We start from the raw sequence: 82,528 nt of genomic DNA on the forward strand, positions 1-82,528 counted from the left end.
GCTTCAATGTAAAAGCGATTATTTATAAACCTTGATCTTTTTTAACCCATTCGGGTGCTTTAGGGACTAATAGCTATAAATCAACATTTTTTATAACTATTTGTGCCGTTCTGTTGTCTGTTGGCTCAAACACAAAATCGAAATGTGTATTATCTTTATTAATAATTGTTAATTTTCTATTAGAATATCTTTGAAAATTTTTGCCTAAGGGCGCGGGATTGACTGGATAATCGACATTAGATAATTCTTGTAGCTTGACGCTCATTTTATTATCAAATTTATATCTGGATTTAAACCAGAAACCACCCAGTCCTAGTAAACCAAGGCATAAAATAAGGGTACTAAATAAAATCTGTTTTTTAGTGACTCTGAAATTAGCTTTGCCAAATCGGGAAATGCCTCCAATTATTTCCTTCGCAGAAGTATTTTTCATTGGACAAATTGCTTTTTTATGATAATGCTGATTCACAGCATACCTTTCTGTGAAACTGATTCCTCATTTCTATTGGCAAAGGTCACATTAATAAACAATTGTCTGGAATTAGAGAGTTTAATACCCATTTCCTGCGGATGCAGAACGTTAGCTACGTCTCTCTTAGAAAATTGCTCCTCTTGGGGAAACCATAGAGGAGCAATTTTTCATTACACTTAGCTTAAGTTTCGGTTAGAATATCCAACCCTTTACGATTGAGCATTAACCAAGGAACGACTTTATCAAACTGATTTGGTAAAGTCATTAGTTAACGATTAAAGTGCTTGTAGTTTCTTTAACAACTTCATCTTTTTTAGGAGTAACTAAAAGATGCACAACATGCACTGAACAAGGAGCATGGTGAAGAACGTAGTTACTCACACTACCGAGAAATAGTTCTGTTAACCCAGAACGACCCCGACGACCCATAACAATTAGGTCAGCGCCATAACTATGAGCTAAATCACAAATGATGCGGCCAGGATTACCAATGTTTTGTGTAAATTCCGTAGTTACACCTGCTGTGTTAGCTTGGGCACAGAAAGATTGCAACATTTTAATTCCTTCATTTTTAAAGGCATCCCACTGCTTTTGATATAACTCGAAGCTTTGACTGCTCAATCCCGGATAGTAGTCAAAATTAGACAGCATAGGTAGATAAGGACTACCCTCTTCTTCGGGAGATAGGACATGCACTAGCATTAAGCTAGATTGTGTTAAATTTGCTAAATCCAACGCTTCCTCAAAAACTTGTTGCCCTATTTCCGAGCGATCTAATGCAGCTAGAATCTTTTTAAACATCATAATAGACCTCCGATTTCATTGGTAATTGGTCTTTACGGTTTCGGGTTTCCAGATGCTGGATTGTCAAAGATGACTAATCCCTCTACTATGTTTAGCGACTTGTGAATTTTAAATTTCTTAAAGGTTTTCGCCCCATATTTATGTTTATAGCAAAACAATTTGAGGAACTTGTGAAGAAAGCAAGCGTTTATCTTTGTTTATCAGGGAGCATCCCGTTTTGGGAGAAACATCTTTGGGCCCTCAGCCTAATTCCCTTTTTCAAAGTTGGGAGAGGGACTTTGACGCTGGCTTACCCTGCTGGAAAACTTGCCAGAAAGAGCTAGGGAATGAGGACGAATACGTGCTCTTAATCAATTCGCTATAATACTTTGCGATCGCACCTCTAATTCCTCAAGTGCGATCGCAACACAATTACAGATACAATTATCAGTCTGTTGGAACGCTTAGGGTTAAAATTTTTATCACTTTGTCTGGTTCAGTGTCTTGCACTGCCAAGAACTCATTTAATTCTTCTATAGTGAGTGAAGGATGGTAAATATTAGGTTCGATTTTATAGACTTCCAAAAAATAGGCGATCGCTCCTTTAAGTTGGTTGATTGCTGCTTCTTGATTTATCCCTTGTCCTACCAATCCATTTTCTAAACATAAAGTAACCCAGTAACCCGCACTCTTTCGCAAAACTGTTGTGTAGAAGTCCATAAATGTTTTCAACTTGCCACATTTTCTTATTTTAGTGATTGATAATATTTTAGGGCTTTATCTTTTGATAGTAGTTTTTCTTCCTCTACTTCCTCTATGAGTTTTGCTAAACCGTAATTCTCAAGAATTTCTTCAATTTTTTCAAATTCAGCTATAGGAATTTGTACGGCAATAGCTTGTTGATTTTCGTCGAGAACATAATTTTTGTGAACTTCAAGCATTTTATAACTCCTATGTGTAAAAAGCTTGGTGTCAGGTAATTAAACTTTAACAGTTTACAGCGATCGCACGGATTGACCTCTCCCCCAACCCCTCTCCGTTGGCGTAAGCCTGCCATTAGGCATAGCGGAGAGATGAGCCGGATTTCTCCCCCTTCCCTCTCTTCGAGACGCTGCGCGAACGTAGGGAAGGGGGTTGGGGGGTTAGGTCTGTGTGCGAAGTGCAAGGGTGCGATCGCATACAATTTCTTTTATCGAGGCCATACTTTAATCGCAATCTTAGCTAAAGATTCAGCGCGACTTTTGATTTCCTCTTCATTCCAAACATTTACCTTGTGAAAATATTGGTTCAAAGTCACATTACTAGTCCTTAAAATCTTCAATTTCTCCTCAAAGGATTTGTTAGATAATTCAGAGTTATATTGTGTTAACGTGAGATTACCCAAAGTGTGAAGCCACTCCTTATGAGCCTTGTTATAATTTTCGCCTAGCATTTCTTGCCATTCTTTACGTAAAGGTGACTTTTGGGGCATAATATGCTCAAGACTCATAGGCTGAGTATCAACACGCTCCTTGCTCAGAGATTGTTCTATACTTTCTAATAAAAACTTCACGCGTTCATTTGCTGTCGAGCTTTTAGGATTATATAGAGCTTCATTGATGATATGCTGACAGAATAAGTTGTCATCAGGAAATACTTGAGTTTTATCGAAACTAATTAGAACTTGACGTAACCCATTTACTAAATCTTCAGGATTTGTTTCCTTTACTTGCTTATACAAATTGTTAAATGTTATACCTAAAGCTCTAGTAGGAATCCCAACAATCCAACGGCGTACAAAGTAAGATTCTAAATATTGCAGGATTTTCTCAAAATCTTGAATAGATAAGTGTTGTGCCTCATATTCATAATAAATATTCAGGAGAAATATATGACAAGTAGTGAAATCCAATTTTTTTAATCGCTGAAACCAATGTCTTAGTTTTAGTTCTTGTTCTTCATCATCAAAATTAAGACGTAAATAGTAATTGGTAAATTTTATAAGGTTATGCAACTCAGCCTTGATACCTAATTCTGGTTTTTCAAAGCGTTTAGCCGATTCATCAAAGCGTTGTTTAATTGATTTATAAACGACTTTTTCATTAATTGCCTCTCCATCTTTACGCAAATAAAACCAAAATGCCTTAGTTAGTTCGTCTGCATATTCTTTTTGCTTCATGTTTAATTTAAAACTTTCTTGAAGAGGCAACCACTCGCTGTTATAAACTTCATCTCTCTCTTCAGAAGGTAACTTCATAAATATATAGTTACGAACTAAATCTGCTTGGGTTAATTCTTCTCCTTTGTTGTTTAAACTCTCAAAAATAAGATATGGATTATCGTTGTTATCAGAAGTAATATTTACTAATACCAGACGTTCTAGAATAATATTTTTAAATTTTGCAAAATCTAACAAAATATCCTCATCTGCAAAAGGCTTTTTTAGCTTCCCATCAAAAAATTTATAAGCTTCATATATTGCTCCTGATTGTGATTCTTTATTTCTAGTCTTAGGTGTCTTATTGTCGATAATGCTTTTATATGCGTCGCAGTCATCCTGAGTTGGCAGCACTTTATAAAAATCATCATTTTTTTGATACTTATTTATCAAAAAAAATTCATGTATCTGTTCTGCTATTTGTTTGTCAGATTTCTTGAGATAGTTTCTTAATGCCGCCAAAAGAATGCTAAGAGTTGTAAAACGTTGTTGTCCGTCTATAACAATATATCGACTTATACCATCAGCAGTTCCAAGTTCAGCTTGGGTTACTATAGGCCCAAGAAAATAAAAGCCTTTTTCATCATCATTATAAAGACTCATCAAATCTTCCCACAGAGTCTCCCAGTTCTCTTTTTTCCAAGAGTATGGTCGCTGAAAAAGAGGTATTTGAAACTGTTTACCACCTTCTAGTAAGTTACGGAGAGTTGTTTCTGATGCTTTCATGCTTGTTATTTGCTTTATGTATCATATACGATAATAACTAATTTTTGTATTATCAAAGACTTCAGTGTGAGGGATTTACATTAAAAAGCCCGCGTTAGCGGGTTTTTTAATGTAGCCACAGATTAAAACCTGGGGCATTTTATGTCAATTATTACCTACCTTGCCGCCGTAGGCATACCCAAAATATCCTCGAGCCTTGGCATATCTTCCAACGCAATCACGCGCCCTTCATCTTCAAAACCGGCGATTTGATCAAAGTTCAAATAGCGATATAAATCATCGGCAAAAGGATGAATTCGACTCGCCACAATATCCAAATATTCCTGCACTGTTGGAAGTCGTCCCAGCAGCGCACAAACTGCGGCTAATTCTGCTGAACCAAGATACACTCGCGCATCTTTACCCATGCGATTATTGAAGTTGCGGGTAGAGGTTGAAAATACTGTTGTGCCATCAGCAACTCGCGCTTGATTACCCATACACAAACTGCATCCTGGCATTTCTGTTCTAGCACCCGCAGCCCCAAAAACGCTGTATACACCTTCTTCTTTTAATTGGTGTTCATCCATGCGCGTTGGTGGTGCTATCCACAGGCGAGTTTTCACTTCACCTGCACCTTCCAAAACTTTCGCTGTTGCCCGATAATGACCAATATTCGTCATACATGAACCGACAAATACTTCTTGCACTGGATCATTAGCAACTTCCGATAATAATTTAACATTATCGGGGTCATTGGGAGCAGCAACAATTGGCTCTTTGATTTCGTTCAAATCAATTTCAATTATTTCCGCATACTCGGCATCAGCATCGCCTTCTAATAACACGGGATTTGCTAACCATTCTTCCATTTTTGCCACACGGCGCAGCATGGTACGCGGATCGTGATAGCCTCGTGCTATCATATTTTTCAGCAGCGCTATGTTAGAACGCAGATATTCAGAAATTGTCTCTACACTCAGCTTAATTGTGCATCCGGCACAAGAACGTTCGGCACTAGCATCGGTGAGTTCAAAGGCTTGTTCAACTTTTAAATCTGGCAATCCTTCTATTTCCAGAATTCGCCCGGAGAAAACGTTTTTCTTGTTCTGCTTTTCTACTGTCAGCAAACCTTTTTGAATTGCCACGTAGGGTATGGCATTCACGACATCCCGCAAGGTGATACCTGGTTGCAATTCACCTTTAAATCTTACCAAAACTGACTCTGGCATATCTAAAGGCATGACACCCAAGGCAGCTGCAAAGGCTACCAAGCCAGAACCGGCAGGGAAGGAAATACCCAAGGGGAAGCGGGTGTGAGAGTCGCCGCCAGTTCCCACGGTGTCGGGTAGCAGCATCCGGTTTAACCAAGAGTGGATAATACCATCACCGGGACGGAGGGCGACACCACCACGAGAAGCAAAGAAATCGGGGAGTTCGTGATGGGTTTGGATGTCTACTGGTTTGGGATAAGCTGCTGTGTGGCAGAAACTTTGGATTACTAAGTCTGCACTGAAACCAAGACAAGCGAGTTCTTTTAATTCGTCGCGGGTCATGGGGCCTGTGGTATCTTGAGAACCAACGGTAGTGATGATGGGTTCGCAGGATGTGCCGGGACGCACACCAGGTAATCCACAAGCTTTACCTACCATTTTCTGCGCTAGGCTGTAGCCTTTGCCTGTATCAAAGGCTTGCTGGGGACGGGTGAAAACTGTGCTGTGTTCTAAACCAAGTGCAAGACGAGTTTTATCGGTGAGGGTACGTCCGATAAGTAAGGGGATGCGTCCACCTGCGCGGACTTCATCGAGGATGGTGTCAGGTTTGAGGGCAAAGGTGGAAATGACTTCGCCTGTTTCGTTGGTAATTTCGCCTTTGTAGGGATGGATGGTAATTACCATGCCGGTTTCGAGTTTGGTGACATCGCACTGAATAGGCAAAGCACCAGCATCTTCTGCTGTGTTAAAGAAAATTGGCGCGATCGCACCACCTAAAACATAACCCCCAGCGCGTTTGTTTGGCACAAAAGGTATATCATTTCCCATGTGCCACAATACTGAGTTTATAGCAGATTTACGCGAGGAACCTGTACCAACTACATCTCCCACGTAAGCTACAGGATGCCCTTTTTTCTTCAATTCGGCAATGGTTTTTAAGCTTCCCGGTTGCCGTGACTCTAACATCACTAAGGCGTGTAAGGGAATATCCGGGCGAGTTGTAGCGCTTTGGGCGGGGGATAAATCGTCGGTATTGGTTTCGCCAGGAACTTTAAAAACGGTGACAGTAATCGCTTCTGGGACTGTGGGACGAATCGTGAACCATTCAGCTTCCGCCCAAGAGTCAATCACCCGCTTGGCGAAAGGATTGGTTTTAGACAACTCTAAAACATCGTGGTAAGCGTCATACACCAAGAGGATTTTGCTTAAGGCGTTGGCGGCATAAGCGGCGATGGGTTCCTTTCCTTGTCCACCCATTACCAGAGGTGTTTCAGATGAGTCTGAGACGGATACGGTGGGAAATTGCAGCAAATCGATTAAAGATTGCACATTGTAACCACCTACCATTGTCCCTAACAATTGTACCGCTTCTATGCGCGAAACCAAGGGACTGGTGATTTCCTTTTTGGCGATCGCGGTGAGAAATCCAGCTTTGACATAAGCTGCTGGATCAACACCAGGAGAAACGCGATCGCGCAATAAATGTAATAATATCTCCTCTTGACCCTTTGGCGGATTTTTCAGTAATTCACATAATTCTGAGGTTTGCTTCGCATCCAATGGTAAAGGAGGAATACCGAGTGCTGCTCTTTCGGCAACGTGTTTACGATATTGTTCTAGCATTTTTATATTCTCCATTGGAATGTTCTATCTTTAATTATGAAATTTTTGGGCAATACTTGGCTATAAAAGTTTAGCTTACTTTTATGATGAAAGCCTTACTGGTAATCGGTTATTAGCAGTTTTTTTTATACTGAAACAAAGTAGGAGGCGAATGGAATTCGCTACTACACAAAACTTAGTCCACCTCCGTGGACTAAGAAGATGTTTGGAAAGTCATGATTGATGTATCAAATATTGTTTTACCCCACCCTAACCCTCCCTTTATAAAGGTGAGGGAACCGGATTTTCTTGTTTCCCCCCTTTATAAGGGGGGATTAAGGGGGGTAATAATTCGATTTCTCAGGTGTAGTAATAATGAATTAGATTGATTGTTGGTTTAACCAATTTTCTAAATCAGCAATACTAGAAAAATCTAGCAATGCCTCTCCTAAATTCTCTAATTGTTCAATTGATAAGCCTTGAATTCGCCCGATTAATTATGTATTAATCTCACCAATACGGCGATTGAGTAAACGTAGAACTAGACGTTGTTCTCCTGACTGTACAGCTTGTTCTCTGTCTCTTTGATAAAGTGGTTCTAATCGCATAATTAACTCCCTATTATCTGCTTCTAATTCTTGGTTTACTCTCAAGTTTTCGCGCAAGTTGTAAACTAATTCAAGAGTTGCTTTTTGGTATGGATGATCTAATGGTAACGCTTGCAACTCGATAATCGCTTGTGACTGCACGTTTCCCCTACCTAAAAGCCTTAACCATAATGTCTCTGGTGTTTGGGGTAATTGGTGTATTGCTACAATTGCTGTTCGCAAGGCATCTGGGAGAAAATGTACTCCCGATAACCAATCTGCTTTTTGCATAGTTACAAAGCTAGACAATCTAGTTTCAGATATGGTAGGTGTAAGAACCCACAATTTGGGAATTTCGGAGTCCTGAAGTTTGGTTTTGTTGGCTTTAGCTTCTCGTCGCAAGAAAGCCTTGATTTCTAATAATTTTAAAATACAGTCGCAGATTTCATCGGTAGAAGCTGGATTGCGGTATGGTTCTATAATTGCAGGCTGTTCGGCAAATCTCCCTAAGAGGTTGTTTGAAAAGTGGTTGGCTGTGATGTTAGGCACTAACTGATCCCCCCTAGCCCCCCTTAAAAAGGGGGGAACCGGAATCAAAGTCCCCCTTTTTAAGGGGGATTTAGGGGGATCTAGAACGTTTTGTTAACGAGAAGAAAACTTTTCAAACATCCTCTTAAATCATATTGTCGCGGCAACGGGTGCGATCGCATTCTGCATTGATCAATGATAATGCGATCGGGCATTTGGGAAAATTTCAACATGGAAGTTCAGCCAAAATAAATCAGGAATTATTTAAGATTTGATGGCATAGATATTTTTTCTGAGTGGTTTGACTCTCTGCGGGATAGAAAAGCAAAGGCTAAAATCAGAGCAAGGCTTGACCGAGTAGAGGAGGGTAATTTAGGGGAAGTGTAAATCAGTTGGTGATGGTGTTTTTGAACTTAGAATAGACTATGGTTCTGGCTACCGCATATACTTTGGACAGCAAGGCTCAACAGTTATTATTCTTTTGTGTGGTGGTGATAAAAGCACTCAAGATAAAGATATTGCTAAAGCCAAGGAATATTGGGAAGATTACAGGAGTAGAGATGATGCCTAGAAGTACAAGTTATCATGAAAAACTGATTAAAGATTTAAAAAATCCACTAGAAGCAGCAGCTTATATCGAAGTTGTTTTAGAAGAAGGCGACCCGAAAATGTTGAGTAAGGCGCTGAAAAATGTCATAGAAGCGCATGGTGGAATTGATCAGCTTTCTGCACCAGTCAAGGAACTCTACAATAAACTTGACCAGATGCTATCCGAGAAAGGAGAGATTGAGTTTTATAATCTAAATTCTTTATTAAATGCTTTAGGGTTACATTTGGCAGTAAAAGTAAAATCATAATTCGCAATGGGCTACGACCCGCTACGCTAACGCAATTTAATACGGTTCAGTTAAAGCTAATACCATTTCACAAAAATTTGATGCAAATGTAAACCCTGAAAACCTTGCTGTATCTAAGTTTTTTAATTGCGAATTGCAAATTGCGAATTGGTATAAGATACAAGGTTGGGTTGAGGAACGTAGACCCAAAGGGGCAATGCGTGTCACCAATTCCACATACAGCGACCAAGCCGCCTTCTTTTGTGTGGTGTCAACTTTCCAAGCCATCGAACCAATGCCAAAAGGCAGACTTACAGATACAGTCTCTAAAGAAACGCGATGCCTATGGCGGGCTACGCCTACGCGCATATTTATAGTAAGCAAATTTAACTAATTTATTTGTGTATTGTATAGTAAATAATGTTACTAATCTATAAACTGTTCGGAATTAGTTGCTATAATTCTCACTATTTAACCTAAATTTTTATAGTAACATCTGGATATTTTTAACTAATTCAGATAAACTAATACATTTGTCCGTTGCATCACGCTTCTTTTGTATATGCCCAAAACTTACACCGTAGAAATTGATCACCAAGGCAAAATTCATACCTTGCAAGTTCCTGAAAATGAAACAATCTTATCAGTTGCCGATGCTGCTGGTTTGGAACTGCCGAGTTCTTGTAATGCAGGTGTTTGCACAACTTGCGCCGGTCAAATAAGCGAGGGAACTGTGGATCAAACTGATGGTATGGGCGTTAGTCCAGATTTACAAAAGCAAGGTTACGTATTGCTTTGTATTGCCAAACCCCTTTCTGATTTGAAAATTCAGACGGAAAAGGAAGATGTACTTTATCAGTTACAATTTGGCAAAGGCAAATAATCAGCGAACAGTTATCAGTATATCGGATGATTCTTCATAACTGAATAACTGTTCACGGGGATTACCAAATCTGATAAATTACGCAAGTATTTCATCGCAGATGAAATCAGCTATTCTAGAAACTACAAATCAACAGGATTTACCAAAATGACGACTCATTTTATTACCGCAGAAATTGATTTACAAGAAACTCCCGCAGAGTTACTAGAAGTAATTGAAACAGAGTTAAAGAAACAAGGCGAACCTCTGCGTTGGGCAGTTACTTCTGTGGACGTTGACGAACAAAAAGCTACAGTTGAAGCCTTTGTCACGACAGTTAAGAGTTAGGAAAAGAGACGCGATTAAGAGAGACGCGATTAATCGCGTCTATACAAGAGTTAGTATTTGATGGCTTTTGATTCATAACTCATAACTCCTAACTCCTAACTCAATATGCGTCCATATACCGCTATTTTAATCGTACCAACAGGCGTTGGGGCTGCCATTGGGGGTTATGCAGGAGATGCTTTGCCTGTTGCCAAAGTTATAGCACAGGTTTGCGATCGCCTAATTACTCACCCCAATGTCCTTAATGGCGCAAGTTTGTACTGGAATCTCCCTAATGCTTTCTACGTTGAAGGTTATGGACTTGACAAATTTGCTTCTGGATGCTGGGGTTTGCGTCCAGTCCGCAGCAACAAAGTAGGTTTGCTTTTAGACCAAGCTATTGAACCAGAGTTGCGGCTACGACATATACAAGCCGCCGATGCAGTCAGAGCAACTCTGGGATTGACTTTAACAGATTATGTAATTACAGATGCACCATTAAATGTAGAATTGCGGACTACAGCATCGGGAGCTAGCTGGGGAACAATTGGCAACCCAGATAGTTTATTACGGGCAGCTGAAATATTAATTAAAAAAGCAGGGGCAGAAGCGATCGCAGTTGTAGCCCGTTTCCCCGATGATATGGATGAGGAAGCAGTACAAAAATATCGCCAGGGTGAAGGCGTTGATCCTTTAGCGGGTGCAGAAGCAGTAATTAGCCATTTGCTAGTGCGAACCTTTCAAATTCCTTGCGCCCATTCTCCCGCCCTTTTGAGCGAACCTCCACAACCAGATTTATCACCCCGTTCCGCCGCCGAAGAATTAGGCTATACCTTTTTGCCGTGCGTACTTGTAGGATTAAGTCGTGCCCCACAATTTATCGTAGACAGAGGAGCAATAGCATCTCAGCAAGAAGATATTTGGGCAGATGAAGTGGATGCTGCGATCGCACCTGCAAATGCTTGCGGTAGCAGTGCCTTACTGAGTTTAAGCCAAAGACGATGCCAAATAATTACAGTAGAAGAAAATAAAACTCTGATAAAAGTTCCTCCCCAACCGTTGGGAATCAAATCTATACAGGTAAACTCATATTTAGAAGCAGTGGGTGTATTGGTAGCACACAAAGCAGGCATCGATCCCTTTGCTCTCCGTCCCAAATTATTAGCTTTGCAGTCAATTAGTTAGGAGGCAGGAGTATGAAGTTAGAATTCATACTATAGCGGTTCCCATTCAGATGCGGTACTACTACATCACGAGGTGTAGGGGCATGGCAGTGCCGTGCCCCTACGGGTGTACTCACGTAAACGAGAACCGCTATAATTCCCTGAATTACAGCTAAAATTTATTCTCCGCTGCTCCCCCTGCTTCCCTTGCTTCCCTTGCTCCCCCTACCTCTGCTGCCCCCTGCCCTTCTCCCCTTAAAAACCCGTGGTTGAACAACAAAAGCAAGAGCCAGAAATTCCATACCTGACGCGCATCCAAGTACTTGGAGCGATGGGAGCGACTGCAATCATTTTGTTGATAGTCGCCAAACTGTCGTTATACTTTGGCAACTTTTCCCTATATTCTTGGGACTTGAACCAAAGAGAGTTGCTGTTGGGTGTAGGGTTGGGATTTGCCATCACCGCGTTAAGTGGCTTAACTTATCGCCTTTGGACTGCCTATCGTAAAAGTGCAGATTATTACCTAGAAGTGGTACTGAAACCTTTAGCTTTACCAGACTTAATTTGGCTGGGGTTATTACCGGGATTGAGTGAAGAATTATTATTTAGAGGTGTGATGTTGCCAGCTTTAGGCTCTGATATTACAGCTGTAATTGTATCTAGTCTTTGCTTTGGCATCTTGCACCTTAGCGGTTCCCAACAATGGCCTTATGTGATTTGGGCAACAATTGTCGGGATGATATTGGCATATAGTGCCTTGCTCACTGGCAACTTATTAGTGCCGATTGTCGCTCACATTATTACCAATTGGATTTCTAGCTATTTCTGGAAAATATGGCAATTGCGGCAATTAAAAAAGAAATTTTGAGCTTAGTATGAATTACTGCGTAGGCGTAGCCCGCACTTCTCTACGAAACGCTTTGGCTCAGTGGCCTCCGCAGGCATCGCACACTATCAACCATAGAATAAATTACGAGTTTTGAGCGCTCTGGCTAAATGCTTTTTGTGCAGCACTTTTTAAGCGAGTTGATCTGCTTTTACGGATACGTTCACTTTTGCGAACTCCACCAGCCATCTCATATTCGCGGCTATCTTTGCCGTATTTAAAGCCAATTCCCATGAGCATTTTCTCAGAAAAATTACCCAAAATTTGTTCTAACTCTTCAATTTCTACTTTGAAAGAGTCAATCGTGCTGAGAGCGGTGTTATGAGCTTCTATCTTGGTGCGTAATTGCTCAATTAGTTGTGTCAAACTTTTTAAGTTGTAAGCATCCCCAAGATCCAGATTGGCATCAATTGCTTTGAGTCCAGCGGATCTTAATTCAGCACTTTCTAAAACGCGGGATGTACGTTTTCTCAAAGACATAGATTTAATTCCTTGTAACATTTATATAGTTACTATGCCTTACTGATAATACATTCTGGCTCCGCAAAATCCACAAATAATTGTACTTTTTATTAGAAAATTACTGGTAAATTCTCTTACTTTATCTGAAGCATTTATAGTGTTTCTCGTACCCTGCGGCTACTCCGTTGGAGAACTCTGAGAGAGCCGCTACGCGTCTATGTCTACAGTCCACTCTGACCGAAACTGACTCATGATATTGGTGTAAATAATTGGTCTTTGAAAACGCGATAAATTGCGTCTCTACATGAGGGTTTTGGGCTGACTTGAACTGTATTGATTTATACCTTTTGGTAGACAAATAATATCTTATAGCAAAACTCTTGACAGATATCTGATTATTTGAAATATGTAACAATTAAAATTGCTGACAATTTTATTTAATTAGAAAAAGTTCCTTATAAAATATGATGTTATGAATAGCTTTCATCGCTTTCGGAAAGCCATTGCCATCCTGGTAATTGTTTTAACCATGATGATAGGATGGCTGTTAACTACTGAAATGTCGGTGCAAGCTCAATCAAGAACAACTGCTCATATTACAGTAGATGGTCGCCAGTTATTTGAACTTTCAGAAGCAGGACAATTTAGCGCAGAAAATCGTGCTGCTGATGCCAACTTAATTTTAAGAGAAGCAGTCCGTTCTCCAGGTGGTGTAAAGGTAGAAATTGTACAAACTAATCAATTACCTGTAATTTTGGTAAATAATCGCCACCTATTAACGGTGACACAAGAAGATACTTTCACTGGGAGAACAAAACAGGAACAAGCAGAAATTTGGGCGCAACGAATTCGGGAAGCAGTTGCACAAGGTCAAGAGGAACGCAGATTAGATTATTTTTGGCGGGCAATATTACTAATAGCTTTATCTGTATTAGGCGCGATCGCACTCCATTTACTTTTAGGTTGGGTTGGGCGCTATTGGTTACAGCGACTGGTTCCTAGAGAAGCGAATCACCCAGAAACGGGAGCGCAACCTAAAGGAATCGAGCTATTTTTACAATTGACCCTGGTTATAGTGCGATCGCTACTGTGGATAGGAATTACTATCTACATTACCGACTTATTCCCCTTAACGCGAGAATGGAGCAGAAACATTGCCAATATTCTCTGGATGAGCTTAACTTCACCAGTAATTACTATTGGTGAAAGTTCTTATTCAGTTATCAATATAATTATCTTCATCAGCTTATTTTTTGGAGTATTAGCAATTGCTGGAACTTTAACTAATCTGCTGCGATCGCGCGTATTACGCATGACAAATGTTAGCCGTGGTGTGCAAGAATCAATTGCCATTGCTATCCATTACAGTCTAATTTTTATCGGAACGGTTTTATTACTACAAATTTGGGGTTTAGACATCAGTTCTTTAGCAATACTAGCCAGTGTCTTTGGTGTAGCGATCGGCTTTGGCTTACAGGGAGTTGCGAAAGAATTGGTAAGCGGTTTTGTAATTACTTTTGAACGTGCTATTGAAATTGGCGACTTTGTACAAATTGGCGAGTTTATGGGAACAGTAGAGCGTTTAAATGCTCGCAGCACCTACCTCCGTACCTTAGATGATATAGTAGTGATTGTGCCAAATTCCCGTTTGTTAGATACAGAAGTAGTCAATTGGAACCATCGGGCTTCAGCATCTCGTCTAGTCTTACCAGTAAGGGTTGCTTATGGTGTGAGTATTAATACTATCCGTTCTGCATTATTAGAAGTAGCGGTGACAAATCCTGATATATTAAAAAAACCAAATCCTACTGTTTGGTTTCAAGGATATGGTGAGGATTTTTTAAATTTTCAATTATTAGTTTGGATTTCTAAACCCCGCAAGCAGTTTCAAATTAAGAGCGACTTATATTTTAAAATTGATGAGATTCTCAGACAAAAAAATATTAATATTCCCTTGCCTCAACGTTCCCTACATTTGCGTACTGGTAGCTTACCCATAGAACTTTCACCACAATTAGAAAATTCATTATCACAACTTTCTCAGGGTTTAATTACTTTCTTAAAAAGCCAGTTACCGAAAGATAGTGCAAATGGTGCTAATAATTCATCGGCAAAAACTCAAAGTGAAAAATCAGATTCAGAGTAAACTGATCAATTTTTCACCCAAAAATTAGCCCGCGAACTCAACCCAGAAGCGCTGTATCTAAATTACAATTACAGCTTAAGCCTTGATAACTCCAGAAGAAGCTATGTTAACCACAGCTTTAGCATTTATAAACACAAAAGAAGTTGTGTTAACCGCAGCTTGAGCATTTATAAGTACAGAAGAAGCTGTAGTAACTACAGCTTGAGCATTGATAACTACAGAAGAAGCTGTGTTAACTACAGCTTTAGTATATATAACTAATCCTTAATATGTATTAAATAAAACTTCAATTTTACTTATAATAATATGAACATTTGTAACCACAGCTTCAACATGAATAACTAATGCTTAAGTTGTATTAAATAAAGCTTCAATTTCACTTATATTTTATGACTTTATATAAGTAATACTTAAGCTGCAATAACTACAGATTTATTCTTTCTTATAAGTGTTCATAACGATTGTTTCCACTTTTTTATAGCGGTTCCCATTCAGATGCGGTAGGTGTAGGGGCACGGCAATGCCCATTGGTTTCTAGAAGCAGCTTTTAGATATTGTCTCGTTCCCAGTCTCCGACTGGGAATGCCATCCTAGGGGCTGCCGCCTCCCTTGCTGGCGGCAGAGCTGCTTTTGAGTTGCATTATCCAGCAAGAGGCTGGAAACGAGATTTGAAAAGGTTTTTAGCTTAAGTTGACACCTATGGGCAGTGCCGTGCCCCTATGGTGTGTATTTTTGTAAAGCGTGTTTGTGCAATCGCAGATACAAAGATTTTTAGTCAATTAGACTACAATACATAGACCGAAAGTTATTGTCATTAGTACCAATGACAATAACTAATGGCTAATGACTAAATCAACGGGCGGCTATCCCGGACACCCCTTGAAGGGATAATATTCCCGCTGATTTTCGTGAGAAAAAGAATTGTTTGACTGTCTGATCAGAAAACCATAACACCTGATGAGAAAATGAGACATTCAAACAAAGCAATATCTACGATGGGCTACGCCTACGCAATTTGATTGTTAACAAGCCCGTTAATCAAACCTGACTTTTTTTGAGGTCAAAGGCAACAAAAGCGTTATGGGGCATCACCTAAAAGACTTAGTGCCTCAAAATACTCCTGAAAGCCAATCCTTGTTTAATAAGTTTTGTGTAGAATTTGTTGGTGAGTTTATTTACTTGATTCTCAATTGCAGCAAACCAGGTTTCATTTATGAATCAGTCTTTTTCTCAAAACCAAGCAAGGCGAAATCGTCAACAAAGGCTGTGGCAACAAAAATGGAATTTAAAGACTAAAGCAATTGTTTGGGCACTAAGTATTAGTGTCCTTCCTGTAGTTGCAATTGGAACAGCTACTTACTACTACGGCATTAATTTAATTACCAAACAAATTCCGCAAGTCAAACAAGAGAGTGCAAAAAGTTCAACAGAAACTGAACTTGTTTTACAGAGACAACTCTCACTGTTGTTAACTGGTATGGGAGGAACAGCAATTTTAGCAGGTGCGATCGCTGTTTTTGTGACTAATCGAGCTATTAGTCGAGTCAGCAAAGCTGCTGCAACTTCTAATACTATCAAAAACCAGCTACGTCCAGACAGTGAGTTTACTCAAACGTTCATTGCTAGTGAAGATGAATTAGTGATGTTAGAGAGAAACATCAATTTATTCACAGAGCTGCTTTCAGGTTCGATAAAGGAGAAAGAAACCGAAGCTGATTACTCCCAATTATTAATTAAAATTACCCGATGGGTTCGAGAAACATTCAATGAAGAAGATGTTCTCAAAACTACCTCAGAAGAAATTCGTAAAGCTTTAAGCATCGATCGTGTAACCATCTTTTGCTTCAACTCCGATTGTAATGGAACCTTTATCGCCGAATCAGTAGCACCTGGTTTACCGAAAATATTAGGGTTTACAGTCTCTGACCCTGGATTCGAGGCAGGTTATATAGAAAAATACCAGAATGGTTCTATCCATGCTATTGATAATATCCATCAAGCCGATCTCAGTGATAGTGATATTGAGTTGCTGGAGAAATTTGCTGTTAAATCTAATTTAGTAGCACCTATTCTCAAAGGCAAACAGCTATTCGGTTTATTGATTGCACATCAGTGTTCTAGAATTCGTTTTTGGCAGCAGTCTGAGATTGATTTGTTCGCTCAGATAGCCATGCAAGTAGGATTCGCCCTTGACTACGCCAAACTTCTAGAACAGGTTGATACAAAGGCAGATAAAGCTCAGGTATTTATCGAAATTACCCGTAGCATTCGCCAATCGCTCAACGAAGAGGATGTCATCAAAACGACCGTAGAAGAGGTTCGCAAAACACTGAGTACTGACCGAGTGCTGGTTTATAGCTTTAGCACTAATTGGTCTGGAACTGTGATTGCCGAATCAGTGGTTCCAGGTTATCCAAAAGTTTTGCGGTCTGAAATTCAAGACCCATGTTTTGCTCAGGGCTATGTAGAAAAGTATCTGTCTGGTCGCGTTCAAGCCACAAACAACATTTATGAAGCTGGTTTGCGTGATTGTCACATTGACTTACTCGAATCCTTTGCTGTGAAAGCAAATTTGGTCGCACCCATTCTCAAAGATGAACAGTTATTTGGCTTATTGATTGCACATCAGTGCTCCAGACCCCGTGATTGGCAACAGCCTGAAATTGATTTCTTTGCCCAGATAGCGATGCAAGTGGGATTTGCTCTCGACCATGCAAGGCTCCTGCAACGAATCGAGGCTGAGGGTGTGCAAAGTCAGTTGCTGGCGGATACAATCGGCAGCATTCGCCAATCGCTCAACGAAGAGGATGTCCTGAAAACCACTGTAGAAGAAGTTCGTAAAGTACTGGGTACTGACCGAGTGATGGTTTATAGCTTTAATGCTAATTGGTCTGGAACTGTGATTGCCGAATCAGTTGTTCTCACCTACCCAAAAGTTTTGCGAGCTGAAATTGAAGACCCATGTTTCGGTCAAGGTTATGTAGCAGAGTATCAGTCTGGTCGCGTTCTAGCAATAAACAACATTTATGAAGCTGGTTTGGCTGATTGTCACATTGACTTACTTGAATCCTTTGGTGTGAAAGCAAATTTGGTAGCCCCCATTCTCAAAGATGAACAGTTATTTGGTTTATTAATTGCACATCAGTGCTCCAGACCCCGTGATTGGAAACAGTCTGAGATTGATTTATTTGGCCAAATAGCGATGCAAGTGGGGTTTGCTCTCGACCATGCAAGACTCCTGCAACGAATCGAAGCTGAAAGTATGCGAAGTCAGTTATTGGTAGATATTACCCACAGTATTCGCCAATCGCTTAACGAAGAGGATGTCATCAAAACCACTGTCCAAGAGGTTCGCAAAGCACTCAGTATTGACCGAGTTCTGGTTTATAGCTTTTACGCTAATTGGTTTGGAATTATAATTGCTGAATCAGTGGTTCCAGGTTATCCCAAAGTTTTGCGCTCTAAAATCTATGACCCCTGTTTCACTGAAGGCTATATAGAAAAGTACCAGTCTGGTCGCGTTGTTGCAACAAACAACATTTACGAGGCCGGTTTGGCTGATTGTCACGTTAACCTGCTCGAATCCTTTGGTGTGAAAGCAAATTTAGTAGCACCCATTATCAAAGATCAGCAGCTATTTGGCTTGTTAATTGCACATCAGTGTTCTGAACCCCGTAATTGGCAACAGCCTGAGATTGATTTATTTGCCCAGATAGCCATGCAAGTAGGATTTACTCTCGATCATGCTAGGCTTCTACAGGCTTATCAAGCTACTGAAACATAGCTTGTGAGAGAGGAGTGGAAATTGCCTTGCGTTAGCGAAGTTCCTCTGCAAGAGGCTCACGCCTGCATCACTGAAGATCCACAATACTACCAACTACGTAATTATGCCTTAGACTTCCTCTTTAATCGCTTGGCCCATGATGACGTAGGTTAAGCTAATCGTCATTCTCCTAATTTCTCACTCTCAAAAATGGTTCCTTCCAAACGAGTTTATTTATTGCTGTTTTTGGGTATAGTCATCGCGCCGATGCTATACCTTTTTCTCAGCATTAAAGCAACGATCGCCATCACTGTGCTATTTGATGCGATCGTTCTCGGATTAATGGTTGTAGATGGTTTGCAGGTGCGGCGTTCTCGCGTGCAAATTACCCGCGAATTACCGTCACGATTATCCATTGGGCGAGATAATCCAGTAGTGTTAAAAGTAACATCGTCAAATGCCAACGCCCTAATTGAAATCTGCGATTACTATCCAACAGGGTTTGGCATCTCTGCGCCCACACTTCATGCTATTGTTCCCAGTAACAGCACCCAAGAATTGACGTATACCGTCAACCCAAGACAGCGCGGCGAGTTTCCTTGGGGAAATCTTCAAGTTCGACAATTGGGAACTTGGGGATTAACTTGGGATGATTGGCAAATTCCCCAAAGTCTGCCAGTGAAAGTTTATCCTGATTTAGTGGGGTTGCGATCGCTCACAATTCGTTTGACATTGCAATCATCAGGATCAATCCGCCAATCCCGCAAAACTGGTATTGGTACAGAGTTTGCCGAACTGCGGAACTATCGCACTGGTGACGATTTACGATTTATTGATTGGAAAGCTACCGCCCGTCGGGTTGGGGCTTATGGTAATGCAACGCCACTGGTGAGAGTTCTAGAACCCGAACAAGAACAAACTTTACTGATCTTGCTTGATCGCGGACGGTTGATGACAGCAAAGGTGCAGAATTTGCAGCGATTTGACTGGGGTTTGAATGCAACTTTATCCTTAGCCTTGGCGGGATTACATCGAGGCGATCGCGTGGGTGTTGGTGTATTTGACCGCCAAATGCATACGTGGATTCCCCCAGAACGCGGTCAACATCATTTGAATCAGCTAATTGATCGCCTGACTCCAATTCAACCAGTGTTATTTGAATCTGATTATTTGGGGGCGGTGACAAATGTTGTACAACGACAAACTCGGAGGGCGCTAGTAGTGGTGATTACCGACTTAATTGATGTCACCGCTTCCACGGAACTCCTGGCTGCACTTTCTAAGCTAGCACCCCGCTATCTACCATTTTGCGTAACTCTGCGAGATCCGCAAGTTGATCATCTAGCACACACCTTTACAGATGATGTTACAAATGCTTATGCCCGTGCAGTGGCACTCGATTTATTAATGCAACGACAAGTAGCATTTGCTCAGTTGAAACAAAAAGGTGTATTAGTACTAGATGCACCAGCAAATCAAATTGCCGATCAGGTGGTTGAGCGATATCTGCAACTCAAAGCGCGGAATCAACTTTAACAAATTGCATTGATTCATCAAATGCGAGGTGCGGAAAATTTCACCTCGCAATACCTCCCTACAGAAATGAAACGCTATAGCGGTTCTCGTTTACGTGAGGTATACCCGTAGGGGCACGGCACTGCCGTGCCCCTACACTTGGCAATATAATGTTTTACCGTATCTGTGTGGGAATCCCTATAATCACGATTAAACAACCACAAAATTGTTGTTAGTTAGAGACAATCCAGTAGATAATTGGGCAAATTTTACCTGAGTAAACCCACCCGCATTGCCATCTGCGTCAAAGTACAGACCACCTGTAGAATTGTCATAGATAAATCGTTGAGCGATCGTGCTTGCAGATGTTCCGATGGTAAACTGACTTGTCTGAAGTGAACCTACTGATAACCCGCTACCAAAACCAGCAAAAAAACCAAAAGCCGATATCTGAATCAGTTCATTAGTGGTGTCGAAGTCATAAAGACTATCAACGCCTTCATAGAAACTATTGATAGCAAAGGTATCAGTACTACCTCCTCCATAGAGGTTATCATTGCCATCACTGCCGGAGAGCGTATCGTTGCCATTGCTCCCCACGATTAAGTCATCGTAGCGTGTACCTGAAATATTTAATCGTTCGATATTCTTGTAACTAACCTGATTCGTGCCCGCTGTAATTGAGCCAATGTTAGTAGTAGCATTGAATGTCGAAGTGATTCCTACAGTAGAACTTCTGTAATTAACAAACAACAAATCCTCACCCCTACCTCCATCTATCGTATCCTTACCACCATCGCCTGTAGAGAGCGTATCGTTGCCATTGCTCCCTACTATCAAGTCATCGTAGGCTGTACCTCTGATATCTAATCGTTCGATATTCTTGTAACTAACTAGATTTGTGCCCGCTGTAATTGAGCCAATGTTAGTGGTAGCATTGAATGTCGTTGTGATTCCTCCGGTAGCAAAGGTGTAATTGGCGGACAACAAATCCTCACCCTTACCCCCATCTACCGTATCATTGCCACCACTCCCATCTACCGCACTATTGCCACCATAGCCTCCAGAGAGCGTATCGTTGCCATTACTCCCCACAATCAAGTCATCGTAGGCTGTACCTCTGATATTTAATCGTTCGATATTCTTGTAACTAACCCGATACGTGCCCGCTGTAATTGAGCCAATGTTGGTAGTAGCATTGAATGTCGTTGTGATTCCTCCGGTAGCATTACTGTAATTAACAGACAATAAATCGTCACCTTTACCTCCCTGCACCGTTTGAGTCGCTAAATAAGAGGGCGCAGTATCTGGGGATGTGGTGCTTAGATAGAAGGAATCATTGCCATCGCCCCCAGAGAGTAGGTTATTGCCTGTTGAATACTCAGCACGTAAAGTATCGTCACCAGCGCCACCATTGAGAGTGTTATTGCCTGTGGAGGGATAATAAATGTCAAAAGTGGAGTACAGGATTAAATAGCCAGAGGTGGAGAGAGAATCATTGCCATCGCCCCCAGAGAGTAGGTTGTTGCCTGTTGAATACTCAGCACGTAAAGTATCGTCACCAACGCCACCTCTGAGGGTATTATTGCCTGAGGAGATAAAATCAAAGTAGCCTCTATACTTATAATAGCCAGAGGTGGAGAGAGAATCATTGCCATCACCCCCAAAGAGTAGGTTATTGCCTTCTGGAGCCTCAGCACGTAATGTATCGTCACCAGCGCCACCTCTGAGGGTATTATTGCCTGAGGAGGCAATATAGCCGTATATGTTATTAAAGTAAGAGGTGGAGAGAGAATCATTACCATCGCCCCCAAAGAGTAAGTTATTGCCTGTTGAAGCCTCAGCACTCAAGGTATCGTTACCAGCCCCACCACTGAGGGTGCTATCGCCTGTTGAAAATTCAATATCCAAAGTATCGATATAGTATACGTTATTAAAGTAAGAGGTGAAGAGAGAATCATTGCCATCGCCCCCAAAGAGTAAGTTATTGCCTGCATCACCAATGAGGGTGTCATTCCCGGCACCACCAATGAGAGTATCATTCCCCATACCACCACGTAGCAGGTCATTGCCACTCTTGCCGTCGATTTTGTCATTACCGCCCTGACCATTGATGACATCATCTGAGTTGTCAAAGCCCTTAACATTATTATTCAGGTCGTTAAGGAAGGTGACTGTGTTCTTTTTGAAGATACTGCTTTGGGTGGAGTTGGCATTAAAGACATCAAAGCTATCACTAATGCTAGTTTCTCCATCAAACAAAAGATTGCCCAAATCTACAGTGGCTCCAGTAGATTTGCTGAGGTTTTCCAGATTTTCCAGGGTAAAGTTTTGCAGGATGACTTTGGTATAAGCATCAGACACATCTTCAAAGGTGATTTCCAAATTGCTGCCGTTCTGGGTAAGCAGCAAATTTTCGGCAGTCAAGCCTAGACCTAGAAATTTGATGGTATCCACTTCGGCAGTAACTGCTGCTGTCGGGTTTGTTCCTTTACCGATGCCACCGAAATCAGTGATAGTACTCATGCCGCCGGAGTAGTAGTCGTAAATAAATAGATCCTTGCCGCCCCCACCAGTCAGGGTGTCGTCGCCATTGGAATCTCTGATGGTATCGTTACCTGCTTTACCATTAATCGTGTCCGCACTGTCGCTGCCTACTAGAGTATCATTACCGTTGGTTCCAATGATATCTGCCATAATTTTTACCTACCTGAATCGTTTTTTTCGTAACTTCAGTTCTCAACTTTGAGTTTAGTGCTGTTTTCGGGCACAAAAATTCGCCTCAATTTGACGTTTTCGGCATACTTTAGATGCCACCCTTGAGGGACAATAATATTTCTTGAAGATTCAGCTTTTTACTAGCTTTTATGTAGCACTGAATCTAACTATCTCAAACTATCTAAGCCTTAAGCACCGTACAAATTAATGAAACTGTGTATTCAGGATAATCAGTCATTTCAGGCTTTTTTAATCATCTTTGTTCAGTAGAAATCAGTGAAAAAAGATGATTAAAAATTCAAGTTTCAATGCTTAAAGTCCATCCTTGATATTTGGTTTTTGCCAGTGCCTAAGTCCTAATAGCTTGAAAATAGACAACAGTTGACTCTTGATCGGGAAAAATATTTTTATACCCTCCTTTTTGGACTATTCACCGTGGGTGTCTAGGTTGAAAAGAGAGAACATCTCAATAACCTCAAAATAACTGCATAGTCAATATCTTACTTAGATATCTAGGCTGAAGTAGGCATCTTTGCATACTCTTCACATTACTTGCCAATAAATGTATATAAATACTGTACTTTGTATATTCTTTATATTCTTCTAGTTTCTAGGCAATAATTTGCACAAATCAGTAGGCATAAGTTTGAAGGACTGATAAAAAATACATCTTTTTCTTTTTGAACGCTGCGATGCCTGCGGTTCTTGCTAGCCTACGCCTGAATTGAACGTAGCTGCAACTATGATCAAAATCGCCTCTTAAAATATCTGCGTAAAAAGCGCTATAGGTTGCCAAAATCACAAACGCAGATAAGAACCCACTGAGTTAAGAACACTGGCAAACCATCTGCACCCATGCCGAAAGTTGAGCAACAAAATCCAATACATACTCTCTTAACACCGATAAATCGAATGGGAGGTGCTTAAAATACCGCCTCCCATTCCGTGCCTCTTAGTGATAGCAGAGCGCTAATCTAAGATTAAACAACCACAAAATTGTTGTTAGTTAGAGACAATCCAGTAGATAATTGGGCAAATTTTACCTGAGAAAACCCACCCGCATTGCCATCTGCGTCAAAGTACAGACCACCTGTAGAATTGTCATAGATAAATCGTTGAGCGATCGCACTTGCAGATGTTCCGATGGTAAACTGACTTGTCTGAAGTGAACCTAGTGATAATCCGTCACCAAAACCAGCAGCCGATACCTGAATCAGTTCATTAGTGGCGTTGAAGTCATAAATAGTATTAATGCCTTCATTAAAGCTGTTGAAAGCAAAGGTATCAGTACCAGCTCCTCCATAGAGGCTATCATTACCACCATAGCCCCCAGAGAGCGTATCGTTGCCATTGCTCCCTACAATCAAGTCATCGTATTGTGTACCTGAGATATTTAATCGTTCGATATTCTTGTAACTAACTCGATTCGTGCCCACTGTAATTGAGCCAATGTTAGTATCAGCATTGAATGTCGAAGTCATTCCCTCAATAGGTTCATAACGATAATAGGGGCCAGCATAACAGGACAATAAATCGTCACCTGTCCCCCCATCAACCGTTTGAGTTACTGAATCAGTCTCGGAAAAATAGGGAACACTATCTGGGGATATGGTGCTTATATAGAAGGAATCATTGCCATCGCCTCCAGAGAGGAAGTTATTGGCTATTGAAATGGTAGCACTCAAGTAATCGTCACCAGCGCCACCGTTGAGGGTGTTATTGCCTGAGGAGGGGACAGCACCGTATGTGCTGGTGCCAGAGGCATCAAGAGAATCATTGCCATCACCACCAGAGAGGAAGTTATCACCTTTTGAAATACCAGCACTCAAGCTATCGTCACCAGCGCCACCGATGAGGGTGTTATTGCCTGTGGAGACAAAAAATCTGAATCTGCCACCATCGCCAGAGGCATCAAGGAAATCATTGCCATCGCCACCAGAGAGGAAGTTATCGCCCAATGAAGCCTTAGTACTCAAGTAATCGTCACCAGCACCACCATTGAGGGTATTATTGCCTGAGGAGTTGATAAATCCGGCTGATCCGCCAGAGTTATCATAACGGGCAGAGGCATCAAGAGAATCATTGCCATCGCCCCCAGAGAGGAAGTTATTGCCTTCTGAAGCCCCAGCACTCAAGTAATCGTTACCAGTGCTACCTTTGAGAGTGTTATTGCCTGTTGAATAATCAACATTCAAGTAATCGTTACCAATACCACCAACGAGAGAGTCATTCCCCGTATAATCCTTCAGGATGTCATCACCACTATAAACCTTCCCGGTTTCATTCCCCGTACCACCTAAGAGGGAGTCATCCCCCGCACTACCAATGAGTGTATCATTCCCTATACCACCGCGTAGCAGGTCATTGCCACTCTTGCCGTCGATTTTGTCATTACCGCCCTGACCATTGATCACATCATCTGAGTTGTCAAAGCCCTTAACATTATTATTCAGGTCGTTAAGGAAGGTGACTGTGTTCTTTTTGAAGATATTGCTTTGGGTGGAGTTGGCATTAAAGACATCAAAGCTATCACTAATGCTAGTTTCTCCATCAAACAAAAGATTGGCCAAGTCTACAGTGGCTCCAGTAGATTTGCTGAGGTTTTCCAGGTTTTCCAGGGTAAAGTTTTGCAGGATGACTTTGGTATAAGCATCAGACACATCTTCAAAGGTGATTTCCAAATTGCTGCCGTTCTGGGTAAGCAGCAAATTTTCGGCAGTCAAGCCTAGACCTAGAAATTTGATGGTATCCACTTCGGCAGTAACTGCTGCTGTCGGGTTTGTTCCTTTACCGATGCCACCGAAATCAGTGATAGTATTAATGCCGCGGTAGTCGTAAATAAATAGATCCTTACCACCACCACCAGTCAACGTGTCGTTGCCCTGGTTACCTCTGATGGTATCGTTGCCTGCTTTACCATTAATCGTGTCCGCACTGTCGCTGCCCACTAGAGTATCGTTACCATTGGTTCCAATGATATTTGCCATAACTTTGACCTACCTAAATTGATTTTTTCAGTGACTTCAGTTCTCAAACTGCTGTTTGTGCTGTTTTCGGGCACAAAAAACCGCCGAAATTTGACGTTTTCGGCATACTTTATACGTCCCCCTTGGGGATCAGTAATATTTCTCGAAGACTCACCTATTCCAAGGCTTGTACCTAGAAATTATCTAAATTATCTCAAACTATCTAAGTCTTAAGCTCTGTACAAATTCATGAGCGTCTGCATTCAGAGTAATGGGACATTCCAGGCTTTTTGAATGATGCTTATTAAGTAAAAATTACTGAACAAGCATCGAAAAATTTTCCAATTGAATGCCTAAAAACCACCCTTTATATTTGGTTTTTTTGCCAGCGCTTAAGTCTTACTAGAACAGAAGATAGTCAAGTGTTGACTCTTGATCGCAAAGAAATTTTTATACCTTCCTTGTAGGCTATTCTCCGTGGGTGTGTAGCTTGAGAATAGAGAACATTTTTATAACCTCCACACTACATACCTAATACTTTACTTAGATATCTATGCTTAAACAAGTAACTTTGCATACTCTTCACATTATTTAATCAAAATGTGTCTGAAAATACTGAACTTTGTATATTCTTTATATTCTTCTAGTTTCTAGGCAATAATTTGCACAAATCAGTAGGCATAAGTTTGAAGGACTGATAAAAAATACATCTTTTTCTTTTTCTTTTTGAATGTTGCGATTCCTGCGGTTCTTGCTAGCCTACGCCTGAATTGAACGTAGCTGTAACTATGATCAAAATCGCCTCTTAAATATCTGCGTAAAAAGTGCTATAAATAGCCAAAATTACATACGCAGATAAGAATCCACTGGGTTAATAACACTGGCAAACCATCTGCACCCATACCGAAAGTTGGGCAACAAAACCAAACACATACTCTCTTAACACTAATTACATTGAGCAATCGAATGGGAGGTGCTTAAAATACCGCCTCCCATTCCGTGCCTCTTAGTAATAGCAGAGCGATAATCTAAGATTAAACAACCACAAAATTGTTGTTAGTTAGAGACAATCCAGTAGATAATTGGGCAAATTTTACCTGAGTAAACCCACCCGCATTGCCATCTGCGTCAAAGTACAGACCACCTGTAGAATTGTCATAGATAAATCGTTGAGCGATCGCACTTGCAGATGTTCCGATGGTAAACTGGCTTGTCTGAAGTGAACCTAGTGATAATCCGCCACCAAAACCAGCAGCCGATACCTGAATCAGTTCATTAGTGGCGTTGAAATCATAAAGACGATCAACACCTTCATTAAAACTATTGAAAGCAAAGGTATCAGTACCATTCCCTCCATAGAGTTTGTCATTACCAAAACCACCTGTGAGGATATCATTGCCCAAACCACCATAGATTGTGTCATTCCCATTGCCACCATAAAGGGTGTTATTACCAGAGGCGTTAGAGGCGGAGATATAATCATTGCCAGTGCCACCATCCAGTCGGTTATTGCCTGTTGAATAATCAACATTCAAGTAATCGGCACCAGCACCACCATTGAGGGTGTTATTGCCCGATGCCCTGCGATAGACTGCTTCGCCGTAGTCGCCGTACTCGTCGTACTCATAGCCAGAGGCAGAGAGATAATCATTGCCATTGTCTCCATTCAGCAGATTATCGCCTGATGAATAGTCAACATTTAAGTTATCGTCACCAGCGCCACCGTTAAAGGTGTTATTGCCAGTGGTGTTATAAAACCTCCCTCCGTAGCCGCGGCTGTAGCTAGAGCCGGAGAGAGAATCATTGCCATCGCCTCCATTAAGCAGATTAGCGCCTCGTGAATAGTCAACATTCAAGTAATCGTCACCAGCGCCACCCTTGAGGGTGTTATTGCCTGAAGTGTTATCAAACCTATAGCCCTCGAAGTCAGAGGCAGAGAGGGAATCATTGCCATCGCCACCAGATAGCAGATTATTGCCTGTTGAAATGTTAGCACTCAAGTAATCGTCACCAGCGCCACCTTTGAGGGTGTTATTACCATTGGCAAGATTGACGTTAAGATAATCATTGTCATTGCCACCATCCAGTAAGTTATCGCCTGTTGAAAAGAAAGCACTCAAGCTATCGTTACCAGCACCACCCTTGAGGGTGTTATTACCAGACACCTCAGGGTCGTAGTAGCCACCAGAGACAGAGAGAGAATCATTGCCATTGCCACCATCCAGTAGATTATCGCCTGCTGAACTGTCAGCGCTCAAGCTATCGTTACCAGCGCCACCCTTAAGCGTGTTATTACCAGACACCACATCGTAGTTACCTAAAGCCGAGAGAGTATCATTGCCATCGCCACCATTCAACAGATTATTGCCTGGTGTAGAGTCAACATTCAAGTAATCATCACCAGCGCCACCAATGAGAGTATCATTCCCAGCCTCGCCCCGCAGCAGGTCATTACCAGTACCACCGTCGAGGGAGTCATTGCCCGTACCACCAATGAGAGTGTCATCCCCCGCACCACCAATGAGAGTATCTTTTCCCGTACCACCCCGCAGCAAGTCGTTGCCACTTTTGCCATCGATTTTGTCATTACCGCCTTGACCATTAACGACATCATTTGAGTTGTCTAAACCCTTAATGTTGTTGTCGAGGTCATTGAGAAAGGTCACTGTGTTCTTGATGCCCAGACTAGTATCAGTGGAGTTGGCATCCAAGACATTGAAGCTGTCAGTAATGCTAGTTTGCCCATCAAACAGGATATTACCAATAGCTGCTCTTGTTCCAGAAGCTCTCAAATTATCCAAGTTTTCTAGTTTGAAGTCTTTTAGGATAACGATGGTATCAGTTTCCCCTTCAAAGTTGATTTCCAGATTCTTGCCATTTTGGGTGAGTAGTAAATTTCGAGCCGTCAAACCAGCACCCTGAAATTTGATGGTATCCACTTCAGCAATGACTGCTGCTGTCGGGTTAGTTCCTTTACCTACGCCACCGAAACCAGTGATTGTATCAGTACCGTCACCCAATTTGTAAACAAATTTATCCTTGCCGCCACCACCAGTTACGGTGTCGTTACCCTTCTTCGCTGTGATGGTATCGTTGCCCGCTTTGCCGTTAATCGTGTCAGCGTCGTTACTGCCCACTAGAGTATCATTACCGTTGGTTCCAAGGATATTTGTCATAACTTTAACCTACCTAAATTGATTTTTTTTTCAGTAATTTGAAGTTCTTAGCGCTGAGTTAATACTGTTTTAGAACACAATAAATCGCCGAGAGTTAATACTTTCGGTATACTTTTATGTCACCCTTGAGGGACAGTAATGTTTCTCAAAAATCCACTCTATTGATCAGCTTACAACTAGCATCTATCTAATTAACAAGGTCTCACGCACTGTACAAATTCATGGCCAGATGGATGAAATGAAATAAGTCGTTTCAGGCTTTTTATAACTATTCCTGATTAAATAGCAATCACTGAAAAATGTTGCTAAATCAAGCTTAAATGCCTAAAAATAACACTTCATACTTTAATTTTTTGCCAATGCGTCAGTCCTAGTGACTTGAAAATAGGGAACAGTTGACTCTTGATAGAGAAAGGGATTTTCATACCCTTGTTGTAGGCTATTGCCCGTGGGTATTTAGCTTAAAAATAGGGAACATCTCAATAACTTGATATTAACTAAATACTGAATATTTACTTAGATGTCTATAGTTAAAGAACCATCTTTGCATACTCTTCACATTATCTGCCGAGAAATGTAAATAAGCTGGCGCAATAAAATCAAACTAAGTAAATAAAAATGAACTAGGTAAAACCCTTATAAATATTGCCTTTTGCCTCTTGCCTCTTACCTCAACCCAGCAACAATTATTTACACCGATTTATTTATTTGCTAGGCAATTCTCTTGGTGTATTCTTCACATTTTTAGAGTTTATAGTCAACAACCTAGTTTGAGCCGTACTCCTTCTCTACGGTTTGAGACGCGTAGCGCAAAAAATACGGTGTCCTTATTAAATCCCCCAAATTTATTTATGGGGATGCCTTCTGCCTCCTTAACGCAGTGATGCCTGCGGTTCTTGCTAGCCTACGCCTCGCAATGTCTTATATTTAAGCAAGAATCGCTAGAGGTTACCAAAATTACAAACGCAGAGATGATCCAACTTAGCCAAGAACACTTACAAAACATTTGCACCCATGCCGAAAGCACCTATCCAGAGGAGTGCTGCGGTATAATTTTAGGCTATCTGGCTAATGATGGCAAAACTGTGGTAGAAATCATGCCAACAGAAAATGCCTGGAATACAGAAGCGGCTGCTGAGTTCTCAGGGGAACACACAGCAGAAAGTAAAAAACGGCAATATGCGATCGCACCTGAAGTTATGCTAAAAACACAAAAAGAAGCACGAGATCGCTCACTGAACATTATCGGCATTTTTCATTCCCACCCAGATCATCCTGCTATCCCTTCAGAATGCGATCGCTTATACGCTTGGCCAGGATACTCGTATATAATAGTTACCGTCCAAAACGGTAAAGCTGGAGAACTTCGAAGCTGGAGCCTTGACGATCATCATCAGTTCCAAGCAGAGGCAATTGAAAATATAATTTAACGGCTTAATTTCAAGACGGATATCGTTTTTCGATAGGATTAATATTCCGCTCTCCCAGATCATAACTGCTATGCTCAATCCCAATCTGGATGAAATCCAGTTGACCAAAGACGATTACGAACGCTACTCCCGACACCTAATTTTGCCGGAAGTCGGACTAGAAGGACAGAAGCGCCTGAAAGCGGCCAGTGTACAGTGTATCGGTACAGGTGGACTAGGTTCACCACTACTTTTATATCTGGCGGCGGCGGGTATTGGACGCATCGGGATTGTAGATTTCGATGTTGTCGATACTTCCAACTTACAACGCCAAGTAATCCACGGTACATCCTGGGTGGGTAAACCTAAGATTGAATCGGCAAAAAACCGCATTCACGAGATTAACCCCTATTGTCAGGTTGATTTATACGAAACCCGCCTGACTTCCGAAAACGCCCTGGAAATTCTCCAACCTTACGATATCGTCGTGGATGGTACTGATAACTTCCCCACCAGATATCTAGTTAACGATGCCTGCGTATTGCTGAATAAGCCCAACGTCTACGGTTCAATTTTACGCTTTGAAGGGCAAGCTACTGTATTTAACTACCAAGGTGGCCCTAACTATCGTGACCTTTTCCCAGAACCACCACCACCAGGAATGGTTCCCTCTTGTGCAGAAGGTGGCGTATTGGGAATATTGCCAGGAATTATTGGTTTAATCCAGGCAACAGAAACGGTCAAAATCATTCTGGGACAAGGTAACACCTTGAGTGGGCGGTTGCTGCTATACAACGCCTTAGATATGAAATTTCGGGAGTTGAAGTTGCGTCCTAACCCGATTCGCCCAGTAATTGAAAAGCTGATAGACTACGAACAATTCTGCGGAATTCCACAAGCTAAGGCAGAGGAGGCGAAACAGCAGATGGAAATGCAAGAAATGACCGTTAAGGATTTGAAGGAATTGCTGGATAGTGGTGCAAAAGATTTTGTACTGCTGGATGTCCGCAACCCCAATGAGTATGATATTGCTAAAATTCCTGGTTCAGTGTTGGTGCCCTTACCAGACATTGAAAATGGGAATGGCGTTGCCAAGGTAAAGGAAATATTGAACGGTCACCGCTTAATTGCTCATTGTAAGATGGGCGGGCGATCGGCAAAAGCCCTTGCCATCCTCAAGGAAGCCGGGATTGTCGGGACGAATGTCAAAGGCGGAATTACCGCTTGGAGTCGAGAAATCGATCCTTCAGTTCCAGAGTATTAACAAAAGAGGCAGGAGGCAGGAGGAATACTGCCCCGGAGGCGGAGCAACTCCGTCTCCGCTCTGTTTCCTACCACGACTAGAGTGAGTTTGCGGTTGAAGTCTCCCATTCCTCCATCTCTTGATGACCTTTTTTGAATTAAAAGTTAAAAATTAAAAATTAAGAAAAAGAATAATTTTTAATTAATTTTGGGTACAGAGCCAACAATGAATCAAAGATTCAGTGGTCTACAAGACGCTCGCGGACTCGCTAACGCTACGCTATCATTGGTGGGTACAGAGCCAACACTGATAGCGCAGCGTAAAGCCAACGGCATGACTTGTGTACGAGAGTCCACGTACCCTTACAGGGAAGCAAGCTACGCGCAACTGGAATTTTTAATTAATAATTTTTAATTTTTAATTGGAGCGAAGCGACTTGACTACCTCGACATCTCGTCTCAATATTTTATGGGTGCAAGTTTGGGTGTTGGCAGCAGTGCAAGGAGCAATTACCCTCACCTGGTTAATTTATAATATATATTTGCCGCAACTTTTGACTCAGTTTGGTTTTCCCGCCTCATTGGCAGTTGGTTTGGTGCTAGTCGAAAATGCCTTGGGTGCAATACTGGAACCCCTAATGGGTGGACTTTCAGATCAAGCTAGGCGCTGGGTAGGAACTCGGTTTCCCTTCATCTCAGTAGGGATGATTTTGTCAGCGACTTTGTTCATTGCCATACCATGTGTTGTCAGCTTGATCCCGCCTACTACCGTGATGCGATCGCTCTTACCTATAGTATTGGTAGCCTGGGCATTAGCAATGACAATATTTCGCTCTCCAGCTATGTGCTTATTGGGGATGTATGCAACACCAGCCCAGTTACCTTTAGCAGTAAGTTTCGTTACTTTGGTAGGTGGTGTAATTGGGGCTTTTAGACCAATAAGCCACAAGTTTATTCTTAATTTAGGGCCAGTTTATACCTTTGCGATCGGTTCTTTCGTCATGCTGGGTGCAGCTGCTGTGCTGCGGTTGGTAAATCCCCCAGAAGCGCCAGTGGATAGGCACCAAGCAGAAACAGTAAAGTTGCCCTTGCAGAAATTGGCTTTGATTTTAGGAACTGGTTTCGGCGTAGCTTGGGGTATCCGATTTCTCATGGATGTCTTGGGAAAAGTACTGAAAAACCAACTGAATACTGATAATATTGATGTGCAAATGGTGTGGATTGGATTAGCGATCGCAATTGCAAGCATACCAGCAGGGATGTTCGCCGTTAAAATTGGTAATAGTCAAGCAATGCTTTGTGGCATCTGTGCAATCATTCCCTCGTTACTGATAATGATATCTGTGGGCGCACAAATTCCGATAATTGTATTGATCGTTGCTGGCTTTAGTTTAATTGTCAATGGGGCAATTCCTTTTGCTTTAGGACTGGTACCCCAGCGATGGGCGGGATTAGGAATTGGGATGTATTTTGGTGGGTTCGCTTTAGCGATGAGTTTGTTTGGCGTTCTATTTCCCCAACTACAAGGGATAACACCTTCTGTTGGTGCAATTGCAGGTGCATTGGCATTTTTGTTAGCTGGTGTTTGCATTGTAGTGAGTAGCATTTCTGAAACGCAAATGAACGCAGAGTAACGCAAACTTATTCTATGCTTACCTCTGCGTTTAAAATTCCAACCTTCTAAATCAGGAGTAATATCATGTCCGCTTAATTAGTTATTATTCACGGCATCTATGCAAAAATCTTAAAACTCTCTTTCCCCCTGCCCCCTGCCCCCTGCGGTCTTAATGATAAGTCTTTTACCGGACATGATATAAGCTTCCTTGGCGCTATGTGTCCGCAAGCTTGAAGCGATCGCTACGCCCGCCGCAGGCATCGCATAATTTATACTTTAATTCAGTAACGCCAAGTTTTTATATGATGAAACAGAGATGGGCAAGCATATACAAATGCACTCAGCTACTTTGGAGTGTTTTGTTGGTGTTGGTAATTTGGAATCTACCCCAATACGCTCTAGCAGATATCAACCCACAGGAGATAAATGCAATTATTCGCACACGAGATATTGCCCTGCAAGCCCTAAATACTCGCGATTTTGCCAAAATCCAGCCTTACTTGCACCCAAACTTCACAATAACAACAGTTGATAACCAGATTTTCCACAAAGTTCCTGAGTTTGAAAAGTACTGGAATCAGCAATTTTCCAGTTCCATTAAAGATATCAAAATGCAACTAAAGGGAGAAACTCTCAGAAATTTTCTCACTCCAGAGATAGATGTCGCCTCTGGAGAAGCGATCACATCCTTTTCTTTCAAAGATGGCAAAGCGGCTGATATGGCGTTGCGATGGACAGCAGTGCTGCAAAAACTTCAAGATAAATGGACGATTCAATCGCTGCATTTCTCTTCCAATCTGCTGGATAACCCGGTGTTGAATGCTGCTCAACAATTGGGGCGGATTCTAGCAGTTGCAGCAGGGGTGGGCGGTTTCCTTCTGGGAGCAGTGACGATGCTACTATTACGTCGCAGGACTAAGCAACGAACAGAAAGGATATAGAAAAAAGTGGCAAAAAGCACTTTTCAGCTAAGAAAAAATACTAGTTTTTATCGTCGTCTCAAAGCAACCATAATAGTTTTATTGGTCTGGGGTGGCGTGAGTTTGCTGCACTGGCTACCAGAAACACAATGGTTGTTGCTGGGATTAACGGCAATCCTGGCTGGGCAAACGTTACGGATGCTGATAGCAAAACCAGCAGCGGCGGTGATGGAGAGTCAGATTTTTTTACCGCCAGTCTCGATTTTAGTTCCGGCTAAAAATGAAAGTCCAGTCTTGGCTGATTTAGTTTACAGCTTATGCCAATTGAATTATCCAAGCGATCGCCTAGATATCTGGGTCGTTGATGATGGGAGTACCGATGAAACCCCCCAGGTTTTGAGTGAATTACAAACTCAATTTCCAGCTTTACAAGTTCATCGACGGGAATCTAAAGGTGGTAAATCAGGGGCACTGAATGCGGTGTTTCCCTTTACCCAAGGAGAGATTATTCTAGTCTGTGATGCGGATGCTCAATTACCTGCCAATTTTCTCCAGCAAACAGTACCTCTATTTCAGAAACAAGCGATCGGTGCAGTACAAGTGCGAAAAGCGATTTCTAATGCTAATACCAATTTCTTAACCCATTGCCAGCAGATGGAAATGAACTGTGATAGTTTTCTCCAAACCCATCGCATTGCTATTGGTGGAATGTCTGAACTGCGCGGTAATGGGATGTTAGTTCGTCGGGAATTGTTAGAAAAGTGTCAGGGTTGGAATGAGAACACTGTCACCGATGATTTGGATCTTTGCTTCAAACTCTATTTAGCAGGTGCAGAAATTGAGTTTGTTACAGTTCCATCAATTCAAGAAGAAGGTGTAACTACTTGGAAAAAACTTTGGTATCAACGCTGTCGTTGGGCTGAAGGTGGCTATCAGCGTTATCTAGATTATTTTCCGCAAATTCTTACTTTAGGTTGGGCGAAAGAAATTGATTTATTATTGTTTTTTTTATTGCAATTTCTTCTGCCAATTGGACTAATACCCGACTTACTTTGGACAATATTTTATACCCATCATCCAGTTTTATTGCCCCTCCAGACACTACTCAGCATCATTTTGACAATTGCCTTTATTGCTGGACTTTACCAATTTCAAAATTTACGAGGATGGTCTTTGGTTTGGGCAACAATTCAAGGGTCATTATACATGGTGCATTGGATTCCTGTGATGATTGTAACAACTTTAAAAATGTGTGTGCAAAGGGAGCGATCGCGCTGGGTGAAAACTGAGCATCGTGGTGGAAAAAATTATGGTTGAAGAATCAGATAATCTGATAACAAAGCAGAAAAAATACTTTATGTTAATTGGAGTAATTGTTTATGAAGCTCAAGCAATTGAATATAAACTGAAAAAGCTTAGTAAATTTATTCATCCTAATACTGACGATGTATTGCCTGAAATTACCAAAGAAGATTTTTTGGCGAGAGAGAAAATTTTAGAAAAAAGAACACTTAGTTTTATTTTCAACCATTTAAAGGAAAAGAAATTTTTATTAAATGATGATGCACAATTTTTAGTTAATAGATTTGTAAATTCTAGAAATACTGTTATTCATCACCTTGTAAAATTACTAGGCTTTAATCTGAATACAGAGGAAGGTATAGATCGAGGAATACAGTTTTTAGAGGAATATAGAAAAACAATACAAGATATAAATAATATTTTTAATCCAATTTTAATTTCTGCACATAATAGAGAATCATGTTAGATTTGCTGATTCAAAACGGGTTAATTTTCGATGGCTTAGGCTCTCTGCCTGTTCGCGGAGATATCGGCATTCAAAACGGCCGCATTGTCACCCTTGCACCCTCCTTAACTAACCCAGCGCGGGAAGTAGTTGATGCTTCTGGGTTATGGGTGACACCTGGATTCATCGACATTCATACTCATTACGATTTAGAGTTAGAAATTGCACCAGGATTGAGCGAATCAGTGCGTCATGGCGTTACTAGCGTGGTTATTGGTAACTGTAGCTTGTCTGTTGCGATCGCAGAACCCCAAATCCTGGCTGATATTTTTCAGAGGGTAGAGACACTTTCCCATCGGCTAATCGCAAAATGGTTACAACAATCGGTTTCCTGGCATACACCAGCAGAATATTTACAGCATTTGCAACAGTTACCCCTTGGCCCCAATGTTGCCCCAATGTTTGGACACAGTGCTTTACGCGCTCATGTGATGGGATTAGAACGCAGTTTAACTGTTCAGCCGACAAAATTTGAACTAAAACTTATGCAGCGCATAGCCACAGATGCTTTAGACGCTGGTTTTATTGGCATTTCTATTGATATGTTTCCCTGGCATCGGATGAGTGGAGAATGGCAAGGCTGTACAATTCCCTCTCAACACGCCAAATTTAATGAATATGCAATGTTGGCGGATTTATGTCGGTATAGCGATCGCGTTTTTCAAGTCACACCCAATTTACAACGACTTGCTTCCTTTGTGGAGATTCTGCGTATGGGTTCAGGGATTGGACAAAAACCACTGCGGCTAACTGTTCTCTCAGCCTTAGATGCCGTACACGATCGCAAACTATGGCGAATATTTTCCCCCCTACTTTTTATTTGGAATCGGCTTCTAAATGGGAATGTGCGCTTTCAAACCCTAACGGAACCTTTCACCATTTACTCTGATGGATCTGTGACTCCCTTATTTGAAGAATTCTCCACAGGCGCACAACTTAATGGCTGTCAGTCACGAGAAGAAAGGCAACAACTATGGGCATCGGAAATTTTTCGTCGTCAGTTTCGCCAAGAATGGCTCAGTAAACGGCGTAAATCATTCCATCGTCAGTTAGATTTGATGGAAGTCATTTACTGTCCCGAAGCAAGTTGGCAAGGGTTAAGTTTTGCAGAAATTGCTCGTCAAAAGCAACAAGAACCAGTGGATTTATTTATCCACGCATTACAAAAATACGATACAGATTTACGCTGGGTGGCGACAGGAGCAAACGATCGCCTAAAACCCCGTTTAGCGATGATGCAGCATCCTTATATTTTGCCTGGTTTTACCGATGCTGGCGCTCACGTCCGTAACTTGGGCTACTATGATGGAGCTTTATCTTTGCTCAAACAAGCAGTTGCAACGAAATTTCTTTCACCTGAAGCTGCGATTTGCCGCGTTACCGGAGAACCTGCTGGTTGGTTTGGTCTTGATACGGGAGTTCTCAAAGTTGGTGCGAAAGCAGATATAGTTTTACTCGATCCCAATGCTTTAAATCAGCCAATTAGCCCGCAGGTGCAGATATCAGATCCCGTTTTAGATGGTGAACCTCGGATGGTTAAGCGTGGTTCGGATGAGATTGTGCAAGCGGTTTATATTAATGGAGTTCGGGTTGTTTGTCGGGGTAAGGTGAGCGATCGCTTGGGGCATGAAAGGTTGGGAACTGTTTTGTCACCATTAACTTAGAGATTATGGGCAAACTACATTGATGTTGTGTTGGTCATTGCTTCTAAATATATGTCTGATTACTTGTTTTCCCAATTTAAAGCCAATGAATTTGAAGCCTGTATAAAGAGTTATCTAGAGTTCTAGATATTTCACCTCGTTCTACTTACAAGGAATGTTAGGCTTAATTTTGGATAAAAGTTAGCATCTCTTCAAGTGAGTGTTGATCCCAAAATGGGATCAAGTTATTATAAATGCTATGCGTATTTTATCCCGCAGCACCCTGCGAAATTTCTGGGAATCTCATGCAGATGCTGAAGAAGCACTAAAAACTTGGTACTATGAAGCGTCTCACGCCGATTGGCAGAGTCCAATTGATGTTAAAGCCGCTCATGGTAATGCCAGTATTATTGCTAACAACCGTGTCGTATTCAACATCAAAGGTAATACTTATCGGCTCATTGTCGCAATTCGTTATGATATCGGTATTGTTTTTATCCGGTTTATTGGCACTCATATCGAGTATGACAAGATAGATGCAGAAACTATCTAAATAGAGGTTGATGTATGGAATTACGTCCAATTAGAACCCAAGCTGACTATCAGGAAGCTCTTCGAGAAATTGAGTTGCTGTTTGATGCCGTCCCTAATACACCTGAATGCGATCGATTAGATGTTCTGAGTACCTTAGTAGAAGCTTACGAAAAGGCACATTTTCCCATTGAAAAACCCGATCCTATCGAAGCAATTCAATACTACATGGATACCCGTGGCTGGTCTCGTCGTGATTTGGAATTATGTCTTGGCAGTCGAGCTAGGGTCTCTGAGATACTATCTCGTAAACGCTCCTTGACCTTGGAGATGATTCGGAAGTTAAATCAAGAGTTAGGTATTCCGGCTGAGATTCTGATCCAGCCTTATGATTCGGTGCAAACCTCTGCTTAATAACGGTCATAAAAAAGCGACGAAATATTAAACCGTGAAAAATTCCTCTATTTTTATGAATGTAAAACTTCAGACCGACAAAGATAAGCTACACGAAAGCACTAGTATAAACATAAATCAAGAAACAGAAAAGGAAAACATTCTATGTTCTCATTGTCAGCGCACTGCTACGAATGGTATTAAATGTAAAGGTATTTGTGTAGCCGATAATGACTATTAAAGTATATTTGAGTAAAATTGGTGATGCAGCGAGGTAAAAATTGGTAAGGTTTTGATATGAATTATAATCCTCAACAAAGTTTGAGAAATCGCATTAATAATCAAATTATAGATCATCCTTTTACAGACTATTGGGATATTTTTATTCTTAAACATCAACATCCAATTAATATTACTCTACACATTTTGGGAATATTCTTTTTTTACGGTTTACTCTTTTATACTTGGAAGTTGCAAAACTTTTGGTTGCTCTTGGGCTTACCGTTAACTCAATTGGTGGGATTAACTGGACATTTTTTATTTGAGCGTAGCCATATTGATTTACAAGATGCTGTATTTTCTTGGCGGGCTTCTTATTGTTTAGGTAAAATGTTATTTAGAATTTTGACGGGTAAATATCGAGATGATATTCGCCAACGACAAGAAATATTAAATAATTATCTATCAAACAATTATGCAAATATTCAATAATTGGAATGTAATTGCTAAAGGTTGGTATATTGCCTGTCCTAGTCATGAAATCTCTAAAAAAACAGCAAAATCTGTAGAAGTATGCGGTCATAAGATTGCTATTTTTAGAGGTGAAGATGGGCAAGTACGGGCTTTAGATGCTTACTGCCCTCATTTGGGGACAGATTTAGGAATTGGGAAGGTTGATGGTAATTGGATTCGTTGTGCATTTCATCATTGGGCATTTGATGAAACAGGGTTTTGTCAAAATATTCCCTGTCAATCAGAAATTCCTAGTCAAGCTAAATTACAAGGTTATGCAACAGAAGAAAAGTATGGATTTATCTGGATTTATCCAGATGCTGAAGCACCAGAGGGAGTAGCTGATTTTGATGAATTGAAGGGTAAAGAAATTGTTGCACAAGCTGATATTGCATTTGCAAGAAGTTGCCATCATCATATTTGTATGATGAATGGGATTGATGCTCAACATTTAAAAACAATTCATCATTTAGATATCAAAATGGATTTGTCGCTACATCGCAGCGAATTAGGGACGCAAATCGACTTTACAATGCGGGGACAATTCCCTAAAACTACTTGGAGAGAAAAGTTAGGTCAAAAATTTCTTGGTTCTACATATCAGTATTCAATGCGTTATGCTCATGGTTGCATTGGCTTGTTAACAATGATGAAGGATGTCAGGCTTTTTCCGCCACTGTTTATGATATATGCTTATACTCCAATTGCATCGGAAAGAACGAGAATTCAACCGATTTATGTAACTGAAAAACGTCAAGGTATTGTGGGATATCTGCTAAGTCAGTTTTTGCTATTCTGTACGCGCTTGGCTTACTATATGCTCAGAGATGAAGATGGCAAAATTTACGACAATATTCGCTTTAATCCAAAGTTGCTCCTTAGTATTGATCAGCCATTAGGCGAATATATGGACTATGTAAACCAGCTAAAACCGTCTCGATGGTCAAAAAATAGGGGTGTATAATATTACATTGGGTTACACTGTCGCTAACCCAACAAAAACTTTGGTAATGTTCTGTTTCTCAACCTAACCTACATCTGAATTATTTTGTAGAGTGGGAAATGCCCACCAAATCTGATTGAGGAGGTACAGAATTGTAGCGTAAATAACCATTTTCTAATCTGTCACATTACACCGTAAATTTACTAATTTGGTCGATAAAGTTTTAAATACAAACATAATACAAATCGATTTTAGGTAATTTCCGAATAATGAAGAGTTTGCTGATTCCTGTTCACAATTTGCAATCAAGCGATCGCATCGCCATGTATGCGTTGCTGCAAAATCACTTCCAAGGTATAACCTGGGATGGGTTTCAAATTGATCTAGAGCGCAAAAACTGGGTTTTGTTGTTGAGAGATGAAACATCCAACGCACTCAAAGGATTTTCAACTCTGATGTTATGCCAAACAACTTTTTTGGGAGAAAAAATTAGTGTGGTGTATTCTGGCGACACTATCGTTGATCCTAGTGCTTGGTCGAGTACAACATTACCACGAAGTTGGATTGCCGCCATCAACTTTCTGCGTCAACACTATGCAGAAAATAAACTTTACTGGCTGCTAATCTGCTCTGGTTTTCGCACTTATCGTTTTCTCCCTACTTTTTGGCAAGATTTCTATCCGCGTTATGATGTTACAACACCTGCGGATGTAACAAATCTGATGGTGAATTTAGCACGGGAATACTATGGTAGTTTATACCAAGAAACAACTGGTATCGTCAATTTTCCGCATCCCCAAATTCTCTGTGAGGAGTTAATTGAAATCCCCACAGGAAGACAAACTAACCCCCATATCCAGTTTTTTGAAGAAAAAAACCCCGGCTATCGATTAGGGGATGAATTGGTTTGTTTAACTGAAATTAACTATGACAATCTCACTCGTGCTGGAAAACGGATGTGGGAGTCAGAATCATCGTTACAATTGGTGCAAGATTGTGTCCTCATTTAAATTTTATGGTATCTACAGACCCACAATCGAACTTTAACAATCCGACACAATTTATAGAGGGATGGTACTGGGTATTAGCATCAAAAAAATTAAAAATTGGCAAGGTAAAACCTCTAACTTTGCTAGGTAGAAATCTGGCAATTTATCGGGGAGTTAGTGGTCAGGTAGTAGCTATAGATGCCTATTGTCCACACATGGGCGCTCATTTAGCAGAAGGTAAGGTAGAAGGTGATGGAATTCGCTGCTTTTTTCATAATTGGAAGTATGACAGTCGCGGAATTTGTGTAGATGTTCCTTCTTTGAAAAAACCGCTACCTGTGTGTATTAAAACTTGGCATACGGCAGAAAAGTACGGCATGATTTGGGTTTGGGTGGGAGAAGAAAAGCCAAGCTCGCTGCCTTTTGTACCAGAATTAGAACAATCAGATTGTGATTATATATTGGGGACTCGCTTTGTCAAAAACTGCCATCCCAATGTCTTGCTAATTAATGCGATTGATGCTCACCATTTCAATACTGTACACAATTTACCTTTAGAGATTGTGTTTGATTCTCAAGACCTCAATCCTAACGCTATTACCTTTAGCAACACTACACGGGGAGGAGATGATTCCTGGTTAATTCGCCTGATTCGCCCTCTATATCGCAACGAAGTTACTTATAGTATGTGTTACTGGTATGGCAGCACTGGCACTGTGACGCTAGGCCCGGATTTTCTGCATTTCTACATTATATTTACACTGCGAATGATAGAAGGTGGCAAAACTGAAGGGCAAACAATTCTTGTGACTCCCAAGCGTCCTGGATTTTGGGGATGGGTTTTAAATCGTGGTTTGTTATGGTTAACCCAGCAGGTTAGTAATTACTTTGCAAAAGGGGATACACAGGTATTTCAAACAATTCAGTTTGATTTAAAGACTCCTACTAAAGCAGATCAATCTATTCTGGAATTTATTCAGCATGTTAATCACCAGAAAGCTTTAAGCTGGGGAACTTGGGACACTGTTAATTATCCAAATATTCAAACTTTATCAACACCTAATAGTAATTTGCTATGAAGATGCAGTTAATTATTAAACGAACCGCCAAGTACGCCAAGAGAGAGAAGGAGTAATTATTAAGTGTAAAAAGACGGAGAATTAGTATAACCTTGAATTCACTTTAATTCAATAGAAAAAATGGATTTAAAATATAATATTGTTGGTTTTGACCTACCACACACAGGTTCTAATGACCGTTTGCAACGGATATTAACAGCAGCATTACCCAATCAGAATAATTATGCTAATTACCCGCAATTAAATTATTGGGATGCGGAATTTTTCAACTTACATCAAGTCAACATTTTTCAGCAATCTAATGTTAATGAAAAATCTGCTATTCTGGAACTTGCCAATTGCAGTCTGTTAGAAGAATCATATTTCATTGAGAAAGCAGGCGTTGGCTACATGGCAAAAATGGTACTGTTAGCCGAAACAGTTGAAGAACGAATGCTTTATGGATTGTTTACGGCTGATGAAGCTACCCACCTTCACAAAATTAGCCATTTTTTACCAGCAATGGAAGTAACTAGTACTAACGATCCGTTTTTGCGCTTACTATCAGAAGTGGTTGAAAGTGCAGATAAAACAGTTTTGTTGTTTGTGCTGCAAGTCGTTTTAGAAGGATGGGGTTTAAGCCATTATCGGCGTTTAGCGAAGGAATGCCGCTATCCAGTTTTAGCAGAACTTTTTTCTAGTTTTTTACAATCTGAATCCCGTCATCACGCTACGGGAACCACCTTGTTTAATCAAATTACTGTTTCAGCATTCAGTGAAACAACAATTCTCGATGTATTGGCACAGTTTTTGTTTATGGTACAGGTGGGGCCACAAAGCGTACTAACAGCAGTCGAACAAGTGAAAGGACATCTGACGCGATCGCAAAAAATCCAAGTCTTAGAAGAACTAGATACACAGACTCACAGTGGAACCCGATTACAAATATTGCGATCGCTTATGGGGGGAACATCAGCCCAGTCTATCCTGCAAAATTTAGAAGAACGCGGAGCTTTTGAACCACTCCCCGCCCATCAATGTGTGTAATAAATATCAATCTTATCTCTGCGTTAAATAAAAACGGATATGGAAAAAACTATTCATCGCAAATTACAAATTAATCACACTCGCAACAAACAGCAAGACCATACTGCTTTAATGGATGAAGCAGTTACTAATTTTCGCTATGACGATTGTCAAAACGAGTATTGGAATCCAGAGGAATTTTCCCTGCTATATGGTACACCTTTATGGGAACAGTCCAGCCAACATCAGCGTATAATTTTGAACCAACTTTACTGGGTAGCTTACTACTCACAAATTGTTTCTGCGGAAATTGCAACTATATTTTTCAATCAAACCAGTGCAGCCGGACTTTACGCCCAAGAAGATTTTCGCTTAATCTGCGATACCTTAGATTTGGAATCCGCACAAGAGCGATCGCACATTAACGCCTTCCGCACAATTGCCAAACAGGTTGAACAAGCGTTATTTGGGGAACTTATCTTTACCTACCCTATGCGCGGCCCCTTTACAGAAACAATGGTTTATGCTGACACCAATGCTCTAAAAACTTGGTGGAAAAAAATTCAACTTCAATACTTTGGGCTGATTTCTGCGAATAATACTTTTTTGGCTTGTCAGTATTTCACTGTCAGGGGAGTAAGGACACTAAATGGCAAGTTAGTACAGCATAAACTCAGCAATTATTATCAAAAACATCCCCATCCTGAAGCTGCTCCAATTCCTGCTAAAATCTCCTATTATCACTTCATGGATGAAAGTTTTCACTTCAATAGTTCGACAATTATATCTCACGATGTTGTCACTTGCCTTAAGCCACCGACTGCTTATGAGCGACTGGTTGCTAATTTAGGATTGCTAGGATGTCAGCGCGATCATTTTCATTTTTCGGCGGCGATTAACGGGATATTTTGGTACGATCCGGCGCTGTATAGCAACATTTATCGGGTGTTGCGATCGCGCATTTTTGAGATGAGTGACATGGATGCTAAAGAAATGATGCGGCGTTGTTTTACGGAAGAATCGGAAGGATTACACCGCAGTTTTTCAACTCATCAGGAGGCGATGAAATCTTATCGGGTGTATGTTGAAAAGCTCGATTATCTTTGGCAACGTAATCGAGATATGTCGCTGATGGCTACTAATTCAATTTATCGATATTTGGCGGCTCAAAAAAGGGCTTTTAAAAGTTTTGAACATAAAGAGGATTTGTTCTTATCTCACGCAGAGACGCAGAGGCGCACAGAGGAATGGAAGAGTATTGTTTAGGTAAAATTATTGCGTATTATGGCTGATTTGTGTAAGATATCGTTTCCGGGAAGTGATTTTGTTACTATCACTCTGGAATGTCATCAAAGTTTGTCTGAACATCTCACGATTCAGAATTCACCTGTTTTGTTTGGTTGTCGGACTGGTATTTGTGGCACTTGTTTGGTTGAGGTTATTGGTGATATTTTTCCTCCCCAACCTGATGAACAGGAAATGTTGGAGATATTAGCAGCTAATCATCCTCATGCGCGATTAGCTTGTCAGCTTGATGTTACAGGTAATGTTGAAATTCGTAAGCTGGAAGGTGAATTTGGTTAAACTTAGTTTAAAGACTTAGTTAAATAAAATTATGGAAACTGTAAATATCCATCAAGCTGAAACGAATCTCTCACAGCTTTTGTTGCGGGTAGAGCATGGAGAAGAAATCATTATTTCTGACAGAGGCATTCCCATTGCGAAGTTAGTTCCGTTTCGCACTTTATCAAATCGCCGCGATAGTTTAGGACAAGATAAAGGGCGTTTTGTAGTGCCAGAGGACTTTAACGCCCCTTTACCAGATGAGATGTTAGCAGCATTTGAGGGCGGTGAGGAGTGAAACTTTTGCTAGATACGCAGTGTTGGTTATGGTGGTTTGCACAACCAGAGCGTTTGAATGAGGAGGTGATCGCACACATTGCCGATGAAAACAATGAATTATGGTTATCAGTTGCCAGTATTTGGGAAATAGGTATAAAAGTTGCCATCGGTAAGTTACCACTGCCAGATCCTTTAGACAGTTATATTTCTAGTCGGATGGCACAGTTGGGAATGCGATCGCTGGAAATTACAGCGTCTCATGCTTTACAAGCGGCTGCTTTACCATTGCATCATCGAGATCCTTTTGACAGAATGTTGATTGCACAGGCTCAGATAGAAGAAATGACGCTTGTAAGTGCCGATTCAATGTTCAATAAATACGATATTTCTCTGGTGTGGGCTACCAAATCGTGAATATTTTTACGTAATCTTTTAAGTACGTATAGGAAAGTAAATGAGGAAAAATGAAATAATTCCCAATACGGTTCCGACAGTACTCATAGCTTGTGCAAACACACTACTGAAACCAAGAATAGAAATCGCTGCAAGTGTTAAACCTATAAATAAAACAGTACCAAATATCGAAACCAACAAAGGAGTTGTTCTGATCAAGACTGATTTAGTACTCTCCTTAAATATCGGTGTTGAGACTAAATTAGTATAGTTATATTTTTTACTATCTTCTAATTCATGAATAAGTGTTTTCCAAGGCTTATCGAAATCAGGCTTTACTAATAATTCAAACGTATATAAACTATTAATATTTTCAAGCAAAGAACAAGCAAATATATCTCCTATATAAACTTTGGATACTGCTGTAACATCAATAATTAAGTCTTTATTTTTTTTAAGTAATGATATGTATTGTCTTAAGTCGAGATATTGAATTCTTTCAACTTTCCAATCGATATTATCTGATAAACAAAAGCTATACTTTGCTTTCAATCTAGAAAATTCATCAGGATTGTAAACAGTATCAAGGGAAACAACTGTATCTTTACGATCACCAATGTAGTACTTGTAACAACCGATTGAAAGGTTCTGAATTAAGTTATAAACATTTGTTCGCAACAAATTTAGTTTAACTTGTTCAGTTTGACTATCTTCAACCTGAACAAATATGATCTTCTTTGTGCCTTCTTCAATACAACGGACAATTGAATTAAGATATTGATCTGGTCTATCAGTAGTTACGAAAATATATAGTGCTTTCAATTCTGACCTCCACCAAAACTAATTACGCATCCCTTACCTGATACTTTTGCTTTTCTTAAAGAAATTAATGCCTCAACTGATGTACTACCAATGCCAAATGACATTGTTTTTCCAGTTTCTTTAAGAAACAAATATGAATAGGAAGTCAGAATTTCAATTATATTTAAATCTGCTGAAACAGTGAAACATATATCATCACCAGCAACGTAAACTAAAGAAGCATGAATTTCCCTCTCTGCTAGTTCCGCTATATTTTCAAGAGTTACTTTTACTTTGGACGAAAACTGACTAGCTTCTTCAAGATTGTCTGAAAGTAGATAAAAATCAATTACATCACCGATGTTATCGCCATCACCTATACAGATTAGTGAGTTTTTGTACACGCTATCTCTTGAAACTCCTCGCTGAAAACTCATCAACTACCTGACAATAATATACAGCAATGCAGTTCTACTCAAGACATTGCCATAATTTAAATACGATCGCTCCCACCCACTATGCAATTTGCAGATTTTTGGTATATTGTCGCACTCAGCGAACAGTTACAACCTAACAAGGTATTATCACGCACCGTTTTAGGGGAATGGTTAGCGATATTTCGCGGTGAAGATGGACAACCCGTAGCTTTGCGCGATCGCTGTTTACACCGCAATAGCCGTCTATCATCAGGTAAAATCTGTAACGGTGCTTTACAATGTCCCTATCATGGCTGGGTATATGACGGAGTTGGAAACGTTATTGCAGTTCCAGCCGAAGGAGATGATTTCAAAGCTTCCCCACAGCGTCGAGCCAAGTGTTACGCTACCAAAGAACAGGATGGCTATGTTTATGTGCGGTTAGCCGATACCCCAAGCGTTAATTTTGAACCCTTTTCTATGCCTCACTACGGAGAAACAGGATGGGAGACGGTGCGGGTAATTAACCGTTTTGCTAACAACGTGACTAATTGTGCGGAGAACTTTATTGATATTCCCCATACGGCTTTTGTTCATCCTGGTGTTTTCCGTACTTCCCGCCAACAAAAGTTAGAGATGACTGTAGAACGCTGCAATGGTTCGGTTTTGGTGGAGTATCGCAACGAAAACAATAATTTGGGATGGTACAGCCGTTTTCTGAATTTGCAGGGTGCAGAGATTAAACATAGCGATCGCTTTTATATGCCAAACATTACCTCTGTAGAGTATAAGATGGCACATAATCGCCATTTGTTCATTACCAGTCAATCTATTCCAGAAACCGATAATTCAACTCTCGTTTACACCGATGTCACCTATAACTACGGTATCTGGAATAAATTAGCACGTCCCTTTGTGCGGTGGACTGCTCAACACATTATCCGCCAAGACGTGGAAATTTTGGGTATTCAGGGAGAAGCGATCGCTAAATACGGGACACAATTTTATAATACGCCTGCGGACACAATTCATATATTTGTAGAGTCAATTATGGCAGCTATATCTCGTGGAGAAGATCCGCGTTTATTGCCAAATCAATCTGTAAAAGTTACATTTTGGGTTTGAAAATAATTCGTAATTACCCCCCTTAATCCCCCCTTGTAAAGGGGGGAGATTGGAAAATCCGGTTTCCTCCCCTTATAAAGGGGAGAGATCGGAAAATCCAGTTCCCTCCCCTTTATAAGGGGAGGGTTAGGGTGGGGTAAAACCCATGTTTAAAATCACTGTGAGTAATCAGAAGTGGAAATACAAAACTTTGCACAACTACTAATTTTTGCTGCTTTTATCGGATTAGTTGGTTGGACTCTTAGCAATCAGCTTGGACGAACTCAACTCAAAGTTAAAAGTCGTGAAGATTGGTTGCTAGATGGTACAGGATTAACGATTCAAGGAATTTTAATTCCCTTACTACAAGCTACTTTAGTTTATGGGCTTTATCAATATTTACTACCGACTCAACAAGGATATTTAAAAGTATCATTAGTTCCGGCTTTTATTATCAGTTTTGTTGTAGTTGATTATTTATATTATTGGAATCATCGTTTATTACATACTAAATTGTTGTGGAAAGTTCATCAAGTTCATCATACTGTTACTCAGATGGATGTATTAGGAACTTCTCGCAACACACTTTGGACAAGCTTGTTAATTATATATTTATGGATACACACTTTATTTGTATATCTGTTAGCCGATCCCACAGGTTATTTACTTGGAGTCAGTCTAACTTCTGCCTTAGATTTGTGGCGACATAGCCGCTTGATAATTCCTGAAAGTAGCTGGTTTTATCAATTTTTATCTTCTTGGTTAATCTTACCACAGGATCATGCTTGGCATCATTGCCGCGAAGTCCACAATTATAACTATGGGGCTAATCTGAAAATTTGGGATAAGTTACATGGAACATATTATGAAAGCAAAAATTTGCCATCTATAATCGGAATTCCTAGCTCATTAAACTTGTTTCAAAAACTTTTCTTCCCATTTTCATGACAGTTATAAGTAAAATTCTTTCCTTTTTTCCCACCTTTATATTATTGCTAACTGGGGCAGCAATAGTCTACCTCGCCTATTCACCCAATATCTTCAGCATTCTGGCGGTGTTCCTTTCTATTTATGGGCTACCAGTGCTAGTTTACCGCTTGCATAAACGGCTTTATCCTGTGCAGGAAGGTATTAGTTATTTACAAAATAAAGAATATAGTCCCTGGTGGGGTAGTCATCAAATCCAGGTAATTTATATTGCAATTCCGGTGTTGGAAGCAGTGCTGCGACTGATTCCGGGGGTGTTTTCCTGTTGGTTGCGATTGTGGGGTGCTAAAGTGGGGCGAGATGTATACTGGACAACAAGATTGGAGATTGCCGATCGCAGTTTATTAGAAATTGGCGATCGCGTCGTTATCGGGCATGGTGTCGGTATCTATTCTCACGTCATTAAACCCCGTAAGCAAAATTTAATGTTGTATGTCAAAAAAGTCAAGATTGGCAGCAATGTTTTTGTGGGAGCCGGATCTAATCTTGCTCCCGGTGTAATCATTGGCGATGGTTCTTATTTACCAGCAGCCACCAAGCTTTATCCTAATCAAAAGGTGCAATAATGCGTCCGATTATTCAGCTTTTTGGGCAAATCCTCGCGCCAACTGCGAGGCGATTTCATCAAGCTTTGGATAACCCAGAGTTAATGCAGATATCTGTACAAAAGGAAATTTGCGATCGCTTAATCAAGAGTGAGTATGGCAAAACTTTGGGGATTCATTCTATAGACGATTGGCAGCGTGTGCCAATTGTAGATTATGATACACTCGAACCCTGCTTAATTCAGAAACAGCAGCAAATTTCCCTCACACCAGAACCCATTTTGTTCTACGAAAAAACCTCTGGTAGTAGTGGGGCGGTAAAATGGATTCCTTATACTCAATCTTTGCGGCGATCGTTTAATCAAATGTTCTGTGTATGGGCGCATGATTTGATTGTACACGGGCCGAAATTCTCCACAGGGAAGCTTTATGCTTGTATATCGCCGCAATTAAATGTAGCTGATAGCCAAACTTTACAGGATGATTTAGATTACTTAGACGGCTGGTTACGTTGGTTTTTGCGTCCTTGGTTGGTGATGCCAAATAAACTTAATCGGCTGCATGAAGCGAATTTGTTTAAACATCAACTGGCTTTGGCATTATTAGAGGCTGAGAAATTAGAAATTATCTCTATTTGGAGTCCTAGTTTTCTACAAGTACATTTAAAATATATTCAAGAAAATCAGGATTTATTGCAAGGAGAATTACACAACCGGATTTCACATAATCGCCTAAAACTTTTTAGCGAAAGTAATATTCCCTGGATGCAACTCTGGCCAAATTTGAAGCTGATTTCTTGCTGGGATAGCGCCAATGCAGCAGATCAAGCGCAAGGATTAAGATTAAAATTTCCAGATGTATTAATTCAAGGTAAAGGACTACTAGCAACGGAAGCCCCAATAACGATTCCGTTGATTGTAGCTGGGGGATGTGTGCCGATTCTCGATGAAGTGTTTTTCGAGTTCGAGGATGAGACTGGTTCCTTGCATGGCTTACATGAACTCAACATTGGCAAGGAATACACGATTATTTTATCGCAGAAAGGGGGTTTGTATCGTTATCGAATTGGCGATCGCATTCGGGTAACTCATTACTATCGCCACACTCCCTGTTTAGAGTTTCTCGGACGACATCAAACTATTAGCGATTTGGTGGGCGAAAAGTTGCAAGAAACCTTTGTAAATAATGCTCTTACTCTGTTGAACTTGCAAGAAACTAATTTTAAAAGTTTGATGCCCATTGCCGATCCTCCACACTATATTTTATTATTAGATTCTGCAAAAGAAAGCCCGGAAATTATTGCTCAAAAACTGGATCAGGCTTTATCAGAATCACATCATTACAAGAGAGCGCGAACCATCGGTCAACTTGCACCACCACAGGTTTTAATCTCTAGTCAAATTCCTCAAGTGTTAGTTTCCCATCGTATCCGCACTGGAAGTATTTGGGGAGGTATTAAGCATCCAATTCTGGCAAAATTACCCATTAGCACTGAACTTTTACAAGAATTGAAGTTGGAAATTACCCAGAAATAGCTCACCAAGTAAGCTGTTAAGCATTTTATTTGCACATTGAGATCGCAGGGGGGCAGGGGGCTGGGGGGTTAGGTTTTTAATTACTGAATCGATGCTCTAGTACAGCACGACGTAAATAAACTACCCATTCGAAATGTCCGAAACCATAGCAAAAACGTAATTACAAATTAATTTACCGTAGCGGTAGCGAGTCCGCCGGGAGCAATTAAATATGTTCTTGTTGGCTGCTCCTGATCTGCATCGTAGCCATCAAAACCAGGACAATTGCCAAAACCAACGCGGTATTTCTGAGTATTGAATTATCAGAGTGCTTGAGTGCGATCGCCACAAGTGCCCAGAGTATTACTCCTGTATAAGCGATATCTCGACGCTGGATGACTATAACTGCTGCAACGGCTGTTGCGATCAATAACATGATGAGAGTCCATATTACAGCAGAAATCCCCCACCCGTTCCACCCCTGAAAAGACAAGGCACACGCTACGTTGACAATGGTCGCCACGCTAATCCAGCCTAGATAAATGCTGATAGGAAAGTGAACACACCATTTCTTGAGCCGAGGTACACGCTTGTTGCCAATTTCTAACTGCACATAAACAGCAATCAGGGGCAATAGAATAAACAGCATTGCAATTACAGAAAGCGCAAAAAGCCGAGACAAAAACAGATAAACCCAGATACTTTGAGCAACACAGGCAATCACCAACAGATAACCTGTCTTACGAAAATCAGGCTCATGTCGTTGTTCAGGTAGAGCTTGGTATACCCCAAAAGCAAACAACCCAAGGTAAATCAGACCCCAGATAGCAAAGGCGTAATTGGCAGGGATAATCAGGACATTTTTAAATAAAGTATTGGAAATTTCCCCTATGCTGAGTCCATTGAGCGGAAAAACGTTCGATACTACATTGATAATGAAAGCACCAAAGATTGCAGCCAAAGTAACAAGCTGCCGCCAAAAATCTCGGTAATTGCTAGAGTTGGACTGCTGCATAGGATATTAACTCATATCTTTTATGCTTTTAGCTTACATCTGAAAAAGATCGATGCCTAAGGCACAAGAAGTCAACGAGGATGCGTGACCATATTCTCTGTGTCAACTGGAGCACTCTACCTGTTCTAATGCTGGATCGACCAAAATCACCGTTTTAGTCCCTAAACCTGTAATCAAATGAGTATATGTACTTATTTATGGTTCAAAGAGTTGTTGAAATAACATGATGCATAACTCTAGATGAAATTGTTTTATTATCTAGATGTCGATCAAAATAGACTTGTCGCCTAATAAACTTTTTGAGTTTTTCGAGCGAGGCAGAACAAGGGTTTCAGATACTAATTTTTTATAAACCTACAAGTCTAATGAACTTATGTAATATTTGAGCTTTCTCACAAGTTCCTCACAATCTTTACCTAACATTTGAGTAAAGCTAACTCAATGGTAGAGGTATGACCTTTATCCTCTCAAATACATAATTTACCGATACCAAAGGATTTTGATTAGCTGACTTGTGATTTCTTCGCTCAATTTTATCGAGTTCAAGAGGAATGAAAAATGAGTTTAGAAACTTACCAGAAAGAAGTAGAACACCTGGGAGAATCGCAGGGTCTTAAAGACCACGACCACGATCTGGTTCACGATCTGAGTCGAAGACTCGATGCCCTATGGCGGTATGACCAATATTTTGCTAATGCTGAGGGGTATGATTCAGTACAAGCCTTTTGGAGAAAGGTTAAGGAACAAGAGAAGCAAAACATAGTGGAGTTAAAGAAACTACTCTCGGAACATATTAGGCTTGGTGATTTCTAGGAGTGTTTTCAAAAAGCCTCAATAAAGCTACTTTTCCTGTTATTAACTGAGGAGACAGTTATTTTCAGAGGGGGCTAAAGGCTTTCATCTGTTCAAATTCTTTAGCCCGTTTTTGTATTTGGTTGCCAATGCGATCGCAAATTCCTCCCGTTACGATTAGTTAATTGTTTACTTATTTTGGGGTTTGATAGCGATCGCACTTCCCGGAATTTGGAATGATCGAGTGGGCAAGGAAGAGTCACCTTGCTCCTGGTGGGCTTTCTGCTCTAATTGCTGTAATTTTCTAACTTTGTTGCCAGTTTGAAGTAGCAGCTTATACTGTTTCCAACCAATCAAAAATTTGGGCTAACTGATCCAGTGTTACCAGCCCATATTGCCAGAGGGTCATAGCTAGAAAGTTGGGGGTATGCTCACAATGCCGCAAAGCAAGAGAAATTGCTCCACCAGAAATACCCAACTCTTCCTCTAAAAAATGCACCAATTGATCTGTAGCTTTCATAGCCATGTTAAATAATGTTAATTAAGTTTTATTTTGTCTCAGCAATGCTTCTAGCATTTTCTTATTTATGTAGCTAAACTTAACAATTAAATTAATCTTTGGGAACTAACAAGCAAATACGGTTTACCGTACTCAAAGAATTAACACCACTCGAAAGGAGAAAACTTTAGCCAAGAGAACGCCGTTAAAGAAGATGCAGACATTGGTAACCACCGAGATACGTACAAAATGGGACACATTGTAAAATGAAGAATGCTGAGGATTTTCTACTTTACTCAGCACTCAGATCCCTCAATGTCCCATGCCCAATCCTCAAACTAGAGCATATACCTTAGCTTCCCAAGGTACGATGCCTTCTCTGCCTACCCAGTCTGGTGGAACTATCCTTTCTTGAGTGATTTCTTTCCACTGTTTACCGACTGGGGTAGCGGGCCAATTTGGGACTCTATACTCAGAAGCAGGAGGAGTACCATAGTCAGAAAAGTTTGCTACTACAACTACTAACTCATCAGCTTTGTTACCACGTTGCCAGACTAAAACTCGTTTGCCTTCATTGAAGTCAATATGAATGAACTGGGTATCATTCACAGCTAAAGCATTAGAAGTCTTGCGGAAGCGGACTAATCTTGCAACGTATTGGAATATGCGTTGTCGCCAATCTTCGCTTAGACGGTCGAAGTTAACTGGGTCAATTTGTTTGCGATTACTATGATCATCGCTGATGTCTAAATCTTGTTGGTCGGCAAATTCATCACCAGCTAGAATCATGGGAATTCCTACGGCGGTGAGCAAGCTGACAAATCCTAATTTAATGCGTTCTTCTGTCAGCTTCACGCCATTATTAACCAAATAGTTGAAGAGACGCTCGTTACCATAACCGCCGATATCATGGGAAGTTAGGTAATTTACTGCTTGTGAACCATCTCTAAAGCCTAAGTTGCGGCAATCAATGAGTTTGCGGACACTCCATTCAAAGCTAGGTTCATCCCAGGCGTTCTTACCTAGAATTACCTGCCGGAAGATTTGCTTAAATTTTTCATTCCATAATCCATCTAGACGATTTTGTTGGATAAGCGCTAGTGGTACACTTAATTCTTCTCCAACAACCAAGAAGCGAGACGCTTCCGCTTCGCTAACGTCGCTTCCCCCTCTTTCATTCCATAGATTACGTGCAAAATCCTTAAATTCTTGTAAAAAGTCGTAGTTGGCAACATTATTAACGCTATCCAACCGCAGACCGTCAACCCGATAAAATTCTAGCCAGTGGGCAATATGGACTTTTAAGTATTCCCGTGCTGGCACAAACCATGATTTTTGGCCAGTGATGGGGTGATAGCCTTCTACCCAATAGTTGTATTTAAATAAATCTCCGCCAAAACCATCTCTTGACCCTTGTTCTGGGTCACCACTGCCCCATTTAATGTAAAAATCCAGAAAATTCACATGATGGTAAGGGTTCTTCAGCGAGAATGCCATCACCACATCTATAAAAAAGCGCAACCCATTTTGATGAGCAGCTTTGATCAAATTCACTAAATCAGTTGTAGCTGTAGGTGCTGACTGATGATCTGGGCGTCCTAAATCGAAATCTGCGGCAAAATAATTCGCTGTGCCGTAACCCCACTCGTTAACATAGCTGCTATCTTCTGGGGGTAGTAGTTCGAGGGCGTTGACTCCGAGTTCTACAAGATGAGCGTGGTTATTCAAAGCATCGACTGTGGTAAAAGTTGGAGATTTTGCTTCTTTGACCAATAGTGCTAAAGCATCGCGGAATGTTCCGTTTCCTTCTTCAACACCAGATGGGCTATTCTTTGCCCAACGGGTAGGTAATTCGTAAATCACCAATTGATTGTTAGTTGGCAGTTCTTTTAAAGGAATATCGTCTTCCCAATTTACAGTTTGTCCTTCGGGATCGCAGGGAGTCAGTTCGCCATTGCGGTAAAGTATAACGCTTGCCGGATGATCTGGGCTAATTGTTACCCCCGATTCTAGCCGCTTGTTAGCAAATCTTCGATCTACAGTTGTTGCTGTCGGATCTGTAGCGTAGATAATTTGGTTAGCATTATCAGAATAGCCATCTGAGTTGCGGACTTTAAACCAGTAGAAGTAAACTTTTCCTTCGCTCAACCCCACTTCTTGAGCTGATACTTCCCACAGTTCAGGAAATTGAGTTGATTGACGAAGCGGAATTTCTCTAAATTTAGTTAATGGTTCCGGGTTGCTGGGAGGTGTGCTGCCAATGTAGAGAGTGGGAGATGGTTCAGAGGCACCGGGACGCCACAATACAAAGTGAGTCTTTTTGCGGCTCAGTAAATCAGTAGGCATTGGAAAAATCTCTAGTTGATGTAATTAAGTCATTTGTGGAGTTATTACACAACAGTCAGTTGCTATTCCAGATAATTGAGTTGAATTTTTTCAACCTGTAAATCTTATCGGACGTTTACTAGATAGTCGCACTACTCTACTAAAGCCAGACGTTAGTTTGAGAACGTCACCGCGTCTCTACACACCTAAAATTCTCGCTTGGTAAAAAACTTGACAGCGAGGTGTATTTTTAGTATATTTGTACTATAAATACACTTAAGTGTTGCATAAAACTTTAACACTCCCGACTACACCAACAGGAGAGCACAAAATAAATGAAGCTATCTAAGGTAGACTTGAGCAGTTTAATAGCGATCGCTCACTCTGATGGATATTTGCAGTTGTTGCTCGATCGAGGCGACGAACTGGAGTTTTTGGAAATACCGGCACCGATACAAGCTTATGAAGGATTGCAAGAACTGAACGAGGTTATCGCCGAAACGACTGCACTACCTTTTGAAGAGGAACCAATTGTCATGCTACCAGTTGTCTCCTCAATGGCCATGGCTGTAGGCTACGATCGCGACGAACATATTTTGCAAGTTGAGTTTCAAAGTGGAGCTGTTTATCAGTACTTAGGCGTAGACGAGGATACTTGGGAAGATTTACATTCCTGTGACTCAATTGGCAGCTTTTTCAATCAAGAGATTAAAGGCAGATATGACTGCGATCGTCTAGATCATCCAGATTATACTATTGACTAATAATTGTATGTAGGGTTTTCAATAATTCTTGCGTTGTGTAAGATTTAGCTAAAAAGGCTGTGTGTTCACCTGTTTTGTCGATTGGAACTTGTTCACTTGTTGCCAGTCCACTTACTTACAACAATAAGTTGTCTAATTACCAAGTGGCTAACAGTTTGCAGTGCTTCCACCTGTTTGGGACTGATTCAGCGTGGTATTAATTATACATTACTTTACATAGTTTAGATTTTCCTTGCCCACTTAATTTATGGAAAGAGATTTTTAAGCCTTGATTGCTTTTATCCTAAGAAATACTTGTTTTGCCTAAAGCATTAACAAGAGCAACTAAACATACACCAGCAGCGTTTTGTTCAGAGACAATAGAAAAAGCCCACATAATATGAACGCAGTTATGACGACTACACTTACCTCTGCTGTTAAACCAAGAGCCGAAGATAGTTTTGCCATTAGCTTTGCACCATTGTCTCTTGAAGAAATCTATGCCAAATCTGACGATCCAGCCAACGGTGCCGTGGTTGTGATGAGTGGCGTGGTTCGCAATCAAACTGATGGTAAACCTGTAATTGCTTTAGAGTATCAAGCTTACGAACCTATGGCATTACAGATATTTTATCAAATTGCTGCTGATATTCGCTTATCTACGTCTGATGTGAATCGGGTAGTGATTCATCATCGCACCGGACGTTTGCAAGTTGGAGAAATTAGTGTTTTAGTAGCAGTGGGTTGTCCTCATCGGAGTGAGGCGTTTGAAGCTTGCCAGTATGCTATTGATACCCTCAAGCACAATGCGCCCATATGGAAGAAAGAACATTGGCAAGATGGTTCTAGCCGTTGGGTAAGTATTGGTGCTTGCGAAACATTAGGAGAAAATTGTTAAGATTTCTGAGCTATTTTCTTCAAAGAAGTTCAATCTCTTGAAAAGGCAGTGATTCATTCAGCAATTAGCAAACTGATGTGTGCATAGATATAGCTCGTGGTAGACATCACTAGTTGCTGGATGACACTTTTTTAACTACAGTTAATAAGTAGAGTCCCATAATATATTTATTATTAAATATGATTTAAATAATGAGTTTTCAATGTTTATTACCATACACGGATTAATACTACTATAAGTTTATTCTCGGCTACGGTTTATTTCTTCTACTCTCTACCTTGATAAGTATTATTTAATAAGTTTCATTAACCTATTTTTTACTAAGTACTTTTGAATTAAACTAGTAACTTGATTGTTGTTTAATTATTAGTATGCAAAAAAAATTTGGTTATATTAGTTTTTTAATTTTCATAGGAACTTTTATCCTATTTATCTTTAGCAGTTTAAGACATTTTTTATTTAAATCCAACGCTCTTGATTTAGCTCTTTTTGACCAATGGGTATATTTAATTAGTCAGAATCTACCACCAATATCTTCTTTGTTTGGATTTCATGTGATAGGCGATCATGCAGCTTTTATATTATACCCTATAAGTTTACTATACAAAATTTATCCCAGTGTATATTGGTTGCTTTTAATTCAAGCTTTTGCTTTATCGGTTGGATGTCTACCTGTTTATTTGTTAAGCCTACAAGCTGGATTATCTATACCTTATTCAAGAGCAATTACTTTTTCTTATCTACTTTATCCTACTTTATTTAATAGTAATTTTTTTACTGATTTTCGTCCAGAAAGCATAGCAGTTCCTGCATTATTGTGGGCAATATGGGCAGCGATAGAGAAGTGTACTTATCAATTATTTTTTGCTATTGGTTTAGTTTTAATTTGTAAGGATAGCTTAAGTTTAACTGTAATAGCTTTTGGTATTTTTTTGTTGTTACAGCATAGAAAAGTCTATGGATTAGCTTGTAGTTTAATAGGGCTATTTTGGTACATTTTCACTATTGGTTATTTAACACCACTTTTAAGAGGTGGCCCAGCAGGGGGAGTTGTTTTTTATGCTTCTCTTGGTAGTACTCCCAAGGAAATAATCTTTAATACTATTAGTAATCCTAACTTAATTTTAGGAAAGTTTTTTTCTCCTAATGCATTATTTTATTATTTCCTTCTTTTATTACCAGTAATTATTGGATTACATTGGAAGCAAATAGTATTTGTAATACCTGCTTTACCAATGTTTTTATTAAATATTATTTCTGATTATGCAGCACAACGAGATTTAGTTCACCATTATTCATTACCGATTTTCCCTTTTATTATTGTATGGTTAATACATTCTATCAAGGAGTATAAACAAGAAAATAAAAAGCATTGGTTGAAACCTAAAATATTAATATTTTCTGCGATTATTTCTTTTTTGGTGTTAGCTAAATATGATTTTTTTATAACACGCTATTTACCAAATTTATCTAACCTACCTTTTCTATATGATGCGGTGAGTTTAGTTAAAACGAAGGAAAGTGTTTTAACAACATTTAATATTGCTCCCCATTTAAGTAACCGTCAAAATATTAAGTTAATTAATAAAGATTTGAAATTAGAAAAGGATAATGAAATTTTTAAATATATACTTATAGACTTAAACAATAATAATTTTGACTTTAATTCCAATTTAGTACTTCAGCTTAGAAGTAATTCTACTTACAAACTTATATATCAGTCTAACGGCGTTTATTTATTTAAGCTACCTCCAATTTAAGAACACATGCCTAGAAAAGTAATGCCACAATGTACTAGCTTTTTAGTATTAATCAAGATTTCACCTTTTAAACTTTAAATTTCTCAGAAGATAGTAATAGCGGTTCTCGTTTACGTGAGGTAGACCCGTAGGGGCACGGGCACTGCCGTGCCCCTACACCTGGCGATATAATCTTGTACCGCATCTGAGTGGGAATCGCTATATAGGCCTAGTATTTGATTTTTGAAAAGATACGTAGGGTGCGTTACGCTGTCGCTAACGCACCATTCTTAAGGCTTTGGTGCGTTACGGCTTACGCCTAACACACCCTACAAATACTTAGATTTTTTCAGAAATCAAATATGATTCCTATATCAACCACAAAGTGTCTTTGGGCAAATACTGTGATTTACTTTTAGTTCAAAAACGAACTGCGGTAATTTGCAATGTGTTTTTTGATTTGCGTGAAAAATCCGCAACTTTTTTTTATTTGTCCAAAATCTAAACCAAATAGTAATTTTTAATTCCCAAACACCTATTTAACAGAAATGTTTAATTTTTATTAAAAATATTTAAATTTGCAAAACAACAATTTTTGTTGCATTTGTTTACATAAACTCCATGACTCTATTGAGGTTTGTAAATATTTTGTATTTCTACAAGGAATATTCCTTTAGACTGATCTTCAACTGAAAAATGTGGGGATAAACACAAATGCATTCGTTAAATATCTTTTGTCACGAATTTGTAGTTGCTGTTTCCTGTGTAGCTTGCATTATTGGACTGCTGTTACTGTGGGACGGTAAGCAGCAAAAAAATGATGTGGAAGAAACAGAGCGGATTCTATTTAGAATGAGCTTTAGTTACTGGCTAGTTTACTGTCTAGCCTTTGGCATAGAAAAAATAGTTTTACCCGACTGGGAATCTGTGCTTATGACTTTGAGAATAACTACGGCTCTGTCATATTTTTTAACTTTTTCTTGCATTCTCAGTCTGCCACTACACAAATTTGCAGTCCACCGTGTTGAGGAATAGTCGTGGAGCATGAGGCATTGGAAATTGGATATGATTAAGATTTCATAGCGATCGCTAATGCCGTTTCCAGTTCTGACTGCGCCAAAGGGGTTAAAATAAATACTTCTTGTACCGTCTTCCCCTGCCGTGCAATTACTTTATAGCCGCCGCGAATCGGTACTGAAACACGCAATTGCATTTTCGGGCAATGACCTTTTACCCGCCCAATGACTCCCGGCGTCACGGTTTGAATGCAATCCTGCTGACAAAGACGTTCTAAAATGGGGATAAGACCATCAAGGTGTGTCGAGTGATTCCAAACCAGTCTGCCAGCTTTTTGCGAAGCTGCTCGGAGGGAATCTGCGGTGGGTTTGCCCATAATAATTAAGCTGCTTCTAGAGGTGCCATTGTCAAACCTGCTCGGCGCAGCTGCTGATGATAGAGTTCCGCAGGTTCTTGGGGACCAACCCAGACGATCGCTTGACCTTCATAGTGTACCTGATTAGTCAGATCCCACGCGCGATCGCCACTCATCCCTGGAATATATTTCATCAAACATTCAGTCACGTGTTGGAATGTATTAAAATCATCGTTTAATACAATCACTTTGTAATTAGGATAAGTCTTACGGGTAACTTGATCAGACTGTTTCGGAGCTATAGTTGGTGCTGTGGCCATCCCGTAAACATCTGCTGAAAATATCGTAACCATAGAACAATTAGTCAAGAGTATTTTACAAAACTACATTACAAATAACTAGTTTAGTCCATTGTCTGGGGACTGGAGATTTGGGAGTTGGGAGTTAGAGATTAGCTATTGTGTATGGGGAAAAATTTAGTCCCCATACCCATGCCCAATACCTAATGCCCTACCGCCAATTATCCCAGTTTTCGTTAAAAATTGATGTATCGGGGAAGGCGGTGGGGTTGCCATTTTTTTGTAAAAGCCGTTTGAGCGCTTCTAATTGTGGCTCTTGTTTGGGTAAGTCATCGACTAGTTGGTAGGGTGCGATCGCATTTTTGATGGCAAAACTAGCAACAGTTCCCGCAGCCGCGCCAGCCGACCATTCAAAGGAATGGACTCGATAGGCAGCAGCGGCAATATGACTAGTACCAATACTTTTGCCTCCTACTAGCAAATTGTCAATTTTCTGGGGAATCATTGCCCTCAGAGCAATTTGGAAGGGATAAGCAAGTCCTGCACCACGCCTTTCACCTGGACGTTCTATATTACCAGGGGCTTCTGGGGGACTATTCACCATGCAAGGATGGAAATCGATAGCGTAGTGACCAATACCCACAGCATCGGGAAAGATGGTAGAACGAGTCCGTCGCATTGCTTTGTCTGGTGAAATCCCACCGCTAATTACAGATGTGGCTTCCAATCCTGATAGTGCGGCTCTTAACTGCCGATACATATCTGCTGGCAGAGTTTTGCGGTAATACTCATCATTGTAATCTCGCCGAGATATATCAATTTCCCAAATAGTAAAACCTCCAGGTTGTCCCCAACTAGGGCGGCCAATAATGCGGCGTCCCTCTCGCATATAGGGATATTTCGATAAGCCATGTGCTGTGCCCATTGGGGAATTTAACCCGGAAACAAAGCGGTTATTAGTTCGCTGCTGCTTTACACCCTCCCCCAATTGGGAATCTGTAGTTCCAGCTACTAACCAGTAATAGTATGAGAGGGCATTTTCTTCAGCGTTGCGGAGGGTTTCTGTTCGCAGTCCTCCCATCCAGCCCCCTGGTTTTAACTGCCCAGTCCCTTGTAACTGTTGGCGACTGTAAACTAAGTTATCCTTGGCTGTTCCGGGGCGGTAGTCGTTACCCCAAGTCCAGTTTTGCATAGAGATGTCCCCTGGTGTCGCAGCAGTAAAACTTACACCACCGAATTTTGCTGGTTTCCCTTTGTTTGGACTCCAAATGCGACGATAGGTAAAAACTAAATCAAAGTTAGCCAGTCGCGTTAATTCATAGCTGAAATATGGTGCGTATTGTAAATAAAATGGAGGCATCGTCTGCGGTTGCGGTTCCTTGGTTGCCTCCATTGCAAAGGTGTAGGTAAAGCCTTGAGGGCAATAAGGGTCATTGTTGGCGCTGGAAGCCGAAGGTTCCAGGTAGGAACGGGCATCAATGCCTAATCGGTAGGGGACATCAGCAAGGGCGATAATTTCTCCAGTTTCGCTCGCGTCTACAACGTACCACTTAGGAGCATCCCCTTTCGCTGCCTTGGGGAGGAAACGGAGAATAGTTTTGGTAAATCGAGACGAGTTTTCGTAGCGATAAGCATCTTCAATACTTTGAGATAAAGTAAAAGTATTGAGAGGTGGTGCGCCTTTTGGTGGTTGATGTTGGATAGCGATCGCACTATCAATTATTTTGCCATCAGCAGCAATTTCTAAGTCCTTAATTACCGTGTTGGGAAACCATTGTAACTTCCCTTTGCCTTGCTTCTCGGCATCTTTGAGCATCTGGACTAAAATTGTATGAGCATCGCGGGGAAGAAAGCAAGAGTCACTTACCCAACAGTCACCGGGGTTAAGTTCACCGTATTTGCGCCCAATCCGGTTTCGTAATTCTAGGTAGCCACGAGAATAGAATTGGAGAGATCGCTGAGTTGGGCGTTCGTCTAACGCAGATGTCCCTTGAGAAGAAATTTGTCCTCCCAGCCAGTCAGTAATTTCCGTGAGACAAACCGTTCGCCCTGCTAGTAAAGCCTCATAAGCTGTAGCTACGCCAGATAGTCCACCACCCACAACTAAAATCTCGCAATTGACATTTTTATCTGGGGTTCTCGGTGGTGTGGCGATCGCTCCATTAAATGCAACTAAGGTAGATATGAAATTGAGACTGATCAGCGATGCCAAGCTATAAGCTACTTTGTGTCTACCCTTCATGGTTAAAAAAACTACTCCAAATCCTGTGTCATCTTGTAGAAGGTAGCATCCAGGAAATGATAACCACAAGTTTATCGGAGTAAATAAGAGACTTAACGGGAAAAGTCAAAATTGAATGTGGGTCGTGAGTGAATATGTTGACTAGTACAACGCGGCGGAAATAAACCTACCATTCCAAACAGCCAGAAAACCCAAAATTAAAGCATGTGTGACTTTTGACTTCCGCCTTGCGGCACTAGTGGCTCTAATCTACTCTCACTAAATTGCAAAGTTTTTTAGAACCCCAGCTACACGGCCATTTCACCAAAATACTCAGACACCAACAAATAACCGATGAATCAGTGTTTCTAGCGCTCCCATAAGTTTTGACAAATGGATGTCTGAGGACAAGCCGATCTGCATCTACACACTCAAACGAACGCTGTTTCCCCTTAATTTACGATGCTGAAACCCTTATGATTACCTTAATTTCTGAAAAATTGCGATTTAGTGTCTCTTCCGCCATCGCCTAGAGCTAGAAGGCGATAACTAACCTAAAATTGCTAAAACTGATAATATTTATCTGGAATTCAATGCTTTGCATGTGTAGATTTACATGCATACTGTTTATATACAGCTATCATTCTCTGTAAAACCTATGTACAGTTGTATTCCAGACGACCTGAAAAATATTTTAACAAAACGGCGACTTGCATTTCATTCTTTCTAGTCATGGAATGAAAGCCGCCCCGTCGTCGTCATTTGTGATTGTTCACTAATATTACAAGTGACAAATGACACAAACTCCCACTTCTAAAAGGAGTGGGATGAGGTTAAGCAGCTTACGCCTTGGCAGAAAATGAGCCAAGTCAATTGATTCAACCATGTTATGTCCTGAGCAGGGAAAAACACACAAGGAGAAAATAAAAAAATGAACCCATCTTTAGAACACGCATACGTTGGACTAGGACCGATGCTACTAGAGGAAGAGTATATGGTCGCAAATCAAAAAAATGTTGTTAATGATGTGGTCAAGCAAATTGGCTTAACCTGTAAGACTTTGGCAAACCGTGAAAATCTCCCTGAAGATAATCAAAACTTCGCTCCTCATCATGTGATTTCTATTATTGGCGGTCGTGGAACTGGTAAAACGTCCGTGGTAACTACCATTGCCGAGCAAGTCAAAAAGGACGTAGCGGAAGCATTTGTTATCGATTTGATCAGCCCCGATCAGTTGAGTGTAAAATTTCCCGTTTCAGCAATCATTGTTTATGCTATAGAACGCTCGCTAGAAAAGCGAAAGCAAGAACAAGAGCAAGAGTTAGAAAAGCAAGAGTTAGAAAAGCAAGAGTTAGAAAAGCGGAAGCAAGAGTTAAAAAATCAATGGGAGAAGATAAAAAATATACCTAACTTTCGACATCCAAGTTGGGCAGTACAAGTCGAAAATTTAAAAACCTACGATGTTATTTCGAGGGATACTATAAATACTACAGAATGGCACGATGAACTATTTAAATTAATGGTATCTCCTGTAGATTTAGTACCTAAGTTTCATGATTGGTTGGGCAGTATGCTAAAGGCAATAGGGTGTAAAGCTTGTGTTATTTCTATAGATGACGCTGATATCTCTGTTGAAAAAGCAGAAGAAATTATAGAAACCATCCGAATCTACTTGGCTAGCCCACTAATAGTAACTATATTAGCTGTAGATTTACCCTCTCTCGAACGCAAGTTAAGAAATATTCGCTTGGCTAAACTTCCTCCTGTGCCAGAGTATAAAGAAAAACAGGACGAAGACGGATTTTTTCTATTTGGTATGAGTAGAGCAGCTCATCAATCAGCAGAAGCTCAAGCCGAACAAGAATATGTGGAAAATTTGCTAGTAAAAGTTTTACCGCCAGCAACACGCCATGTTCTTACAAATTTATCAGAACGAGATAGATTACATAAACCATTTAAAATTCCTAAAAGAACTAGCAAGAAAAGTTTATATCAGATTATAGAAGAAGCAGACAAAAAATTTAGCAAAGATAGTGGTGTTAACTTGGCCCCCCTATTTCAAAAATATCCAGAAATTTTTACCGATAATGTACGACGGTATTCCAATCAGTTTCTTCAGATTAGTAATGTCTGTCAAGAATATATAACCAAGCTAACAAACCTGTCTGACGAAGAAAAAACAGACAAGACTGATGACCATATAAATTTAAATTTACCAACTGTAAATGGGGATTCAAAAATAGTAGAAACCAAAATTAGCCAAGAATATTACCTCAATCCTCCAGAAACGCATGAACAGGGAATCAGAAGTGAGTTTCAAATGCAAATAATGCGTCCGTTTTTATATGAAGGAGACTTTCCATCCCTGCAAAGTCATATCAAGCAAAAATCCAAAATTGACATACAACAGTTTCAGAGAATCCATGAGTTTGCGAAATTTATATTACGTTGGGGTAGGTTGAATATGGATCGTAACTCAGGAGAATGGGTCTATCAAATAGCAGACAAAAGCATTAAAAATAGTATGAGTACTGCACTCATGGATATCATGGGAGACTGGATGCTGGCTAACGGTGTTAGTATGGAAAATATTATTGACAGCTTTTCTATAAAAATTGAAGTAGCTGCTTTCCCAAGCATCCAAATTTCAAGAAAACTTGTTCCTTACTTTTCTAATAATGAGCTATCATCCAGAGAACTCAATGTAAGTACTACACAAGCCCTTGATAATTCTGTAGGGGCAAATATTTCTGTACCTGTCAACAAAGATCGCCTCATGCCTGGATATATTCAAGATTTTAGTAGTTTGAGACGCTACATAAATATTGTATTAAATTCTTCCAACTTAGGTAGCCAAATGGACTCTGCCGAAAAATATCTGAATGTCTTAAAACAGGCAAAAAAAGACGAACTTAAAAAGGATGATTTACAATTAGCTGTTTATCAAATTTTGGGGTTGCTAGCCACACAAACAAGTTATCACTTTCTTCACTTAATTTTGGAGCTATTACTTGATGGTGACGTAGAGAAATTCTTCACATCCCCACAATACCGAGATCGCTATAATATCACCACTATTAAAAGTTTATCTTGGCTGATTCTTGAAGTACCTGATATTTTAGGAGCATTAATCGAAATTATAGAGCTAAACGAAAACTATTCTCGAAAGCTCCTTGCTTTGTCTTATGTTGCTGATTTGCCTATGACAATCCTTCTTGGCTGCGTTGATGGAGAAACTGCTGATAAAAAACGTAATCAACTTTTAAACTCTATTTGGAAACTTTTTGACAAACTCACTCATATAGGTCTTATTATTGACCGCGAGAATGGAGACCGCAGCAGTTTGGGAAAACTCAATCCTGATCCCTCTGGTAAAGATGCGGTTGAAATTCGTAATGCGTTAAGGAAGCATTATCCATCATTCGATTGGAAACGACGCTGGAAAGCGATGTATTTTTTTATTGACACAACGCTTAAAGATGCCAAATTTCAAATTTCATGGAACAGCGCGGAACAACCTCCAGATTTGTGGAAGAAATGGGCAGACGATATCTTAAAGGACTATTCGGAAGATAATAAAGAAACAGATGCAGATAAATAGAAGAGTCGCTCAAAACTGAAGTGAGATATTTGTGAATTTTATCAGTGAGGAAAATATTGAAATATGCGTTCTGAAATAAGAAGTGAAGCTATTTCTTTGATCTTGGGTGATTTACGTGAGTTTCAAGACTGTACAGGACAATTACATTTATCTGGATTGCAAACTCAGGAGACAATGACTCGTTTGTTTGAGGCTCTAGAAAAAAGAGTTGCAAATAATCTTAAATCAAAGGAGCAAGAGGAAGTTAAAAAGGAGGATCAAGAAAAATTTATAAAATCCGAAAGCATTTTTCATCTACTCTCGGTGTGTGTGGAATCAGAGTACATTATTAATATGTTTTCAGATTACAAGTGGTCGGTAGTGCGTCAGGAAATGTGGGATGACTGGCTAAAAAGTTGCTGGGGACATGACCATGACACGTTGAGTATGCTGTCACTTCTACCACCTATCACTAGGTACAATAAGTTTATAGAGTCTGTAGAAAAATTACCAATTATTCAATCACCAGCACCAGGTAGTCCAAAACAGCAATTAGAAAATCTCGTTGATTACCGTACACACTCAGGTGCTTTATATCCACCTTCTTTACAATGGGCACAATGGATAAACACAGGCATTCACTACAAAACATTTATATTACAAAAATATTATTCCCCGCGTAATCTCAATGGATATGCACTCAGCAACGATAAGATTGAGGAGCATCGTAAACGCTCTCAATTATCTCATGGATATCAACGTGTAGCAAGGGTTCTTCTAGGAGCTATGCTAGATTTTCACGAACTATCAACCTGCTCAGACCGATCAATCTCTTTAGACAATGATGTTAAGAATCACTATTTAGATAATGATGTCAATAATTGCTCTAATCTAATGGAGAAAGTTAGTGATATCGTCTATAAAGATAATTCAAAAAGAGAAGAGCTTGAATCATTAATTAAAAAGTACTTGCCTGAATTAAACAAGAGTTCTTCTAAGTGGTTAGCTAAATCTATCAAATCTGGGAATTTCCAAAAAAAAGTATATTCATTCTTAGAAGAAGAAAGAAAATGTATTGCCTACCTATTGTGGAAAGCTAAGAATAAACAATTAGGATTTTTTATCCAAGAAGTCTTATTCGCTTATCTACGTTGCAAAGGAGCATGGTTTCAGCTAAATAGCGGAAAGAATTTGGAAAAACTTAATTCTTCCGAATATGTTTTATTAAAAATTTATGATTTGTTAATTGTTGACAGTGATGATCAAGATTGTGATTCGTTTCATGAGCCTATGTCACACGCAGTTAGACAATTCTATCGAGACACAAATTTTCCAACAAAGGTGGAACTGAGACTGCCGTTTATGGGAAATCGAAGAGATGTGAAAAACAATATAGATTGGTTAAAATCAATTTATGAACAGGTACAATGTGATTTTGTGTTAAGTTTCCCTAAACACAATTTTGATGAGGAAAATCAAGAAAAAGACTATGATAATTATATTAATTACGTGAATGAGCTTAAAAAAAACTTTAAAATTTGCGGGTTTTATTTAATAGGTAATCATGAAATTATTGACTCTGATAAGTATGCTAATTTTATCCATTCTCTGAGAAATAAAATTATTTCAAAAACAGGAAATAATTCATGTTTTGTTACTTATCATTTAGATGAAGAAAATAATGCATTTACCTTGAAGAAGATATGTGAGATATTGACAATTGTTAAGATGAATGGCTTAAAAAAAGGTGATCGAATAAGTCATGGTTGGAGTTTGCCATCCGAAGCAGATATATCTAATCATAAAGACGGAAAAGAAGAAATGTACCGTGAAGAGTGGTATTTGATAGAAACAAGGCTTGATGAATTAAGAGATCGATTAAACGATGAACAAAAAAAAGCAGTTGAGCAACTTAAGGAGTCTGCAAAATATAACGGTGACAAGGCTTATTTAGATGCTAGAGTTATGTGTGCTCTAGCAACTTCTTTACAACCACTGGTTCAAGAGCAGCTAATCAAGAACGAAATATCGCTTGAAATCTGTCCAACATCTAGTTGGCGTATTACAGGTATATCGCTACCCACTGAACACCCTGTTAAGTCCTGGATAGAAGCAGGAGGAGAAGTCCGAGTTGGAACAGATAATCCAGCCGTTTTCCCTTGCACAATTGAGTCAGAATATTACACACTAGAGCTTATAAAAGCTCAGTTAAAGAAGTCCAAAAACCAGTCAGAGATGCAAGGAGTTGATTTAGATATGTCCGAAGTTACTTCTCACCCATCTTTTGAGCCTCAATCTGAAAATCCTGATGTCTTCCTAGCCCACAATAGTGACGATAAAAAGCAGGTTCAAGCCATTGCAGGCGCTCTGGAACAACGCAGTTTAAAGCCGTGGTTAGATAGTGATGCAATTCAGCCAGGACGCTTATTTCAAGATGAAATTCAAAAAGCAATTTCAAGCGTGAAATCTGCTGCTATATTTATTGGTTTACAAGGACTAGGGAGATGGCAGAAGTTTGAATTAATGGCGCTGATTTCACAGTGTGTTAAAAGAAAGATTCCTGTCATTCCTATCCTACTTCCTGGTGTTACTGGCTTGCCTGAAGATCTGCTGTTTTTGGAACAGTTTAGCTGGGTGTCTTTTTCTAATGAAATTAATGATAAGAATGCGTTGGATCGGCTAGAGTGGGGCATAACTGGGAAAAAGCAAAACATAATCCAACAGGAAGAGAAGCCAGGACGAGTTCCGACACAAGAAGATATTCAAACCATTTCCCCATCAGCTAATGAAGTCTCTCAAGAAACATCATCTGAGCAGAACAATTACAAGTGGGATGTATTTTTGAGTCACTCCAGTGCTGACAAGGATAAAGTTCGAGAAGTTCCTAGAGAAGGTTCATGTTCTTGTGTTCATAAATTAGGTCAGATGAAATCAACCGACCTTAGTAATCTAATGAGCCAACGGCTGAACAGAGAACAAATTGAAATTATCTTTCGTCATACTCTAGATAAGAACATGAATGACGATATACCTAACCACAACAAAGAGAAATCTGCTATTTACTTGGTGGATGAAGCAAAAAATCGTCGTCGAACAAATGAACTCATTAAACAACTCTGCGAACGATACCCCGATATTGAAAGCCCTTAGTTGACTTACCACAATCAACACCGGTGGTGGCTATTAAAGTAATGAAACCACCTTATCTGGTAAGTCAAAGGGGAAAGAAACTTCCACAAATTAGAATTTGTTAGTCACATCATTGAATCAACATACATTAGTTCCAACAAATTTATGCCTCAATCTGACTCGTTTAACATAAAAGAAGTGTCTTTTAGCCTTCCCTTTGGCATTGGTTCTGTTAAATTGCAAGTTGACTCAACAAAGCGCAAAGCAGCTTGGTCGCTTTACATTGAACTTGTTACTCGTATAGCAGTTCAACCTTTGGAAGTTGACCAAGGGCTATTGCGAGAAGCTTTGACATCTTTATATAATCTATTTGGTATAACACGGCAAGTTCTTAAAGAAGCTGGGCCAGATGTTGGTGCATCTCTCGATTCAGTCGGAGGTATTGCGATCGCAGTTTTAAATAATGGTCTACGTCCTTTCCTTGCTAAATGGCATCCATTGTTGCAGACATGGGAAGCTGGACGTGAACCTAACAAAAGTCAAAAACAACATGAGCGCGAGTGGGAGGACGAGCCAAAATTGCGGCATGAACTTGACTTGCTGAGAGCAGACTTAGAGAAATATGCAAATGCTTTAGCAACTATTGCTGGAGTAAACATTAAGGAATCTGGAGTAAACAATAAAGAATAAGGTACAGATAGATATCGATCAAGCAGCAGAATTTGTTGATTTGGGGCATGTTTTGATACGCTGGCTGTTTAATTGGGAAAAAATTGGGTCTGATTCCCAAGAAGAAATAAAAATTGCCCAACAAGCCGAAGGCTGGTTAATAAAGACTTTTGGAAATATCAGAATTACTATCTGAATCATTCACTAGTTAATTTGCTTAATTGGAGTAATTCAATGAGCCACCCACCATTATTAGACCCAAATCGCTCGTATACTTTTAGCAATTATTTTGAATTAGGGTTTGCAGTTGATTATTATTTATAAATTGCTATGATAGTGCAGAAGGTACTAAAAGGCGCTTATTCCAAAGATTTACCAAATTGATAAAAGTAGCTACTAATAATTTTTAGCTGAAACTGTAGTGATTTCGTCGCTTCTTCTGAAATTAAAAACTACTCTTGCTGAAAGTAGACAAGAGCAGTTTTTAATAGCAAAGCCCAAAAAAAGAATTTAGGCATCTTCAAGTTCAAATTGAGCCACCGTAACGGCGTTAAAAGCGAAAGCCATAACTAATGGCATCGGCGACTGGAACCAAAAGGTAAAAAGAACAGCTAGAACTGTACCTATTACTGCGGACATAGACCACAATCGTTCTTCAAAAGTCAATCCCTTCTCGGCTTTAATCACTCTGAGAACGTGAACTGGAATTGGTTCCGGCATTACCCCACCCGGAGGGAAAGCCCAGAAGTTGTTACGTCGCTCTACAAATAAATCTGTCCAGCCATTTTCTTGGCACCATGCCTCAATCCATTGAAGTGAGTAATGATTCATCATCGGGTTTCGGAGTTCGGTTTGTGGAAGTTGTGTACTTGGTGAATGTAAACTCTTGGAGATTCCTGAAGAACTAACTAATCGCTATAAAATTAACGCTAATTATCCAACTTTTAAGCTTTGTTAAGCAATTGAGACGCTTATAATTACGCTCAAACCTTGCTTTCATTACTTAAAAGACTAACAGTTGATAGGGGCTGTTGAATTTAAAAGACAACAAACTTTACTTGAAACATTGAAAGTCAAGAATTGTAAATAACTCAGTGAGTATTACTGCTCAATAAAACTCTTTATATCCTGAAATTCAAATCTAAGAATGTACAATTGTGAACAAATAAACAAGCGTAGGCATAGTCCATTGTAGACATTGCTTTATCCAGCCAAACTATTGCTTTAGAATTAGGGATTTCAATTTTTCCCATCATCAAAAGTGATAGGTTATGCTCCCCGTCTATGTTTTGCTAAAGCTTGCTTGATGTGACAGGTAACTTATACTCAGTCATTATTGTCCTGATATCTAACTTTAGTGCGAACACTCCTAGATTGCTTTCTCTACCTCAAGTAGCACGGAAAATTTTGCTCAAGGTGAGAAGCGGTTGCTCTTTTTGCGTTACAAAATATTAAGCAACGGAAATACACTTCCCCAAGTCCAGTAGCAAGGCTGCGAGTCTCAATTAGGATGATCCAGTTTTGCTAATATTCAAATGTGGTAATTAAATGCAGCGATTAGACACCAAATTGGCTCTCGATATACTTTGGCGGCAAGGGTTGGCGTTCCTTCTAGGAATAATTATATGGTGTGTGGCTGATCCCGCACTGGCAGTAGACTGGACTCATCCGCTTTCATTTAGCAATGCAGAATTATCAAGACGTGATTTTTCTGGTGAAAGTTTGCAAGCTGCGGAGTTTTCTAACGCCAATATGGAACTGGCTAACTTTACAAACGCTGATTTGCGGGGAGCAGTGATGAGTGCTTCAGTGATGACAAAAGCAAATCTCCACGGGGCGGATTTAACTAATGCAATGGTTGATCAGGTAAACTTGACTAAGGCAGATTTGAGCGATGCAGTTTTCAAAGAAGCTCTTTTGCTCCGCGCCATCTTTAATGATGTGAATATAGACGGTGCAGATTTTACAGATGCAATTTTGGATAGAGCGCAAATCAAAGAACTGTGCGGTAAAGCCAGTGGTGTGAATTCCAAAACAGGTGTGCAAACTCGTGATTCTCTAGGATGTCAATGAAACGTGTTGGTGTAATTGGTGGCGGACAACTTGCTTGGATGATGGCGGATGCAGCACAAAAGCTAGGAGTAGAATTGGTAGTACAAACTCCTAGTAAAAATGACCCGGCTGTGTCAATTGCGAAAGAAACTATTTTCGCCCCAGTTGATGATGCAGCAGCTACGGGAATATTAGCTAAGAAATGCGATATTATCACCTTTGAAAACGAATTTGTTAACCTGCAAGCTTTATCTGATTTAGCACAGCAAGGAGTTTGTTTTCGTCCCAAATTAGAAGCTTTAGCTCCTCTTTTAGATAAATATCATCAGCGTTGCTATTTACGCGACTTGGGCTTACCAGTTCCTCGATTTTTCGCCCTTGACGAGGTGGAAAATATAAAATCAAAAATAGAATATCTAGGTTTTCCAGTAGTCCTCAAATCCCGCCGCCACGGTTATGATGGTCAAGGTACTTTCATAATTCAGGATTTTGCTAGTTTAGAGGAGAAGTTAAGTTATGAAAGCACAACACAAACTTCAAATAAATCACTTTTCTTGTTAGAAGAATTTATCCCTTTTGAAAGAGAACTAGCAATAATTGCAGCTCGTTCTGTGGAGGGAGAAATTGTCACTTATCCAGTAGTGGAAACTCAACAAGAACAACAAGTGTGTCGGCGGGTAATTGCGCCAGCCCAGATTACACCCAATCAAGCAGCAGAAATCCAAGCGATCGCACATACTCTATTAAATAGCCTAGAAGTAGTGGGAATTTTTGGAATTGAGCTATTTCTGGGTGCTGATGGCAAAGTCCTGGTAAATGAAATTGCGCCCCGTACTCACAATTCCGGGCATTTTTCCCTTGATGCCTGCGAAACTTCTCAATTTGAGCAGCACCTCAGAGCAGTTTGTGGTTTACCTTTAGGGAATCCGGCTTTGCAGTGCCCTGGCGCTATAATGGTCAACCTACTGGGGTATGAAAATTCTGACAGCGACTACCAAAGTCAGCGTCAAAAAATAGCAGAGATTCCCCAGGCGCACCTTCACTGGTATGGCAAGACAGAATCACGTCCTGGGCGGAAGTTGGGACATGTCACCGTTTTGCTAGATAATCCAAATCGAGAATCAGCGATCGCCAACGACATCGCCCACAGCATAGAATCTATCTGGTATCCCAGGTAAATTGCTCAGAAAGTTTCGATGTTGAACACACAACATCTTTTGAAAAGCTATAATGAGTGAGTTGCACTACGACGTTGGTGACTGCCATCAAGTTTTTTGATCTATGCCTTTAAAGACAAGGGAGTCAAACAGTTCTCGTGGCAGTAGACCGGGCATGTACCCGGAAACTTTAAACGAGGAATTTAGGTTCCCACCTGGTTAAACCAGGTCATAAACTTAGGTAAAACGGCGTCGCGGTGAACTTAAAATTATTAGCTCCTAAAGTCAGTCAGAACTTGGGAGCTTTAATTATTTAAATCAGTATTACTTATAGGACAAATAAGAAATTCTAAACTAAAAATCTGAAACAACGCAGATTAAACATTTTGGCTGTACTAATCAAACAATTTTAATCTTTATTAACTTAGAAATTAGCAATAACTGCTGATAAAAACAAAATCTGTATAACTTGATTCTAAATTAGGTATCGTTCAGAGTTAAGATAACAAAATTATCTAAAATTGTGGTTCAAACTACAAAAAATTGTTAAAACAACTAACTAATACCGTGTTTCCAGCCTCGGTCTTCCGACTAGAGAGTGGTTTAACTTTTATTCATCAAGAGATTCCCACTACTCCCGTAGTTGTGGCAGATGTTTGGGTGCGTGCTGGAGCCAGCCTAGAGCCAAAACCGTGGTTCGGCATGGCGCACTTTTTAGAACATATGATTTTTAAAGGTACGGCGGCGCTACCCCCTGGAATGTTCGATTCCAAAGTTGAAAATCGGGGAGGCGTGAGTAATGCGGCGACAAGCTATGATTATGCTCATTATTCACTCACCACAGCTGCCCCTTATTTAAAGGATACTCTGCCCCATTTGGGAGAACTACTACTCAATGCGGCAATTCCAGAAGATGAATTTAGCCGCGAACGGGACGTGGTACTAGAAGAAATTCGCTCTTGTCAGGACGATTCCGACTGGATAGGATTCCAAGCTTTGATTCAAAGCATCTATCCGCATCACCCTTACGGACGTTCGGTGTTGGGTACTGAGCAAGAACTGATGCAGCAATCCCCAGAAGCAATGCGCTGTTTTCATCGCACTCACTATCAGCCGGAAAACATGACGGTGGTAATTGCCGGGGGTATAGCCAAGCAACCAGCTTGGGAACTAGTAAATAGTTCATTTGCTGATTTTGCCGAACGCTCTAATTGTCCGCAGTTTGAGAAAGTGACAAAGCCAGTAATAACAGGAATTCACCGTCAAGAACTGTGTTTGCCACGCATAGAGCAAGCGCGATTGTTGATGGCGTGGCTGGTACCAGGAGTAGAAGAAATCCGCACTGGCTATGGTTTAGATTTGTTGTCGGTGATATTGGCAGAAGGGCGAACTTCACGTTTAGTACGGGATTTGCGAGAAGATTTGCAGTTGGTACAAGGAATTTGCAGTAGTTTTTCTCTACAACGGGAATCGAGTTTATTTACAATTACTGCCTGGTTAGAACCAGAAAACCTGGAGGAAGTTGAGTCCTTGATTTGCGCTCATTTAGATGATTTGCAGACTATAGGAATTAGTGAACAGGAACTTGCTCGTACACGCAGGCTGCTATGTAATGAGTATGCGTTTTCCACCGAAACGCCAAATCAGCTTACAGGGCTTTATGGGTATTACAATACCATCGCCCAAGCTGAATTAGCTGTAACATATCCCCAGCAAATTCAGTCTTTTGATGCCAAAGAACTGCAAAAATTAGCTAAACAGTATCTATCGCCGGAGAATTACGCGGTTACTGTACTTAAACCGTGTTAGTCATTAATCATTAGTCATTAGCAAAAGACAAATGACCAATGACTAATGACCATTGACAAATAACAAAGGACAAAGGACAAATGACAACCTTGCTGCAAAAATCGCCTATCCATCGCACCGTTTTGAACAATGGCATTGTCGTGCTGGTGGCAGAAAATCCGGCTGCGGACATTATTGCGGCACGAATCTTTGTGCGTGCCGGTAGTTGTAACGAAAACCGGGAGCAAGCAGGGTTGGCACATTTGCTATCAGCAGTGATGACAAAGGGATGCGATGGACTTTCTAGCTTAGAAATTGCAGAAAAAGTCGAGTCTGTAGGGGCGAGTTTGAGTGCGGATGCTGGGACTGATTATTTTTTGCTATCTTTCAAGACGGTAACATCTGATTTTGGGGAAATTTTAACATTGGCAGGGCGGATTTTGCGATCGCCTACTTTTCCCGAAACTCAAGTGGAATTAGAACGGCGTTTAGCACTCCAGGATATTCGTTCCCAAAAAGAGCAACCGTTTACCGTTGCCTTTGAACAAATGCGGCAGGTAATGTACCAAAATCATCCCTATTCTATGTCAGTGCTAGGAGATGAAACCACCATGAGCCGCTTAACTCGTGCGGATTTAGTCGAGTATCACCAAACTTATTTCCGTCCAGATAATGTAGTAATTAGTATTGCAGGTAGAGTCACATCCACGGATGCATCAGCGTTGGTGGAAGAAGTTTTTGCTGATTGGCAAGCGCCAGCCCAAGCACTGCCAATACTCAATTTACCTGAGATTAAGGTGGAACCGCAGGTAAGGGTTAAGCCAGTACAGACACAACAATCAATCGTGATGCTTGGGTATTTGGGAACATCGGTGAGTTCTGTTGACTACGCCGCATTAAAGTTGCTGTGTACCTACTTGGGAAATGGGCTTTCTAGCCGCTTGTTTGTGGAATTGCGGGAAAAACGCGGTTTAGCTTACGAAGTATCCGCCTTTTACTCCACAAGGCTATTTCCAGCGTCGTTTGTGGTTTACATCGGTACAGCACCAGAAAATACCAGCATTGCCCTGGAGGGACTGCGTACAGAAGTAGATTTATTGTGTACCACGGAAATATCTGAAAGCGCACTCCAAGCCGCTAAAAACAAAATCCTGGGGCAGTACGCCTTGGGTAAACAAACGAACGGGCAAATTGCTCAGATATACGGTTGGTATGAAATTTTGGGCTTAGGAATTGATTTTGATACCAAGTTCCAAGAATTGATTGCAGCGGTGAGTGCCAAGGATGCGATCGCTTCAGCTTGTAAGTATTTAAAAGAGCCTTACTTGTCTTTAGTTGGTCAAGAAGAAGCAATTAATCGAGCGATCGCGTAACTGAAAATGTGAGATCGTAAATGCAGCAGCTGTTTTTTAGACCAAGCGGCTGTACCATTAGCATGAGAATATTCTGGGAGTAAATTCCATGCAAAGCAGCCTGACAGCAAGTATTTTGAGTTACTTAAAATTACTAGACCTCACTGTAAATCGCTGTAGAATGGAAAAACGGCAAAAGGGTTGGTGGCCAAAGAGGTCTAAATCTTTATCAGCCATTGAAATACTCTTGTTCTCCACTACGCCTCTCTTGATTGCCTCAACAGCTGTAGTATCAATAGCAGCACCACAAAAAATTGCCCAAGTAAATCCTGGAGATAGCATCAACCGTCCTACCCTCAAAGTTGGTAGCCAAGGCGAACGCGTTGCTGAACTTCAGGCAGCTCTGAAACTTTTGGGTTTTTATTCTGGTACCGTAGATGGTACATATAGTGAAAATACAGCCAGTGCTGTTGCACGGTTTAAACAAGCCGCTGGCTTGAATCCAGATGGCATTGTTGATGCCAGCACTTGGCAACGACTTTTCCCTAAAGAACCAGTAGTAGCATCAACCGTTCCTTCATCCCAGCCAAGATTTAACTCAGCTACCAACTTTCCTGTTCCAACCCAGGCTAGTAACCTTACCAACGTTACAAATCCCAACCCCCCCAGACAAGCTGTAACACAAGTTGCGACCAGTCCTGAACCAAGACCTACTACCCCAAGACAAGTTGCGACTAACCCTGAACCAAGACCTACTACCCCAAAAAAAGCCGTAACACAAGTTGCAACCAGCCCTGAGCCAAGACCTGCTACCCCAAGAAAAACTACAACTTCAAGCACACAGAAAACGCCGAATCGTACTACATCAACTACTCGAACTCAGTCAACTACACGGACTGGGCAAACTACTCGAACTCAGCCAAACACAACTACTAAGCGAACCCCTGGTATTCAATACACCTCAGAAGGATTGCCAATTTTGCGTATAGGATTACGTGGTTCTGAAGTTGTTAAGTTGCAACAACAACTGAAAAAGCTTGGTTTCTTAAAAGGCGATGCCGATGGAGACTTTGGTGCGACAACTGAGGCTGCTGTAAAAGCAGCACAAAAGCGCTATGGTTTAGAACCTGACGGTGTAGTTGGTGGATCTACCTGGGAGGTTCTTTTGCGTCGTTAGCCTTACTAGAGAGGATAGCCAACGTCTCCTTTGCCTATAACCAAAGATAGCGGGCAACTTATTTCTTTTTTAGAAATCCCCAAGATACAGAGGTTTTTCAACTTCAATAAACCTCTGTAGGGGTTTTGGACTTCACAGCATTTTTGATGAATTTAACTAAATCACCGTAAGTCCCCCACTTAACGTGTACTCAGGCCAGTGTAGGTAGTTCACTGCGGTACATCCTGCAATACGATAAAGATACACCGATTAAAAGTATCTCTCTATGCCAGCACTGAAAAATTACATTGCTTTTGGGCTGACAAATGATGATGGCAACTTGATAAGTCAAGCACAAGGACACCTGATAGTGTTACAGATCACAGCTGTCAATAGTGAAATTAATTAAACTTACTGCTAATTCCTCTAAAAAAACCTATGCAACACTTTTTATTAACTTGGCTCGGTACTGCGGTGGCGTTATTTCTGACTGCTAATATCGTTCCAGGATTCTTTATCAAGAATTTTATGGTTGCCTTGGTTGCTGCCCTTGTTATTGGTCTGGTTAATGCATTTATTAGACCAATTTTGCAGATTTTGACCTTTCCGATTACCTTGCTCACCTTTGGTTTATTTACATTGGTGATCAATGCTTTAACCCTTTGGTTGGCAAGTGCCTTAACTCCTGGTTCTGGTTTTGAGATTCAAGGCTTTTTACCTGCTTTGTTGGGTTCAATTGTACTAGCTATTGTTTCTAGCATAATTAACTATTTTTTGAGAGTTGTTGACTAAAAAAATTAGTAAATTACGCAATGTGCTACTTATTCTTAAAACCCCTCTCCAAATCTCTTTGCAAAAGGTCGAGAGGCTTTTTTTTTTGCTCCCCTTCCTGCCAGGGAAGAGGTTATATCATGTCCGCTTAATTAGTTATTATTCAGGGCATCTATGCAAAAATCTTAAAACTCTCTTTCCCCCTGCTCCCTGCCCCCAGCGAGAAATGCGGTCTTAATGATAAGTCTTTTACCGGACATGATATTAGGGGTTAGGTTCGAGAGAAAGTTGCACACGGCGTTAAATTGTAATACTCATATTTGAAGCTTGGGCAACAGCTAATGTTACCGCTCCTGGTTGCCCTTTGGGCTGGAAAATCTGTTTAGTAACTAAAAATCTCACTCTCAATGCTTCTATGCTGGTAAAAGGGGAAGCAGTCAACAACGGGGTTTGAGTAGCTGCAAGAATAGCAGCTGCCTCTGCAACGCTAGGTGTACCTACTTTTTGGTCGCTAATTGTAGCAGGGTTGGGAACACAGACACAGCGAAGGATTTGGGCAGAAAAGGTTTTTAAGGGCAAATTCCGTAGGTGGCAAAGTTCTACTAAGCCAACTTCCGAGGCTTTAGTGTCAATGGTAGCAAGACCTGCGATCGCACTTTGAAAAAGTTGATTTTCTCGAAATATTTGCTCAATTGCTTGATCAATCAACTGCCATGAAGTTCCCCGTTTACAACCGATTCCTACCCATAAAACCTGTTGCACTTGGTGTATTTCCTTATTAAATTCTTCAGGGTTTGGTTTACTCCAACAGCCAACCAAATAAATCTCCTACCGTCAGCCTCAACTCACTTGCAAAATCTGGCACAGGGAGTAAAGCTTCTAGTTCATCCAACATAACTGGCTGTTGATTGCGGATGTACACAAATATCGTTTGTTCTTCTGGATCAATCAGCCAACCCATTTGTGTTTCATAATTCAGGCAATGCAGAATATTTTTTGTAACTTTCGTTTGTCTTTGGTCAGGTGATAGAATCTTGATAGTCCAATCGGGAGCTGCTTGGAATACGTTGGCAACTTCACCATTTTCATCACGGGGAATTCTTTGCCAAGTAAACACAGAAACATCTGGCACTATTGACCTTCCACCAAAAGTACACCGCAGTTCTGGAAAAGCACGAGCAATTCGCTTGGGCTTTACTATTGAGCTAATAGTGCTAATCATTTCACCTCGGATTGTACTGTGCTTCCCCTGTGGCATAGGTTTTTGAATAATTTGACCATCGATGTATTCACCAGCGGGCTTTGTTTCTGGTAGCTTCAGAAACGAAGCCAAAGTTATGCTTTTTGATGGTGTCCGTACCATTTGCGATCGCCTCCAACAAAACGTTCTCTTCCAACTTTGCCAAGATGTATTCGCGTAGCGTCTGTCTATAACACAATACGGTTCAGTTAAGGGCTACTGGCAAAAATTTGGGGTTTTCGAGACGCGATAAATCGCCGTCTCTACAAGTGTTTTGGTCTTATCTGAACTGTATTGGTCTATAACACGCTACGCTAACGTAGATAAGGACACAAAGAAAAAATTAGCTTGAGCTTAACTCTTATACAAACTTGTTCAACTATCTCTTGTTTCACCCTCACAAGGCAACGGATTTGAAACCACTTTTCTCAAGCATTTTTCGATATGTCCTAATTACGAATTACGAATTAGTATTACATCCTCTCCAATACCTGAATTCCCAACAAATCTAATCCCAATTTCAGAGTTCTAGCAGTCAAATCACATAGAATCAAGCGTGATGTGCGCTGTGGTTCCTGTGCCTCCAAAACCTGAACTCCCTGATTACGGTCATAAAACTGATTAAACTTTTTACTCAGTTCGTACAAATACTCACATAAACGATTGGGCAGCAAATCTTGTTCTACACTACTAATAACTTCATCCAGTTGAAGTAAATATTTTGCCAGCGCTAATTCTGTTTCATGCTGCAATAGGACGGCATTGTTTCCCAACTCCTCAAAGTTAATGTCACCCTTGCGGCTAATCCCCTGAATCCGCGCATAAGCATACAACATATAAGGCGCAGTATTACCTTTGAAATCCAGCATTTTGTCGTAGCTGAAAATGTAATTACTAGTGCGGTTTTGGCTTAAGTCTGCATACTTAACTGCACTAATCCCAACTACCCTAGCAACTTCATTAATGAATTCTTCCGTTTCTTGGCGTTCTTCTTCTTGTAATCTAGCTTTTAGGTCAGCATTGGCACGAGCGATCGCTTCATCTAATAAATCGCGCAACCGCACAGTATCCCCAGAACGAGTTTTGAACTTTTTACCATCTTCTCCTAACACCAACCCAAAGGGCACATGCACTAATTCCACATCATCAGGAATCCATCCAGCTTTACGTGCTACTTGGAAAAATTGGGCAAAGTGGTTTCCTTGTCCAGCATCGGTTACATAAACTATCCGCTTTGCTTCATCTTGCTGAATTCGGTAGCGCAGGGATGCTAAATCAGTTGTGGCGTAGTTATAACCGCCATCTGATTTCTGCACAATCAAGGGTAAAGGTTCACCTTCTCTATTTGTAAACCCTTCCAAGAAAACGCATTTTGCCCCTTGGTTTTCTACCAGTAACCCCGATTTTTCTAAATCTTCCACAACGCCAGATAGTAAAGGGTTATAAAAAGATTCCCCACGTTCAATTAGCTGAACATCCAACAAGTCATAAATTATTTGAAACTCTCGCCGCGACTGTTCACACAGCAGTTTCCAAGCATGGAGTGTATCTTCTGCACCTGCTTGTAATCTGACGACTTCTTGCCGTGCTGTTTCTTGAAAAGCTGTATCTGTATCAAAGCGTTGTTTAGCTTTGCGGTAAAAAGAGACTAAATCACCAATATCTAAAGCATTAGCAGTGGTAAGCGCGTCTGGGTACACTTCCCGCAGATAGGCGATTAACATTCCAAACTGCGTACCCCAATCACCCACATGATTTAACCGCAACACATCGTGTCCTTGAAATTCTAAAATCCGGGCGATGGAATCACCAATAATCGTAGAACGCAAGTGTCCGACGTGCATTTCTTTGGCAATATTCGGACTGGAAAAATCCACAATTTCCCGTTTCGGCGTTTTCGCGGCTGGAACTCCCAACCGGGGATCAGCTTGAATTTCGTTCAGTTGTGCTTCCAGGTATGCCGTTTTCAGTTTCAGATTGATAAATCCTGGCCCAGCGATTTCTGGCGGTTCGCAGATTTCGGATACATCTAGTTTCTCAACGATCGCACCTGCGATCGCTCTTGGTTGCTTACCTAACTTTTTACTCAGGGATAAAGCCACATTCGCCTGATAATCACCAAATTTAGGATTACTGGCAGAAACCAAAATTGGATCTACTCCAGCGAAGTCAGCACCAAAAGCCGCAACTATTGCCTGTTCAAGCTGAACTTTTAGTTTTTCTTGTGTAGCGTTCATATATAAATTTTATCTGGGAGAGAGAATGTAGCTCTGGAAAAGCTTGATTATTAACTTTAGCATTTCATTTTGAGCCACTCGATTCATGAGAAATGTTTTTGTCCCTCTACTTAGCAATGCTAAAGCCCACGACAAAATTACGGACTTAAATTACGACACTTGCCAGAACTAAAGGTAGTCATCGACAGTTCAAACATCCAGATAAGCCCAGTACTGTAACAGTGTCTGGTAAACCAAATGTAGATGTGCCAATTGGTACTCTTAAAAATATCTGGAGACAAGCTCAATTAGAGGAAGACTAATGCGTTATACAGTTGTGATTGAAAAGGGAGAAACTAGCTACGGCGCTTATATCCCTGATTTACCCGGTTGTGTAGCTGTGGGTGAAACTTTAGAAGAAGTCAAGCAGATGATTGCAGAAGCTATTGAATTTCATATAGAAGGAATGCTAGAAGATGGTTTACCTATTCCTAAACCTACAAGCATTGCTCATGAGGTTGAAGTTGCAAATTATAGCAAAACATAATTATAGAAAACCACTAAATTAGCTCTAAACAATCCTTCTATAGGAATCATATTTGATTTCTGAAAAAATCTAAGTATTTGTAGGGTGCGTTAGCGACAGCGTAACGCACCAAAGCCTTAAGAATGGTGCGTTACGCTGTCGCTAACGCAC

70 protein-coding genes, 1 other RNA gene and 4 pseudogenes are annotated in these 82,528 nt (G+C 40.4%); 50 read left to right on the plus strand and 25 right to left on the minus strand.

What is annotated here, in order from left to right:
• Positions 1 to 73: 73 nt before the first annotated feature.
• The 7 genes and pseudogenes from H6G92_RS17730 to H6G92_RS39530 form a co-directional block, all read right to left on the minus strand.
• Positions 74 to 469 carry a hypothetical protein gene (locus tag H6G92_RS17730; RefSeq protein ID WP_190894957.1) on the minus strand — a complete coding sequence of 132 codons (396 nt, stop codon included), beginning with the start codon at positions 467 to 469 and terminating at the stop codon, positions 74 to 76.
• A 267-nt stretch (positions 470 to 736) separates the two neighbouring features.
• On the minus strand, positions 737 to 1,273 hold the full coding sequence (locus H6G92_RS17735) for a universal stress protein (RefSeq protein ID WP_190895021.1): 537 nt from the start codon (positions 1,271 to 1,273) through the stop codon (positions 737 to 739).
• A gap of 429 nt (positions 1,274 to 1,702) precedes the next feature.
• Entirely contained in the window at positions 1,703 to 1,975 is a 273-nt protein-coding gene (locus H6G92_RS17740) for a type II toxin-antitoxin system HicB family antitoxin (RefSeq protein WP_190894958.1), read from the minus strand.
• Positions 1,976 to 2,001: 26 nt separating this feature from the next.
• Positions 2,002 to 2,196, minus strand: coding sequence for a hypothetical protein (locus tag H6G92_RS17745; protein WP_190894959.1), 195 nt, complete (start codon positions 2,194 to 2,196; stop codon positions 2,002 to 2,004).
• Between the two features lie 248 nt (positions 2,197 to 2,444).
• A complete protein-coding gene (locus tag H6G92_RS17750; RefSeq protein WP_190894960.1) occupies positions 2,445 to 4,178 on the minus strand; it encodes a DUF262 domain-containing protein in 1,734 nt (577 codons plus the stop codon).
• Between the two features lie 155 nt (positions 4,179 to 4,333).
• Positions 4,334 to 6,994: a bifunctional aconitate hydratase 2/2-methylisocitrate dehydratase gene (gene acnB / locus H6G92_RS17755; protein WP_190894961.1), complete on the minus strand. Its 2,661-nt coding sequence runs from the start codon at positions 6,992 to 6,994 to the stop codon at positions 4,334 to 4,336.
• A gap of 359 nt (positions 6,995 to 7,353) precedes the next feature.
• Positions 7,354 to 8,073, minus strand: a pseudogene (locus H6G92_RS39530) (DUF4351 domain-containing protein); the annotation flags it as partial.
• A 267-nt stretch (positions 8,074 to 8,340) separates the two neighbouring features.
• Between H6G92_RS39530 and H6G92_RS17765 the strand changes: the two are divergent.
• Positions 8,341 to 8,659 (plus strand): annotated as a pseudogene (locus tag H6G92_RS17765) (type II toxin-antitoxin system RelE/ParE family toxin).
• 322 nt (positions 8,660 to 8,981) lie between these two features.
• On the opposite strand, the gene H6G92_RS17775 reads toward H6G92_RS17765, so the two are convergent.
• Positions 8,982 to 9,308, minus strand: coding sequence for a hypothetical protein (locus tag H6G92_RS17775; protein ID WP_206758843.1), 327 nt, complete (start codon positions 9,306 to 9,308; stop codon positions 8,982 to 8,984).
• 178 nt (positions 9,309 to 9,486) lie between these two features.
• On the opposite strand from H6G92_RS17775, the gene H6G92_RS17780 reads away from it, so the two are divergent.
• The 4 genes from H6G92_RS17780 (at position 9,487) to H6G92_RS17795 (ending at position 12,144) form a co-directional block, all read left to right on the plus strand.
• A complete protein-coding gene (locus H6G92_RS17780) occupies positions 9,487 to 9,807 on the plus strand; it encodes a 2Fe-2S iron-sulfur cluster-binding protein (RefSeq protein WP_190894962.1) in 321 nt (106 codons plus the stop codon).
• A 147-nt stretch (positions 9,808 to 9,954) separates the two neighbouring features.
• Positions 9,955 to 10,134 carry a hypothetical protein gene (locus H6G92_RS17785; protein WP_190894963.1) on the plus strand — a complete coding sequence of 60 codons (180 nt, stop codon included), beginning with the start codon at positions 9,955 to 9,957 and terminating at the stop codon, positions 10,132 to 10,134.
• Positions 10,135 to 10,239: 105 nt separating this feature from the next.
• Positions 10,240 to 11,298 carry a DUF3326 domain-containing protein gene (locus H6G92_RS17790; RefSeq protein ID WP_190894964.1) on the plus strand — a complete coding sequence of 353 codons (1,059 nt, stop codon included), beginning with the start codon at positions 10,240 to 10,242 and terminating at the stop codon, positions 11,296 to 11,298.
• 243 nt (positions 11,299 to 11,541) lie between these two features.
• Entirely contained in the window at positions 11,542 to 12,144 is a 603-nt protein-coding gene (locus H6G92_RS17795; protein WP_190894965.1) for a CPBP family intramembrane glutamic endopeptidase, read from the plus strand.
• Between the two features lie 102 nt (positions 12,145 to 12,246).
• Here H6G92_RS17795 and H6G92_RS17800 read toward each other — a convergent pair whose 3' ends face one another.
• Positions 12,247 to 12,642 (minus strand): hypothetical protein, encoded by a 396-nt coding sequence (locus tag H6G92_RS17800; protein WP_190894966.1) that lies wholly within the window; start codon positions 12,640 to 12,642, stop codon positions 12,247 to 12,249.
• Between the two features lie 454 nt (positions 12,643 to 13,096).
• Here H6G92_RS17800 and H6G92_RS17805 point away from each other — a divergent pair, with 454 nt between their 5' ends.
• The 4 genes and pseudogenes from H6G92_RS17805 to H6G92_RS17820 all read left to right on the plus strand — a co-directional run bounded on the left by H6G92_RS17805 (position 13,097) and on the right by H6G92_RS17820 (position 20,069).
• The gene (locus H6G92_RS17805) at positions 13,097 to 14,770 is read left to right on the plus strand and encodes a mechanosensitive ion channel family protein (protein ID WP_190894967.1); all 1,674 of its coding nucleotides are present in this window, start codon (positions 13,097 to 13,099) and stop codon (positions 14,768 to 14,770) included.
• 1,213 nt (positions 14,771 to 15,983) lie between these two features.
• The gene (locus H6G92_RS17810) at positions 15,984 to 18,554 is read left to right on the plus strand and encodes a GAF domain-containing protein (RefSeq protein ID WP_190894968.1); all 2,571 of its coding nucleotides are present in this window, start codon (positions 15,984 to 15,986) and stop codon (positions 18,552 to 18,554) included.
• 66 nt (positions 18,555 to 18,620) lie between these two features.
• Positions 18,621 to 18,707 (plus strand): annotated as a pseudogene (locus tag H6G92_RS17815) (bacitracin ABC transporter ATP-binding protein); the annotation flags it as partial.
• A gap of 36 nt (positions 18,708 to 18,743) precedes the next feature.
• Positions 18,744 to 20,069, plus strand: coding sequence for a DUF58 domain-containing protein (locus H6G92_RS17820; protein WP_190894969.1), 1,326 nt, complete (start codon positions 18,744 to 18,746; stop codon positions 20,067 to 20,069).
• Between the two features lie 189 nt (positions 20,070 to 20,258).
• On the opposite strand, the pseudogene H6G92_RS17825 reads toward H6G92_RS17820, so the two are convergent.
• The 3 genes and pseudogenes from H6G92_RS17825 to H6G92_RS40365 form a co-directional block, all read right to left on the minus strand.
• A pseudogene (locus H6G92_RS17825) lies at positions 20,259 to 22,745 on the minus strand (beta strand repeat-containing protein); the annotation flags it as partial.
• Positions 22,746 to 23,746: 1,001 nt separating this feature from the next.
• Complete coding sequence (locus H6G92_RS17830; protein ID WP_190894971.1) at positions 23,747 to 25,753, minus strand: beta strand repeat-containing protein; 2,007 nt, start codon at positions 25,751 to 25,753, stop codon at positions 23,747 to 23,749.
• Between the two features lie 1,013 nt (positions 25,754 to 26,766).
• A complete protein-coding gene (locus tag H6G92_RS40365; protein WP_190894972.1) occupies positions 26,767 to 28,908 on the minus strand; it encodes a calcium-binding protein in 2,142 nt (713 codons plus the stop codon).
• A gap of 971 nt (positions 28,909 to 29,879) precedes the next feature.
• Between H6G92_RS40365 and H6G92_RS17840 the strand changes: the two genes are divergently transcribed.
• The 19 genes from H6G92_RS17840 (at position 29,880) to H6G92_RS17930 (ending at position 45,472) form a co-directional block, all read left to right on the plus strand.
• Positions 29,880 to 30,338, plus strand: coding sequence for a Mov34/MPN/PAD-1 family protein (locus tag H6G92_RS17840; RefSeq protein WP_190894973.1), 459 nt, complete (start codon positions 29,880 to 29,882; stop codon positions 30,336 to 30,338).
• A gap of 70 nt (positions 30,339 to 30,408) precedes the next feature.
• Complete coding sequence (gene moeB, locus H6G92_RS17845; RefSeq protein ID WP_152590576.1) at positions 30,409 to 31,581, plus strand: molybdopterin-synthase adenylyltransferase MoeB; 1,173 nt, start codon at positions 30,409 to 30,411, stop codon at positions 31,579 to 31,581.
• A gap of 204 nt (positions 31,582 to 31,785) precedes the next feature.
• Complete coding sequence (locus H6G92_RS17850) at positions 31,786 to 31,974, plus strand: hypothetical protein (RefSeq protein ID WP_190894974.1); 189 nt, start codon at positions 31,786 to 31,788, stop codon at positions 31,972 to 31,974.
• Between the two features lie 22 nt (positions 31,975 to 31,996).
• Positions 31,997 to 33,193, plus strand: coding sequence for an MFS transporter (locus H6G92_RS17855; RefSeq protein ID WP_190894975.1), 1,197 nt, complete (start codon positions 31,997 to 31,999; stop codon positions 33,191 to 33,193).
• 199 nt (positions 33,194 to 33,392) lie between these two features.
• Entirely contained in the window at positions 33,393 to 34,115 is a 723-nt protein-coding gene (locus H6G92_RS17860; protein WP_313889977.1) for a YybH family protein, read from the plus strand.
• A gap of 6 nt (positions 34,116 to 34,121) precedes the next feature.
• Positions 34,122 to 35,411 carry a glycosyltransferase gene (locus tag H6G92_RS17865; RefSeq protein WP_190894976.1) on the plus strand — a complete coding sequence of 430 codons (1,290 nt, stop codon included), beginning with the start codon at positions 34,122 to 34,124 and terminating at the stop codon, positions 35,409 to 35,411.
• Entirely contained in the window at positions 35,404 to 35,862 is a 459-nt protein-coding gene (locus H6G92_RS17870; protein ID WP_190894977.1) for a hypothetical protein, read from the plus strand. Before H6G92_RS17865 ends, H6G92_RS17870 begins: the two co-directional genes overlap by 8 nt.
• Positions 35,856 to 37,565 carry an N-acyl-D-amino-acid deacylase family protein gene (locus H6G92_RS17875; RefSeq protein ID WP_190894978.1) on the plus strand — a complete coding sequence of 570 codons (1,710 nt, stop codon included), beginning with the start codon at positions 35,856 to 35,858 and terminating at the stop codon, positions 37,563 to 37,565. The genes H6G92_RS17870 and H6G92_RS17875 overlap by 7 nt, the downstream gene beginning before the upstream one ends.
• 238 nt (positions 37,566 to 37,803) lie before the next feature.
• Positions 37,804 to 38,097 carry a type II toxin-antitoxin system HigB family toxin gene (locus H6G92_RS17880; protein WP_190894979.1) on the plus strand — a complete coding sequence of 98 codons (294 nt, stop codon included), beginning with the start codon at positions 37,804 to 37,806 and terminating at the stop codon, positions 38,095 to 38,097.
• Between the two features lie 14 nt (positions 38,098 to 38,111).
• A complete protein-coding gene (locus H6G92_RS17885) occupies positions 38,112 to 38,489 on the plus strand; it encodes a helix-turn-helix domain-containing protein (RefSeq protein ID WP_190894980.1) in 378 nt (125 codons plus the stop codon).
• 276 nt (positions 38,490 to 38,765) lie between these two features.
• On the plus strand, positions 38,766 to 39,179 hold the full coding sequence (locus tag H6G92_RS17890; RefSeq protein ID WP_190894981.1) for an Mpo1-like protein: 414 nt from the start codon (positions 38,766 to 38,768) through the stop codon (positions 39,177 to 39,179).
• The gene (locus H6G92_RS17895; protein ID WP_190894982.1) at positions 39,163 to 40,164 is read left to right on the plus strand and encodes an aromatic ring-hydroxylating oxygenase subunit alpha; all 1,002 of its coding nucleotides are present in this window, start codon (positions 39,163 to 39,165) and stop codon (positions 40,162 to 40,164) included. Before H6G92_RS17890 ends, H6G92_RS17895 begins: the two co-directional genes overlap by 17 nt.
• A 248-nt stretch (positions 40,165 to 40,412) precedes the next feature.
• The gene (locus H6G92_RS17900) at positions 40,413 to 41,153 is read left to right on the plus strand and encodes a hypothetical protein (protein WP_190894983.1); all 741 of its coding nucleotides are present in this window, start codon (positions 40,413 to 40,415) and stop codon (positions 41,151 to 41,153) included.
• A gap of 5 nt (positions 41,154 to 41,158) precedes the next feature.
• Positions 41,159 to 42,211, plus strand: a complete 1,053-nt coding sequence (locus tag H6G92_RS17905) for an aromatic ring-hydroxylating dioxygenase subunit alpha (RefSeq protein ID WP_190894984.1) — start codon at positions 41,159 to 41,161, stop codon at positions 42,209 to 42,211.
• A gap of 120 nt (positions 42,212 to 42,331) precedes the next feature.
• Positions 42,332 to 43,237 carry a ferritin-like domain-containing protein gene (locus H6G92_RS17910; RefSeq protein ID WP_190894985.1) on the plus strand — a complete coding sequence of 302 codons (906 nt, stop codon included), beginning with the start codon at positions 42,332 to 42,334 and terminating at the stop codon, positions 43,235 to 43,237.
• Between the two features lie 39 nt (positions 43,238 to 43,276).
• Entirely contained in the window at positions 43,277 to 44,482 is a 1,206-nt protein-coding gene (locus tag H6G92_RS17915) for a P-aminobenzoate N-oxygenase AurF (RefSeq protein ID WP_190894986.1), read from the plus strand.
• Between the two features lie 18 nt (positions 44,483 to 44,500).
• Positions 44,501 to 44,800 carry a 2Fe-2S iron-sulfur cluster-binding protein gene (locus H6G92_RS17920; RefSeq protein ID WP_190894987.1) on the plus strand — a complete coding sequence of 100 codons (300 nt, stop codon included), beginning with the start codon at positions 44,501 to 44,503 and terminating at the stop codon, positions 44,798 to 44,800.
• Between the two features lie 31 nt (positions 44,801 to 44,831).
• Positions 44,832 to 45,077, plus strand: coding sequence for a type II toxin-antitoxin system Phd/YefM family antitoxin (locus tag H6G92_RS17925; protein WP_190894988.1), 246 nt, complete (start codon positions 44,832 to 44,834; stop codon positions 45,075 to 45,077).
• Positions 45,074 to 45,472, plus strand: coding sequence for a type II toxin-antitoxin system VapC family toxin (locus H6G92_RS17930; protein ID WP_190894989.1), 399 nt, complete (start codon positions 45,074 to 45,076; stop codon positions 45,470 to 45,472). Before H6G92_RS17925 ends, H6G92_RS17930 begins: the two co-directional genes overlap by 4 nt.
• Positions 45,473 to 45,490: 18 nt before the next feature.
• On the opposite strand, the gene H6G92_RS17935 is transcribed toward H6G92_RS17930, so the two are convergent.
• Together H6G92_RS17935 and H6G92_RS17940 are read right to left on the minus strand one after the other, a co-directional pair.
• On the minus strand, positions 45,491 to 46,273 hold the full coding sequence (locus H6G92_RS17935) for a hypothetical protein (protein ID WP_190894990.1): 783 nt from the start codon (positions 46,271 to 46,273) through the stop codon (positions 45,491 to 45,493).
• Positions 46,270 to 46,689 (minus strand): mCpol domain-containing protein, encoded by a 420-nt coding sequence (locus H6G92_RS17940; protein WP_190894991.1) that lies wholly within the window; start codon positions 46,687 to 46,689, stop codon positions 46,270 to 46,272. Before H6G92_RS17940 ends, H6G92_RS17935 begins: the two co-directional genes overlap by 4 nt.
• A gap of 81 nt (positions 46,690 to 46,770) precedes the next feature.
• Here H6G92_RS17940 and H6G92_RS17945 point away from each other — a divergent pair, with 81 nt between their 5' ends.
• The 4 genes from H6G92_RS17945 to H6G92_RS17960 all read left to right on the plus strand — a co-directional run bounded on the left by H6G92_RS17945 (position 46,771) and on the right by H6G92_RS17960 (position 50,839).
• The gene (locus H6G92_RS17945; RefSeq protein WP_190894992.1) at positions 46,771 to 47,793 is read left to right on the plus strand and encodes an aromatic ring-hydroxylating dioxygenase subunit alpha; all 1,023 of its coding nucleotides are present in this window, start codon (positions 46,771 to 46,773) and stop codon (positions 47,791 to 47,793) included.
• Between the two features lie 174 nt (positions 47,794 to 47,967).
• Positions 47,968 to 48,720 carry a sterol desaturase family protein gene (locus H6G92_RS17950; protein WP_190894993.1) on the plus strand — a complete coding sequence of 251 codons (753 nt, stop codon included), beginning with the start codon at positions 47,968 to 47,970 and terminating at the stop codon, positions 48,718 to 48,720.
• Complete coding sequence (locus H6G92_RS17955; RefSeq protein WP_190894994.1) at positions 48,717 to 49,325, plus strand: DapH/DapD/GlmU-related protein; 609 nt, start codon at positions 48,717 to 48,719, stop codon at positions 49,323 to 49,325. Before H6G92_RS17950 ends, H6G92_RS17955 begins: the two co-directional genes overlap by 4 nt.
• Positions 49,325 to 50,839: a GH3 family domain-containing protein gene (locus tag H6G92_RS17960; protein ID WP_190894995.1), complete on the plus strand. Its 1,515-nt coding sequence runs from the start codon at positions 49,325 to 49,327 to the stop codon at positions 50,837 to 50,839. Before H6G92_RS17955 ends, H6G92_RS17960 begins: the two co-directional genes overlap by 1 nt.
• A 205-nt stretch (positions 50,840 to 51,044) precedes the next feature.
• Here H6G92_RS17960 and H6G92_RS17965 read toward each other — a convergent pair whose 3' ends face one another.
• Positions 51,045 to 51,833: a tryptophan-rich sensory protein gene (locus tag H6G92_RS17965; RefSeq protein WP_190894996.1), complete on the minus strand. Its 789-nt coding sequence runs from the start codon at positions 51,831 to 51,833 to the stop codon at positions 51,045 to 51,047.
• A gap of 558 nt (positions 51,834 to 52,391) precedes the next feature.
• Here H6G92_RS17965 and H6G92_RS17970 point away from each other — a divergent pair.
• On the plus strand, positions 52,392 to 52,646 hold the full coding sequence (locus H6G92_RS17970) for a hypothetical protein (protein WP_190894997.1): 255 nt from the start codon (positions 52,392 to 52,394) through the stop codon (positions 52,644 to 52,646).
• 101 nt (positions 52,647 to 52,747) lie between these two features.
• Here H6G92_RS17970 and H6G92_RS17975 read toward each other — a convergent pair whose 3' ends face one another.
• The 3 genes from H6G92_RS17975 to H6G92_RS17985 all read right to left on the minus strand — a co-directional run bounded on the left by H6G92_RS17975 (position 52,748) and on the right by H6G92_RS17985 (position 55,470).
• A complete protein-coding gene (locus tag H6G92_RS17975) occupies positions 52,748 to 52,888 on the minus strand; it encodes a hypothetical protein (RefSeq protein WP_190894998.1) in 141 nt (46 codons plus the stop codon).
• Between the two features lie 71 nt (positions 52,889 to 52,959).
• A complete protein-coding gene (locus H6G92_RS17980) occupies positions 52,960 to 53,151 on the minus strand; it encodes a DUF2949 domain-containing protein (protein ID WP_390625486.1) in 192 nt (63 codons plus the stop codon).
• 306 nt (positions 53,152 to 53,457) lie between these two features.
• The gene (locus H6G92_RS17985; RefSeq protein WP_190895000.1) at positions 53,458 to 55,470 is read right to left on the minus strand and encodes an alpha-amylase family glycosyl hydrolase; all 2,013 of its coding nucleotides are present in this window, start codon (positions 55,468 to 55,470) and stop codon (positions 53,458 to 53,460) included.
• Positions 55,471 to 55,784: 314 nt separating this feature from the next.
• On the opposite strand from H6G92_RS17985, the gene H6G92_RS17990 reads away from it, so the two are divergent.
• From H6G92_RS17990 to H6G92_RS18005, 4 genes are all read left to right on the plus strand, one after another.
• Positions 55,785 to 56,213, plus strand: a complete 429-nt coding sequence (locus H6G92_RS17990; RefSeq protein ID WP_190895001.1) for a KTSC domain-containing protein — start codon at positions 55,785 to 55,787, stop codon at positions 56,211 to 56,213.
• A gap of 391 nt (positions 56,214 to 56,604) precedes the next feature.
• Positions 56,605 to 57,090 carry a molybdenum cofactor biosynthesis protein MoaE gene (locus H6G92_RS17995; RefSeq protein ID WP_242059184.1) on the plus strand — a complete coding sequence of 162 codons (486 nt, stop codon included), beginning with the start codon at positions 56,605 to 56,607 and terminating at the stop codon, positions 57,088 to 57,090.
• Positions 57,091 to 57,461: 371 nt separating this feature from the next.
• Positions 57,462 to 58,850, plus strand: a complete 1,389-nt coding sequence (locus H6G92_RS18000) for a DUF2079 domain-containing protein (RefSeq protein ID WP_190895003.1) — start codon at positions 57,462 to 57,464, stop codon at positions 58,848 to 58,850.
• A gap of 693 nt (positions 58,851 to 59,543) precedes the next feature.
• On the plus strand, positions 59,544 to 59,864 hold the full coding sequence (locus H6G92_RS18005; RefSeq protein ID WP_190895004.1) for a hypothetical protein: 321 nt from the start codon (positions 59,544 to 59,546) through the stop codon (positions 59,862 to 59,864).
• Positions 59,865 to 59,898: 34 nt separating this feature from the next.
• On the opposite strand, the gene H6G92_RS18010 is transcribed toward H6G92_RS18005, so the two are convergent.
• From H6G92_RS18010 to H6G92_RS18020, 3 genes are all read right to left on the minus strand, one after another.
• Positions 59,899 to 60,222, minus strand: coding sequence for a DUF2103 domain-containing protein (locus H6G92_RS18010; RefSeq protein WP_190895005.1), 324 nt, complete (start codon positions 60,220 to 60,222; stop codon positions 59,899 to 59,901).
• A gap of 5 nt (positions 60,223 to 60,227) precedes the next feature.
• Positions 60,228 to 60,554, minus strand: a complete 327-nt coding sequence (gene clpS / locus H6G92_RS18015; protein WP_190895006.1) for an ATP-dependent Clp protease adapter ClpS — start codon at positions 60,552 to 60,554, stop codon at positions 60,228 to 60,230.
• Between the two features lie 157 nt (positions 60,555 to 60,711).
• The gene (locus H6G92_RS18020; protein ID WP_190895007.1) at positions 60,712 to 62,742 is read right to left on the minus strand and encodes an FAD-dependent oxidoreductase; all 2,031 of its coding nucleotides are present in this window, start codon (positions 62,740 to 62,742) and stop codon (positions 60,712 to 60,714) included.
• 973 nt (positions 62,743 to 63,715) lie between these two features.
• On the opposite strand from H6G92_RS18020, the gene H6G92_RS18025 reads away from it, so the two are divergent.
• The 3 genes from H6G92_RS18025 (at position 63,716) to H6G92_RS18035 (ending at position 70,120) form a co-directional block, all read left to right on the plus strand.
• Entirely contained in the window at positions 63,716 to 66,322 is a 2,607-nt protein-coding gene (locus tag H6G92_RS18025; protein WP_190895008.1) for a P-loop NTPase fold protein, read from the plus strand.
• A gap of 63 nt (positions 66,323 to 66,385) precedes the next feature.
• Positions 66,386 to 69,451 (plus strand): toll/interleukin-1 receptor domain-containing protein, encoded by a 3,066-nt coding sequence (locus H6G92_RS18030; protein ID WP_190895009.1) that lies wholly within the window; start codon positions 66,386 to 66,388, stop codon positions 69,449 to 69,451.
• 144 nt (positions 69,452 to 69,595) lie between these two features.
• Positions 69,596 to 70,120: a hypothetical protein gene (locus H6G92_RS18035; protein WP_190895010.1), complete on the plus strand. Its 525-nt coding sequence runs from the start codon at positions 69,596 to 69,598 to the stop codon at positions 70,118 to 70,120.
• Positions 70,121 to 70,609: 489 nt separating this feature from the next.
• Here H6G92_RS18035 and H6G92_RS18040 read toward each other — a convergent pair whose 3' ends face one another.
• Positions 70,610 to 70,933, minus strand: a complete 324-nt coding sequence (locus H6G92_RS18040) for a slr1957 family protein (protein ID WP_190895011.1) — start codon at positions 70,931 to 70,933, stop codon at positions 70,610 to 70,612.
• A gap of 714 nt (positions 70,934 to 71,647) precedes the next feature.
• Here H6G92_RS18040 and H6G92_RS18045 point away from each other — a divergent pair.
• The 8 genes from H6G92_RS18045 to H6G92_RS18075 all read left to right on the plus strand — a co-directional run bounded on the left by H6G92_RS18045 (position 71,648) and on the right by H6G92_RS18075 (position 78,396).
• A complete protein-coding gene (locus H6G92_RS18045; protein ID WP_199344863.1) occupies positions 71,648 to 72,172 on the plus strand; it encodes a pentapeptide repeat-containing protein in 525 nt (174 codons plus the stop codon).
• Entirely contained in the window at positions 72,169 to 73,329 is a 1,161-nt protein-coding gene (locus H6G92_RS18050) for a 5-(carboxyamino)imidazole ribonucleotide synthase (protein WP_190895024.1), read from the plus strand. The genes H6G92_RS18045 and H6G92_RS18050 overlap by 4 nt, the downstream gene beginning before the upstream one ends.
• A gap of 60 nt (positions 73,330 to 73,389) precedes the next feature.
• A non-coding RNA gene (gene ssrS / locus H6G92_RS18055) (6S RNA) lies at positions 73,390 to 73,573 on the plus strand.
• Between the two features lie 302 nt (positions 73,574 to 73,875).
• Positions 73,876 to 75,117 carry a M16 family metallopeptidase gene (locus H6G92_RS18060; RefSeq protein ID WP_190895012.1) on the plus strand — a complete coding sequence of 414 codons (1,242 nt, stop codon included), beginning with the start codon at positions 73,876 to 73,878 and terminating at the stop codon, positions 75,115 to 75,117.
• 80 nt (positions 75,118 to 75,197) lie between these two features.
• Positions 75,198 to 76,469, plus strand: coding sequence for a M16 family metallopeptidase (locus tag H6G92_RS18065; RefSeq protein WP_190895013.1), 1,272 nt, complete (start codon positions 75,198 to 75,200; stop codon positions 76,467 to 76,469).
• An 88-nt stretch (positions 76,470 to 76,557) separates the two neighbouring features.
• Positions 76,558 to 77,625 carry a peptidoglycan-binding domain-containing protein gene (locus H6G92_RS18070; protein WP_190895014.1) on the plus strand — a complete coding sequence of 356 codons (1,068 nt, stop codon included), beginning with the start codon at positions 76,558 to 76,560 and terminating at the stop codon, positions 77,623 to 77,625.
• 265 nt (positions 77,626 to 77,890) lie between these two features.
• Positions 77,891 to 78,013, plus strand: coding sequence for a hypothetical protein (locus H6G92_RS40370; protein ID WP_269141761.1), 123 nt, complete (start codon positions 77,891 to 77,893; stop codon positions 78,011 to 78,013).
• A 29-nt stretch (positions 78,014 to 78,042) separates the two neighbouring features.
• Positions 78,043 to 78,396 carry a phage holin family protein gene (locus H6G92_RS18075; RefSeq protein WP_190895015.1) on the plus strand — a complete coding sequence of 118 codons (354 nt, stop codon included), beginning with the start codon at positions 78,043 to 78,045 and terminating at the stop codon, positions 78,394 to 78,396.
• A 279-nt stretch (positions 78,397 to 78,675) separates the two neighbouring features.
• Here the strand turns inward: H6G92_RS18075 and H6G92_RS18080 are convergent, their stop codons facing one another.
• The 3 genes from H6G92_RS18080 to argS all read right to left on the minus strand — a co-directional run bounded on the left by H6G92_RS18080 (position 78,676) and on the right by argS (position 81,852).
• Entirely contained in the window at positions 78,676 to 79,137 is a 462-nt protein-coding gene (locus H6G92_RS18080) for a cobalamin biosynthesis protein (protein ID WP_190895016.1), read from the minus strand.
• Between the two features lie 37 nt (positions 79,138 to 79,174).
• Positions 79,175 to 79,738 (minus strand): Uma2 family endonuclease, encoded by a 564-nt coding sequence (locus tag H6G92_RS18085; protein ID WP_190895017.1) that lies wholly within the window; start codon positions 79,736 to 79,738, stop codon positions 79,175 to 79,177.
• 350 nt (positions 79,739 to 80,088) lie between these two features.
• Positions 80,089 to 81,852 carry an arginine--tRNA ligase gene (gene argS, locus H6G92_RS18090; RefSeq protein ID WP_190895018.1) on the minus strand — a complete coding sequence of 588 codons (1,764 nt, stop codon included), beginning with the start codon at positions 81,850 to 81,852 and terminating at the stop codon, positions 80,089 to 80,091.
• 149 nt (positions 81,853 to 82,001) lie between these two features.
• Between argS and H6G92_RS18095 the strand changes: the two genes are divergently transcribed.
• Complete coding sequence (locus H6G92_RS18095) at positions 82,002 to 82,154, plus strand: type II toxin-antitoxin system HicA family toxin (protein ID WP_190895026.1); 153 nt, start codon at positions 82,002 to 82,004, stop codon at positions 82,152 to 82,154.
• Complete coding sequence (locus tag H6G92_RS18100; protein ID WP_114081897.1) at positions 82,154 to 82,378, plus strand: type II toxin-antitoxin system HicB family antitoxin; 225 nt, start codon at positions 82,154 to 82,156, stop codon at positions 82,376 to 82,378. Before H6G92_RS18095 ends, H6G92_RS18100 begins: the two co-directional genes overlap by 1 nt.
• Positions 82,379 to 82,528: the final 150 nt, after the last annotated feature.

It is taken from the genome of Nostoc foliaceum FACHB-393 (assembly GCF_014698505.1).
GTDB classification, from domain to species: domain Bacteria; phylum Cyanobacteriota; class Cyanobacteriia; order Cyanobacteriales; family Nostocaceae; genus Nostoc; species Nostoc foliaceum_A.

Excerpts from the sequence above, each read along its gene's own strand:
- H6G92_RS17735 (WP_190895021.1), bottom strand. The coding sequence starts at position 1,273 with ATGTTTAAAAAGATTCTAGCTGCATTAGATCGCTCGGAAATAGGGCAA.
- H6G92_RS17740 (WP_190894958.1), bottom strand. The coding sequence starts at position 1,975 with ATGGACTTCTACACAACAGTTTTGCGAAAGAGTGCGGGTTACTGGGTT.
- H6G92_RS17745 (WP_190894959.1), bottom strand. The coding sequence starts at position 2,196 with ATGCTTGAAGTTCACAAAAATTATGTTCTCGACGAAAATCAACAAGCT.
- H6G92_RS17750 (WP_190894960.1), bottom strand. The coding sequence starts at position 4,178 with ATGAAAGCATCAGAAACAACTCTCCGTAACTTACTAGAAGGTGGTAAA.
- acnB (WP_190894961.1), bottom strand. The coding sequence starts at position 6,994 with ATGCTAGAACAATATCGTAAACACGTTGCCGAAAGAGCAGCACTCGGT.
- H6G92_RS17780 (WP_190894962.1), top strand. The coding sequence starts at position 9,487 with ATGCCCAAAACTTACACCGTAGAAATTGATCACCAAGGCAAAATTCAT.
- H6G92_RS17785 (WP_190894963.1), top strand. The coding sequence starts at position 9,955 with ATGACGACTCATTTTATTACCGCAGAAATTGATTTACAAGAAACTCCC.
- H6G92_RS17790 (WP_190894964.1), top strand. The coding sequence starts at position 10,240 with ATGCGTCCATATACCGCTATTTTAATCGTACCAACAGGCGTTGGGGCT.
- H6G92_RS17800 (WP_190894966.1), bottom strand. The coding sequence starts at position 12,642 with ATGTCTTTGAGAAAACGTACATCCCGCGTTTTAGAAAGTGCTGAATTA.
- H6G92_RS17805 (WP_190894967.1), top strand. The coding sequence starts at position 13,097 with ATGAATAGCTTTCATCGCTTTCGGAAAGCCATTGCCATCCTGGTAATT.
- H6G92_RS17810 (WP_190894968.1), top strand. The coding sequence starts at position 15,984 with ATGAATCAGTCTTTTTCTCAAAACCAAGCAAGGCGAAATCGTCAACAA.
- H6G92_RS17820 (WP_190894969.1), top strand. The coding sequence starts at position 18,744 with ATGGTTCCTTCCAAACGAGTTTATTTATTGCTGTTTTTGGGTATAGTC.
- H6G92_RS17830 (WP_190894971.1), bottom strand. The coding sequence starts at position 25,753 with ATGGCAAATATCATTGGAACCAATGGTAACGATACTCTAGTGGGCAGC.
- H6G92_RS40365 (WP_190894972.1), bottom strand. The coding sequence starts at position 28,908 with ATGACAAATATCCTTGGAACCAACGGTAATGATACTCTAGTGGGCAGT.
- H6G92_RS17840 (WP_190894973.1), top strand. The coding sequence starts at position 29,880 with ATGATCCAACTTAGCCAAGAACACTTACAAAACATTTGCACCCATGCC.
- moeB (WP_152590576.1), top strand. The coding sequence starts at position 30,409 with ATGCTCAATCCCAATCTGGATGAAATCCAGTTGACCAAAGACGATTAC.
- H6G92_RS17850 (WP_190894974.1), top strand. The coding sequence starts at position 31,786 with ATGAATCAAAGATTCAGTGGTCTACAAGACGCTCGCGGACTCGCTAAC.
- H6G92_RS17870 (WP_190894977.1), top strand. The coding sequence starts at position 35,404 with ATGGTTGAAGAATCAGATAATCTGATAACAAAGCAGAAAAAATACTTT.
- H6G92_RS17875 (WP_190894978.1), top strand. The coding sequence starts at position 35,856 with ATGTTAGATTTGCTGATTCAAAACGGGTTAATTTTCGATGGCTTAGGC.
- H6G92_RS17880 (WP_190894979.1), top strand. The coding sequence starts at position 37,804 with ATGCGTATTTTATCCCGCAGCACCCTGCGAAATTTCTGGGAATCTCAT.
- H6G92_RS17885 (WP_190894980.1), top strand. The coding sequence starts at position 38,112 with ATGGAATTACGTCCAATTAGAACCCAAGCTGACTATCAGGAAGCTCTT.
- H6G92_RS17890 (WP_190894981.1), top strand. The coding sequence starts at position 38,766 with ATGAATTATAATCCTCAACAAAGTTTGAGAAATCGCATTAATAATCAA.
- H6G92_RS17895 (WP_190894982.1), top strand. The coding sequence starts at position 39,163 with ATGCAAATATTCAATAATTGGAATGTAATTGCTAAAGGTTGGTATATT.
- H6G92_RS17900 (WP_190894983.1), top strand. The coding sequence starts at position 40,413 with ATGAAGAGTTTGCTGATTCCTGTTCACAATTTGCAATCAAGCGATCGC.
- H6G92_RS17905 (WP_190894984.1), top strand. The coding sequence starts at position 41,159 with ATGGTATCTACAGACCCACAATCGAACTTTAACAATCCGACACAATTT.
- H6G92_RS17910 (WP_190894985.1), top strand. The coding sequence starts at position 42,332 with ATGGATTTAAAATATAATATTGTTGGTTTTGACCTACCACACACAGGT.
- H6G92_RS17915 (WP_190894986.1), top strand. The coding sequence starts at position 43,277 with ATGGAAAAAACTATTCATCGCAAATTACAAATTAATCACACTCGCAAC.
- H6G92_RS17920 (WP_190894987.1), top strand. The coding sequence starts at position 44,501 with ATGGCTGATTTGTGTAAGATATCGTTTCCGGGAAGTGATTTTGTTACT.
- H6G92_RS17925 (WP_190894988.1), top strand. The coding sequence starts at position 44,832 with ATGGAAACTGTAAATATCCATCAAGCTGAAACGAATCTCTCACAGCTT.
- H6G92_RS17940 (WP_190894991.1), bottom strand. The coding sequence starts at position 46,689 with ATGAGTTTTCAGCGAGGAGTTTCAAGAGATAGCGTGTACAAAAACTCA.
- H6G92_RS17945 (WP_190894992.1), top strand. The coding sequence starts at position 46,771 with ATGCAATTTGCAGATTTTTGGTATATTGTCGCACTCAGCGAACAGTTA.
- H6G92_RS17955 (WP_190894994.1), top strand. The coding sequence starts at position 48,717 with ATGACAGTTATAAGTAAAATTCTTTCCTTTTTTCCCACCTTTATATTA.
- H6G92_RS17960 (WP_190894995.1), top strand. The coding sequence starts at position 49,325 with ATGCGTCCGATTATTCAGCTTTTTGGGCAAATCCTCGCGCCAACTGCG.
- H6G92_RS17965 (WP_190894996.1), bottom strand. The coding sequence starts at position 51,833 with ATGCAGCAGTCCAACTCTAGCAATTACCGAGATTTTTGGCGGCAGCTT.
- H6G92_RS17970 (WP_190894997.1), top strand. The coding sequence starts at position 52,392 with ATGAGTTTAGAAACTTACCAGAAAGAAGTAGAACACCTGGGAGAATCG.
- H6G92_RS17980 (WP_390625486.1), bottom strand. The coding sequence starts at position 53,151 with ATGGCTATGAAAGCTACAGATCAATTGGTGCATTTTTTAGAGGAAGAG.
- H6G92_RS17985 (WP_190895000.1), bottom strand. The coding sequence starts at position 55,470 with ATGCCTACTGATTTACTGAGCCGCAAAAAGACTCACTTTGTATTGTGG.
- H6G92_RS17990 (WP_190895001.1), top strand. The coding sequence starts at position 55,785 with ATGAAGCTATCTAAGGTAGACTTGAGCAGTTTAATAGCGATCGCTCAC.
- H6G92_RS17995 (WP_242059184.1), top strand. The coding sequence starts at position 56,605 with ATGACGACTACACTTACCTCTGCTGTTAAACCAAGAGCCGAAGATAGT.
- H6G92_RS18000 (WP_190895003.1), top strand. The coding sequence starts at position 57,462 with ATGCAAAAAAAATTTGGTTATATTAGTTTTTTAATTTTCATAGGAACT.
- H6G92_RS18005 (WP_190895004.1), top strand. The coding sequence starts at position 59,544 with ATGCATTCGTTAAATATCTTTTGTCACGAATTTGTAGTTGCTGTTTCC.
- H6G92_RS18010 (WP_190895005.1), bottom strand. The coding sequence starts at position 60,222 with ATGGGCAAACCCACCGCAGATTCCCTCCGAGCAGCTTCGCAAAAAGCT.
- clpS (WP_190895006.1), bottom strand. The coding sequence starts at position 60,554 with ATGGTTACGATATTTTCAGCAGATGTTTACGGGATGGCCACAGCACCA.
- H6G92_RS18020 (WP_190895007.1), bottom strand. The coding sequence starts at position 62,742 with ATGAAGGGTAGACACAAAGTAGCTTATAGCTTGGCATCGCTGATCAGT.
- H6G92_RS18025 (WP_190895008.1), top strand. The coding sequence starts at position 63,716 with ATGGTCGCAAATCAAAAAAATGTTGTTAATGATGTGGTCAAGCAAATT.
- H6G92_RS18030 (WP_190895009.1), top strand. The coding sequence starts at position 66,386 with ATGCGTTCTGAAATAAGAAGTGAAGCTATTTCTTTGATCTTGGGTGAT.
- H6G92_RS18035 (WP_190895010.1), top strand. The coding sequence starts at position 69,596 with ATGCCTCAATCTGACTCGTTTAACATAAAAGAAGTGTCTTTTAGCCTT.
- H6G92_RS18040 (WP_190895011.1), bottom strand. The coding sequence starts at position 70,933 with ATGATGAATCATTACTCACTTCAATGGATTGAGGCATGGTGCCAAGAA.
- H6G92_RS18045 (WP_199344863.1), top strand. The coding sequence starts at position 71,648 with ATGCAGCGATTAGACACCAAATTGGCTCTCGATATACTTTGGCGGCAA.
- H6G92_RS18050 (WP_190895024.1), top strand. The coding sequence starts at position 72,169 with ATGAAACGTGTTGGTGTAATTGGTGGCGGACAACTTGCTTGGATGATG.
- H6G92_RS18065 (WP_190895013.1), top strand. The coding sequence starts at position 75,198 with ATGACAACCTTGCTGCAAAAATCGCCTATCCATCGCACCGTTTTGAAC.
- H6G92_RS18070 (WP_190895014.1), top strand. The coding sequence starts at position 76,558 with ATGCAAAGCAGCCTGACAGCAAGTATTTTGAGTTACTTAAAATTACTA.
- H6G92_RS40370 (WP_269141761.1), top strand. The coding sequence starts at position 77,891 with ATGCCAGCACTGAAAAATTACATTGCTTTTGGGCTGACAAATGATGAT.
- H6G92_RS18075 (WP_190895015.1), top strand. The coding sequence starts at position 78,043 with ATGCAACACTTTTTATTAACTTGGCTCGGTACTGCGGTGGCGTTATTT.
- H6G92_RS18085 (WP_190895017.1), bottom strand. The coding sequence starts at position 79,738 with ATGGTACGGACACCATCAAAAAGCATAACTTTGGCTTCGTTTCTGAAG.
- argS (WP_190895018.1), bottom strand. The coding sequence starts at position 81,852 with ATGAACGCTACACAAGAAAAACTAAAAGTTCAGCTTGAACAGGCAATA.
- H6G92_RS18100 (WP_114081897.1), top strand. The coding sequence starts at position 82,154 with ATGCGTTATACAGTTGTGATTGAAAAGGGAGAAACTAGCTACGGCGCT.